Annotated in this window: 91 protein-coding genes, 2 tRNA genes and 1 riboswitch (2 of these 94 only partly in view); of the genes, 45 read left to right on the top strand and 48 right to left on the bottom strand. The window is 63.6% G+C overall.

Annotation, left to right across the window (positions count from 1 at the left end; genetic code table 11):
• Nucleotides 1–511: the start of an ATP-binding protein gene (locus SALLO_RS0107570; protein WP_022835711.1), read on the bottom strand. Its footprint begins 1,202 nt before the window's first position; the window shows 511 of its 1,713 coding nt (coding positions 1–511); the start codon lies at nucleotides 509–511; the stop codon falls past the left edge of the window.
• Nucleotides 512–1,160: 649 nt separating this feature from the next.
• Here SALLO_RS0107570 and SALLO_RS0107565 point away from each other — a divergent pair.
• Nucleotides 1,161–2,273 (top strand): type I restriction endonuclease, encoded by a 1,113-nt coding sequence (locus SALLO_RS0107565; RefSeq protein WP_022835710.1) that lies wholly within the window; start codon nucleotides 1,161–1,163, stop codon nucleotides 2,271–2,273.
• 57 nt (nucleotides 2,274–2,330) lie between these two features.
• Here the strand turns inward: SALLO_RS0107565 and SALLO_RS15970 are convergent, their stop codons facing one another.
• On the bottom strand, nucleotides 2,331–3,254 hold the full coding sequence (locus SALLO_RS15970; RefSeq protein WP_022835709.1) for an ABC transporter substrate-binding protein: 924 nt from the start codon (nucleotides 3,252–3,254) through the stop codon (nucleotides 2,331–2,333).
• Between the two features lie 61 nt (nucleotides 3,255–3,315).
• A riboswitch (TPP riboswitch) is annotated at nucleotides 3,316–3,411 on the bottom strand.
• A 289-nt stretch (nucleotides 3,412–3,700) separates the two neighbouring features.
• Between SALLO_RS15970 and SALLO_RS0107555 the strand changes: the two genes are divergently transcribed.
• The 11 genes from SALLO_RS0107555 to xseA all read left to right on the top strand — a co-directional run bounded on the left by SALLO_RS0107555 (nucleotide 3,701) and on the right by xseA (nucleotide 24,152).
• Nucleotides 3,701–4,549, top strand: a complete 849-nt coding sequence (locus SALLO_RS0107555) for a hypothetical protein (RefSeq protein WP_022835707.1) — start codon at nucleotides 3,701–3,703, stop codon at nucleotides 4,547–4,549.
• Nucleotides 4,550–4,571: 22 nt separating this feature from the next.
• Complete coding sequence (locus SALLO_RS0107550) at nucleotides 4,572–6,221, top strand: M1 family metallopeptidase (protein ID WP_228702793.1); 1,650 nt, start codon at nucleotides 4,572–4,574, stop codon at nucleotides 6,219–6,221.
• On the top strand, nucleotides 6,218–7,588 hold the full coding sequence (locus SALLO_RS15965; protein ID WP_022835705.1) for an MATE family efflux transporter: 1,371 nt from the start codon (nucleotides 6,218–6,220) through the stop codon (nucleotides 7,586–7,588). The genes SALLO_RS0107550 and SALLO_RS15965 overlap by 4 nt, the downstream gene beginning before the upstream one ends.
• Before the next feature lie 131 nt (nucleotides 7,589–7,719).
• Nucleotides 7,720–8,850, top strand: coding sequence for an FHA domain-containing protein (locus SALLO_RS17765; protein ID WP_022835704.1), 1,131 nt, complete (start codon nucleotides 7,720–7,722; stop codon nucleotides 8,848–8,850).
• A gap of 43 nt (nucleotides 8,851–8,893) precedes the next feature.
• On the top strand, nucleotides 8,894–11,257 hold the full coding sequence (locus SALLO_RS17760; RefSeq protein WP_022835703.1) for a serine/threonine-protein kinase: 2,364 nt from the start codon (nucleotides 8,894–8,896) through the stop codon (nucleotides 11,255–11,257).
• A gap of 132 nt (nucleotides 11,258–11,389) precedes the next feature.
• Nucleotides 11,390–12,475, top strand: a complete 1,086-nt coding sequence (locus tag SALLO_RS0107530; protein WP_028567024.1) for a CsgG/HfaB family protein — start codon at nucleotides 11,390–11,392, stop codon at nucleotides 12,473–12,475.
• Nucleotides 12,476–12,517: 42 nt separating this feature from the next.
• Nucleotides 12,518–13,816 (top strand): CsgG/HfaB family protein, encoded by a 1,299-nt coding sequence (locus SALLO_RS0107525; protein WP_028567023.1) that lies wholly within the window; start codon nucleotides 12,518–12,520, stop codon nucleotides 13,814–13,816.
• A 56-nt stretch (nucleotides 13,817–13,872) separates the two neighbouring features.
• Complete coding sequence (locus SALLO_RS17755; protein WP_169577901.1) at nucleotides 13,873–21,156, top strand: Ig-like domain-containing protein; 7,284 nt, start codon at nucleotides 13,873–13,875, stop codon at nucleotides 21,154–21,156.
• Nucleotides 21,157–21,209: 53 nt separating this feature from the next.
• The gene (locus SALLO_RS0107515) at nucleotides 21,210–22,331 is read left to right on the top strand and encodes a hypothetical protein (protein ID WP_022835699.1); all 1,122 of its coding nucleotides are present in this window, start codon (nucleotides 21,210–21,212) and stop codon (nucleotides 22,329–22,331) included.
• A 124-nt stretch (nucleotides 22,332–22,455) separates the two neighbouring features.
• On the top strand, nucleotides 22,456–22,857 hold the full coding sequence (locus tag SALLO_RS0107510; protein WP_022835698.1) for a RidA family protein: 402 nt from the start codon (nucleotides 22,456–22,458) through the stop codon (nucleotides 22,855–22,857).
• A 98-nt stretch (nucleotides 22,858–22,955) separates the two neighbouring features.
• Nucleotides 22,956–24,152, top strand: a complete 1,197-nt coding sequence (gene xseA, locus SALLO_RS0107505) for an exodeoxyribonuclease VII large subunit (protein WP_022835697.1) — start codon at nucleotides 22,956–22,958, stop codon at nucleotides 24,150–24,152.
• Nucleotides 24,153–24,336: 184 nt separating this feature from the next.
• Here xseA and aroQ read toward each other — a convergent pair whose 3' ends face one another.
• The 4 genes from aroQ to SALLO_RS0107485 form a co-directional block, all read right to left on the bottom strand.
• Nucleotides 24,337–24,780, bottom strand: coding sequence for a type II 3-dehydroquinate dehydratase (gene aroQ / locus SALLO_RS0107500; protein WP_022835696.1), 444 nt, complete (start codon nucleotides 24,778–24,780; stop codon nucleotides 24,337–24,339).
• A gap of 2 nt (nucleotides 24,781–24,782) precedes the next feature.
• Nucleotides 24,783–25,583 carry an MBL fold metallo-hydrolase gene (locus SALLO_RS0107495; RefSeq protein ID WP_022835695.1) on the bottom strand — a complete coding sequence of 267 codons (801 nt, stop codon included), beginning with the start codon at nucleotides 25,581–25,583 and terminating at the stop codon, nucleotides 24,783–24,785.
• A complete protein-coding gene (locus SALLO_RS0107490; protein WP_022835694.1) occupies nucleotides 25,573–25,860 on the bottom strand; it encodes a hypothetical protein in 288 nt (95 codons plus the stop codon). Before SALLO_RS0107490 ends, SALLO_RS0107495 begins: the two co-directional genes overlap by 11 nt.
• Nucleotides 25,861–25,954: 94 nt before the next feature.
• On the bottom strand, nucleotides 25,955–26,890 hold the full coding sequence (locus SALLO_RS0107485; protein ID WP_022835693.1) for a helix-turn-helix domain-containing protein: 936 nt from the start codon (nucleotides 26,888–26,890) through the stop codon (nucleotides 25,955–25,957).
• A 321-nt stretch (nucleotides 26,891–27,211) separates the two neighbouring features.
• Between SALLO_RS0107485 and SALLO_RS0107480 the strand changes: the two genes are divergently transcribed.
• The 5 genes from SALLO_RS0107480 (at nucleotide 27,212) to SALLO_RS0107460 (ending at nucleotide 32,701) form a co-directional block, all read left to right on the top strand.
• A complete protein-coding gene (locus tag SALLO_RS0107480; protein WP_022835692.1) occupies nucleotides 27,212–28,747 on the top strand; it encodes an aldehyde dehydrogenase family protein in 1,536 nt (511 codons plus the stop codon).
• 257 nt (nucleotides 28,748–29,004) lie between these two features.
• Nucleotides 29,005–30,045 (top strand): alcohol dehydrogenase AdhP, encoded by a 1,041-nt coding sequence (gene adhP, locus SALLO_RS0107475; RefSeq protein WP_022835691.1) that lies wholly within the window; start codon nucleotides 29,005–29,007, stop codon nucleotides 30,043–30,045.
• Between the two features lie 61 nt (nucleotides 30,046–30,106).
• On the top strand, nucleotides 30,107–30,490 hold the full coding sequence (locus SALLO_RS0107470) for a DUF779 domain-containing protein (protein WP_022835690.1): 384 nt from the start codon (nucleotides 30,107–30,109) through the stop codon (nucleotides 30,488–30,490).
• A 157-nt stretch (nucleotides 30,491–30,647) separates the two neighbouring features.
• Nucleotides 30,648–31,814 (top strand): MFS transporter, encoded by a 1,167-nt coding sequence (locus tag SALLO_RS15945; protein ID WP_022835689.1) that lies wholly within the window; start codon nucleotides 30,648–30,650, stop codon nucleotides 31,812–31,814.
• A 62-nt stretch (nucleotides 31,815–31,876) separates the two neighbouring features.
• A complete protein-coding gene (locus SALLO_RS0107460; protein WP_022835688.1) occupies nucleotides 31,877–32,701 on the top strand; it encodes a class I SAM-dependent methyltransferase in 825 nt (274 codons plus the stop codon).
• A gap of 4 nt (nucleotides 32,702–32,705) precedes the next feature.
• Here SALLO_RS0107460 and SALLO_RS0107455 read toward each other — a convergent pair whose 3' ends face one another.
• Nucleotides 32,706–33,038, bottom strand: a complete 333-nt coding sequence (locus SALLO_RS0107455; RefSeq protein WP_022835687.1) for a hypothetical protein — start codon at nucleotides 33,036–33,038, stop codon at nucleotides 32,706–32,708.
• 436 nt (nucleotides 33,039–33,474) lie between these two features.
• Between SALLO_RS0107455 and SALLO_RS0107450 the strand changes: the two genes are divergently transcribed.
• Nucleotides 33,475–33,888, top strand: coding sequence for a hypothetical protein (locus SALLO_RS0107450; RefSeq protein ID WP_157621333.1), 414 nt, complete (start codon nucleotides 33,475–33,477; stop codon nucleotides 33,886–33,888).
• Between the two features lie 22 nt (nucleotides 33,889–33,910).
• Here SALLO_RS0107450 and SALLO_RS15940 read toward each other — a convergent pair whose 3' ends face one another.
• From SALLO_RS15940 to SALLO_RS0107435, 3 genes are read right to left on the bottom strand one after another with little or no spacing between them, the layout of a single operon-like run.
• Nucleotides 33,911–35,152: an MFS transporter gene (locus SALLO_RS15940; RefSeq protein WP_022835685.1), complete on the bottom strand. Its 1,242-nt coding sequence runs from the start codon at nucleotides 35,150–35,152 to the stop codon at nucleotides 33,911–33,913.
• Between the two features lie 21 nt (nucleotides 35,153–35,173).
• A complete protein-coding gene (gene nadC, locus SALLO_RS0107440; RefSeq protein ID WP_022835684.1) occupies nucleotides 35,174–36,052 on the bottom strand; it encodes a carboxylating nicotinate-nucleotide diphosphorylase in 879 nt (292 codons plus the stop codon).
• A 26-nt stretch (nucleotides 36,053–36,078) separates the two neighbouring features.
• Entirely contained in the window at nucleotides 36,079–36,498 is a 420-nt protein-coding gene (locus SALLO_RS0107435; RefSeq protein WP_022835683.1) for an acyl-CoA thioesterase, read from the bottom strand.
• Between the two features lie 221 nt (nucleotides 36,499–36,719).
• Here SALLO_RS0107435 and mnmA point away from each other — a divergent pair, with 221 nt between their 5' ends.
• Together mnmA and SALLO_RS15935 are read left to right on the top strand one after the other, a co-directional pair.
• A complete protein-coding gene (gene mnmA / locus SALLO_RS0107430; protein ID WP_022835682.1) occupies nucleotides 36,720–37,871 on the top strand; it encodes a tRNA 2-thiouridine(34) synthase MnmA in 1,152 nt (383 codons plus the stop codon).
• Nucleotides 37,872–37,966: 95 nt separating this feature from the next.
• Nucleotides 37,967–38,290 carry a hypothetical protein gene (locus SALLO_RS15935; RefSeq protein WP_022835681.1) on the top strand — a complete coding sequence of 108 codons (324 nt, stop codon included), beginning with the start codon at nucleotides 37,967–37,969 and terminating at the stop codon, nucleotides 38,288–38,290.
• Here the strand turns inward: SALLO_RS15935 and SALLO_RS15930 are convergent.
• Nucleotides 38,250–39,452, bottom strand: a complete 1,203-nt coding sequence (locus SALLO_RS15930) for a 4-phosphoerythronate dehydrogenase (RefSeq protein WP_022835680.1) — start codon at nucleotides 39,450–39,452, stop codon at nucleotides 38,250–38,252. The genes SALLO_RS15935 and SALLO_RS15930 overlap by 41 nt on opposite strands.
• A 321-nt stretch (nucleotides 39,453–39,773) precedes the next feature.
• On the opposite strand from SALLO_RS15930, the gene SALLO_RS0107415 reads away from it, so the two are divergent.
• Nucleotides 39,774–40,493, top strand: a complete 720-nt coding sequence (locus tag SALLO_RS0107415) for a cell wall hydrolase (RefSeq protein ID WP_022835679.1) — start codon at nucleotides 39,774–39,776, stop codon at nucleotides 40,491–40,493.
• A gap of 94 nt (nucleotides 40,494–40,587) precedes the next feature.
• On the opposite strand, the gene SALLO_RS0107410 is transcribed toward SALLO_RS0107415, so the two are convergent.
• The 7 genes from SALLO_RS0107410 to SALLO_RS0107380 form a co-directional block, all read right to left on the bottom strand.
• Nucleotides 40,588–42,243, bottom strand: coding sequence for a hypothetical protein (locus SALLO_RS0107410; protein WP_040605738.1), 1,656 nt, complete (start codon nucleotides 42,241–42,243; stop codon nucleotides 40,588–40,590).
• Between the two features lie 46 nt (nucleotides 42,244–42,289).
• Nucleotides 42,290–42,958, bottom strand: coding sequence for an HmuY family protein (locus SALLO_RS0107405; protein ID WP_022835677.1), 669 nt, complete (start codon nucleotides 42,956–42,958; stop codon nucleotides 42,290–42,292).
• 33 nt (nucleotides 42,959–42,991) lie between these two features.
• On the bottom strand, nucleotides 42,992–45,115 hold the full coding sequence (locus SALLO_RS0107400) for a TonB-dependent receptor plug domain-containing protein (protein WP_022835676.1): 2,124 nt from the start codon (nucleotides 45,113–45,115) through the stop codon (nucleotides 42,992–42,994).
• A 137-nt stretch (nucleotides 45,116–45,252) separates the two neighbouring features.
• The gene (locus tag SALLO_RS0107395; RefSeq protein ID WP_022835675.1) at nucleotides 45,253–46,851 is read right to left on the bottom strand and encodes a PepSY-associated TM helix domain-containing protein; all 1,599 of its coding nucleotides are present in this window, start codon (nucleotides 46,849–46,851) and stop codon (nucleotides 45,253–45,255) included.
• A 6-nt stretch (nucleotides 46,852–46,857) separates the two neighbouring features.
• A complete protein-coding gene (locus tag SALLO_RS0107390) occupies nucleotides 46,858–47,139 on the bottom strand; it encodes a hypothetical protein (protein WP_022835674.1) in 282 nt (93 codons plus the stop codon).
• Nucleotides 47,140–47,155: 16 nt separating this feature from the next.
• A complete protein-coding gene (locus SALLO_RS0107385; protein WP_157621331.1) occupies nucleotides 47,156–47,470 on the bottom strand; it encodes a hypothetical protein in 315 nt (104 codons plus the stop codon).
• A gap of 137 nt (nucleotides 47,471–47,607) precedes the next feature.
• Nucleotides 47,608–50,031: a TonB-dependent receptor gene (locus tag SALLO_RS0107380; RefSeq protein WP_211214082.1), complete on the bottom strand. Its 2,424-nt coding sequence runs from the start codon at nucleotides 50,029–50,031 to the stop codon at nucleotides 47,608–47,610.
• A 396-nt stretch (nucleotides 50,032–50,427) separates the two neighbouring features.
• Between SALLO_RS0107380 and SALLO_RS17750 the strand changes: the two genes are divergently transcribed.
• From SALLO_RS17750 to ftsZ, 9 genes are all read left to right on the top strand, one after another.
• Nucleotides 50,428–52,212, top strand: coding sequence for a T9SS type A sorting domain-containing protein (locus SALLO_RS17750; protein WP_169577900.1), 1,785 nt, complete (start codon nucleotides 50,428–50,430; stop codon nucleotides 52,210–52,212).
• A gap of 549 nt (nucleotides 52,213–52,761) precedes the next feature.
• Nucleotides 52,762–53,406 (top strand): SGNH/GDSL hydrolase family protein, encoded by a 645-nt coding sequence (locus SALLO_RS15920; RefSeq protein WP_022835669.1) that lies wholly within the window; start codon nucleotides 52,762–52,764, stop codon nucleotides 53,404–53,406.
• 1,148 nt (nucleotides 53,407–54,554) lie between these two features.
• Nucleotides 54,555–55,916 (top strand): UDP-N-acetylmuramoyl-L-alanine--D-glutamate ligase, encoded by a 1,362-nt coding sequence (gene murD, locus SALLO_RS0107360; protein ID WP_022835668.1) that lies wholly within the window; start codon nucleotides 54,555–54,557, stop codon nucleotides 55,914–55,916.
• Between the two features lie 12 nt (nucleotides 55,917–55,928).
• Nucleotides 55,929–57,167: an FtsW/RodA/SpoVE family cell cycle protein gene (locus tag SALLO_RS15915; RefSeq protein WP_022835667.1), complete on the top strand. Its 1,239-nt coding sequence runs from the start codon at nucleotides 55,929–55,931 to the stop codon at nucleotides 57,165–57,167.
• Between the two features lie 3 nt (nucleotides 57,168–57,170).
• Nucleotides 57,171–58,295: an undecaprenyldiphospho-muramoylpentapeptide beta-N-acetylglucosaminyltransferase gene (murG, locus tag SALLO_RS0107350; protein ID WP_022835666.1), complete on the top strand. Its 1,125-nt coding sequence runs from the start codon at nucleotides 57,171–57,173 to the stop codon at nucleotides 58,293–58,295.
• A complete protein-coding gene (gene murC, locus SALLO_RS0107345; protein ID WP_022835665.1) occupies nucleotides 58,292–59,722 on the top strand; it encodes a UDP-N-acetylmuramate--L-alanine ligase in 1,431 nt (476 codons plus the stop codon). Before murG ends, murC begins: the two co-directional genes overlap by 4 nt.
• Nucleotides 59,719–60,519, top strand: coding sequence for a cell division protein FtsQ/DivIB (locus tag SALLO_RS0107340; protein ID WP_022835664.1), 801 nt, complete (start codon nucleotides 59,719–59,721; stop codon nucleotides 60,517–60,519). The genes murC and SALLO_RS0107340 overlap by 4 nt, the downstream gene beginning before the upstream one ends.
• Before the next feature lie 45 nt (nucleotides 60,520–60,564).
• Nucleotides 60,565–61,827 (top strand): cell division protein FtsA, encoded by a 1,263-nt coding sequence (gene ftsA, locus SALLO_RS0107335; protein ID WP_022835663.1) that lies wholly within the window; start codon nucleotides 60,565–60,567, stop codon nucleotides 61,825–61,827.
• Between the two features lie 358 nt (nucleotides 61,828–62,185).
• On the top strand, nucleotides 62,186–63,688 hold the full coding sequence (gene ftsZ, locus SALLO_RS18730) for a cell division protein FtsZ (protein ID WP_022835662.1): 1,503 nt from the start codon (nucleotides 62,186–62,188) through the stop codon (nucleotides 63,686–63,688).
• Between the two features lie 191 nt (nucleotides 63,689–63,879).
• On the opposite strand, the gene SALLO_RS0107325 is transcribed toward ftsZ, so the two are convergent.
• The 5 genes from SALLO_RS0107325 to SALLO_RS0107305 all read right to left on the bottom strand — a co-directional run bounded on the left by SALLO_RS0107325 (nucleotide 63,880) and on the right by SALLO_RS0107305 (nucleotide 67,048).
• Complete coding sequence (locus SALLO_RS0107325) at nucleotides 63,880–64,059, bottom strand: hypothetical protein (protein ID WP_022835661.1); 180 nt, start codon at nucleotides 64,057–64,059, stop codon at nucleotides 63,880–63,882.
• Nucleotides 64,056–65,276 carry a 3,4-dihydroxy-2-butanone-4-phosphate synthase gene (gene ribB / locus SALLO_RS15910; protein WP_022835660.1) on the bottom strand — a complete coding sequence of 407 codons (1,221 nt, stop codon included), beginning with the start codon at nucleotides 65,274–65,276 and terminating at the stop codon, nucleotides 64,056–64,058. Before ribB ends, SALLO_RS0107325 begins: the two co-directional genes overlap by 4 nt.
• A 120-nt stretch (nucleotides 65,277–65,396) precedes the next feature.
• Entirely contained in the window at nucleotides 65,397–65,921 is a 525-nt protein-coding gene (gene lptE, locus SALLO_RS0107315; RefSeq protein WP_228702792.1) for an LPS assembly lipoprotein LptE, read from the bottom strand.
• Nucleotides 65,922–65,961: 40 nt separating this feature from the next.
• On the bottom strand, nucleotides 65,962–66,594 hold the full coding sequence (locus SALLO_RS15905; protein ID WP_084696206.1) for a DsbA family protein: 633 nt from the start codon (nucleotides 66,592–66,594) through the stop codon (nucleotides 65,962–65,964).
• Nucleotides 66,595–66,736: 142 nt separating this feature from the next.
• Nucleotides 66,737–67,048: a hypothetical protein gene (locus tag SALLO_RS0107305; RefSeq protein ID WP_022835657.1), complete on the bottom strand. Its 312-nt coding sequence runs from the start codon at nucleotides 67,046–67,048 to the stop codon at nucleotides 66,737–66,739.
• A gap of 256 nt (nucleotides 67,049–67,304) precedes the next feature.
• On the opposite strand from SALLO_RS0107305, the gene SALLO_RS15900 reads away from it, so the two are divergent.
• A complete protein-coding gene (locus tag SALLO_RS15900) occupies nucleotides 67,305–67,808 on the top strand; it encodes an OmpA/MotB family protein (protein ID WP_022835656.1) in 504 nt (167 codons plus the stop codon).
• 30 nt (nucleotides 67,809–67,838) lie between these two features.
• On the opposite strand, the gene SALLO_RS0107295 is transcribed toward SALLO_RS15900, so the two are convergent.
• The 3 genes from SALLO_RS0107295 to SALLO_RS15895 form a co-directional block, all read right to left on the bottom strand.
• Entirely contained in the window at nucleotides 67,839–68,909 is a 1,071-nt protein-coding gene (locus SALLO_RS0107295) for a phosphotransferase family protein (RefSeq protein WP_022835655.1), read from the bottom strand.
• Between the two features lie 30 nt (nucleotides 68,910–68,939).
• On the bottom strand, nucleotides 68,940–69,881 hold the full coding sequence (locus tag SALLO_RS0107290; protein WP_022835654.1) for a branched-chain amino acid transaminase: 942 nt from the start codon (nucleotides 69,879–69,881) through the stop codon (nucleotides 68,940–68,942).
• A gap of 139 nt (nucleotides 69,882–70,020) precedes the next feature.
• Complete coding sequence (locus SALLO_RS15895) at nucleotides 70,021–70,734, bottom strand: glycosyltransferase family 2 protein (RefSeq protein ID WP_051141425.1); 714 nt, start codon at nucleotides 70,732–70,734, stop codon at nucleotides 70,021–70,023.
• A 187-nt stretch (nucleotides 70,735–70,921) separates the two neighbouring features.
• Here SALLO_RS15895 and SALLO_RS0107280 point away from each other — a divergent pair, with 187 nt between their 5' ends.
• From SALLO_RS0107280 to SALLO_RS15890, 3 genes are all read left to right on the top strand, one after another.
• Nucleotides 70,922–72,526, top strand: coding sequence for an ABC transporter permease (locus SALLO_RS0107280; RefSeq protein WP_028567017.1), 1,605 nt, complete (start codon nucleotides 70,922–70,924; stop codon nucleotides 72,524–72,526).
• A gap of 39 nt (nucleotides 72,527–72,565) precedes the next feature.
• On the top strand, nucleotides 72,566–73,666 hold the full coding sequence (locus SALLO_RS0107275; RefSeq protein ID WP_022835651.1) for an ABC transporter ATP-binding protein: 1,101 nt from the start codon (nucleotides 72,566–72,568) through the stop codon (nucleotides 73,664–73,666).
• 400 nt (nucleotides 73,667–74,066) lie between these two features.
• Nucleotides 74,067–76,214: an alpha-ketoacid dehydrogenase subunit alpha/beta gene (locus tag SALLO_RS15890; RefSeq protein ID WP_022835650.1), complete on the top strand. Its 2,148-nt coding sequence runs from the start codon at nucleotides 74,067–74,069 to the stop codon at nucleotides 76,212–76,214.
• 94 nt (nucleotides 76,215–76,308) lie between these two features.
• Here SALLO_RS15890 and pheA read toward each other — a convergent pair whose 3' ends face one another.
• From pheA to SALLO_RS15875, 4 genes are all read right to left on the bottom strand, one after another.
• Nucleotides 76,309–77,160, bottom strand: a complete 852-nt coding sequence (gene pheA, locus SALLO_RS15885) for a prephenate dehydratase (RefSeq protein WP_022835649.1) — start codon at nucleotides 77,158–77,160, stop codon at nucleotides 76,309–76,311.
• On the bottom strand, nucleotides 77,157–77,945 hold the full coding sequence (locus tag SALLO_RS0107260; protein WP_022835648.1) for an alpha/beta fold hydrolase: 789 nt from the start codon (nucleotides 77,943–77,945) through the stop codon (nucleotides 77,157–77,159). Before SALLO_RS0107260 ends, pheA begins: the two co-directional genes overlap by 4 nt.
• A 27-nt stretch (nucleotides 77,946–77,972) precedes the next feature.
• Nucleotides 77,973–78,575, bottom strand: a complete 603-nt coding sequence (locus tag SALLO_RS17745) for a J domain-containing protein (protein ID WP_022835647.1) — start codon at nucleotides 78,573–78,575, stop codon at nucleotides 77,973–77,975.
• A 78-nt stretch (nucleotides 78,576–78,653) separates the two neighbouring features.
• Nucleotides 78,654–80,249, bottom strand: a complete 1,596-nt coding sequence (locus tag SALLO_RS15875) for a S41 family peptidase (protein WP_022835646.1) — start codon at nucleotides 80,247–80,249, stop codon at nucleotides 78,654–78,656.
• Nucleotides 80,250–80,615: 366 nt separating this feature from the next.
• Between SALLO_RS15875 and SALLO_RS17740 the strand changes: the two genes are divergently transcribed.
• The 3 genes from SALLO_RS17740 (at nucleotide 80,616) to SALLO_RS0107235 (ending at nucleotide 85,996) form a co-directional block, all read left to right on the top strand.
• On the top strand, nucleotides 80,616–82,934 hold the full coding sequence (locus SALLO_RS17740) for a choice-of-anchor B family protein (RefSeq protein WP_169577899.1): 2,319 nt from the start codon (nucleotides 80,616–80,618) through the stop codon (nucleotides 82,932–82,934).
• 99 nt (nucleotides 82,935–83,033) lie between these two features.
• Complete coding sequence (locus tag SALLO_RS0107240; RefSeq protein WP_228702791.1) at nucleotides 83,034–84,101, top strand: YVTN family beta-propeller repeat protein; 1,068 nt, start codon at nucleotides 83,034–83,036, stop codon at nucleotides 84,099–84,101.
• 47 nt (nucleotides 84,102–84,148) lie between these two features.
• On the top strand, nucleotides 84,149–85,996 hold the full coding sequence (locus SALLO_RS0107235; RefSeq protein ID WP_022835643.1) for an FG-GAP repeat domain-containing protein: 1,848 nt from the start codon (nucleotides 84,149–84,151) through the stop codon (nucleotides 85,994–85,996).
• Nucleotides 85,997–86,004: 8 nt separating this feature from the next.
• Here SALLO_RS0107235 and SALLO_RS0107230 read toward each other — a convergent pair whose 3' ends face one another.
• Nucleotides 86,005–86,676, bottom strand: a complete 672-nt coding sequence (locus SALLO_RS0107230) for a TPM domain-containing protein (RefSeq protein ID WP_028567014.1) — start codon at nucleotides 86,674–86,676, stop codon at nucleotides 86,005–86,007.
• Nucleotides 86,677–86,870: 194 nt separating this feature from the next.
• Here SALLO_RS0107230 and SALLO_RS0107225 point away from each other — a divergent pair, with 194 nt between their 5' ends.
• Nucleotides 86,871–87,629 carry a hypothetical protein gene (locus tag SALLO_RS0107225; RefSeq protein ID WP_022835641.1) on the top strand — a complete coding sequence of 253 codons (759 nt, stop codon included), beginning with the start codon at nucleotides 86,871–86,873 and terminating at the stop codon, nucleotides 87,627–87,629.
• 973 nt (nucleotides 87,630–88,602) lie between these two features.
• Here SALLO_RS0107225 and SALLO_RS15865 read toward each other — a convergent pair.
• The 6 genes from SALLO_RS15865 to SALLO_RS0107200 form a co-directional block, all read right to left on the bottom strand.
• On the bottom strand, nucleotides 88,603–88,833 hold the full coding sequence (locus SALLO_RS15865) for a hypothetical protein (protein ID WP_022835640.1): 231 nt from the start codon (nucleotides 88,831–88,833) through the stop codon (nucleotides 88,603–88,605).
• Between the two features lie 248 nt (nucleotides 88,834–89,081).
• On the bottom strand, nucleotides 89,082–92,012 hold the full coding sequence (locus tag SALLO_RS0107215) for a DEAD/DEAH box helicase family protein (RefSeq protein WP_169577898.1): 2,931 nt from the start codon (nucleotides 92,010–92,012) through the stop codon (nucleotides 89,082–89,084).
• A gap of 330 nt (nucleotides 92,013–92,342) precedes the next feature.
• Nucleotides 92,343–92,957, bottom strand: a complete 615-nt coding sequence (locus tag SALLO_RS18425) for a transposase (protein WP_157621329.1) — start codon at nucleotides 92,955–92,957, stop codon at nucleotides 92,343–92,345.
• A gap of 32 nt (nucleotides 92,958–92,989) precedes the next feature.
• Nucleotides 92,990–96,067, bottom strand: coding sequence for a site-specific DNA-methyltransferase (locus SALLO_RS0107210; protein ID WP_022835638.1), 3,078 nt, complete (start codon nucleotides 96,065–96,067; stop codon nucleotides 92,990–92,992).
• Between the two features lie 325 nt (nucleotides 96,068–96,392).
• Nucleotides 96,393–96,467, bottom strand: a tRNA-Val gene (locus SALLO_RS0107205).
• A 131-nt stretch (nucleotides 96,468–96,598) separates the two neighbouring features.
• Nucleotides 96,599–96,673: transfer RNA gene (locus SALLO_RS0107200), tRNA-Gly, on the bottom strand.
• Nucleotides 96,674–96,887: 214 nt separating this feature from the next.
• Here SALLO_RS0107200 and rpmH point away from each other — a divergent pair.
• The 4 genes from rpmH to SALLO_RS0107180 are packed head-to-tail and all read left to right on the top strand — an operon-like array spanning nucleotide 96,888 to nucleotide 100,606.
• The gene (gene rpmH, locus SALLO_RS0107195; protein ID WP_028567013.1) at nucleotides 96,888–97,052 is read left to right on the top strand and encodes a 50S ribosomal protein L34; all 165 of its coding nucleotides are present in this window, start codon (nucleotides 96,888–96,890) and stop codon (nucleotides 97,050–97,052) included.
• Nucleotides 97,053–97,062: 10 nt separating this feature from the next.
• A complete protein-coding gene (locus tag SALLO_RS0107190) occupies nucleotides 97,063–97,497 on the top strand; it encodes a ribonuclease P protein component (protein ID WP_022835636.1) in 435 nt (144 codons plus the stop codon).
• 48 nt (nucleotides 97,498–97,545) lie between these two features.
• The gene (yidC, locus tag SALLO_RS0107185; RefSeq protein WP_022835635.1) at nucleotides 97,546–99,420 is read left to right on the top strand and encodes a membrane protein insertase YidC; all 1,875 of its coding nucleotides are present in this window, start codon (nucleotides 97,546–97,548) and stop codon (nucleotides 99,418–99,420) included.
• Nucleotides 99,421–99,463: 43 nt separating this feature from the next.
• The gene (locus SALLO_RS0107180; RefSeq protein WP_022835634.1) at nucleotides 99,464–100,606 is read left to right on the top strand and encodes a tRNA-queuosine alpha-mannosyltransferase domain-containing protein; all 1,143 of its coding nucleotides are present in this window, start codon (nucleotides 99,464–99,466) and stop codon (nucleotides 100,604–100,606) included.
• Between the two features lie 25 nt (nucleotides 100,607–100,631).
• On the opposite strand, the gene udk is transcribed toward SALLO_RS0107180, so the two are convergent.
• From udk to SALLO_RS0107165, 3 genes are read right to left on the bottom strand one after another with little or no spacing between them, the layout of a single operon-like run.
• Nucleotides 100,632–101,261: a uridine kinase gene (udk, locus tag SALLO_RS0107175; protein WP_022835633.1), complete on the bottom strand. Its 630-nt coding sequence runs from the start codon at nucleotides 101,259–101,261 to the stop codon at nucleotides 100,632–100,634.
• Between the two features lie 32 nt (nucleotides 101,262–101,293).
• Entirely contained in the window at nucleotides 101,294–102,112 is an 819-nt protein-coding gene (locus tag SALLO_RS0107170) for a YaaA family protein (protein WP_022835632.1), read from the bottom strand.
• Between the two features lie 56 nt (nucleotides 102,113–102,168).
• On the bottom strand, nucleotides 102,169–102,498 hold the full coding sequence (locus tag SALLO_RS0107165; protein WP_022835631.1) for a YtxH domain-containing protein: 330 nt from the start codon (nucleotides 102,496–102,498) through the stop codon (nucleotides 102,169–102,171).
• A gap of 355 nt (nucleotides 102,499–102,853) precedes the next feature.
• Between SALLO_RS0107165 and SALLO_RS15860 the strand changes: the two genes are divergently transcribed.
• From SALLO_RS15860 to SALLO_RS0107145, 3 genes are all read left to right on the top strand, one after another.
• Complete coding sequence (locus SALLO_RS15860) at nucleotides 102,854–103,669, top strand: alpha/beta fold hydrolase (protein ID WP_040606110.1); 816 nt, start codon at nucleotides 102,854–102,856, stop codon at nucleotides 103,667–103,669.
• A 30-nt stretch (nucleotides 103,670–103,699) separates the two neighbouring features.
• Complete coding sequence (gene thrC / locus SALLO_RS0107150) at nucleotides 103,700–104,989, top strand: threonine synthase (protein ID WP_022835628.1); 1,290 nt, start codon at nucleotides 103,700–103,702, stop codon at nucleotides 104,987–104,989.
• A gap of 113 nt (nucleotides 104,990–105,102) precedes the next feature.
• On the top strand, nucleotides 105,103–106,539 hold the full coding sequence (locus SALLO_RS0107145; RefSeq protein ID WP_022835627.1) for a phosphoglucomutase/phosphomannomutase family protein: 1,437 nt from the start codon (nucleotides 105,103–105,105) through the stop codon (nucleotides 106,537–106,539).
• Nucleotides 106,540–106,572: 33 nt separating this feature from the next.
• Here the strand turns inward: SALLO_RS0107145 and SALLO_RS0107140 are convergent, their stop codons facing one another.
• From SALLO_RS0107140 to sufB, 8 genes are all read right to left on the bottom strand, one after another.
• On the bottom strand, nucleotides 106,573–106,974 hold the full coding sequence (locus SALLO_RS0107140) for a VOC family protein (RefSeq protein WP_022835626.1): 402 nt from the start codon (nucleotides 106,972–106,974) through the stop codon (nucleotides 106,573–106,575).
• A gap of 23 nt (nucleotides 106,975–106,997) precedes the next feature.
• Nucleotides 106,998–109,724 (bottom strand): sigma-54-dependent Fis family transcriptional regulator, encoded by a 2,727-nt coding sequence (locus SALLO_RS17735; protein WP_022835625.1) that lies wholly within the window; start codon nucleotides 109,722–109,724, stop codon nucleotides 106,998–107,000.
• A 62-nt stretch (nucleotides 109,725–109,786) separates the two neighbouring features.
• Entirely contained in the window at nucleotides 109,787–110,170 is a 384-nt protein-coding gene (locus SALLO_RS0107130; RefSeq protein ID WP_022835624.1) for an SUF system Fe-S cluster assembly protein, read from the bottom strand.
• A gap of 21 nt (nucleotides 110,171–110,191) precedes the next feature.
• Nucleotides 110,192–110,620, bottom strand: a complete 429-nt coding sequence (locus SALLO_RS0107125; RefSeq protein ID WP_022835623.1) for a SufE family protein — start codon at nucleotides 110,618–110,620, stop codon at nucleotides 110,192–110,194.
• A 4-nt stretch (nucleotides 110,621–110,624) separates the two neighbouring features.
• Nucleotides 110,625–111,872 (bottom strand): cysteine desulfurase, encoded by a 1,248-nt coding sequence (locus SALLO_RS0107120; protein ID WP_022835622.1) that lies wholly within the window; start codon nucleotides 111,870–111,872, stop codon nucleotides 110,625–110,627.
• Between the two features lie 23 nt (nucleotides 111,873–111,895).
• A complete protein-coding gene (sufD, locus tag SALLO_RS0107115; protein WP_022835621.1) occupies nucleotides 111,896–113,236 on the bottom strand; it encodes a Fe-S cluster assembly protein SufD in 1,341 nt (446 codons plus the stop codon).
• A gap of 46 nt (nucleotides 113,237–113,282) precedes the next feature.
• On the bottom strand, nucleotides 113,283–114,053 hold the full coding sequence (gene sufC, locus SALLO_RS0107110; protein WP_022835620.1) for a Fe-S cluster assembly ATPase SufC: 771 nt from the start codon (nucleotides 114,051–114,053) through the stop codon (nucleotides 113,283–113,285).
• Nucleotides 114,054–114,148: 95 nt separating this feature from the next.
• On the bottom strand, nucleotides 114,149–115,343 hold the 3' portion of the coding sequence (sufB, locus tag SALLO_RS0107105) for a Fe-S cluster assembly protein SufB (protein ID WP_022835619.1). 272 nt of this gene lie beyond the right edge of the window; the window shows 1,195 of its 1,467 coding nt (coding positions 273–1,467); its start codon lies beyond the right edge, outside the window — the gene reads right to left on this strand; the stop codon is at nucleotides 114,149–114,151.

Below are 115,343 nucleotides of genomic sequence, written 5' to 3'. Positions count from 1 at the left end.
AGCGATTTTCGAGATACGATGCCACGGCGTATCGATCGACCACCGCCACGGTATGACCGTCGAGCCGTTCGAGGCTGAGGGGCGCTTCGGCCTGCGCCCGCACGAGGAGCACGGTGGGCACGGTGAGGTAGGGTTCGGTAAACCGAAGGTACCGGCTACGGGCGGTTGTCTTTTGGATGGCCGCGCTCAAATCGGCACGGCCGTTCCGTAGGCTGTCGAGCACCGCGCGCCAGGTGGGTGCCCGCACGATGTGGAGCCGCATGCCGAGGCGCTTAATGGCGACGGCCAAATAATCGGGCGCGAGCCCCACCGGCTGGCCGGACGGGCCGTAGGACTCGATCGGCGCGTAGTCTGGGATGGGCGCGTAGCGGATGACCGGGTGGCGCGCGATCCAGGCTCGCTCGCGGGCCGTGAGGTCGACAAGCGTGTCGGTAGCGGCAACGCTGCGGGGGATGGCGCGGGCACCGGCGCGCGGCACGCACAGCGCCGCGAGGCCGAGAGCCAGGGCCACACCGACGGAGCAACGACGCGTTACGAGCAGGGAGCAGAGCCATCTCATGGGTCCGGGCGAGCTGTTCAACGGGTGAATACAGGCGGGCACCGGGGCACTACAAAGCCGCCGCATGTTTACAGCATATGCACAAAAGATATGGTAGACTTTAGATAAATGATAGGGGGCGAGGGCGTGCGTAGCCGGTGCACGGGTGGGCAGCACGCGGGCGCGCCGGTGGATCAAATGACGTATCCAGAATTGACGGTGCAGGGGCCACGCCCAAGGTCCAAAAACAAAAAGCCCCGGCGTAGGCCGGAGCTTCGTTCCAGGTGGGGACTCCCCGTTCCCCCACATAGCGCTACTTTTCCAACCGGCGGGCGGTTGGACGGCTGCGGCCGGGAGATTCACCCTCGTCGCTGGAACGTTTAGGCTTACAGGATGCGCCAGTTCTTGATCTGTCTTCGTACGCGGTCTCTCATTTTCGAGGAATTGGACGATGCTTCTATAGTGCTGCGGGGCATTGACGGATAAGCAAAATCGTAATCATCGGAGCACTGTAAATACGTAGAAAAAATAAAGAGAGCAGCGTTACAATTCCGTATTGTAGGGTGTCTTTAAGTAGCAGCAACAAAAAAGAGCGAACAACTGAAGAAATACCTACAGATCTATGGACTTCATCGAGCAAATCGAAGCGCTATCGGCACGTGTTCACGAGCAACGTGACCATCTAAATACCGAGGAGGCGACAAAGAACGCTCTTGTCATGCCCTTCATTCGAGCGCTCGGGTATGACGTTTTCAATCCGCGGGAGGTTGTCCCGGAGTTTACGGCTGACTTTGCCAACAAGAAGGGCGAGAAAGTGGATTATGCGATCCGTCGCGACGATGCGTTGGTTATGCTATTTGAGTGCAAGAAGGCGGGTGCTGAGCTTTCTACCGATCATGCCGGACAACTCTTCCGCTATTTCCACATGACAAAAGCGCGGATCGGGGTGCTGACAAATGGTGTCAATTACAAATTCTTCTCTGACCTGGAAGAGGAGAATAAGATGGACCAACGTCCTTTCCTTGAGCTTAGCCTTGGAAAATACACTGAGCAGCACGTTGAAGAGCTAAAGCGATTGCGAAAGTCTACATTCGACCTTCGGGAAATGCTTGAGGCGGCGCACGACTTGAAGTATCGAAAGGCCCTTCGTAACTACCTCGACCAACAGTGGAGGCGTCCTGAAGATGATTTTGTTCACTTCATGGCAAAGCAGGTATACGATGGGCGGGTGACGCAAGCCGTACGCGAACAATTCCAAGGTATCGTGCAGAAGTCGCTTCATCAACTTGTACACGATAAGGTCAGTGGCCGCCTGAAGTCTGCTCTGGAAGAAGAGGAGGCAAGCGTCGCGGTAAACCTTCAGCCTACTGAAAGGAGCCCGTCCGAGGTGGAAGGGAGAGATACGCTTCCTGAAGGTGTCGTAGAGATCAATGATGATGTCGTGACGACTGAGGAAGAAATGGAGGGCTTTCGCATTGTTCGTGCCATCATGCGAGAGGTCGTTGATGTTGACCGCGTGACTCCTCGTGATGTGAAAACATATTTTGGCGTTCTCCTCGATGACAATAACCGTCAACCGATTTGTCGTTTGCACTTTAACCGATCACAGAACTACATCGGACTTTTTGACGAGAACAAGGACGAAGAGCGCGTTCCCATTGATTCGCTGGATGATATTTATAACCACGCGGACGCATTACAACGAATAATCAATGTTTATGATGGGGAGCAGTGACAGGCAACCGGAGGTCACCCTGCGTCAGGCCTTGTTTTTCCAGGGCCTGGGCTGTGGTCAGTGAGCCATCGCGCGGGCCGGGTCGGGAAGGGCGAGCACGTTCGTCCAGTAGGTCAGCGGCTGCTGGGGAGCGTCGATGAGTCCGCGGCGGACCAGCCAGGCTTCGAGTTGTTCGTAGTAGCGCGTTGTCATGCTGAAGTCGTGCGTAAAGCACGGCACTGTAGCCTCAAAAATTGCACGCATCAGCGTGTCGTCTGGATCGGTGTCGGTACGCGTGAAGTAGATCTGGCGGGCCTCCTCTGGGCGCTGGTGTACCACATCGATCCCACGCCGCAGCACGCGCAGAAACCGCGCAAACGTCTCTTGCTGCGCATCTAAGCGCTCGGGCGTCGTAATCAAAATGAGCTGGCAGAAGTCCGGAATCCCCCAATCCTTCAGCGCAAAAAAGCCAACATCGAGGCTACGGTGACGGGCTTCGACCATCTCGAAATTGTAGAATGCGAGGGTCGCGACATCCGCCGCATCATCGGCGAGGGCATCGGTGTGATAAAAGCCACGGTTGACGCGCGTGAAGGCGTCTGGGTCGTAGGGGCCGCCGTCGGCCTCGATCATAGTGCCCACGATAGCCGGCCCGCCCGGTCCTGGGGCGCCAGGGTACTGGATGCGCGTGCCCGCCATGTCGCGCGGACGCGAGATCCCGGTGTCGGTTCGATACATGACGCCACCGTTGGTGTGCAAAAACCGCGTGATCCCAACGGCCGAATGCCCGTCAGCGCAATCCTCGGCGAGGTGCAGGGGCTCCGTGATGGCAAGGTCCATGGCGCCCTCCGCAATGGCGTCGACGGCGTCGAGGTGCTCCTCCGGTTCGATGAGGGTGAGGTCGATGCCTGCGGCTTCAAACCAGCCGTGCGCTTGAGCCACGAGGAGCGGGGTATGGTCAGGATTCAGGAACCATTCGAGTCCGAGGCGAAGGGAGGTCATCGTCATGCAGGTCGTTAGTCCAGAAACAAGAGACGCCGCGGGACCTGGCAAGCGCGCTCGTTGACGGGCGCGCAACGTTTCCTTCGTCGGTACAAACCGAATCAGGTTCAAAGGGTGTGTTCTCAGCCCGTTGGTGCAGGCACCCCCAGCACATATTCTTACCAGGTGAGCAGCGGCGGGTTCACACAGCGGTCTACACCCCGCGTATTCGGGGCCACCCTGACGCTGGCCATGGCCCGGCACACGGTCGACTTTTGCGGGCAACTGCTGCAGGCGGAGGGGAGCGCCTCCGCGTAACAGCAACAGGCAAGAGGAAACCCCAGCATTGATAGACGTAGAGCGGTTGGGGCGTCGTCACATGACGGTTCCGTTACTCGCTTGACAGCCTCCGGCCGCGCACCGTAGGTTGCCGATGCTCATGTTCCCACACCCATCGCCCGTTTGTCATGTTTGTTCGCACGCTCCGCCTGTCCACGTTTTTGCTACTCGCCGGCGCCCTCACGGCCTGCGGCGGGTCGTCTGATTCTTCCGATGCTGCCGATGCCCAAAGCAGCACGGCCAACGCGACGGCTGTCACCATCACGCCGGGCGAACGGTCGCCCGCCATTGCCGGGGCCTCGGCGCAGTTTACCGCGCCCATCGACAGCGCGGTGGTCGACAGCGCGAGCGTCGACGTGACCGTGACCGTGGACTCGTTCGAAACCGGCATCCAGACGCAGACGCCGCGCGCGCAGAACATCGCCAACTCGGCCAACGGCCAGCACGTGCACATCATCCTCGACAATGGCCCCTACATGGCCAATTACAACACGGGCCAGCCGTTTCCGATCGGCGAGCTGTCGCCGGGCGCGCATACGCTCGTGGTCTTTCCGAGCCGCTCGTACCACGAAAGCGTGAAGAACCCGGGGGCGCACGACGTCGTGACCTTTTACGTGGCGGAGGAAACCGGCACGCCCATGATCGAAAAAGGCGCGCCCACCATCATCTACAGCCGGCCGAAGGGCACGTACAGCGGCGCGGCTGCCGAGAAAATCATGCTGGACTTCTACCTCCACAACGTAGAGCTCAGCGCCGATGGCTACAGCGCCAAGTACACCATTCGTAAGAAGGGCAGCACCGAGCCGCTGGCGTCGCAGACGTTGACCGAGTGGGTGCCGTCGTTTGTGACGGGCCTCTCCAGCGGAACGTACGTGGTGCATCTGCAGCTGCTGGATGCCGAAGGCAACGTCGTGCCTGGACCCTTCAACGATACTGAGCGTGAGATTGTGGTCGAAGCACCTTCTTCTTCCATGTAACACCGTCCCTATGATCCGTTGTGTGTTGTCTTGTTGGAGCGCGCTTCTCCTCCTGGTGGGGGGAAGCGCGTTTTCGCTGTCGTGCCAGGCCCAGCCGGCCCCCTTGCCGCCGGCGCGTCCGCATCCCGGAATGGACGTGCAGCACTACGACCTGTCGCTGGTGCTGTCGGATAGCACCGATCGGATAGCGGGCACAGCCACCGCGTCGGTGGTGGTCACCGCCGATACGCTCACCCGGCTTCGGCTCGACCTGGTGCATCCGGAAGATGGCAGCCGGACCGGTATGACGGCGACCGACGTGGCCGTAAACGGCGCGGCCGTTCCGTTTGTGCAGCGCCGCCACGAGGTGGTCGCGCGCGTCGGGCGGGGGCTGCAGGCCGGGCGCACCTACGCGCTCACCGTGCAGTATCACGGCATTCCGGCCGATGGCCTCATCATTGGCACCAATCAGCACGGGGCCCGCACGTTCTTTGGCGACAACTGGCCGAACCGCGCGCGCCACTGGTTGCCCGTGGTCGACCATCCGGCCGATAAGGCTGCATTCACCTTTCATGTGACGGCGCCCGCGCACTACGACATCGTATCGAATGGCGACGACGTAGGGCGCCGCGTGACCGGCGCGCGTCGCACGGTGACGTGGAGCACCAAAGAACCCTTGCCAACCAAGGTGGCCGTCATTGGCGTCGCCGATTTTGCCGTCGACACCGTGGGGACGTATCGCGGGCGGCCGGTGACGAGCTGGGTGTATCCGCCCGATTCCACTGCCGGATTTCAAGATCTGGGGCAGGCCCTTCCCATCGTGCAATTCTTTGCCCAGCAGATTGCGCCGTACCCCTACCCGAAGCTCGCCAACGTCCAATCCACGACGCGGTATGGCGGCATGGAAAACGCCGCCGCCATTTTCTACAGCGAGGCCGCCGTGGGCGATACGCAAAACGACGAAGCGCTCGTAGCACACGAGGTGGCGCATCAGTGGTTTGGCAACACCGTAACGGAAGCCGACTGGCCGCACCTGTGGCTGAGCGAAGGGTTTGCCACCTACCTGACGCAGCTGTACATGGAGCACGCCTATGGCCCGGCGCGCCTTGAAACCGGCATGCGGCAAGCCCGCGAGCGCGTGATCGTCTTTCAGCGACGCAATCCCAACACGCCGCTGGTGGACACCACCTACAGCGACCCGAACGAACTGCTCACGCTCAACCCTTACCAGAAGGGCGCCTGGGTGCTGCACATGCTGCGGCACCGCGTGGGCCTGTCCGGTTTTTGGGACGGCCTGCGCTTGTATTATCAGCGGTTCGAAGAAGGCAACGCCACGACGGCCGACTTCCGGCGGGCCATGGAGGACGCCACCGGGGCCAACCTGCAGCGGTTTTTCGCGCAGTGGACGCGCCGCGCCGGTCACCCGGTGATCACGGGCACGTGGCGCTACGATGCCGAGGCGCAGGAGGTGGTGCTTACCCTCCGGCAAACGCAAGCGGGCGCGCCGTTCGCTTTTCCATTGGATGTAGCGATGTATGCCGGCAGTACAGGAACGACAACAACGGCCATGGTGGATGCGGCGACCGAGACGGTGCGGCTCGCGGCTCGCGAGCGGCCGACGCGCGTGGTGCTTGATCCCAACGTGCGGTTGCTCATGGAAGGAGGCGTACGCCCGGCCGGAGGCCGCGAATGAATCGAGACGCGCTGCGTGCCGAACTGGCGGCGATGGGACGGCTGGCGGCACCGGTAACGGCCGCGCAAGTGGGCCAGGTGTCGATGGGGTTTATCGATACGGTGATGGTGGGGCAGCTGGGCCCCACGGCGCTCGCGGGCGTCGCGCTGGGCAACACGCTGTTCTTCTTTGTGCTCATCGTAACCACCGGCGTCATCCAGGGCGTCAACCCCATGGTGTCGCAGGCCGTGGGGCGGCGCGACCATGCCGCCGTAACGCGCAGCGTGCGCCAGGGGCTCTGGCTCGCGGTGGGACTTGGCGTGCCCGCCGTAGCGCTGTTATGGTTTGCCGAGCCGGCGCTGCATGGGATGGGGCAAGCTCCGGCGGCTGTGGCGCAGGCTACGGGCTACCTGCACGCCATCGTGTGGGGGCTGCCCGCCGCACTGGGCTATCAGGCCCTGCGCAGCTTTGCCGAGGGCCTTGCACGCCCGGTGCCCGTCACCGTGATAACGTACGGCGGCGTCGCGCTCAACATTGCCGCCAACTACGCGCTCATGTTTGGCGCCGGCCCGCTGCCCGCGCTGGGACTTGTGGGCACCGGGTGGGCCACAACCCTCGTGTTCTGGTTCATGTTTGCGCTCCTGGCAGGGCTCACGTACGCCGGGCGGCCCTTCCGGATGTATCCGCTGTGGCATCGCCTGCGCACGCCCGACCTTCGCATGCTGCGCGCGCTGGTGTACGTGGGCGGCCCGATGGGCGTATCCCGCGGCATCGAGGCCGGGCTCTTTACGCTTACGGCCCTCATGGCCGGCACGCTCGGAACGACGGCCCTCGCCGCCCATCAAATTGCGCTGCAAACCGTAGCCTTCGTGTTTATGGTGCCGGTCGGCCTGTCAATTGCCGGATCGGTGCGTGTGGGGCAGGCCGCCGGGCGGGGCGATGCGGCCGGCGTGCGGCGCGCGGGCTGGCTGGCCATGGCCCTAGCCGGCAGTGCCATGGGGATCAGTGCCGTGGTGTTCTGGACATGGCCCGCGGCGATCGTGCGGGTCTATCTTGCCGCCGAAGGCACTCACACGGCGGCGGTTGCACAAGCGGCCGCCCACCTGCTGGGCATCGCGGCCTTCTTTCAAGTCGTCGACGGGCTGCAGGTGGCCGCCCACGGCGCACTGCAGGGCCTCAAAGATACGCGCGTGCCCATGCTCATTGCGCTGTGCACGTACTGGGGCATCGGCCTCAGCAGCGGATACGTGGCCGGCCTTCAGTGGGGCTACGGCGTGTATGGCCTGTGGTGGGGGCTGGTGGTAGGACTCGCCGCCGCTGCCGTTGCGCTCATCGCGCGCTTCCGCCAACAGGTGCACCGGCTGCCGGCGGCTGCTACCAGAACGTGAAAACCCCGAACGGCGTCTTTCAAATCAGTTGCCCAACTGTTACGTTAAGAACATAATGCGCCTTCGGCCCACGCGCCTTTACGGGGCGCCCCCGTGCCGTTGTCATCTTAAGACTCAATCCCGCAGTCATCATGCCCATCAAGCTTCAGGTAACCCGCGAAGGGGAGGACGCCAGCGAGGCGGCCGACTATCTGTTTGAGCAAGACCGCATCACCATTGGGCGCGGCAGTGGCAACGACCTTACGCTGCCGGACCAAAAGATTAGCAAGCGCCACGCCCAAATCGAACAGACGGGCGGCGAGTACAAGCTCTCCGATCAAGGAAGCAAGAACCACACGTACCTGCACGGCGAGCGCTTACAACCCCACGCGCCGGTGACGCTGCAAAGCGGGGATGTCTTTAGCCTTGGCGAGTTTCGGGTCGAATTTGTGCCGCTGTTCATGCCGTCATCGGAGCAAACGGCCCTGGCGGGAAGCGACAGCATGGGCGGGAATGCCTTCTCCAAGCCCGCCGCCCGCCTGGCCACAGCGCTGGAAGAAATGGCCGATGCGTATCAGTACATGACCGAGCAGGAGCGCGACGCGCAGCTGGAGCAGGCGCTGCAACAGGCACTGCAGGGCGCTCCGGCGGCATCCCGGGTGGCCCATCAGGTGGCCGATGCGCTCCAGCCAAGCACCCCAAAAGCGGACGGCGACAGTGCCTCGGTTCCGGCGCGGGTGCGCCCGGTGCTCAACACCCTGCTCGAAGCCGTGGCCCGCATGATCAGCATCCCGCCGCACTTCTGGCGCGAATTTAGCGGACACACCGTCATGCAACCGCCCGAGATGGCCTTCCTGCGGAAAGCCGACCTCGAAAGCTTGCAGATGCACCTGCTCGATCCTAAGCTATCGGATGAGGAGCAGACCGAGCGGCTCGATGATCTCCGCGCTTCGGTGAACACGCTCGTGGCGCACCAAATTGCTATGCTCAGTGGGTACAAGCAGAGCGTGGAATCTGGTGGCAAAAAGGTGCTTGAGCAGGTGCAGCCAACCGACCGCACAAGCGACGGCGTGTTTGGCAAGTGGTTTGCAGAGGATAACGACAAGCAGACAGCAGCCAGTGCCAACCGTTGGAAGAAGCTATACAACGGCGACTGGAGCGCCATCGAGAAAAAGTGGTTTCGCCCCGCATTCATGAGCGCCTACCTCGATCGGATGGCCGATGCGTGGAATATCTCGAAAGAAGAACTGGTGGAAGACCCGGACGCCCTGCCTGACGATTGACCTGCGTTTTTTCTCGCACCCCGTTAAGTAAGCAGAACGGATCATGCAAGACGAGCCGATCGGCAAAGAAATTGATGGCTACCACATTGAGCGCGTGCTCGGCCGGGGCGGCATGGGCACGGTGTACGCCGGTGAAGACATTGCGCTCTCGCGCAAAGTGGCCATCAAGCGGGTGAACCCGTCGCAGTCGCACCGCGAGATGTTCTTGCATCGCTTTCGGTCCGAGGCCCGCGCGCTTGCCCGCGTCGACAGTCCGTACATCGTAAGCATCTACGCGCTGCGCGATACCGAGGTGGGCCTCCTCATTGTGATGGAGTACGTAGACGGCGGAACTGTGGAGGATCTGCTGGAGGACGGCGCGATCGACACGAGCGTCAGTGTGCGTATCCTCAAGCAAACCCTGCAGGCCTGCCAGGCCGCGCACGATGCCGGTGTGATCCACCGCGACATCAAGCCAGCCAACATCATGCTCACGCGCGACGGCCGCGTGAAAGTGACGGACTTCGGCATCGCCAAGATGCGTAGCCCCGACTCGGGCCAAACCGTCACCCAAGGCGGGCAAGGCGGCACGCTCAAGTACATGGCGCCCGAGCAAATTTCCGATATCAACGCCGTAGACGGCCGTAGCGACCTGTACGCGGTGGGCATGATGGCCTTTCAGATGCTCACCGGCACCTTGCCGTTTGAGCAGGCGGCCACCGACTTCGACATTATGCGCCGGGTCGTTGAGGGCGACGTGCCATCGCCCGATGAATACCGCGACGACCTGCCGCCGGCGCTGGTGGGCATCATCGAAAGGGCCACCGCGCAAGCGCAGGACGAGCGCTATCCGAACGCCAAGGCGATGATTGAAGCGTTGGCGGCGGTGGAGGATGCACTGGAGAGCACGCCGGCCGAGGATGCTGCAACGATCGTGGGGCACCTCCCCGACCCGCCGGACGATGACGGCTCGGAGCCGGGCGAAACGACGGTCGACGAGACGGCCCTGGCCGATCCTCCGGCGCTTGACGAGACCGTCCTCGACGAAACGACGATGGACGAGACGGCCCTCGACGAAACCGTAATGGATGAGGGGGCACTTGACGAGACCATGCTCGATGAAACGGTCCTCGATGAGACCGCGCCCGAGGCGCCGCCTCCTGCCGACCCCGGTACCTCCAAGCAGCCGGCTGCGCCCCAGGACGATCCTTCGTCTGCCGACGCACCACCCGCTGCTGCATCTGCGCGCGCACCGGAGCCCTCGGAGGCAACAAAAGCGGCTCCTTCGGATCCCGAAGCGCCGCCGGAGCGCGCAACGCCGTCTGCTACTACGCGGGCGCCGGTTGAGGCGTCGGAAGAAGACCGCGGGGGCCGGTCGGTGCTGTGGGGCAGTCTTGCCCTTCTCGTGCTGCTGGCCGGGCTGTATGGCGGCTACCAGTTTATGCAAGGCGGCGGAGGGAGCGCATCAGCCGTTGCCGTGCTGGCCGTTGCCAGCACCCCGGAGGGCGCCACTGTGCAAGTGAACGGCGACACGGTAGGCACCACGCCCGCACAACAGCTCGCCGTAGCCCCGGGGCGCGCAACCGTTCGGATCTCAAAAGAAGGATACGCACCGTTCGACACGACACTCACGCTGCGTGCCGGCGCATCGTATGCCGTGCGCGGCATCGCCCTTTCGTCCCGTTCGTCGGGCCCCGCCACGGCGCAAGCCGATGCCCCTTCCGGTGCAGCGGCCCGCCCCGACGCGCCAGCCCCCGGCGCGCTTGCGGCCAACGCGTCGCCGCCGGGTGACGGGGCGCGCGATGCCGCGGGCAACCCGCCGTCCGCCACGCAGGCGTCCGACAAGACAGAAACCGTACGACCGACCGATCAGCCGTCCGACGCTCCCGCATCGGCGGACCAGGCAGCGGATCCTACCCCAACGCCCCAGGCCCCTGCACCCGCGCTTCTTCAGGTGCAAGCCGTTCCTACCGCTCAGGTTGTCGTCAATGGATCAGAGGCGCGCGCGCCCGGCGCATATCGGCTCACGCCAGGTCCCCAGCGGGTCGCGTGTCGTCACCCGGAATATGGAACCATCGACACGACCGTAACGGTCACGTCCGGCCGACGGGCACAATTGACCTGTTACTTTCAGTACCCGGTCAACGTCACTACTACAGGGCCGTGGGGAAATGTATGGATCGACGGAACGAACACGGGCAAAAGTACTCCGTTAAGCACACCGTTACAAATAGGACCAGGAACACATCGCATTGAGTTGCGCATTGCGCGAAGCGATGCCATGCGCGTTGTGGGGGGAGTTATACGGTCTCGTGTGGGAAGCGAAGCCGTCACCCAGTCGTTTACTGGCGCATCCGTTCCGATTCGGGTCCGCCCGTCGTTTGTGCCGAAACAATATGCTGTATCTTTCACGGTTCAGCAGCCTTAGCCCATCTCGCATGCTTCTGGGAGGAGACATGCGGGGAATCATCGGCAGGGTTGTCTTGCGTGGGCCGTTTGTGCCTGTACGAATCCGTGCTGTACACTTACCAACAATTGTATCATGCCAGAGGCTATCGCTATGATAACGTCCATCTATACTCGTTCAACGCGACATCAGCGCCTGGGGGGCGTGCTGTTGCTCCTTGTGGGGTGCTTGCTTTTTGTGCCGCCGGTGCACGGGCAGTCTTCAACGTTTGAGAAGGCCCAGACGGCGTATCAGTTTGCAGAGTATGAGAAGGCCATCGACCTGTTTACGCAGGTTGCCAACAGTACCTCGGTAAGTGCCGAGCGGAAGAAGCAGGCGCTGCGCTACTTGGGGCGTGCGTACATTGCGCGCAACAAAAAAGGCGAGGCCCGCGAGGCCATCCGCCGGCTCATCAAGACCGAGCCGCCACTTGTTGAGCTGAACCCTAACATGGAGCCGCCGCCGGTGATGAACCTCTACTACGAGGTGCGCAAGGAGATGAACGGCTACAAGGTGCAAAAGCAGCGCCCTGGGATGCAGACGCTAGCCGTCATGGACTTCTCCAACAACTCCATCGACCAGCGCGAGCGGTTTCAGGGGCTGAGCAAGGGGCTCCCGGCCATGATGATCAACTACCTGAACCAGGGCACCGACCTGAAGGTCATTGAGCGCGAGCGTATCGAGTGGCTCCTCAACGAGCTTAAGCTCCAGCAGAAAGAAGGCATCGTCGACCAGTCCACCGCCGTGCGTACCGGTAAGTTGCTGGGCGCCAACGCGGTGGTGTTTGGCAGCTACACGGTGTTTGAGGATCGCATGATGATTCAGGCCCGCGTGGTGAAGGTAGAGACCGGCGAGATTTTGCTGGGCGAGCAGGTTATGGGTAAGCCCGATGAGTTCTACACGCTCATCGAAGATCTGAGTATGGAGATCACGCGGTCGCTGAACGTCGCCGTGAAGGAGCAGAAGATGGGCGGCAGCGACACGAAGTCGCTCGATGCGATGATGGCCTACTCCGACGGATTAAATCTGTTAGAGGACGGGAAGTACCGGGCGGCTTACGAGAAATTTCTGCAGGCCGCTGAATACGACAAGAGCTTCAAGCGCGCGAAGATTAAGGCCAAGAGCTTGCGGCCCCTGCTCGTGGCGCAGGCCGAGGTGCAGGACAAAGGCACGGTTCCGTCGTCGAACATGAACCGGTAGATGCGTTCGCAACCGTTTGATGGATCGACGAGAGACGAAGCCATGGTAAGCTCTGTACAGCAGATACAACGCGCGGTGCTGCGCGTGGCCGTGCTCATGGGACTCGCGAGTATGCTGGTGGCCTGCGGGAGCTCCGGGGTTGCCCTTAACGAGGACCCGAGTGCGTATGCCGCCGAGGTGAAGCGCCTGCAGGCGCGTCTTGCGCAATCGCCGGCCGACCTAGTGGCCCTGCAGCGGCTGGGCATCATCTACATGCGCACCGGGCGTCCCACAAAAGCGTACGATACGCTCAAGCGGGCATACGCACAGGAGCCGGATGACCCCAAGACATTGTTCTACCTGGGGCTGGCCTCCGAAAGTGTGGGCAAAGTGGGCACCGCGCGCGAGCTGTATGCCAGCTATACGCAGGTGCCGGCCGATTCAAAGTACCGAGCGCTGTTGCAGGGCCGGTTGGCCTGGCTCGAACGCAAAGAAGCGCGGGCGCAAGTCCGGAAGGCGCTGAGCCGCGAGCGCTCGATGGGGCAGCCCGTATCGCCGCGGGTGGTGGCCGTGCTGCCGTTTACCTACCTGGCCGGCGACGAGCGCTACGCGGTGCTCAAGCGCGGGCTGAGCGAGACGATTGCCACTGACCTGGCCAACATCGACCGGCTTCGGGTGGTGGAGCGCGTGCGGCTGCAGGCACTGCTCGATGAGCTGAAGCTGGCGCAAAGCCAGTACGTCGATCCGCAGACAGCGCCGCGGGTGGGGCGTCTGTTGGGCGCCGGTCGGCTCGTGAGTGGTTCCTACAGCGTGGAGGACGCGTCCATAACGTTTGGGCTGTCGTTTACGGGCGTGGCCACCGGGGTCAGCTTGCCCGACCGCAGCACGCTCACCGCCGACCTTGATCGGCTCTTTGAGGTGCAAAACACGCTGGTGTACCGCGTCGTCGAGGGTCTAAACGTCGAGCTGACGCCGCAAGAGGAGCAGGCCATCGAGCGGGTGCCCACGCGTAACCTGCAGGCGTTTCTGCTGTACAGCCGCGGCCTTCGCCTCGAAGACGAAGGGCGCTACCGCGCCGCCGCCCAGCAGTTTGGGCAGGCCGCGCGACTCGATCCCTCGTTTCAGGCCGCTGCACGGGCTAAGCAGCGCGCTATGGGCTTAAGCGCTACCAGCGGGTCGATCGGCCAGGCGTTTGCAGGCGCCCAGGACGGCCTTGAACTAAGCAGCACGGACGCCGTCAGTCGTCGGCTGCAGCGGCTTGCAAACAGCGGATTGGCTCTCCCTACGAATTCGCCCACGGGAACCATCGGCGGAACCATGTCGGGCGACCTTCCCCTACCGCCGGCCCCACCGCGTCCGTAGTATCGGCCGGATTTCGCTTGTACTGAATGCTACCCTTCATGCATCTTCGTAGGCTTATGTCCAACCATCAATGGGTACCGACCAACCAGCGCTGGACGGCCCTCGGGCGTGGGCTTGTCATAGCCATGGCATGGCTGATGGCGTGCGGCGCAATGGGGCACGCCCAAACCACCACGAATCTGTACGTCGATGCCTCCGCCACGGGCTCTGAGACAGGGGAATCGTTCGCCAACGCGTACACCTCGCTGCAAGATGCTTTGGCAGAGGCCAATGCGGGGAGTGCCGATACATACATCATCAACATTGCCGAGGGCGCGTACTATCCCGATGAGGGACAGGGGGAGACAGACGGAGACCGCACGGCATCGTTTACTATCACGCGCAGTGGCATCGTGCTAAAGGGCGGCTACCCGGCGGGCGGCGGCATTCGCGATCCGCAGCAGTACCGCACGGTGCTCAGCGGCGACATTGAGCAAAATGACGCTGTTGATGGCGACAACATTGTGCAAGCCCCTGGCGACCGTACAGGAAGCAACGCGCACCACGTGCTAGAGATCGTGCCTGCAAGCACAAACGGAGCCCCGATAGAGGTGCGCGGCCTCACCATTACGGGCGGGCATGCCAATGGAAGCGGTGAGGCGGCCAATGGCGGTGGCATATACACGCGGCCGTCGGTTGCAGCTGGAGCCAGCGTGTTTGTGGGGGTCTTCAATGTACAGATGATAGGCAACGAAGCCAAAGGGGCTGGTGGGGGCATGTACGTGCGCCCAAACTCGGGTAGTGCCAATGTAACCGCCCATCGCGTGGTTTTCGCGTCCAACGCAGGAAACACAGGCGGCGGCTTCTACGCTGCAAACGGAGGAGGGGACACAGAGGCGAAACTGGTTAACACCGTGCTCCATGCGAACAGCGCAACCGACGGCGGTGCCCTGTGGGCCGGGGATGGGGGGACGTTGAAACTGATTCATGTGGGTGCTGCGCAAAACAACGCCTCGGGGAGCGCCAACGCCCTGTACGCCGGAGCCAATGCCGACGTGCGCGTCCAAAACAGCTGGTTTGCAAGCAGCGCGGCGGGAGCCGATGTCGTGACAAATGCGCCAACCACCGCACGGATGGCTCATACGCTTCTCGATGAGCCGTTTCCCGCTGGCTTTACGAATGACGGAGGGATGCTAACGCAGCAGTCGGCCGATGTGTCGAATATCACCACGCCCCGCGGGCCCGATGGGCAATGGCTTACGTTTGATGATGGGCTGCGCCTGCGAAGAGCCTCGGCAATGCTGGATGCTGGCGCGACTTCTGACCTGGTAGGCTTCGATAATGACTTTTCAATCATCGCTGACGCGTTGGATCTGGACGGTGATGGTATAACCAACGAGTTTTGGGCGCAGGACATCCGCAGTACGCCTCGCAACCAGGAGGCAGCGCCCGACCTTGGGCCCTACGAAGGCGCGCTAGACTTCCCCAAATTGTTCTACGTGGATGATAGCGCGACGGGCGCCGGCGACGGCACGTCGTGGAGCGATGCCTTCACAAACCTCCAAGATGCGTTGGCGCAGGCCACATCCAACGACAGCATCGTCGTAGCCGCCGGCACCTACTATCCGGATGAGGGCACTGCGCAATCGCCCGATGACCGCCTGGCTAGTTTCAACCTCACGCCGGGCGTAACCGTGTACGGCGGCTTTGCCGGAACCGAGACGTTCAGCGCGGCCACCTGGGGGCAAACGCTCCGCAATCGCGACCTGCAAGCCAACGCCACCATCTTGAGTGGAGAGATTCAGCAGGACGGCGATGCGACCAACAACAGTTATCATGTAGTAACGGCGCGTCAAACCTTTAGCCCGATAACCGATTTGGGCACGGGCCTAGATGGCGTGACCATTGCCAACGGATACGCGAACGATGGGACGGACATTGACGAGGACGGGTACCCGGAGAACGTAGGAGGTGGGCTTTTACTGTTAGGCGGTACCGACGCAGGCGTGAGTCCTGCATTTGCGCGCGTCATCATTCGGGACAACTACGCGTCGGCAAACGGCGGCGGCGCCTTTTTTGCTACGGGTGGCGAGCCCGCCTTTACCAATGTGACGTGGCGGCAAAACGAAGCCGGGCAGGGTGGCGGTGCGCTCTATCTGGATGCTGACGGTCCTACGGCCCCCCGCCTCGTGAACAACGTGTTTGCGGGCAATACGGCCGCGCGAGGCGGCGCCCTTGGCGTGCAGAGCGGCTCATACATCTTCTCGTCCTTTGGTCCGAAGCCGCGCCTCCTCAACAGTACGGTGGTAGGCAACACAGCCACGAGTGGAAGCGTGAGTGGCGCGGCCATCGACAACCGTGGCGACTACACCCTCCAGATTGAGAACACGATCTTCCGCAGCAACACGGCCGCCAATGGGACGCCCGTCTACAACAGCAGCTCGCAGCCGCTTGAGGTCTCTCAGGTGCTTCTGGCCAATGGTGCAGCTGACATCAGCGGGGGCGGGGGGGTTGTCGATGGCGGCGGATCGGAAGGCGTTGGGGCACAGTCGCCCCCCATTCTTACGGGCAATCCGCTGTTTCGCGATGCCAATGGCGCCGATGACACGTTTGGAACGCCCGATGACAGCCTGCACGTTAACTGGGCGTCACCGGTTATCAACGCCGGTGCGTTTGTGCCTTCCGATGTTTCCGATGTTGACTACGACGGTGACACCTTTGAGCGGTTACCGATCGATGCAGCCGGCCAGCCGCGCCTTAGCGGCATGCGCGTAGATATTGGCGCGTTTGAGGGCGGAACTGCCCCAACCAGTGCAACCCTTTACGTCTCCGCCGCAACCGCTGATGATGCTGGCGGCGGGTCGTGGAGCGATCCGTACCGTACGTTGCAAGCGGCTCTATCTGCTGCACGCAACCGCTCCTCTACAGGCAACCCGGTGGGTGCAATCTATGTGGCCGAAGGAACCTACTATCCGGATGACGGCCCGGGGCTTGTGGCCGACAGTCAAGCACTTAGTTTTCAGCTCGTAGATAACGTTAAGGTCTACGGGGGCTTCCAGCCGGGCGGCACGCTTGCAAGCCGCAACCCCGACCCGGCCACCAACAACACGGTCTTGAGCGGCGACCTTGGCGCGCAGCCCGACACCACCGATAACAGCTACCACGTTGTGACAGCGGTGTCCTTCGCCGGAGATTTTCCGCTGAGTGCTCAGACCCTCCTCGATGGGTTTACCATCACGGCAGGCAATGCGCACGCGACGGCCGAAAGTCCACAACCCGGCCCCCCATCGGTGGTGCCCGGCATATTCGGCGGAGGGCTCGCCGTGGCCGCATCAAACACCGGACGTGTGAGCGCTGTGTTTAGGAATCTGCGAGTCATTAAAAACTTCGCTGAGGGTGGAGCCGGCATTGTGGCCGCAACATTCGGGCCGACAGCTGAAGTCAATGCGCAGTTTGTCAATGTTGAAGTGTCTCAAAACGTAGCAAGCGGCACATCAGCCCCCATATCTAACACAGCGGGCGGTATTCTAATTGCCGGCGACGGTTTCACGCGTCCCTTCATATCCAATGCGCGGGTGTGGGGGAACGAAGCACACCAGGGCGCGGCAATAGCTGCGCTTGCTATTGCCGAAGGCGCACGGCTCGCGCCCGCCATTGCCAACACCGTGCTGACGGGCAACCGGGCGATGGCCGATAGCGCGGCCGTGGTGGTGCGCAACCGGGGCGTGACAGGAACTCTTGACGGCTATGTGCGGCCCGCGTTCACCAACGTCACCGTTGCGGGTAATGAGGGATTGAGCGGCGCCGCATTGGGCAGTGTGGTGCAAGCCGACGGCGTCGATGCCTCGGCATTTGAAGTGCGTATCGGAAACGCGATCCTATGGGATAACAACGCGGCGGCCCCGGCCGAGCAAAAAGCCGGAACGGTGCGCATCGACAGCAGCCTTGTGGCAGGCGGCTGGAGCGGCGTAGGCAGCGGCGTTCAAGCGAAAGATCCGCAGTTTGTTGATGGCAACGGGGCCGACAATCAGTGGGGTACGGCAGATGACGACGTGCGGGTGTTGGGGGCATCGGCTGCGCTCAACGCGGGCGGTGCGTCGCTTCTCCCGCTGGATGTCGCAGACCTTGACGGCGATGGACAGACGACCGAGCCGCTGCCGCAGGACATCCGCGACCAGGCGCGTGTGCAGGCGGGCGCCGTGGATGCCGGCGCATATGAAGGAGCGGCCTCGCCCAGCGTAGCACTTGACGCCCCTACATCGGTGACGGGCACGGGCGCGACCCTTAACGGCGCGGTGGTGCCGTACGCCAGTAATGTGTCGGCTACGTTTGCTTATGGGCCTGCGACGGGCGGAAGCACCCAGACCGTCACGGCCGCCCAATCGCCGCTCGCCGGTACCGATTCGGTGGCGGTAAGCGCTGATGTTACGGGCCTCACGCCAAGCACCACCTACGAGGTCACCCTAACGGCAGACGACGGTGCGCGGGCGACGACAAGTACTGCTTTAACGTTCGATACCCCTAACATTCCGCCCACTGTAGCTGACGATAACGCAACGACGCCAGAAGAGACGCCGATCGCCATCGACGTGCTGGCGAACGACAGCGAAGCGGGGAGCGGCCTTGCCGGCATTATTGATACATCTACGGTGGCGGTACAGAGCGGGCCGTCGAATGGCACAACCACTGTTGATAGCCAGACCGGAACGGTCACGTACACCCCGGCTTCCGAATTCAGCGGTACCGATACCTTCACGTACACGGTCGCAGACAAAAGCGGAGCGGTGTCTGGCGAAGCAACCGTGACCGTGACGGTAACGGGCACGAATGACGCGCCGACGATTTCTGCGATTCCCGATAAGACAATTCCGGAAGACGGGACAACGGGACCCATTGCGTTTACCATTGGCGACGCGGAGACGCCCGCGGGCGACCTGACGGTGACGGCTACCAGTGAAGACACGAATCTCGCCCCGCCCAGCAGCATCACCTTTGGGGGCAGTGGAACCGACCGCACGATCACCGTCACCCCGGCTCCTGATGAGTTTGGGTCCACGCAGATTACGGTTGAGGTGAGCGACGGCAGCAAGACGGCCTCGTCTACGATGCAGCTGGAGGTAACGAGCGTACCGGATGCAGCAACGATCACCGATCCGCCGGTGGTCTCGAACGTGGAGCGCACGGGCGCGCAGTTCAGCGCCTCGGTCAATCCGAACGAGGAGACCACGACGATAACGTTCGTGGTAGACGGCGGTGGAACGACCACCGAGATACCGGCGGATCAGAGTCCCATTTCGGGCACTGCGCCGGTGGATGTCAGCGCTACGGCTGCGAATTTAGTGCCGGGCGTAGCGTACGAGGTGCGTGTCCGGGCCGATAATGCGGCGGGCTCCGTGTCGAGTGCCCCAACCGCCTTTACGACGCCCAATCCGATACTTGCGGTTTCGCCCGACTCGGTCGGGTTGGGGGCCTTCATCGTCGACGCACAGGCCCCGGTGTCAACTATCACCATTGCTAACAGCGGGACCGGCACGCTTTCCATCGACGACGTGCAACTTACGGGGAGCGCGTTTGCGATCGTGGAGGACACGGGCGAGCAAACCCTGTCGGCCAACGCGACGCGCGACGTTCGTCTGGCGTTCGAAGCATCAGCGCCTGGCACGTACAGCGAGCTGCTTACAATCGCTACACCGATCGATACGGCGCAGGTACCGCTTACGGCTCAGGTGGCCGGCATCGACGTGGCGCCCACCACTCCTTTGGTGGCGGGGCAGGGCGGGACTTTGGCGGTGACCGTTGCCGGTGGATTCGTGCCAAGCGAACAGGCACTGTTGTATCGGCCCGTGGGCGCGTCGGCCTTCACGCGCCAGCCGCTCACGGGAGCGGGGGAAGGGCGCTGGACCGCACCGTTGCCGGATAGCGCGGTGACCATACGCGGCGTGGAGGCATACGTGGTGCTCCGCACGGCCCAGGATACGCTCGCCTGGCCTCGTGGGGGCGTTGCCGCATCGCGGGACAATCCGGCCGTGCTGCCCACGCAGTTCGAAGCCCCGTTGCAAGCCCCCGGTCCGTTCCGTCCGGAGACGTACGCGATGGTCTCGGTGCCCGTCGCCCCGCGCGACTCAAGCATTCAAGGCATATTTGAAGACGACTACGGCACGGCCGACCCCGAGACGTGGCGCGTGCTGGCATGGGATCCAGAAGCAGAATCGTACCGGGCCTATCGGTCCATTGAAGCATTACCGCCGGGGCGGGCCGTATGGCTCATTACAAAAGATGGGCGCTCGTTCGATGTAGATGCCGGCCGGTCCACCGCGGGCGACACGAGCCGCGTAACGCGCGTGCTGCCGCCGGGGTGGAGCCAGATTGCCGTGCCGTACCCGTTCCCTGTTGCCTGGGCCGACGTTGCCGGTGCGGAAGCCCTTGGCGCACCGGTGGGATACGCCGACGGCCAGTATCGCTACGACCGTGCGGTGCTGCAGCCCTGGAATGGCTACTTTGTGTACAACCCCACCCAGCGCCCGGTGCGCATTACCCTGCCGGCGAAAGCGGCCTCGCCCGGGGCACCTGCACCGGCCAATGCCCGCGCGAAGAAAGAGCAGGCCGCGTATGCGTTGCAGGTCACCACGCAGTGGCCCGCGCGCGGCGTGTCCGATCAGCCGGTGCAGCTGGGCCTTATGGAGGGGGCCGCCCAAAGCTACGATGCCTACGATCGTGCCAAGGCCCCGAGCATTGGCACGCCGCATGTTCGTACGTCAATCGTGAGTGGCGACCACGCGCTCGCAGCCAGCTATCAGCCGCCCAGCCCCGCCGGGCGCGTGTGGGACCTGCGCGTGTCGACCCATAGCGCGACGCGGCTCCCTACAACCAACACCGTTCGCTTGCAGCTTACGCCGCAAGGCAACCGCCCCGACGGATTTAAACGCTACGTGTTGGATCTCGACAAGCGCGCCTTTATCCCCGTCGACAATGGATCCATCGAAATTACGCTCACGCCGCGGCAGACCACCCGCCGCCTGCGCGTGATTGTGGGCACCAAGGCCTTTGCACAGCAAAAAAGCGAAGGCATACCGCTGCGCGCCTTCAAAAACCGCCTCAAGCCCAACTACCCGAATCCGTTTGAGGAGGGCACGGCGCTTCCCTTTACGCTCAAAGAAAAACGCTCCGTACGCGTGGCCATCTACAACATCCTGGGGCAGCGCGTCCGGTGGATGACGCTCGGAGAAAAAGCAGCCGGACGCCACGTGGTGCGGTGGGACGGCCGGAACCAGCACGGGCAGCTGGTGGGAAGCGGGGTGTACTTCTACCGCATTACGGCCGGTGACTTCGTGGCCACGCGCAAGATGACCCTGGTACGCTAAGACGCATGATGCACGCTGCACACATAGGTCGCGCATTCTCTCGCGCTTACCCCATGAATGGAAACACGCCGTTCCGGATATGGTGCGTCGCAACGTGGGCCGCACTCCTGCTCCTTGTGGCCCCGCTCGTGGCCATGGGCCAGGCCGAGCAATTGGGCAGCCGGGTGCAACGGTATCGCGTGCATGTGCGCCCGGTGCTGCAACAGTACGAGGTTGCCGGGCAGTCGTTTACGCAGTGGAGTACAGAGCTGGAGGCGGTGGCGCCGCTCACGCCGCAGTGGCAGGTGCGTGCACGGCTGGCAGGGGCTGCCGTGACCGGAGCGCCGGCCAACGTGCAAGGCTTTTCCAACGTGCAACTCGGGGCCACCTACGTGTATGAAGACGTCCCGGGCAGCGTGCTTTCTACAGTAGCGGTCGACGTGCCGGTGGGCACCAAGCAGTGGGATTTGGCAGAGCTACAGGCCCTCGGGCGTCTCAGCCAGGGGCCGTATGGCTTCCGGGTGACAGCGTTTGGGCAAGGGTGGGGCCTTACGCCTCGTGTGGCGTGGGCCGTTCCGCTGGGCGCGCGCTTCGTGCTTGGGCTCGGCGCTTCGTACCGCTACCTTGGGCCCTACACCCCCTTCCGACAAATGGCGGGGACGTACGACCCCGGCGACGTGTTTACCGCAACCCTAGGCGGCGACCTACAGCTCTCGCGGTCGGATGTCCTGTCAGTGGATGGGAGCTTTTCGACGTACGCCACCGACACGGCCAACGAGCAGCCGTATTTTTCGCCGGGCAACCAGTGGACGCTTGCGCTCCGGTACGAGCACACGTTTGCCTTCGACCGGCTGGCGGTGGTGGGCTTTTACCGGTACCGCGCCCAAGGCGAGCTGCAGCGCCAGGATGGATCGGGCGTGTCGGCTCTTGCGCCCGAGCGGGTGTTGCCCTCGCACGGGCAGGTGCATGTGGCGTATCGCCACCGCTTTCAGTACGGCATGTATGGGCGCGTCTTGCTGCGCGGCGCCCACTACGATGCGTCGATTGTGTTGCCTGCACAGACCTACGGCCATGCGCAGCTGCGGTGGACGTGGCGCGTCAGTGATCGGTGGGGCCTTGCCCCGCATGTGGGCGTTTCCATTGGCGACGTAACGGGCGGCGAGGTGGGCCTGCGTACCACCGTGTTTCTGCCCTGACGGCACGGGCCGCGCCCAGGCTGCACCGCGGCATGCTCTTTAGATAGAATTCGCTTGTGCCCGGGCGTAGGATCCAAGATGTTATGGGTAACCATCCGTCTTTTTTTGGCCTTCCCGTGCGCCCATGACTGAGCCTTCTACTTCCGCAACGCGCACCACCGTCAAGACGCCGCTCGCGCCCGCAGCCATTGGGCCCTACAGCCAGGGCGTTCTGGTTGACCACACGCTGTTTGTGTCCGGGCAAATTGCCATCGATCCCGAAACGGATAGCATGATCGAGGGCTCGGTGGAAGAAGAAACCAAGCGCGTGCTTGACAATGTGGGCGCCGTGCTTAACGCGGCAAGCATGACCTACGAAAACGCGGTCCGCTGCACCGTTTACCTCACCGACATTAACGATTACGCGCAGGTGAATGAGGTGTACGCCCGCTACTTCAACGAGACGCCGCCGGCGCGTGTGGCGGTAGAGGTGGCCTCGCTGCCGCGCGGCGCCCGCGTAGAAATCTCGTGCGTCGCAGTGCGCTAGGCGTTGTCTGAGGCGTTTGCGGCTGCCCGGCCGGGCGCCCCGAAGGATGTTCAGACAGCGCATTGTCCCTTCCCCAATCGATAGTTGCAGGCGAGCGCATGGGTGACGTATGGTCGGTGCAGGCCCTAACAAGCAAGCTGCATGGGCTCGTTGAAGCGCACTACGGCGACGTGTGGGTGGCTGGCGAGCTTTCGAATGTTAACCGCGCCGCTTCGGGGCATTGCTACTTCACGCTGAAAGACGACGCGGCCCAAATCCAATGCGTGATGTGGCGCTACCGGGTGCGGCATCTGCCGTTTGAGCCGTCCGATGGCGACCGGGTGCAGGTGCGCGCCGCGGCAGGCATCTACGAGAAGCGCGGGCAACTGCAGCTGATGGTGCAGGTGATGAAGCCCGCCGGACGCGGCGCACAGCAAGCTGCGTTTGAGCAGCTCAAGGCGACGCTAAAGGCCGAAGGATTGTTTGCGGCGGAGCGGAAGCAGTCGTTGCCGTCGTTCCCGCATACCGTGGGTATTGTCACCTCCGGAAGCGGCGCGGCCTTCCACGACATGCGCACGGTGCTACAGCGGCGCTATCCGCTGGCGCAGGTGGTGCTCTGCCCGGTGCCCGTCCAAGGAACCGAGGCGCCCACGGCCATCGCCCGCGCCATCCGGCGGTTCGACGCCCTCCCCGCTAGCGATGCCCGGCGGCCAGACGTTCTCCTTGTGGGCCGCGGCGGCGGCTCGACGGAAGACCTGTGGGCGTTCAACGAAGAGGGGGTGGCGCGCGCCATTGCCGAGGCGACGGTGCCCATCATCAGCGCGGTGGGGCACGAAACGGACGTCTCCATTGCCGACTTTGTGGCCGATGCGCGCGCGGCAACGCCCTCGATGGCGGCCGAGATTGCGGTGCCCGATCAGCAGGAGCTCCGTGAGCAGGTGCGGGGCTTGCACCAACGGATGCGCGCCAACGTGCACGACCGGGTGCGCACGGCCCGCGGCGCGGTGGAGCGCCTGGTGCAATCGCGCGCGTTCCACAGCCCCGTCACGCGGCTGCACAACGCGCAGCAGCGCCTCGATCATCTGGTGGATCGCTTGCAGCGGGCCGGCCGTGCGATGGTGCGCGAGCGCCGGCAGCGGGTGGCCACATTGCAGCAACAGCTGCGCAGCCTCGATCCCGAGGCGCCGCTGCGGCGCGGCTACGCGCTGGTGCAACGAGACGGCACGGTGGTGCCTACGGCTGCGGCGGCCGAACCGGGCACACGCCTTACGCTACGCTTTGCCGATGGTACGCGCGTTGTCGAGGTCCAGGCGTAAGAAGCTGTTTGGCAGAATGTCCATGGCCTGTGGCTTCTTCGCGGATCTTGTGCAGAACGGATGCGGCACGCGCCCGGTAGCGCCGCTACAGGGCTTGTTTGGGCTCCGTTCCTGCACGTCGCCCGCTGTGTCTCGGCTGAATATCCATTCATCAAACAGCCCCTAGCGCCGCGAAGGCGGCGCGTCAGCGTGCGGCATCGGTTATGCGCCGGAGCGCGTCCACGGCCAGCCGGTAGCCCGCCACGCCCAATCCGCTAATTTGCCCCCGGCACGCCCCGGCCGTGCGCGAGGTCTGCCGGAAAGGCTCGCGGGCGTGGATGTTGGACAGGTGCACCTCGATGACCGGCGGCTGGATGGCGGCGATGGCGTCGCGCAAGGCCACGGAGGTATGCGTGTAGCCGCCCGGATTGAAGACGACGCCCGTATAGTCTTCTTGGTGGGCGGCGTGGAGCGCGTCGATAAGGGCGCCCTCGTGGTTCGACTGGACGAAGCGGAAGCGCACGTCCGGAAAGGCCGCCTCCAGCATCGCCTGCAGGTCGCCGAGCGTGGTGGTGCCGTACGTGTCGGGTTCGCGGGTGCCCAGCAGGTTTAGGTTGGGACCGTTGAGGATAAGCAGGGAAAGGGCCATGGTTACGCGTCGATGGTGAAGGTGAGGCCGTCGTAGCCCAACGCGATGCCCGCGGGGAGCCGCGCGTTCTGCTCGGCGTGGCGCACGTTGTGCGTCATGTGCACGAAAAACGTCTGCGTGGCGCCGATGCGCTCGGCCGTGGCAACGGCTTCGTCGAACGAGAGGTGCGTGGGGTGCGCCTTGGGCCGCAGGGCATCGAGCACCAGCACGTCCAGGCCTTCCAGCAGCGCAAAGCTGTCTTCGGGAATCGTGCTCACGTCGGTAAGGTAGGCAAACCGCCCCACGCGGTAGCCGTACACCGGCAGCGATCCGTGCAGTAGCGGCACCGGCGTTACTTGCACCGCGGCGCCATCTTCGTGGCGGCTGTCCACACAGAACGCATCCGCAACCGCCTCCAGATACACACGGGCCGCCCCGGGGTAGGGCGCGCTGCCAAACACGTAGTCGTACTTCTCGCGCAGGATCTCCACCGTTTGCGGCGGCCCGTAGCACGGCATGGGCGTGCGGTTTTGAAAGAAATAGGGCCGCAGGTCGTCGAGGCCCGCGATATGATCGAAGTGGTGATGCGTGTAGCACACCGCATCGAGGCGATGCACGCCGTAGGTAAGGGCCTGTTGACGAAAATCGGGGCCGGTGTCGATCAAGAGCCCCAGGCTACCGGCCCGCACGTAGGCCGCGCAGCGCAGGCGCGTGTCTTTTGGGTCGGGCGAGGTGCACACCGGGCAGTCGCACCCCAGCACGGGCACGCCGGTGGAGGTGCCCGTGCCCAGGAGGGTTACGTCAAGCGTGGGACTACCGGGCATGCGTGGCCTCCGGCGGCGTCTCAAGCTGCTCCCACGCCTCCTCTAGTGCATCACGAACAGACGGCTTGAGGTAGATGGTGTCGAGCGGCGCATCGCGCAGCGCGTCGGCCAAAATACGCAGCCGCACTTCTGGCATGTGCCGCTTGTTGAGCATGATGACGGGTGTGCCCGCCACGGTGCAGCGTCCGCCGCGAAAGTTGCCTTTCTCGGTGCGTACCTCCATGCCCAGCTGCTCGGCGGCCTGCTTGAGTTCCTGTAAGATGGTCGTTGGTTTCATAGCATGGGCTCAATGAGCCGTAGCGGCGCCGGGTTCCAATGCAGCGCAGGGCGCTTCGGTAGGGCGCGGCCGCCGAACGCTTTCGACCTAATGCTCAGGCGGTTGGTGTAGACGTGCTTTGCAGTTGAAACTGCTTTGGCGTGGTGCCCACGTGCTCCTTGAACGTGCTAATGAAGTGGCTGAGGCTGCTAAAGCCCACCGCGTCGCTGATGTCCGTTACCGAGCGGTCGGTGGTGCGCAGGAGCTCTCGGGCGCGCCGCATGCGCTCGCGCGTGAGGAACTGCACGGGCGTCATGCCCAGTTCATTGCGAAAGTAACGGTAGAAGCTCGATGTGCTCATGCACGCCTTGGCTGCCAGTTCGTCGACCGTGAGCGACGCATCCAGATGGTCGCGGGCGTACTGAATGGCCGCCGCGAGGCCGTGGCGTGGGGCGTGCTCCGACGGATTGCACAACAGCAGGGCGCGCGACTTCGTCTGCAGCATGCGAATGACCAACTCGGCGGCGTTCAGGTCGATGAGTGTGTCGCGGTGAGGGCCCGCCTCGTCATCGGTAAAGAGGGAAAGGAGCGACAGCAGCACCCGCTCGATGCCGTTCGAGTTTTGGAAGTGGCAGTAGCTCAGTTCATCGGCCGACCAGTCACGGGCCTCGGGAGGGCGGGGCATCTGTTCGTTCATCCGGTCCACCAGCCGCCGCACCTTGTCGGTGTCAATCTCTAGCGTAAGGCACTTGGTAGGCGTTTCGTCCGCTTCCGGAAAGTCGATGTAGATGGTCTCCATGGGCGGCACAACGAGCGACTCGCCGGGCAAAAAATCGAACGGGGCCGCATCGGCATCGGGCAGATGCACCACCTTTTTTCCGGTGACCATGCCGCAATACAACGGATGGGCCGCCCGCAAGGCCACCCGCTGCGCCGCGGCGTAGGTGTCGTACACCGAGAACTGAATGTCGCGGCCGCCGAACGACGTGCGGTTTTCAACGAGTGTTTGAAGCGAGCCGGGGGCGGGCGCAGCGGATGCAAGAGCCTCCATGAGAGCACGAGGAAGGCGGTGAAGAAAAATTCACGGAGTGCAGTACTGAAAGCGCTTCGCCCGTCAAATGATTCCCAACCCGGGGCCCGCGACAAGAGCGCCGCGCGCTGCCCGCTAGGCATTGAGAGAATAGCGCAACTTTTTGGGAGAATATGAAGGTTTATTGATGGAAGCGCTTCCTATACTAATCATGATCCGTGAGAGCTGTGTGCCTACGTGCGGGGCTTGGCCCATGCCGGCCCGGGCGTTGGCCCCGCCACCACTACGCGGCACAGCCTTTCGGTCCCTTCACGTACTTCTTTTGTTGACAGCGAGCGACCCATGATTTACGATCGTCCCAATTTCCAAGACACCTATGGCAACTACATCGGTGGTGCGTTTGTGGACCCGGTGGATGGCGAGTACTTCGACAACCCCTCGCCCATCGACGGTGAAAACTACTGCCGCGTGGCGCGCTCGAATGCGAGCGATGTAGCGCGGGCCCTGGATGCGGCGCACGACGCCCGCGAGGCATGGGGCAGCACCTCGGCCACCGAACGCGCCAACATCCTGAACAAGATTGCCGATCTTACCGAAGAGAACCTGGAGTTTCTCGCGCGCTGCGACACGGTAGACAACGGCAAGCCGATCCGCGAAACGCTCAACGCCGACCTGCCGCTGGTGGTGGATCACTTCCGGTACTTTGCGGGCGTGATTCGCGCTGAAGAGGGCTCCGTCGCAGAGCTCGACAGCGATACGGTAGCCATGCACGTGCCCGAGCCGCTGGGCGTGGTGGGGCAAATCATTCCGTGGAACTTCCCCCTCCTGATGGCCGCCTGGAAGATTGCGCCGGCCCTGGCCGCGGGAAACTGCACCGTGGTGAAGCCGGCCGAGCAAACGCCGGTCTCCATCATGGAGTGGATAAAGCTGGTTGACGAGGCGGATCTGCTGCCGCCGGGCGTGCTCAACATTGTGCAGGGCTTTGGGCCCGAGGTGGGCAAGCCGCTGGCCAAGAGCGAGCGCATTGCCAAAGTGGCGTTCACCGGCGAAACCACCACCGGCCGCCTCGTCATGCAGTACGCGTCGGAGAACTTGATTCCGGTGACGATGGAGCTGGGCGGCAAGAGCCCCAACGTGTTCTTTGAGAGCGTGATGGACGCCGACGATGCGTTCTGGGACAAGTGCCTGGAAGGCGCCGCCATGTTTGCGCTGAATCAGGGCGAGGTGTGCACCTGCCCGAGCCGCATCCTGGTGCAAGAGTCCATTGCCGATGACTTTGTGGAGGCGGTGGTCGACCGGGTGAAGAACATCCGGGTGGGCAACCCGCTAGACACCGAAACGCAGGTGGGCGCGCAGGCGTCAAACGACCAGTACGAGAAGATCAAAAACTACTTTGAGGTGGGGCGCCAGGAGGGCGCTGAAGTGCTTGTAGGCGGCAAGGTGGCCAAGGCGAAGGGCTTGGCTGTGGCCGCAGGCGGCGATGGCGAGCCCGTCAATAAGGGCTACTACATCGAACCCACGATCTTTAAGGGGCACAACCAGATGCGCGTGTTTCAGGAAGAGATCTTTGGGCCGGTGACGAGCCTGACGACGTTCAAAGACGAGGCGGAGGCCATCGAGATTTCCAACGAAACCCTCTACGGCCTTGGCGCCGGCGTGTGGACGCGCGATGCGCACCAGCTGTACCAGGTGCCGCGTGCGATTAAAGCGGGCCGCGTGTGGGTGAACTGCTACCACTTGTATCCGGCCCATGCAGCCTTTGGCGGCTACAAGAAGAGCGGATTTGGGCGCGAGAACCACAAGATGATGCTCAACCACTACCGCCAGACCAAAAACATGCTCATCAGCTACGATAAGAACGCAATGGGCTTCTTCTAGACCTCAAAGCGTTATGGCGGTTCATCCTGAGCTCGGTACGGCGGTCTTGCGCCTTCCAGCCTATTGCTTCAGCGGAGATTTCGCGCCGCGCTCAGGATGATAGGCCAATGTTGAAGACGGATCTTTCGCGGATCGGTCTTCCCATCGATAGAAGATAGATACGGCATACCTGGCACCAGTGCGACCTCGTGCTGGTGCCGAGGCCGTTTCTATAATTCATTGCTTCACAACCTCTTTCCCCGATTGACCTTGTTCCAATGTCAAAGAAGATGAAAGCTGCGGTTGTTCATGAATTCGGCAAACCGCTTTCGATTGAAGACCACCCCACTCCCGAACCCGGCCCCGATGAGATCCTCGTAAACGTGCAGGCTAGTGGCGTTTGCCACACAGATCTACATGCTGCAGATGGCGACTGGCCCGTGAAGCCAAAACTGCCGTTAATCCCTGGCCACGAGGGCGTGGGCTACGTAGCCGGTGTGGGCCGCAACGTGACAGTCGTTAAAGAAGGCGATGCCGTAGGCGTCCCTTGGTTGTACACCGCATGCGGCGTGTGCGAGCACTGCCGCGGTGGCTGGGAAACACTGTGCCACCAACAAGAAAACGCTGGCTACAGCGTAGATGGCGGCTACGCAGACTATGTCGTGGCCGATCCCGAGTACGTTGGCGTTCTGCCCGACGATCCTGACTTTGTCTCACTCGCGCCGATTTTGTGTGCTGGGGTCACCACATACAAGGGCCTGAAGGTGACTGAGGTGCAGCCCGGTCACTGGGTGCTCATTTCTGGTATCGGCGGGCTCGGCCATCTTGCCGTGCAGTACGCCCGGGCAATGGGCATGCGCGTCGTCGCTGTGGATATTGCGGACGAGAAGCTGAAGCTTGCGGAGGAACTGGGCGCCGACCTCACGATCAATGCGAAAACCCAAGATCCGGGCACCGTCGTGCAGGATGAGATTGGCGGTGTCCACGGCGCTCTCGTAACAGCCGTCTCGACGCCCGCATTCCGGCAGGCGCTCGACACGCTGCGTCGAGGGGCCACGCTCGTTCTCAACGGCCTCCCGCCGGGCGACTTCCCGCTTCCGATCTTCGACACCGTTTTGAACGGCGTCACGATCCGCGGATCCATCGTGGGCACGCGCAACGACTTGCAGGAGTCCATTAACTTCGCGGCCGACGGCCTCGTGCAGGCCCATGTCGAATCCACCGCTCCACTGGATGATATCAACGATGTGTTTGACCGCATGCGCCACGGCGACATCACGGGACGCGTCGTGCTCGACATGACAAACGGTGCAGCGTAGCATCTCCCCAGCCGCTCACCGCTTGACATTCGCTTTCTCAACCAAACCGACCGACGCCACCATGGAGACTCCCGTGCCCCGAGTTATTGTAACCGACGACGCAAAGGCCGTCATCGATCAAGTGCGCGAGCGCCACGGCCCCCTGATGTTTCACCAAAGCGGCGGCTGTTGCGACGGCTCGTCGCCCATGTGCTTTGAGCAGGGCGACTTTCGGCTGGGCGACAGCGACGTAAAGCTGGGCGAGGTGTACGGGTGTCCGTTTTACATGGCGCGCGATCAGTTTGCCTATTGGAAGCACATGCAGCTCACGCTGGATGTGAAAGAAGGCCGTGGCGCAAGCTTCTCGCTGGAAATTCCGATGGGCGTACGATTTGTGATCCGCTCGCGGCTGTTTACGGACGAGGAGGTGGATCGGCTGGAGCCGGTGGAGGCGGTGCATACCTGATCGGGCGGCAGAAATGCTCGTGGGCAGGCGAGGAGCGTGGGGCATCGCATCAGCTCCTGAAGGCGTCGCAGCATTGTTGCGGCCGGCACCGGACCGCTGGATGTGCCTGTTGGTTTGGAGCCGACGTGCGTAAGCCGTTCATGCGTTCCGCCGTCCGATGAAATCCGCTGCTGCGTTGTTGCGCGACCGCCGGTTGCTGCTGCTGTTTGCCGTAACAACGGTGGCGGTGGGCAACGTGTCGAGCATCACGCCGGCGTTTCCGGCGATGATGCAAGCGCTTGGCATCAGCGAAGTGGTGGCGGGCTGGCTGGTGACGGCCTACGCACTGCCGGGCATTGCCTCGGCACCGCTGGTGGGCGTGTGGGCCGACCGGTGGGGGCGCAAGCGGGCGCTGGTGGCGGCGTTGGTGGTGTTTGCGGTGGCCGGATCGGCGTGCGCCGTTGCCCGCTCCTTTCCGCTGCTGGTGGCGCTCCGGGCGGTTCAAGGAGCGGCGGCGGCACCGCTCGTTGCGCTGAGCATTACCATCATTGGCGATCGGTACGACGGCGCGCGTCGCACGACGGCCATTGGCTACAACGCAACGGCCCTTAGCATCTCTACGGCGGCGTACCCGGCCCTGGGCGGTGCACTCGCGGCGCTCGCGTGGTACCTGCCGTTTGCGCTTCCCGTGCTGGCCCTGCCCGTGGCAGCGGGCGTCGCGTGGGGACTCGATCCGCACCCGCCCACGCAGCACAAAACGTTGCAAACTTACGGGCGCGTGGTGCGCGAGGGCCTCGCCCGGCCGCGCGTGCTCCACGTGCTGATTGTGAGCGCAGGCGTGTTTACGCTGCTGTTTGGGGCGTACCTCACATACCTGCCGGTGTTGATGAGCCGGCACCTGGCGGCCTCATCGGTCCTTAGCGGGGGCGTGCTCGCGCTCACGTCGGTGGCCAGTGCGGCGATGGCCACGCAGCTTGGCCGCTTGCAAGCGCACGGTGCGCTGGCGCGTTGGCTTGTGGCGGCGCTTGGCTGCAACGCGCTGGCGTTTGCGCTACTGGCCACCGCCGCTGGGTGGGCGGGCGTGGTGAGCGGTGCGGTGTTGTTTGGGGTAGGGCAGGGCATCAACCAGCCCGCACTGCAAAACCTGCTCGTAGACGCGGCGCCCGCCGAGTCGCGGGCGGTTACGCTGGCCCTCAACAGCACCGCGCTCCGCATCGGCGAAACGATTGGGCCGCTGCTGATGGGCGGACTGCTGCAGTGGGGCGGGGCCCCGGCCGTGTTTGGGGCGGCGGCCCTCGGGGCGGGGCTCCTCGCGGGCCTCGTTCAATTTCTCATCGTGTCGTAGGGACCATTGCCCAACGGTCTGCGTGGAGGCAGCGCGCGGTTTCCCTCAACAGTTTTGCCGGTATGGATTACGATCCGATTAAAGATCGCATGGGGCGCTTTGTGGCGCGGCACCCGCTGTTGCAACGCCTCTTCTACGGGGTGCTCAACATGCTTTTCCTGCGTGCGTGGTACGTGCGCCGCGATGTGCGTCGCCTGTTGCAGCGCTATCCGGTAACCGAACCTGTGCGCGTGCTGGATGCAGGCACGGGCTTCGGACAGTATGCCTACTTCGTGGCGAAAAACTTCCCCAATGCGCACGTTGATGCGGTGGACGTCAAAGACATCTACCTGCAGCGCGCCCGGGCCTTTGTCGAGAAAACCCCGGTGGGGCCGCAGATTGACTTTCGGCACGATGACCTGACCGATCTGCAGGCAGAAGGGCCGTACGACCTGATTATGTCGGTGGATGTGATGGAGCACATCGCCGATGACCGCGCCGTGTTTGGTCACTTTGCGCGCGTGCTACGGCCCGGCGGGCACGTCATCATCAACACGCCCTCCGATCAGGGCGGCTCCGATGTGCAATCGGAAAATGACGAGAGCTTTATCGGGGAGCATGTGCGCGACGGGTACAACCTCGAAGCGCTCGAAGATAAGCTCCGCGCCGCAGGGTTAGCGCCGGTGGTGAGCCGGTACACGTACGGCCCGTACGGCGCAACGGCCTGGCGCTGGCTGATTAAACGGCCCATGCAGTGGCTTGGGGCCACATGGGCGTCGCTCGTTGTGTTGCCGCTCTACTACATCGTGGCCCTGCCGATAGGGCTGTGGCTCAACGCCCGCGACGTGGCGCACGAAAACGAGACAGGCACAGGCGTAATCGTAATCGCGCAGAAGCCCAAAAACTGAGCGGCTACGCATCCAACGACGGCTGGGCCATGTCGAGCGCTTTGGCTTCAGAGAATACTTTGCGACGCGCCACCACGTCTTCGCTATCGTTTACCCGAAACTGCCCCTCAAAGACCAGCGCCGTAGGATCCGAGGCATCGGGGCGTATGGAGCATTGCGGGGTGCCGTCGTCGTAAAAGCCGGTCGATACATCGTACACCAACCCTCTCAGCGGTTGCGCCGTCGATTGGCTCTCGTCAATGATTTGCTGGGCTGCTGCTTTCGCGAAGCAGGCGACCGCTTCGCGACTGAGGGCCGCCTCGTCGAAGAAGTTCTGGACGGCAGGATGAATTGTCATGACACGGGCGAAACGATGCGTACAAAAAGCGCTAATTCAAACTGTTGAATCATAGAAGACAGGGCGCGTTCGGTGCAGAACAGCATCGTTGCGCTTCTTTCTGGCTTGTGATATGCGCCTTCGGATCAAAGCGCCGTAATCATCGTTAACACATTGAATTGTTTTTCACAAAGTAAACCGTGCACGACAAGCGTCCGCGACGAGACCACACAAGGGTTCGCCGTATAGAGGTCTCGTCAAGTTTTAGGCACGTACTTTGTAGTGTGAAAGACGATACGTAGCGGCTTCGCCACAAAACTTCCATTGGACCATGCGCATAGCGACAGTAGCAACTCTATTCTTGCTCCTTGGAACCGCTTTTACGCCGGTGCGGGCTCAGAAGGTTGAGTCGAGCACGAGTGCCATCACGGGCGTTCAGACGATCGAAAGTACGGCGATGCGCGATATAACCATCGACACGTACCCGGGCAACGACGCCGGTTTCCAGGCGATCTACACATACAACCCGAAAGACGGACTGCACACCTGGGGTACGGCGTTTTATGGCTTTGCCGATAAGGAAACGGGCATGGCGAACGTTGGCAACATGACATTGAAGGTCAATGGACGGACGCTTCAGCCGCTGCGCATCAAGACGAAGGTGCGCAACGTGGGAGACACCGTTTTGGAAGTAGTGACGGCCTACTTTTCACGCTCCATCTACGAGCAGATTGCAACAGCAGAGTCGGTGATTGCAGAAATTGGTCCGGCCGTTTTGGAGTTGCCGCATTATGATCGCAAAGACATGCGAATCATTTTGGGCAAGGTGCCGCCCAGCGGCCCGCCGCAGACGGCCAGCACCGATCAGTAGCAGGTGACAAGTGGTTCTCGCATCAAGCTGCCGGGTCCGTTGAGGGCGCGGCAGCTTTTTCTTTGGGGAAGAGGGCGAGGCCGGCTGCGATGGCACTGCCGATCAGGGCAATGAGTGCCAAGACGCCAAACATTACGACCGGGGTGTAGCGTGCCAGGAGCCAGCCGGTGAGCGCTGCGCCCAGCGCGCCCACGCCAAAGACGCCAAGGTACGTGAAGCCATACGACAGCCCGCGCAGCGGTGTGGGCGTGTGCTCGGCAACGGTGGCCTGATACAACGGCTGCACCAGAAAGAGCAAAAAGCCCAGCAGGGCGCTCATGCCAATCAGCGCCACGGTGCTCAACTGCGCCACGGGGTAGAACACCGCGCCAACGACGGCAAGGAGCCCCAGGGCCACGGCAATCGCCGGCTCGGTGCGAAAGCGATCGGTCAGACGCCCGCCCGCATACTGTCCGGCCATGCCCACAATGAGCAGCCCAGCGTAGATGTAGCGGCCGGCTTCCAGGTTCAGCGGCAACCGGAAGGTGACAAGTTGCTCCAGCATATCCGGAAGAAATGTAAGGGCGCCGCGGTAAAAAAGCCCGGAGCACATGACGATGGCGAATACCGCAGCAAACGACGTGGCCAGTAGCGTACGCGACGACTGCCACAACGCGGCCCACGACGATCCTTTTGTGCTGGCTGCACGCGACGGCACGCGCGTCTCGGCCGCATGCGCATCGAACGAGGCATTCCAGGCATAGAAGGCGGCCGCAAATGCAGGGAGCGCCAATGCCACCGCCACCCAGCGCCAGTCCATAAAAAGGAGGAGTACGGTGGCCGCAAGGGGGCCCAGCGCGATGCCCGCATTTCCGGCCATGCCGTGCAGCGCAAGCACATGGCCGCGTTGCTGCGCTCCCGTACTGACAAGCGACAGCCCAGCCGGATGGTAAACGCTAGCCGCTGCGCCCCACAGCATAAGCGCCCCGCTGATCGTCCACAGCGACTGCGCCACGCTAAGAAGCAAAAACGCACCGCCCATGCCCGCCGCACACCCAACAATCAGAGGGCGCGCGCCCACCCGGTCGGTCCAGATGCCGCCGGGCAACGCCCCCAGGCCAAAAAGGGCGTACCCGGTGCTAACGGCCAGTCCAAGCGTGCCGGTTGACACGTCGAACGTGGTCAGCCAGATCGTCATAAAAATGGGGATAGACAGCTCGTAGGTATGCACCAGCCCGTGGGCCAGCGCCACCAGAGCCGTGATGGCACGGTCGTTTGCATTCATGGGCACAGCAGCAGATGATGGTTACGTCAGATCCATGTGCATGGACAGGTCGAGCGCGCGTACGGAGTGGGTGAGGGCTCCGGAAGAGATGGCATCGACGCCGGTGGCGGCAATGGCACGCACGGTATCGAGCCGCACGTTGCCGGAGGCTTCGGTGCGCATTCGGCCCCCCACGCGCTCTACCGCCGCTTGCAGGCGTGTGGTGTCCACGGAGCCATCCGCGGTGCGCACGGCCATGTTATCGAGAAGCACGATTTGGGCGCCGCCATGCGTGCACACGGCATCGAGCTCGTCGAGGGTTCGCACCTCAATCTCGATCGCCCGCCCATTGGCGGCACGCGTTGCCGCATCGAGCGCTTCGGCAATGCCACCCGCCGCCGCGATGTGGTTATCTTTGATCAAGATCAGGTCGTGGAGGCCCAGGCGGTGGTTGGTGCCGCCGCCCAGGCGCACCGCCCACTTATCGAGCGTGCGCAGGCCGGGGGCCGTTTTGCGGGTGTCGAGGATGTCAACGTCATGCGCGCCCACAGCCTCCACCATGCGGTGCGTAGCCGTGGCAATGCCGCTCATACGCTGCAGGATGTTCAGCGCGAGCCGCTCGGCGGTAAGCAGCGCCCGCGCCGGCCCGTGCACCCCGGCCACAACGGTGCCCGCCGCCACGCGGGCGCCGTCGGCAACCTGTGGCGTGAAGCGGGCCGCGGGGTCAACGGTTGAAAACACGCGGGCGGCGACGTGGAGTCCGGCCACGCAGCCCGCTTCTTTTGCGGTAAGGGTAGCGGCCGCGGTGCGCCCTTGGGGCACGGTCGCCTGCGTGGTGACGTCGCCGGGGCCCACATCTTCTTCGAGGGCACGGCTGACGAGGGCATCGATGGAGGCGTCGGTAAGGTACGGAGGAAGCATGAGGCAGCGAGGGGAAGGGATGCGTGTCAGGACGTGGATTCAAAGTGCGGGGCAAACGCCGCGTGCACCATCGGAGGGATGCGCACGGGGCGACGGCGCGCGGCATCCATAAAGCACAGCGTGGTGCGGCCGGTAACCAGCACCTCCGGTGCCTCGGCGCGGCGCACGCGATACCGAATCGGCACGCGCACGGTGGGCAGCGCTTCGAAGATCGCCTCCACCGCCAGCAGGTCGTCGTACTGCGCAGGCTGTTTGTAGTCGACGGATGCCTCAACCACCGGCATGATGATGCCGTTTTCTTCGAGCGTGCGGTACGCCACCCCGGCGGCGCGGAGGGCCTCGGTGCGGGCCATCTCAAAATAATCGAGGTAGTGCGTGTGGTACACGACGCCCATGGGGTCGCATTCGCGGTACCGTACGCGGTGACGATAGGTGTGGGTGTACACGATACACGTGAGCCTGTGTGACAACCGAACGATAGCAGGCACCTCTAGCCGGGCATGGTCGTTCCAAACAGCCGCGGGCCCCGGCGTGCCGGGCAATAAAATGACGCCCTGCGGCCTCGTGAACGGATTCTGTACGAAGCGCGCGCGGCGGGTGCAACGCCTGACGGCTTGTGGCATACGTATGATCCTATCAACAAGACAACGCAGAATATAGGAACGTCATGAGCAGCAAAGGACGCGTACTGGTGGCCATGAGCGGCGGCGTCGATTCGTCGGTGACGGCCGTTTTGCTCGCCGAGCAGGGCTACGATGTGGTGGGCATTACCATGAAGACATGGGACTATTCCACCTCGGGCGGACGTTCGGACAAAGAGGTGGGGTGCTGTTCGCTGGAGTCGATGAACGACGCCCGCGCCATCGCCCTGCGTCACGGCTTTCCGCACTTCATCGTCGACATCCGCGAGGAGTTTGGCGATTGGGTCATCGAGCGCTTCACCAACGAGTACCTGGCCGGCCGCACGCCCAACCCCTGCGTGCTGTGCAACACCCACATCAAGTGGGCCGCGCTCCTGCGCCGGGCCGACGACCTCGACTGCGAATACATTGCCACCGGGCACTACGCCCGGGTGCGCCACGACGACGCGCGCGATCGGTATCTCCTAAGCCGCGGCCTCGACCGCAACAAAGACCAAAGCTACGCGCTGTGGGGCCTCCCGCAGGAGCATCTGGCACGGTCTATCTTTCCCTTGGGGGAATACACCAAGCCGGACATCCGGCAGATGGCCGCCGACTTTGGCCTGGACCGCGTCGCCGACAAGCCCGACTCGTACGAGATCTGCTTCATCCCCGACAACGACTACGGACGCTTCTTGAAAGACCGCGTGGACGGGCTGGCGGAGGAGGTAAGCGGCGGCGATTTTGTGCTGAAGGATGGAACGGTCGTGGGGCAGCACGACGGCTATCCGTTTTACACCATCGGGCAGCGCCGCGGGCTCGATTTGGCCCTGGGCGAGCGGGTGTACGTCACCCACATCGATCCGGACACCAACACGATTACGGTGGGGCCGAAGGAAGACCTGATGCAGCAAACGCTCACGGCCCGCGAGATCAATCTGGTGAAGGAGCCGCGCCTCACCGACGAGCGGCCCGCGTGGGGCACCATCCGCTACAACGATGCCGGCGCCGGGTGCCTGGTGTGGCAGGAAGACGACGACGTGCTGAAGGTTGCCTTTGCCGAGCCGCGGCGCGCGATCACCGCGGGGCAAAGCGTGGTGCTCTACGACGGCGACGACGTGCTGGGCGGCGGATGGATCCACGAGGTCGGCACAGCGGTTGACGACGAAAAGGCCGCTGCCGCTCAGGCGGTTGCGTGATCCATCCCCCAACGCCCCACGTGCCCATGCGTCGCCTCGTTGTCTTGAGTTGTGTTGCCTGCCTGATCGCCGCGTGCGGCGCTGCACGGGAACCCGTGGATGATACCGTAGGATCTTCTGTTGACGACTCCAACGTGCCTGTGGCCAACGACGGTGCCAACGACACCCTGCCCGCTCCCGAAGATGCCATCAGCGCAACCGCTACGGTGCGCTACATCGACCTGGAGGGCGGCTTCTACGGTTTGGTGACGCAAGACAGCGTGCGCTACCAGCCGGTGGCCCTGGATGAAGCGTTCCGGCAGGATGGACTTACGGTGCGCTTTCGGGCGGTGCCTCGCAACGTCATGACGGCCCAGATGTGGGGCACGCCAATCGAAATCATCGAGATTGAGCGTCTGAAGATCGATCCCGATCCGTGAGCCCGCCCGTGAGCAGTCCGTTCGTCACGGCTGCTTGCAGCGCAGGATGGAGGAGCCGCTGATCGACGCGGTAGCATTGCATTTCTCGTCGTACGGGATATTCCCGCCGCAGCCCGCTAAAGAACGCCCCGCGTTTGGTGGGCGATTGGTTCACGAGCGGCCGCAACCGCTGATCGTCGGCCGTAACGCTGTACGCCTGCTGGGCGAGCGCGTGCAGCGCCTCGGTAGGCGGCAGGTGCGGGTCGGGCGGTACGAGCGGATCCGGTGCCGGCGGCAACGCCTCGTCCATCGACCAGTCAGGCGTTCGGTCCAAGTGGCGACACACCGCGTCGTACAGCATCTGCGTCCCGCGTAATTTCCCATCGAGGGCGTAGCCGGCAATATGCGGCGTGGCCAGGTCGACGGCCTCCACGAGCGCCGGATCGGGGGTTGGCTCGTCCTCCCACACATCCAAGACCGCGGCGCGCACCGCGTTGTGGGCCAGGGCATGGCCGAGCGCCGCGTTGTCGACGACCGCCCCGCGCGACGTATTCAGGAGCCACGCCTCGTCGCACATGCGTCGCAGCGCCGCCGCGTCGATGAGGTGCTGCGTAGGATGCGGCCCCTCGCGTGTCAGCGGCACGTGCAGCGTGAGCACATCGGCCGTTTCCAGCAGGTGCGTAAGCGGATGGAGCGGGCGGTCGGTCGCCTGATTGGCCCGTAGCGGCGGGTCGTTTACGAGCACGCGTAGGCCCAGCGCTTCGAGGCGCTGTGTGACGCGCCGCCCGATATTTCCGTAGCCCACCACGCCCACGGTGCGCGTGCGGAGATCGACGCCGCGCCGCGTTGCCAGCGTGAGGAGCGCCGCGAGCACGTAGTCGGCAACGGAGTCGGCATTGGAGCCGGGGGCATGGGCAAAGGCCACGCCGGCCGCCTCCAGGAAATCACGATCGATGTGGTCGGTGCCAATGGTGGCCGACCCCACAAACCGAACGGGCGTGTCCGCAAGGAGGGGGCGGGTTACGCGTGTAACACTGCGCACAAGCAGGACGTCTGCATCGGCGACATCGGCCCGTTGAATCGCGCGCCCCGGGCGGGTGATGACAGAACCAAGCGCCGAAAAAGCATCGGTAACGGCTGGAATATTTTCATCGGCAACAATCCGAAGGTCGTTTTTTGCCATGCGTGTGTGCTCGTATCTATAAGAAAAAATTACAGGTGTATGCGGGCACATACCATCGCATTACAGAGATGAAGCAAGCGCCAACACAGGATGAAGAGTGTAAAAATCAGAAATAGAAGGTGCGATTAATTGAACGAAGTAATTGTTACGTAAGCGGTTACAGGAATACCGGTCTGGAAACTTGCAAGTAGAGGCCTCGTTGACCGGTGCACGACGGAAACGACCGTCGAACATCAAGTTGTTGTTTACGAAGGACTTAGCACTATTTTTCATGCGAACAGCAGCTTGTTTCGCCGTCCTACGAACAGCGTATCCCCCTATATGAATAAGCGTGCTACAATTGCTGGTGCATCGCTCTTTTTGGCCGTTTCGGCTGCTGGTGTGTCTCAGGCACCGGCATTTCAACAGGCCACTGCACAATCTGCAACGACCGCGCAGGCGTCACAGCCAACGGTGACGACCACGGCCACGCGTCTCTCAACGCGTGGGCTGGAGGGCCGTTCGTCTTCTGCTCGAACAGCGAAGACGTACCAGCTCCTCAAGAGCATTTACAGCCCGGCGCCCACATTCACGCCCGAGCCGCTGTTGGCACTGCCAGCGATTGATGATTCGACCCTGTGGTTGGCGCGTTGCATCTTCTCCGAGACCAAAAAGCCCCACGAGCAAGAACTGGTGGCATGGGTGGTGCGCAACCGCGTAGAGACCAACTACCGCGGCGCCGACACCTACCGCGAGGTGGTGCTCGATCCGTATCAGTTTAGCGCGTTTAACCGCGGAACCGCCACGCGGTCGTTCTACATGAACCTGACGCCCCAGATGTCCATTCCGGGGTGGAGGCAGGCGTTGCGCACGGCCTACTACGTGCGCCATGCCGATGCGGCGTATCGACCGTTCCCGAAGCAAACGCGTCACTTCTTCAGCGAGCGGTCGATGCCGAACGAGCGGTTCCCGTACTGGGCCGACCAAAACCAGCGGGTGGCGCTGGGATGGAACTACAGCATCGATCAGCGGCGCTTCCGCTTCTACAAGGAGATCTCGTAAGGGAGGTCTTGTAGCACCGCAGATAAAAAGCGGCGTGACGCCCGCAGCGGTGCGTCACGCCGCTTCGCCGGATGCGGCCATCTGGCGGATGCCGTTAGCGGGCCGCTTGTTGGGTGGCAGGCGGCGAGGGGGTGGTGTTGAGCCGCTCGATGCCCGCTTGCACCTGCGCGCGCAGCCACGCTATGAAGAGCGGATGGGGCGCAAACCCGGTGCCGTACCGGTACTCGAGGCCCTCTAGGTACTGCTCGCCACGGCCTTGACCGGTGGTGCGCGCCGGGATGATGAGCGCGGTGCCGTCGCCCGCGGATGCCTCTTTCACCATCTGGCGAATGTCAGGGATGGTCTGTTTGCGTTTCGACGGCCAGTCCTCGCGCCACGTGTGCACCTTGATGGCGCGGAACGCATCGCCGCCGCGGGCGCGCATGGTGTCGGCGAGGGTGCGCAGGTTCTGCATCCAGTGGGCGTTTGCTGCGTCGTCGCCGGTGCCGTGCGCAAGCAAGATCACCGTCTCTTGCGCCGGGTTCGTGCTGATCGCTTGGGCACGATCGAGCAGGGCGCGCGCAAACAACGGACTGTCTTCGAGCCCGCCCACGGTGCTAAGGGCCAGGTGCGTTTCAATGCGCGACGGAAACCGACCGTGCATGCCGCCGCGATAGGTGGGCGTAAGGCCCAGGATGTACCGGGCGGTGCCTTCGAAACTGGATTCGAGGGAAAAGATGCGTAGCATCACGGCGGCCTTCACGCCTTTGGCTTCCAGGTCACGCACGGCGCGCTCCACCACATAGGGATCGACCATGCTGAAGGCATGCGCGACGGTGTAGTCCTGGGCGAGCGGGGCCAGGCTTTGGCGCATGCGCTCGTTCCAGTTGTAATCGGAGCCGTGCGGCACGAGGATGACGCCCACCTCGTCGGCCGTGAGCGTCTGATACGAGGTAGCCGTGCGACGCAGCCAGCGCGTGGCGTTGGGATGAGGTAGCACGCCGGCGCCGTCGATGGCCAGCCCCTCAATGCCCCGCAGCCCGCGCTTCGTCCACGCCCAGCTAGCCATCATGGTGGTGTAGCGCATACCCAGGTGAAACGGCACGACCACCACGCGGTCGTGCGTCTGCGCAAGTGCCTGCACCTGCGCCGCCACCGCAGCGCGAGCCTCGGCGGCTTGCTGGGCCGGAGCCGAGCGGGCGTAGGTAACCACAACGCGCGTCGTATCCAATCCATACTTTTGCCCGGCGCGCTGCACGAGCGGCTGCAGATCGGCTTGGATGCCGCGCGCATCGTCCGCGGTGGCCGCGCCATAGCCCACCACCACGAGGGCATGGGGGCCTGAGGGCGGCGCGAGCGCCGCTACGCGATCAAACAGCACCTCCTCGGCCAAGTAGCTCGTCCCAAACGGATCGGCCCACTGCACCGAACGATCGGCGAGGGCCGCGCGCGCTTTTTGGTAGAGCGCGTGGTGCGGCGAAAGAAAGAACGGCAACACGACAGTTTGCGTGTCCGTCGGCAGCCGGCGGAGGGCCGCGTCGATGTTGGCGGCGGTCTGCTCATGCGTTACGAAGGCGAGCGCGCTGCCGGGTTCGTGCGTCTGAAAGGCAGCGAAGGCGTCGCGCATCTCCTCGTTGCCAAGAAAGCCACGGTCGGGGGCAAGCACGAGGTAGCTCGGTGATTGCGCGGCCGCCGGGCGGGGCGCGCTAAAAAACAGCAGCGGAAGTAGCAGCAGTCCGAACAGTCTGCTCCAGGAAACCAAAGAAGTCATGGGCTGGAAGACCTAATGCAAAAGAGAAACGAGCGGAGCGGTGGCGTCACTCAAACGACGGCTCGCCGTCGGTGCGCACAACGTAATCGAACGTGTAGTAGCGCGACGGATGCGCCTCGCGGTCGGTGGGCAGCTCGGGGTTGCCCTTGTAGTAGCTCAGAATGCGAATCTTGGCATAGCCCTCGCCGTCGGCGGTGCGCACAACGATGGTGCGGCCGGGAATGGGGCGAATGTAGTTCTGCCCGTTGGCGTTGTAGTTGTACCAGCCGTTGCCGGAGCCGGTGGGGATGGCGAGCTGCGCGTCGGTGTCGGCCGCCAGCCGGCTGACATCAACCGAGCTGACTTCCTGAAAGGCCGCTTCGGCGACGTAGGCCGCGCCGTTGCCTGGCCCGCTGCTGCCGCCATTGATGCGAATGGTGGTGGCTTGCAGCGCGATGTCCCACTGCGTGGAGGCCGAGTCGGCCCGGTTTTCGGCATCATGTGCAAGCACAAGATCCCCCTCGCGCAGGCTGTAGAACGTGTACTGATTGAGGCCGCGCGGGCGGCCGTTGGGGCCAATTTGTGTGGCCGGGTCGGCGGGCAGGTCTTGCACGGTCTGCACCGACAGGTTGACGTCCTCCTCCGATGAAACGGGGGAGCTGCTGTCGCACGCGCTTACCAGAAGCAGTAGCGCGAGGGCAAGGCCAACCGGCAGGCGGGTGGTGGATGAAAGCATGGGAACGGGTGTTTTGTATGGATGAACAACGAGTTACAGGTGCGCGCGCAGCCCCACGAACCAGGTGCGGCCCGAGAGCTGCGGCGTGTATTGGAGGCTGACGCGGTCCGTCGCATTTTCGACGCCCACTTGGGCCTCAAAATGGTCCGCAAAGGATTGGGTAAGGGTGATGTCGAGCATGCCGTAGCCGGGGGCGTACTCGCGGGCCACGTCTACAATGCCGTTGCCGTTGCGGTCGGCAAAGCCGTAGCGCCCGCGGTAGCGCCCGCGTACCGATGCGGTAAAGCCGGCATCGGGGAGGCGGTAGGTGAGTTGCGCAGTAAAACGGTGGTGCGAGCGGCCGCGCAGGCCAGCATAATCGTCGGGCGATACCGGCACGTCGCGTCCGCTCTCGGTGCGGCGGTAGATGCGGCCGGCCTGCAGGTCGGCCAGTACGTCGCGGTCTTTGGCGTTGAGGTAGGTGTAGCTGAAGGCGGCGTCGAGCCCGCGCCCCGCGTTCCACCCCAGTTCCGCCTCGATACCCTGTGTGAAGACGCGGCCCCGGTTGAAGTACGTGAACACTTGCTGCCCATTGGTTCGGCGCGCGATGGGCTGCGTGTCGATGAGGTCGCGCACTTCGTTGTGGAACAGATTGACGCGCAGCGTTGCGCGATACGGGAGGTCGACCCCACCGCCCACGTTGACCGCTACCGAGCGCTCGGCTTCGATGGGGCCGCCAAGCGTAGCGGGGTCGGCCAGCAAGGCCGCAATGTGGCCTTGCGCCCGGAGGCGCGCCAGCCCCTGCACCACTTCCTGCGCCCCCAGCACGGTGTAGCCCACCTGCGGGTTGGTAAAGTTGAGATAGAGTTGCCGGAAGGCCGGGGCTTTGTACCCGCTGCCCACCGAGGCCCGCAGGCGGAGGCCATCCATCGGGCGTGCCATCAGCGCGAGCTTCGGACTCACGCGCGTGGCGTAGTCGCTGTGCGCATCGAGGCGCGCGCTGGGCACCACGTCAAGCCACGCAACCGGCGCCCACTCGTCTTGCACGAAGAAAAATCCGCCGGTGCGTGCGCCGGTCACCCGATCCGCATCCACCGTTTCACGAATGTAGCCGCCGCCGGTGGTGAGCACGTGGCGTGATCCGAGCGGAGCTTGCAGCTGGAGCTCGGCCTTGCGGTACTGCTGATTGAAGCGTGCGCGGCTTAGCGAGGCGCCGTCGTCTACGCCGGTTAGGGCGGTACGCGTGCGGTAGCCCGAGGCGACCACCTGGGCTTCGAGCGAGACGCCGCTCCGGGTGTGTGTGAGCGTCGGGGTGAGCAGCCAGTCGGTGCGCTCCCCATCATTTGTGAATAGCTGCGTTTCGTTGGTGACGGATACGCGGCTGGTTTGCGTCTGGTGGGCCCACCGCCCCTGCACCGACAGCGTGGTGCGTGCGCCAAGGGCGTACCGGAGCGTGGTGCGGCCGATGTAGTCGGCAAACGAAGGCATGGTGGGCGCCACCGAGGCGGGCGTTAGATCGTAGCCGTTGGAGGCATAGTGGCTCAGAAACACTTTCGCACGCAAGGGCCCCGGGGTAGCGGACGCACGCACGCCCACGTCGGTCATGCCGTGCGAGCCATAGCGGGCATGAAAGCTGGCCTCGGGGGGACCGCTTGCATCGCGCGTGATGATGTTGACCACGCCCGCGAGGGCGTCGCTCCCGTACAGCGAAGACGACGGGCCGCGCACAATTTCCACGCGCTGCACGTCGGCCACGGTGATGCGGTTGAGGTTGAGGGTGCCGGCGGTGCGGCCAATGACGGGTTCGCCGTCGATGAGGATGCGCGTGTAGTCGGAGGCAAGCCCCTGCACCTGCAGGCCCGCGCCGTGGTCGTAGCTCAGCTGCAAGCCCGGCTGCTCGGCCAGGAGGTCGGCGAGCCGAATGGCGCCGCTGGACTGAATGTCTTTCCGCCCGATGATTTGTGTGGGCACCGGCACGTTGGCCAGCGTGGTTTGGCTGCGCGTGGCCGTGACGACGATTTCATCGAGGGCCAGGGGCGCGTCGAACTGGCTGGTGGGTGCGATACGAACCGCGCCCCGCGTGGTATCGGCATACACCGTGTCGACCGGCGCGCGCTGCGCGGCAGCAAGCGTGCCGGAGCAGCTCATGACCAGCAGGAGTGCAAGAAAGCCTCGCATGCCGTTCTTATTTAGACTTGTTATAAACAACGTATAGATAGCGTAGCACGCCGTAGCGACGAATGCAAGCCGCAGAGCTGTTAAGGTTTAAACAAACTAATCAGCAGCAGACAGGTGCTAATTCGAGCACGCAGGCGCTAGGGCGCAGTCTGCAGCGTCACCTCGTGCGGACGTCGCCCGTTGCGCTGCGAAGGAGGCGCAGGGGCTTCATCGGCCGGATCGGTGTCGATCCACGCGGCGCCCGCGAGGGCCGCGTGGCCGGCGCACACCGCCCCAACGTCGACGCCCCACGTGCTCCACCGCTGCGTGCGCCCCACGGTCCATAGCCAATCGCCGGTCATCCATCCGTTCACCAGCGGAAGCAGAAGGGCCAGCCCGCCGCCTGCGATGAGCAACTGCCGATGCGTGCGCGCCACGTTGGGTTGTGCCAGCGCGTACAGCAGCGCCAGCGCCCAGCCGCCAAAAAATACGGGGCCGGCTGTAAGCGCGGGGGCAGCATCGGTTGGAAGGAAGCGCATGGCAAGGAAGAGCAGCGCCGTGGCCGGCAGCAGCCCCGTAGCGACGCCCGCGGTGGCCCGTGCCATCAGCGCGTGGGTCCACCGGTCTTGCCGCTTTCGGGCCTCCAGCCAGGTGAAGTTGCCGGTAAGGATGACAACGCACGAGGCGAGGGCCAGCAGCAAGAAGAGCAGGTCGAGCGCCCGCCCGCCGACGGCCGCAAAGTGCAAGCGCTCCATGGTTTGGACAGCACTGTTCAGCGGACCGACGGCCGTGGGGGCGCGGCGCGCGAGGATACGGCCGGTGGTGCGATGAAAGACGAGGGCGCCGGTGCCTCCAACCGCGGCCCCGCGCCGTTCACCAATCACCTCAACGCGGGCCGTAGGCGTGCCCAGTCCGCTCGCGATGACGCTCGTCACTTCAAAGTCGGTCCACTGCCGCTCGGTGCGTGCGACAAACGCTTGGAGGCGCGGCAGGCCCGCGGGGGCTATGGCCGCCGAGTCGACGGTTACGGCGGGGCCGTAGTAGCCGGCGTCGCGGTACATCTGCGTGGGCTGGCCGTCGTACAGGAGCGCGGCGTAGGGCAGCGCGAGTAAGCCCAGCAGGCCCATGTAGGCCCCGGTGAAGGCGAACAGCGCTTGGAAGGGAAGGCCCAGGGTGCCGAGCACCTTGTGGGCGTCGGCCCAGGCCACGCGCAGCTTCTTGGAAGGGCGAAACCGGAAGAAATCCTTCACCAGTCGCTTCCAGTGCACCACGGTGCCCGTCAGGATGGCGAGGAGCATAAAGAGGCCCACAAACCCCGTCAGGTACAGGCCCCAGCGCCCCAACTGGTAGAAGAAGTGCAGGTAGTACAGCGTTTGCGTCGCATCGGCCCCCGTGGGCGGACTCACCCAGGCGCCGGTTACCGGATTTACCCAGGCGGTGTGCGAGGGCTTGTGCGTGTTGCCCGCAGCGTAAAGATACAGGGTGCCGGCATGCTCCGTCGGCATCTCCATGAGCACGTACGACGGCGGCTGCTGGCCCTTGCCCAGGCTGTCAAGCACCGGCGTGACGAGCGCATCGAGCGGCTGGCGCGGGCCCTGCACCGTGCGCAGCGCAGGCTCTTCCCATTGCCGGATCTCGCCACGGAAAAGGACGAGCGCGCCCGTAAAAAAGAGGACGAACAGCGCGAGTCCGATGACGAGGCCCGTTACGGAATGGGCATCCCACATCAAGGTGTAGGTGCGGCGGCCGATGTTCATAGGGGGTTATAGCAGAAAATGAGCGCAGGCAGAAAGGCCGAGCAGCACCGCGCAGGCGCCCAAGAGCCCGCCCCAGGTGCGAAGCGGGCCATCGGACAAGAGGGCGTAGGCCATGGCGGCCACCCACAGCGGCAGCCCGCCCAAAATACCAACGGCGAGGGCGGTTGCGCGGGCCACCGGCAGGGCAAGCGTGCAAAACAGGGTGAAGGCAACAAACACGGCGGTGCTGCCAAGCACCACGGCGCCCGTGGTGCTCCAGGCCTCATGCGGCGTCCAGTCGTACTTCATAAGCACAGGTAGCAGGTTAGAGCCAGCGTGCCACGAAGGCGGCCACCGCGACCGCAGCCGCAAGTCCGCTGGACAGTGGAAGGAAGCGGCGAAGCAGCGGCGCGGCGATGACCAACAGCGAGGCGGCGGCCATGAAGCCGGCGGCGCAGACGAGCACGGCCGTTCCGTAGGGCGCGGTGGCTACGGCGCTTCCCACCCCCAGCGCCAGGGCGAGGCTGCCGCCGCTGCGCAACAGCGCAGGCGACGGGTGGAGGCGCGCCGGTTGTAGCTGCGCGGGCGTCGCGGGGGACGCCGCATACCACAGCGCCGTGCCAACGTAGATGAGAGCCACGGCAAAAATCATGGACGAAGGGAAGGCAAGAATCAACGGGTTCGCCACCTGTGGACACGGCACAAAGCGCGACGGAGCAGCGGCTTAACCGACCGCCCTCCGCCGCGTCACCGGTCCACTTGAGGTGGTGTGTGTCTTTAGAACTTGTAGGTAAACGCAGCGCGAATGCTTCGCGGCGCCTGCGGATTGATCGTGGTCCAGCCGCGGTAGTACGTTTCGTCCGTCAGGTTATCCACCTTCAGGCTAAGACGGTAGCGGGCGGTGGTGTACGACAGCGCGGCATTCAGCACGGTGAACGAGTCGAGCACGAAGCGGCCGGTGCTTTGCCGATTCAGCACCACGTTTTCGCTCGCGTAGTTGCCGCCCAGGCCAATCCCAACGCCCTTCAGCAGTCCGTCGCGGACGCGATAGCGTGCCCACACGTTGGCCAGGTGCTTCGGGCCGGCTTCTTCGGGGCGTAGGCCCACAAATTCATCCACCGGACGATCGCCCTCGAAGTCGGGCGCCGTGTTTACCGTTTCGCTCTGGTTGTAGCTGTATCCGGCAATGAGTTCCAGGCCGGGCAGCGGCGAAGCGCTGAGGCTCGTCTCAATCCCGCGGCTCGTGATTTTTCCATCCTGCACGAAGAAGTTCGGGCGGGTGGGGTCTTGCCGCACCACGTTCGACACCGTGATGTCGTAGTAGCTCACGGTGGCCGTCAGCCGGTCGGACCACAGGTCGGCCTTAATGCCGGTTTCCCACTGGTTGGCCTGCTCCGGCGCAAACGCACGGATGCTGCCATCGCCTTGGGTGCGCGGGGCCACGTTGCTAAAGCCGTTCATGTAGTTTGCAAACAGCGACAGCCGATCAACGAGGGGCTGGATCACCAGGCCAAACTTAGGGGAAAGCGCCGTCTGCGTAAAGTTGTCATCGGGCGAGGATTGCACGCCTTGCTGGTCGAAGTAGTCCACGCGCAGGCTGGCCATAAACGACACCTGCGGGATAAATTGAATCACATCCGAGGCATAGGCGCTGTACGTTTCTTGCGCGCTTACGCTGTTGGTGCTAGCGGCCTGCGCAAGGGCTTCATCTACGGCCTGGCTGGAGAGCCCGGCGGCGGGCGTGCCCAGCGTGACGGTATCGAAGCCCACGTACCCCGAGCTGTTGCTTACAAGGCGTTCCTGAAAATAATCGAGCCCCACCACCATCTTGTGCTGCGTGCCCAGCACCTCAAACTGTCCATTGAAGTTTTGCTGGATGTCGGTGGCCGTGGTGGTTGCGTTCTGATCGCTGATGTACCGCGTGAACGTATCGGTATTCGAGGCCATGTCCCACAGATACGAGTAATAGCCGTCGGACGTGCTCACGCTGCGCGACAGGGCTGTTTGCGAGGTCCACTGTTCGGAGATTTCGTAGCGAGCCTGCCCCTGCATGCTAATCGTAGGGGTGCTAATCGTAAGGTCGTTGTCCGTCAGTGAGTTGTTGGGATTGTAGCCCAGCTCCTCAACGGTGTTGGCCTCAAGCGGCACCGAGCGATTCATGAACAGCATTGTGGGGTTGGTGTGCTCGCTCGTGTAGTACGACGCGTCGAGCCGGAAGGAGAGCCGGTCGGTGGCGTCGTAGCTGAGCGACGGTGCAAGAAAGACCGAGCGCGAGAAGCCGGCATCCTGAAAACTCTCGCGGCTGTCAAAGGCGCCATTTACGCGGAGCAGCAAGTCTTCATTGCCAAGCGGCGTGTTTACATCGGCCGTTACGCGCTGCAGTCCAAAGCTACCGGTTGTGTATCCAACCTCGCCGCCAAAGTCCTCATAGGGCTTCTCGGTGACGACGTTGATGAGTCCGCCGTACGAGATTTGACTGCTGCCGTACAGCGTGGCCGAGGGGCCTTTGATGATTTCGATGCGTTCTACATTCACCGGGTCGGGCGAGCCGTTGGTGAGGGCCGGCAGTCCATTTTGCATGGTGGGTTGGGTGGAAAAGCCGCGAATGGAGTAGTAGCCCGAGCCATCTTGGCGGCCCGTCGATTCCCACAGCTTAAACACGCCGGGTGCGTTTGTGAGGGCGCCCTCGAGGGTGGTGACGACCTGGCTGTCTAGCAGCTCGTTGGAGATCGCGTTGTACACTTGCGGGTTGTCGATGCGCTGCAAGGGCAGCTTGGCGACGTGCACGCTCTGGTCTACGCTGAAGATGTTGCGCTGCATGCCCCGCACCACCAGCTCCTCAAGCTGCCGGGTGGTCTCCTCCAGGGTGATGGAAGGTACGGTAACGGTTGCACCGGCGGCCGCGCGAATCGTGCGGCGTTGCGTTTCGAGGCCCACGTAAGAAACCACCAGCGTGTAGGTCCCTGCCGGCACGTCGTCGATGCGGTAGCGGCCCTGGCGGTCGGAGGTGCTCCCCAGCCGGGTGCCCTTCAGCCGGACGTTCACGCCCGGCGCCGGGTCGCCATTGGCGGTTTGTACCGTTCCCTTAACAACGGCCTCTTGCGATTGCGCAAAACCGGTGGTGGGGGCGGCCACGATGCACACCATGAGCAAAGCGCCCAGTGCGCGGTACCAGCGAGTACTAAAAGACGGCATCATCATCAAGTCGTTGGTCCGTGTTGCGTCAAAGTGAGTACGGCGTGCTGCGAGCAGCCGAGGGCATTCGTACACACGCTTTACGTGCGGGGCGGGGCCGCGCACGGTGCGCTGCTGCGCCACAACTTTTCCCTTATTTAGACTGCTTACAGATAGCAATGTAACGCTAAGCGCCAGGGCAAGGAGTTGCAAGGGCGCGTCCGGCGTTTGCGCGTCAATGTTGCATGAATGCCCGGATCTTGTGCGGGCGTTGCGGGAGGCGGGCAAGCGCTGGAGACAAAAAGATAAGCCCAAGATGACCGGTGTAACGGGGAAGTGGCGCTACTTTAAGTATCAGCCGCCTTGTCATCTTATCGGATGTTTTGCCATCTGCGAACGCACGCCACAAAACCGGACAAAACCATGCTTCAACGAATACTCCTTGGATGCTTTGCCGCTTTAACGCTGCTTATGCAGCCCGCGCAAGGGCAAGTTACTGAAATTACGTCCCAGGACCTGCTGAATTTGATTGGGACAAACGATGCGGCGCAGGTGTTTGTGACGTCGGCGCTTGATCCCACGACGACCCCCGATTTGCAGGCCGCCCTTGATGCTACCGGAGCCAATGCAACGTACGATTTGCGCGCGCTCCTGTACGACTTGCAGGGACAAGGTATCATTCGTTACCGAACGATCGCCGAGGCGCAGGCGCTTGGATGGCTGGGCGCCAACGACTCCTATTTCTCGCAGGCCCCGCACGCGTTTGCTCTCATCCTGGAGGATCCGAGCGGGCAAGCCTCCGGCACGGTGTATTCGTACCACGACATCAAGACGTCGGGGCCAGACGCTGGCGACAACAGCTACGGCGGTGTATTCGTGACATCCAGCGGACAGTTTTCCAATCCCTTCGATCCGCCGCTCTTGCAGTACAAGACGCCGCTTCGGTACAGCCCCTCGCCAACGACCTGGAGCGATGAAACCAATGGAGGGGCAGTGGCGATCTCTGGAGAAGTGGAAGGCTATGGGACGATCCGTACGCCCGCCGGCACGTACGAGGTGATGCGCGTCCGCCGCGTAAATGGTACGGTGTTTCCGACCACTGATTACGAGTTTATCAGTCCCTCGCTTGGGTTTACCGTGGCGACGCTTGAGGGGCAGGGCGACGGCACCTATGTTGTGTCGTTTGTGGCCGCGTCGGACGATTTCTTTGAAGCGCCGGTGGCGGCGGGGGCTACCGGGCCTATGGCCAGCGACAACCGGGTCTCGGTTACCTTTACCGCCGGAAGTAGCGCGGGCGGCACGCTGGCCATTGCTACGTACAACCAGCCGCCGTACAACCGCACGTTCGCTACGCAAACGGCCACCTCAGGCGATGGGACGTCCATTCAGCCGGATGTGCTGTGGGACGATCAGTACTACACGATTCTCAACGTTGGCGACCAGCTGTCGGGTTTTCAGGCCGCGGTTTGTTTCGACGCGAGCGGCGTGCCGGGCGTTGCTGACATTCAGAAACTAGTGCTGCTTACCCGGACGTTTGCGAGCGAGTCGTGGCAACCGCTCAACACCACCGTCGATGGATCTGATTTGTGCGCATCGGTGAGCAGCTTCTCGCAGTTTGCCATCGGATCGAGCACACAATACAACACCCTTCCGGTAGAGCTGAGCAGCTTCACGGCCGAAGCAGACGGTCAGGAGGCGGTGCTGTCGTGGCAGACGGCCAGCGAGACGAACAACGCCGGCTTTGCCGTGCAGCGCAAGACGCCGAGCGGCACCTTCGAGCAGGTGGCCTTCGTAGAGGGCGCCGGCACGACCACAGCGCCGCAGACCTACCGCTTCCGCACCGAGGCGCTCACCGCCGGCACGCACACCTTCCGCCTCCGGCAGGTGGACACCGACGGCACGGCGTCGTTCTCCGACCCGGTGACGGTGCAGATTGGGCTGCGCGGGGCGTTTACGCTCACGGCCTACCCGAACCCGGTGCGCCGACAGGCCACCGTGGAGTTTGCGGTGAAGCAGAAGGGCGAGGTGACCGTGACGCTCTACAACACGCTCGGGCAGAAGGTACGCACGGTGTACCGCGGCACGCCGCCCGCGGAGCAGACGCAGCGCGTGCAGGTGGAAACTGGCGGGCTAGCCAGCGGGCTGTACCTGCTGCGGATGACAGGCAACGGCGTGGCCACCACGCAGCGCCTGACGGTGGTGCAGTAACTTGTTTCAGTAGCTCAGGAGGCTGTAGCCGCCGCCCAAGCACAACCGTGCGGCGCAGCAGCGTCCTAGCGGCAACGTTGCACGCCTGCACACTGCACCGAAGCACCCATCCCCCGGCGGGCCCGAGTGGCCGGTCGGGGTTGTGGTTCGCGGAGACGGATACGTTTGGCCACGTGGGCGTGGCACCGTAAGGGGCGCTGCTACAGGACGCCCCACGCATCAGACATCTCATGTCCGATGCATCTGGCGCCGTTCGTACATATACATCGCGATACGATTTTTCCTACAGTTCTCCTGCGGCCATGAACCGTGTCAAGAAGGAAGCCCAGAAGCGCCGTTTCGTCCGCATGCCCAACGGAGACCTCGACCTCCACGAAGGACGCGCGATGACGTTCGGCGCGTGGCATGCGGCCTGCACAGATCCCAATCCGCTGGATCGGTGGCTCAGGAAGACCCTCCGATTCGGGAACAGATCGTGACGAGAGCACCTCGTTGTCCTCATCGTGAGTGCCGCGATTCATCCGTCATCCTCACAAACACCCGCAATCCATGCATATTGCACTTCTCGGCGATTCCACCCTCGACAACAAGGCATACACCAGCGGTGCGCCGTCCGTCACCGATCATCTGAATGATCTGCTTCCGGAAGCCCATCGGGCGTCGCTCGTGGCTGTGGACGGTGCAAAGGTCCGCGACATCCCGTATCAACTGGACACCTGCCCCCCGGAAGCGACCCACATCGTTCTCAGTGTTGGCGGCAATGATGCGGTAACGGACATCGGTCTTCTCAGTCAGTCGGCACGCACGGTTGGGGAGGCGCTGTCTGTGCTGCACGAGGCAACGGAGCGGTTTGACGCAGCCTACCGATCGGCTCTTCAGAAGGTAGTGGCCACGGGCCTGCCGGTGACGGTGTGCGCCGTGTACAACGGGAATTTTCCCGAGGCGGCGGGGGGCAGGGGCCCACGCCAGGCGATTGTGTCTACGGCGCTTCGGCTTTGGAACGACCGCACCATCCAGGCCGCGATCGATTATAAGTGCCCCGTTATCGACCTGCGGCGCGTGTGCACCGAGCCCTCGGACTTCACCTTGCAGATTGAGCCGAACGCCCAAGGCGGACGCACGATCGCAGAGGCTCTTTTCCGATCGCTCACCGAGCCGGATGCCTTTTTCGTCGGCATGGGGCCGACCCGGTGAGTCTTATTCGGTACACCCCCGCGGAGCGCGAGGCGAACAGGGGGATGCATCGTCGGCCCGACCGGCGAAATCCTTTTCGAGTACCCAGATGGCCACCGCCTACACGCCACCGACGCGTGACGCCGACCAGCCCGCTCATTCACACTGACCCGGTCGGGGGATTGCGTTGTCTTGTGTGGCAATCTCCGCAACAGGGCGTTTCTGCCCGTACATGGAGATCGCCACGTCCTTCACTTCGTTCAGTCCTCGCGATGACAAGGAGCGGATTGCTTTGTCGTTCGTTGAGCGTGCAGTAGAGCAACCCGGGCCCGAACGATCATCTGAACCATTAACGAATCGTTCTTGCCATCAACCAACGTTGTCATTGCGAGCGAACGCAGTGAGCGCGGGGGCCTTTAGGTCATGCCTGTGGTGCAATCTCCGCAGTTTGGCAATAGCGTAACGAGTAAAAATTGGGGCCTTCAGGTCGTCCCGAAAAGGCAATCTCCGCAACCGAGCGTTCTTGTTCGTACATGGAGATCGCCACGTCATTCGCTTGCGCTCATTCCTCGCGATGACAAGGAGCGGATTGCTTTGTCGTTCGTTGAGCGTGCAGTAGAGCAACCCGGGCCCGAACGATCATCTGAACCATTAACGAATCGTTCTTGCCATCAACCAACGTTGTCATTGCGAGCGAACGCAGTGAGCGCGGCAATCTCCGCAGTTTGGCAATAGCGTAACGAATAAAAATTAGGGCCTTCAGGTCGTCCCGAAAAGGCAATCTCCGCAACCGAGCGTTCTTGTTCGTACATGGAGATCGCCACGTCCTTCACTCCGCTCAGTCCTCGCGATGACAAGGAGAGGATCGCTTTGTCGTACGTTGAGCGTGCAGTTGCGCAAAGCGGCCCGAACAGCCGATTGAACCATCGACACTGCACTATTGCCATCAACCCGTGTTGTCATTGCGAGCGACCAGTGGGAGCGTGGGAGCCTTTAGGTCATGCCTGTGGTGAGGCCTTTAGGTCATCCCGGAGGGGCAAACTCCGCAATGGGGCGACCTCCTCCGTCCAGGGAGATCGCAGCCAAGGAACGCACCGGCGGGCCGCGCTTGCAACTGCTACTGATTTGCTCCCTCGTTACCCTGCTCGTGTATGCCTGCCCCATCGTCTGTGACCGATGCTGCTGTAACCGTTGTGGGGGGCGCGCGCAGCGGACGGGCCGCGGCTGAGCTACTTGCCGCCGCCGGGGCCCGCGTATTTCTGACCGACCACGGTGCTCCTGCCGCTGATCTGCCGCAGCGCCTCGCAGGCGCGGGCATCGCGTACGAGTTCAACGGCCACACCGAGCGCGCCCTCCAGGCCGATTTCGTCGTCACAAGCCCGGGCGTGCCTACGCAATCGCCGCTCCTGCAGTCCGTGCTGGCGCACGGGCTTCCGCTCTATTCCGAGATTGAGGTCGCCTCGTGGTTCTGCGAAGCACCCATCGTGGCCATCACCGGCACCAACGGCAAGACGACCACCACCCACCTCGCCGGCCACTTGTGTGCCACCGCGTTTGCTAACACGGACCGCCGGGTCATCGTGGCGGGCAACGTGGGCACGCCGTTCTCGGACCATGCGCGGGCGGCGCGGGCACGCGACGTCGTGATTCTGGAGGTGTCAAGCTTCCAGCTGGATCACGTCGACACGTTTCGTCCGGCGGTGAGCGTTTTGCTTAACATCACCCCCGACCACCTCGATCGCTACGATGGCTCCGTCGATGCGTATGCCGCGGCCAAGCTCCGCCTCTTTGCGCGGCAGTCGGCGGGCGACGTCATCGTGTACAATCACGACGATGCGCGCATTCGACCTGCCGCCGTGGCACATGCCGACGCCCACGGCGTACGCCGACTCGCGTTTAGTCAGGAGCAGCGCCGAGGCGCCGGCATGTTTGTCGCCGACGGACAGCTGATTGTGCGCGACGAGGGACAGGAAACGCCTCTGCTTCCAACCGACGAGGTGTCGCTGCGCGGCGCGCACAACCTGTACAATGCGCAGGCTGCGGGATTGGCGGGCTACGCGCTGGGGCTGTCGCCCGCGGCGCTGCGAGCGGGCCTCACCACGTTTGAGGGCGTCCGCCATCGCCTGGAGCTCGTGCGCACGCTGGGCGACGTGCAGTACGTCAACGATTCCAAGGCAACCAACGTAGAAGCGGTGTGGTATGCGCTGCAGAGCTTTGAGCGCCCCATCGTGCTCATTGCCGGCGGCCGCGACAAGGGGAACGCTTACGAACGTTTGCAACCGCTTGTGCGCGATCGGGTGCGGGCTGTGGTGGCGATGGGCGAGAGCGCGGCAACGGTTCAGGAGGAGCTCGGCGCGCACGCCGACGCCTGCGCGCACGCCACCTCGATGGACGATGCCGTGCGGCGCAGCCGGGCGTTGGCCCAGCCCGGCGACGTGGTACTCCTCAGCCCGGCCTGCTCCTCGTTCGATATGTTTGAAAACTACGAAGATCGCGGACAGCATTTTCGTGCGTCCGTCCGGGCGCTGTAAGTTGTAATCGCTATGAAGCTGTTATCTACGCTCAAATCGATGCTTTCGGCCCGGGCGCCGGCCGACAAGTACGTCCCCTGGGTCGTGCTTGGGCTTTCGGTCGTGGGCGTGGTGGCGGTGTACAGTGCGGTGGCGTTTTTTGCCGAGGCGCGCTTCAATATGCCCACCGAAACGTTTTTGTTACGCCACGTGGTGCGTGTGGGCATCGCCCTGGCCGTCATGGGCATCGTAAGCCGGATCGATTACCACACCGTCGCCCGCTACAGCCGGCACGGCCTGCTCCTCTCCATTGGGCTGCTGCTCATTGTGAAGATCACCGGCGCGTTCACCGACGGCCCCGACCGCTGGCTCAACATTGCAGGGTTCGGGTTTCAGCCGTCCGATTTGGCTCGCATTACGCTCGTGATCTACCTTGCAAGCCTGCTGGCGCAAAAGCAAGAGTACATCAAAGACTTCAGTCGTGCCTTTCTCCCGCTGCTGTTTTGGGCCGGTATTACCATTGGGCTGATTGGCCTGGATGACCTGTCCACATCGGCGGTGGTGCTGTTTTCTGTGCTGGTGATGTGCTTCGTGGGCCGCGTGAGCATTCTGCAGCTAAGCATTTTGGTCCTACTGGGCCTTGGGCTTGCGGCCGGCATGGTGTATACGTCCCCCTCGCGGGCCGCGCGCGTCGAATCGTTCCTGGGGACCGACCTGTTTGCCTCTACCGACTCTACGGCGACCATGAGCCTGCGCGGAGAGGGCTATCAGGCGTATCAGGCGCGCATTGCCATTGCCATGGGCGGACTCACCGGCGTGGGGCCGGGAAAGAGCGTGCAACGTGACTTCTTGCCGGCCCCCTACAACGACTTCATCTTCGCGATCATTGCGGAAGAATACGGCGCGCTGGGCGCGCTGGGCCTGCTGTTTTGCTTTGGTGTTCTGCTGTTCCGGGGCTACCTGCGCATCGCACGCGACGCCCCCGATCCGCTCGGCGTCTTCATGGCCGTAGGCCTCACCACCATGATTGCGGTGTACGGCTTTGTGCATGCGGGCGTCTCCACCGGATTTCTGCCCGTTACCGGCTTGCCGCTGCCATTCGTGTCGTACGGCGGCACGTCGATGGTGGTGAACGGGGTTATGGTGGGCGTGCTGCTCAACATCTCACGGCACAAGTCGTCACAGCAAACATCGCCGCGCCCCAACACGGCCGCTCCCGACAAATCATCAGCGGCCCCCTCCCGCTCCCGTGGACGCATCCGCATGATATAGCTTATGAACCCTTCGCTTCGCATTCTTATGGCCGGCGGCGGCACCGGGGGGCACGTCTACCCGGCGCTCGCCATTGCCGATGCGCTCACGCAGGCTGCACCCCACGTGCACGTCGCATTTGCCGGGACGCGCGATCGCCTGGAGGCGACGGCCGTTCCGAAGGCGGGCTACGCCTTTCATCCCATTACGGTGAGCGGCTTTCAACGGGCGTGGACGCTCGAGAACCTGCGGTTTCCGCTGCGTCTGCTGGAGGGGCTGTGGGACAGTTGGAAGCTGGTGCGCGCGCTGGAGCCGGCGGTTGTGGTGGGAACGGGCGGCTACGTGGCCGGCCCGGTGCTACTTGCGGCTCGCTTGCAGGGATGTCCGATTGTGGTACAAGAGCAAAATGCCTATCCCGGCGTCACCAACCGGCTGCTTGGGTACCTGAGCACGCGGGTGCATGTGGCTTTTCCGGAAGCAGAAGCGTATTTTCCAACAGCCGATGTGCGCGTAACGGGCAACCCCACGCGGCAGCAGTTGCAGCAGACCACGCGGGCCGAGGGCCGGGCGCACATTGGCATGCCCGAGGACGCGACGCTGCTCACCGTACTCGGCGGCTCGCTCGGAAGCGCGGCCCTCAACGATGCCCTTGAGGCGTCGCTCGGTGCATTGCTGGACCGCCCCAACACCTACATCCTGTGGCAAACCGGAACCCGCTACTACGAAGCGTTGCACGCGCGCATCCCGTCGCATCCGCGGCTGCGCATGGCGCCGTACCTCGACCGGATGGACGCCGCATACGCCGCTACCGACGTGGCGCTCTGTCGGGCCGGGGCGCTCACGTGCAGCGAGCTTTTGGTGACGGGCACGCCGGCCGTGCTCGTGCCCTCGCCCAACGTGGTTGCCGATCATCAGACCAAAAATGCGGAGAGCATGGCCGCTGCAGGCGCCGCCCGCGTGCTGCCCGAACCCCGCCTCTCGTCTGAGCTGGTGGCGGCCGTAACCGCCCTGCTCGACGATGCCTCGGCCCGTGCCGCCATGACGCGCGCCGCCCAGCAGTTGGCCCGTCCGGAGGCCGCAGCGGTCATCGCCCGCGACATCTGCTCCATCGCTCGTGCTCATTCTTCCTCACCCACGCCCCACGCATGACTGCCCGTCGACGACAGCCCGCTTTTGGTCGCATCCGCCAGATTCACATGGTGGGGATCGGAGGCATCGGCATGAGCTCCATCGCCGAGGTGCTTCTGAACCGCGGCTACCGCATCACCGGGTCCGACCTGCACACCTCCGAGGTAACCGATCACCTCGCCGACCTCGGCGCGACCATCTACGAAGGGCACGACGCCGCCCAGGTGGAGGGCGCCGACGTGGTCGTCTACTCGTCGGCCATTGATCCCGAAGCCAACCCCGAAACCCAGGCCGCCGAGCAGCAACGCATCTCGTTGATTCCACGCTCCGAAATGCTGGGCGAGCTGATGCGCATGAAGTTTGGCGTGGGCATCGCTGGCACGCACGGCAAAACCACCACGACATCGATGGTGGGCCTTGTGGCCACCGATGGCGACTTCGACCCTACCATCATTGTGGGCGGCAAAGTGGCCGTTTTTGGATCGAACGCGGTGGCGGGCGAGGGCGACATTATTGTGATTGAAGCCGACGAATACGATCGTACGTTCCTGCGGCTCACCCCGTCGCTGGCCGTCATCACGAGCATCGAGGCCGACCATCTGGACATCTACGAGGACCTCGCCGACATTCAGGAGGCGTTTGTGCGCTACGCCAACAGCGTGCCGTTTTTTGGCGCGGCCATCGTGTGCCTCGACGACCCCAACGTGCAGGCCATCATGGGGCGCATCGAGCGGCGCGTGCTCACCTATGGCACCACGCGACAGGCGGAGGTGCGGGCCGAAAACATTCAGCGAGAGGGCCTTTCCACACGCTTTGCGGTGCATCACCGGGAGGAGCCGTTGGGCACCATCACGCTTCCCGTGCCGGGGCTTCATAACGTGCGCAATGCGCTGGCCGCGGTGGCTGTTGGGCTGGAGCTCGACGTTGACTTTTCGGCCATCCAAGCGGCCCTCGGGCGGTTCTCGGGCGTGCGGCGCCGGTTTCAGGAAATTGGAACGGGCCAGGGCATCACGGTGATCGACGACTACGCGCACCATCCCACCGAGCTGCGGGCGACCCTTGAGGCGGCCAGCGAAGGCTTTCCCGACCGCCGGATCGTCGCGGTCTTTCAGCCGCACCTTTACTCTCGAACCCGCGACTTTCTGGATGCGTTTGCGCGGGCCTTCTTTAATGCCGACGTACTTGTTGTGACCAGCATTTACGGTGCACGCGAAGCGCCCATCGAGGGGGTCAGCGGAGCGGCGGTGGCCGAGCGGGCGGCGGCGTACGGGCACCGCAACGTGCAGTACGTTGACGCCCTGGAGGAGCTGCCGGATCGATTGGCGGCGGAGACGCGCGCCGGAGACGTGGTGCTCATGCTGGGGGCGGGCGACATCTGGCGATCGAGCCGCGCCTTTGCGGATCGTATTGGAGCGAGCGCCGAACCAGAAACGCCCTCTGTCGCATGAAGGATGTGCTCCGCATGCTTGCGAAGGTCCTGGCGCTTCTCAAGAAGCTCGTGCAAGCGGGTGCGCGCCTGCTGTTTGGCACCCGCCAAGGGCTCATTGCCATAGCAGCGGTTGCTGTGCTAAGCATCGGGCTGTGGTGGTGGCAAACGAGCCTTGTGGTGACGCGCATAGAGGTGGTGGGCGCGCGCTACGCGCACCCCGACACGCTGCGCCAGATGATGCGGCTGCCGCATCGCACCCCGCTGCATGACGTGAATGTGGCGCAGGCGGCGCGCTACGTCGAGCAGCACCCGTGGGTGCGCGATGCAACCGTGTACAAGCAGCCTACGGACCAAGCGCTGGAGCTGGTGGTGCGGGAGCGTCGGCCCGTGGCGTTGGTCTTAGGCCCCGACCGAACACCCGCCTTCTACGTCGATACCTCCGGTGTGGCGTTGCCGCTGCGGCCCGCCCCCGTTCCCAACGTGCCGCTGCTTCGGGGCGTACCGACCGACGGCACGCCCCCCGCGGTGCCCGCGCCGGTACAGCGCGCGCTGCGTGCCCTGGCAGACACCGGCACGCTGGCCCTGATGGCCGAGCTGGTGGTGCGCGACGAGGGATTGTGGGGGTACACGCAACCCGTGGCGGCATACGGCAGTATCCCCATTCAGGTAGGAGACCCGCCGTACCGGCAAAAAATGAAGCGCTTGTATTCCTTCTGGACGCAGGTCTTGCAAGCGCCGCCCGCGTCCCCTACCATTGGGTATGTAGACCTTCGCTTCAACGGACAAGTCATCACGCAGGCGCGGCCGCCGCGGTAGGGGTTGCCTGCCTGGCGCTGGACCTCCACAACCCGACACACCTTCATGAGTGAGCAGATTGTTGTAGGCGTCGACATTGGCACGACCAAGGTATGCGCGGTCGTGGCCGGCAAAGACGACTTGGGGCGCGTAAATATCCTTGGGGTCGGCGTGGCCCCGTCCGACGGCCTCAACCGAGGCGTTGTGGTAAACATCGACCGTACCGTGCGCGCCGTGCGCGCCGCCATCGAGGAGGCCGAGCGGGCCGCGGGGGTTGAGGTGCACAGCGTCATTGTCGGCATTGCGGGCGATCACGTGCAGAGCTTTCAAAGCCGCGGTGTGGTGACGATTAGCAATGGCGAAATTACGGAGAGCGACGTGCAGCGCCTGCTGGAAGATACCATGCACGTGGCCATGCCGGCCGACCGCGAGATCCTGCATGTGATTCCGCAGGAGTTTATCGTGGATGGGCAAGACGGCGTGGCCGACCCCATTGGCATGAGCGGCGTGCGCCTGGAGGCCAACGTGCACATCATCACGGGCCTCGTGTCGGCGGCGAAGAACATTTATCGCTGCATCGAAAAAGCGGGCTTCGAGGTGGCCGACATCGTGCTAGAGCCGCTGGCTTCATCCTTTAGCGTGCTGCACGACGACGAAAAAGAAGTGGGCGTGGCCCTCATCGACATCGGCGGGGGCACTACCGACATTGCCGTTTTTGAGGACAACACCATCCGTCATACCGCCGTCATTGCCGTAGCAGGCAACAAAGTCACCGACGACATCCGGAAGGGCCTGGGCGTGATGCGCGATCAGGCCGAGCGCCTCAAGCGGCAGTTTGGAACAGCCCTGGTTGACTTTGCCGATCCTGGCGAGCAAATTGAGATCCCAGGCATTGGCGGGCGCCCCGAGAAAACCATCGGCCGCGACACCCTGGCGCAGGTCATCCAGCCGCGCATGGAGGAAATTCTGGAAATTGCCGCGATCGAAATCAAGCGAAGCGGCTATGGTCGGCACCTGGGCGTAGGAACTGTTGTTACGGGCGGCGGCGCACTTATTCCGGGCACGGCCGAACTGGCGGCCGAGGTGCTAGAGATGGATGCGCGCATTGGCATGCCCATGGGGCTTGGCGGCGGACTTGTAGAAGAAGTAAGCAATCCGAAGTTTGCCACGGGGGTGGGCCTTGTGTTGTACGGCATGCAGCCCGAAGTTATTGGAAGCTCGACCATCACGGAAGACGTGGAGTCGAACGCGCGCGGCCTTGAGACGCCCGGCGAGACGGTGGTAAGCCGCATCGCGAGTCGTATGAAGGCGTGGTTTGATGAATTATGAATACAGGAACGTTGCAAAACAACGGATAATCTCCGAGGCTGCCGCGTGTGGCATAAGCCAAAAGCGGTAAGGATGTAATCCGCCTTGTAGGTCTTTACATCATCCGCTCGGTGTTATACTTTGTGTCATGCAGTTGGTATGTTGTTCGAGCAGTACCCCGTGCGAGGCTCTACGCGAGAGGGAGCGGTTGTACCAGCGAACCCTTCCCCCTTCTTGGTGCTCGCATACGCATCACAGACAACCGCCAACCTGCTCACTATCTGATGTGCGCCGTGCTGCGTAGAACCAGCCGATGGCTGCTCACCATCGCCTGCTGTGGCGCGTGCGCCTTGAATGACAGACGACTGGAGGGACCTTTATGGAAAATGAATATAGTTCACGCATCTCGTTTGATGACAATGCGAACGAAGAAGCGAAAATCTGCGTGATCGGTGTTGGGGGCGGCGGCGGTAACGCCATCAACAACATGGTTGACAAGGGCATTCGCGGCGGCGTAGAGTTCATCTCAATCAACACCGATGGGCAAGCGCTAGCGGAAAACCGTGCGCCGCACAAGGTGCAGGCGGGAAAAAACCTGACCAAGGGCCTCGGCGCCGGCGCTCGTCCGAACGTAGGGGCGGAGGCCGTCGAGGAAAACAAGAAAGAGATCCAGCAAGCCCTCGAAGGCTTCGACATGGTGTTCATCACCGCTGGAATGGGCGGTGGCACCGGAACCGGCGGCGCGCCGGTCGTGGCTTCCATTGCGCGTAGCATGGACATCCTAACGGTGGCCATCGTAACCAAGCCCTTTCAGTGCGAGGGGCGTCGGCGCATGCGAACGGCCATGGATGGCATCGCCAAGCTGCGGCAGAATGTTGACACGCTCATCGTCATTCCAAACGAGCGGCTCCTCGACATCTCTGACGAGAAGACAAGCATGATTGAGGCCTTTAAGAAGGCCGACGAGGTGCTGTACAACGCCACCCGCGGCATCAGTGACCTGATTACGGTGCACGGGCTCATCAACCTCGACTTTGCGGATGTACGCACCACCATGAAGGACGGTGGAACGGCCCTCATGGGATCGTCGACGGCTTCGGGCGACGACCGCGCCGAGAAAGCCGCGATTGAGGCAATCAGCAGCCCGCTGCTCGATGGCCTCTCGATCAACGGAGCGACGAACGTGCTCGTCAACGTTACGAGTGGGCCGTCGGTGGGCATGCTCGAAGCCACCCGCGCCACGACCATCATTCAAGAAGAGGCCGGGGATGACGTTGAGGTCATCTTTGGTACGGTGATTGACGAGTCGCTAGAGGACAAGCTGCGCGTGACGGTTATCGCCACCGGGTTTGACAGCGGAGAGCACGACGAGATGGATGGGCAGCAGCCCTCGCGTCAGCAGCCCGCGCGTCAGCAGGCAGCGCAACAGCCTGCGTCGCAGCAGTCGGCTACGGGTCCATCAGCCCCTACAGGGCAGAATCCTGAGCCGGGCCGTCAGCAGCAACCCCAGCAACCCCGGCAACAGTCATCGGGTGATCGCGTGCGCCGCACCGTTCCGTTGGATGGGGGGCAGCAGCAGTACCAGTACAAAGGCGAAGACAACCTGCGCAACCTCGACGAGCCGGCGTATATGCGCCGGAGCAAGTTGCGGACGCCAGACGCCACCGATGAAGAGTCATCGGGTCGTGCGCCCTCGGACGGCGAGAGCCAGCCCCGCAACACAACGCCCGACACGCCGGCGCAATCATCCAGCAACGGCTCGTCGTCGAGCACGCGCATTCAGCGGCTGCGTCCGGGGTCGGACGACGCGAAGGAGCGCACGGAGCGCATCCGCAAAGACGATCTTGACACGCCGGCCTTCCGGCGGAAGATGATGGACTGACGGCCGTAACTCTCTAAAGTGGGCCCTCCAGCCCCACCACAGGGGTGCCTCCTCATGTGAGCGTGCCCGGGCGTTTGAGCAACGCTCTCTGTGGTTTTCGGCGATACGGAACCATCCGTATCCCACCAGCCACGTTCCCGCGATGGAACGTGGCTTTTTTCGTTTCTTTTGTTCGTTTTTCGGAGCGACGCTCACGCGTCCTCGGGGTCCAGCGTATACACCCGATACGCCGAAAAGAGCGCAATGGCTGCCATCAGTGCGGCCCCCGCGTAGGCTCCATGCTGCACGCGGTACAGGGCAATTACGGTGGCCAGGCCTCCTACAACGACGTATACGGCAGTAAAAAGACGAACACGCGAGCGGCTGTTCATGACGAAGTATCAGATGGTGAATGGGGAGCGAGGCGAAAGGGCATAAGCGCACGTGCACCGTCGCCGCCCAGGTGTTCGGCAACGGCCTCGGGCACCGTTAGGGGCACACGTTCGACAATTTCGAGCCCGTAGCCCGCGAGGCCCACACGCTTCTGTGGGTTGTTGGTAAGCAGCCGCAGCTTGCGAAGGCCCAGGCTGCGCAAGATCTGACACCCGATGCCGTAGTCCCGCGGATCCATGGCCGGCGGTGCTTGGCTGTTCGTGTCGCTGTGCTGCCGGGCTTCGTACGTTCGGAGCGCATCGAGGGTGGCGCCGCGCCCGCTTTGCATCATGTAGAGCACAACGCCCTGCCCTGCATCGGCCACCATGAGTAGGGCCTCGGCGAGCTGCTCACGGCGGTCCACATCCGACACCGCAAAAACATCCGACAGGACGTCCTGCGCATGCACGCGCACGAGCACCGGCGTGTCTTCGGTCCATTCGCCCTTGGTAAACGCCAGGTGCACCTCGCCGGTCAGTTGCTCTTCGAAGGCGACCACGCGGAAGGCACCGTACGCCGTGTTGAGCGACGCCTCGTAGGCCGTGTGCACCAGCCGCTCATTTTGCATCCGGTACGCGATGAGGTCCTGAATCGTCACGATGGGCATATCCAGCGCCTCAGCCATCGGGAGCAGGTCCGGGACGCGCGCCATGGAGCCGTCGTCGTTCATGATTTCGACCAGGGCGCCCGCCGGTGCGCACCCCGCGAGGCGCGCGAGGTCAACGGCCGCTTCGGTATGACCGGCGCGGCGCAGCACGCCCCCCGAGCGGGCCTTGAGGGGAAAGACGTGCCCCGGCCGCGCAAAGTCGAACGGCGAGGCGTCGGGGTCGGCCAGGGCCCGAATCGTCTTGGAGCGGTCGGCCGCCGAGATGCCCGTGGTGGTGCCTTCCTTGTAATCGACCGACACCGTGAAGGCCGTTTGGTAGGGCGCGGCCCCCGAGGCTTCTACCATCAGATCCAGATCCAGCGCGTCGGCGCGCTCGGCCGTGAGGGCGGTACAGATGAGCCCGCGGCCGTGCTGCGCCATAAAGTTGACGCGCTCGGGCGTCATGTGCTCGGCGGCACCAATGAAGTCGCCCTCATTTTCGCGGTCCTCGTCATCCACAACAATGACGAGCCGTCCGTCACGAATGGCGGCAATGGCCGCCTCGATGCTATCGAAAGCGTGCGTATCCATAAACAGAAAGATAATGCGTGCAGTGCGATTCCTCCTACGGCGCAATCCGTCAGAGGGGTCCACACGACGGCGTGGAAATGGCGTTACGCTTCCGGCAGCGCGCGGGGCGAGCAGGGGCGGCTACCAGTTGGATGTTGCCGTGCTAAAAATGTTGTCGGCCACCTGCTCAAGCGCCTGAACCGCGGCTTGGCGTTCGCCATCGAGGCCGGCCGTGGTGGGGTCATAGTCGGCAAAGGCGCTAAAGTCCTGTGCCACGCGGGCGGTGTCCTGCACCTGATCGTAATAGCGTGCCTCTACCGTGATGCGCACGCGGTTTACCGCGGCCTGCGCGTCGCCCGAGACGGTAGCGGGCTGATTGTTGTATTGCGTGATGCGGGTGTTCAGCACCACGTCGGCCTGGTTCTCGTTGGCCGTGAGTGCAAGGCGCGTTTGGTTCACAAAGCGATCCACCAGCAGGTCCGACAGGCGCGTGCCCAACCCGCCTACGGGGTTTGTGGTGTTGTCGATGGTGAGCGGAATGGCAATCGTTTGCAAATGCGAGGGAATGGCCGCTCCGCTGAAGCTGTAGAACGCACAGCCGCTGAGCAGGAGCGCGAGCCCTACCACCGAAAGCAGCGCGCGTCGCGTGGGCAAGTGCATGGGCATTGCAATCAACCGAATCATTGGGGAATGCGGCGCAACGGCGTCACTTTGAGGCCTGGGCCTGCGCCTGGTTGATGAGGGTGTTCATGCACGCCCTGGTGCGGGCAGATCCGGCGACAAATTTTCCATTGATGAGAACGGTGGGCGTGCTGTTTACGCCGATCTGAATGGCCTTCTTGCGAGCCTCTAGCACCATAGGCCGGAAGCTGCCGTCCTGCACGCGGCTCATCAGGGCATCGGGCGCAATGCCTACCGCTTCCGCGGCCGCGCGGATGTCGCGCGTGCCGAGACCACTCGGGCTCTGCCGGGCATACAGGGCTTCGAGCATCGGAATGAACTTGTCTTGCTGCGCGGCGGCATACAGCGCTTCAATTTCGGGCAGCGACGAGCGGCGCAACGGAAAGGGCTTAAAGACGAAGCGGACCTCGTCCTTCTGGTTTTTCATCACCGGCTTCATCACCGCATGCATGGTCTTGCAGTGCGGGCAGTTCGGGTCGAAGTACTCGATGACCGTGACTGCCGCATTGGTATCCCCAAAGATGGCGTCTTGGAAGTTGACGAGCGACGAGGGATTTTCCACCGGCGCCCGCGTGGTATCGTAGGTGCAGGCCTGCCCGCGAGCGATCGATACGCTGAAGGCAAGCATCAGGCAGGCAACAAGAAGACGACGAGTCATGGGCAAGGCAGGGTCGGGACAAAGGGTATGAGGCGCGCTGCAACGACACACAGCAATCAACGAGCCGGCCCGCCGCGAAAGTTCCTGGCCGGGGCCAGCAGACGCTGTGATGCCGGCCGTAAGAGGCTGCCGCACGGAGCGATCAATGCAGCATGTCAATCAGTAGCATGAACGGCAGCCCGAACGAGCCAAAGAGGAGCATGGTCACCATAAAGCCGGCGTAGGGCGTAAGCCCGCCCCGAAACCACAGGTACCACCGCAGCTGCAGCAGCGGCCAGTTGGCCACGTGGCACAAGATGAGCAAACACATCAGCCACAGCTCGCGCAACAGGGGCGAGGGCGTGGCGCTGTAAAACGCGGGCATCGATACGATGAACACGGCGATGTAGCTGCACGACGCCAAAATCTGTAGCAGGTACTCCTCAAAAAACTCCTCGGGACGTAAGGGCGCCATGCGTTTCGCCAGGTTAACCGACGGATCTCCACCAGTGGTTGGGGCATAAAGGACAACGAAGCGTTCCGTCTATTTTCACTCCAGCCGTTAGTTTATGGCCTTTGCTTTAAGCAGACTCGCGCCGACTCGCGTCGTTACGTCTTGCCTCTCGCTGTGTTGTCTCCTCCTACTCAGTACCGGCTGTAGCGGTTCGAAGCAGGCCGCCGGGCCGTCGCCCGAAATAACAGCACGGCTTGAGCGCCTACAGCAAACAAACATGGAGCTGGAGCGCCGCAATGCCGAGCTACAGCAGCAAATTGGCAACCTGCAACAGCGCATTAACGAGTTGCAGCGCAAGCTGACTTCAAACGTGGCCCGCCGCGGCGAAACCGTGCGCATCTTGTCGACCGATGTGTACTTCAAAAGCGGCAGTGCCGACCTCACGCCTACGGGGGTCGACAAGCTTGCAGAAGTGGCGGCGACGATCAAGCAGCAGTACCCGCAGCGCGTCATCCGGGTGGAGGGGTTCACCGATAATAAGCCCATCGGCGACCGCCTGAAGAGCATCTACCCCAGCAACTGGGAGCTATCCGCGGCCCGCGCGGCGGCCGTCGTGCGGCACTTTCGGTGGACGCACAACATCGATCCGGTACGCATGGAAGTGGTGGGGTACGGACAATTTCACCCAGTGGCCTCAAACGACACCGCCGAGGGCCGCAGCAAAAACCGGCGCGTGCGCGTCGCGGTGATGCCCAAAAGCGATGTGCCCCCGAATATGTAGGCCGGGCCCTGGCCGGATGCGTCGCGTGGCCTATTCCCAGTGCCCGGTGGCCACGTCGTGCGCACGTTCGGCCACGGTGCCGATCATTGGGCGCAGGGCCGCAAACCGCTCGTCCTGCGTTTGGCCGCGGGCGTACCGCGCGTAGATCTGTGCGACGATAACGGTTAGGCGGAACAGCCCGAGCGCGTGGTAGAAGCGAACATCGGAGACGTCGTGTTCGGCGGCCGCGGCATAGCGCTCCACCAGCTGGGGCCGCGTCGGAAAGGCCGGGTGCACGGGCATCGTAGCAAACTGCTGCATGGCATCCGGGTCGTCGGGCGTCACCCAGTAGGCAAGCAGCGCGCCGAGGTCGCTCAGCGGATCGCCGAGCGTGCACATATCCCAGTCGAGCACAGCCACTGGCGTGTGCGCATCGCCGGCAGCGAGCATGAGGTTGTCCAGCTTGTAGTCGTTGTGCACCAGCGTGTGGGCCGGAGCCGTGGGCACGTGCGCCTTGAGCCACGCGTGGGTGGCTGCCATGGCCGACAGGCGCTCCGGGCGCGCCGCGGTCCACCGGTCCCACCAGCCCGCTATCTGTCGTTCGATAAAGCCGTCCGGACGCCCGAGGTTGCCAAGGCCGATGGCTTCATAGTTGACCGCGTGGAAGCGCGCCAGGGTATCGACCAGGGTGTGCGCCGCGGCGGGGGCCTGTGCATCCGCTGTGCCAAGCGCGTCGGGCCACGTCGTGCGGATGACGGTACCGTAGCGGCGCTCCATCAGGAAGAAGGGCGCGCCAATGACGGACGGGTCGTCGCAGTAGAGAAACGCCTGTGGCGCCAGCGCGAACGAGGGGTGCAGCTTACGAAGCACCGTAAACTCGCGCGCCATGTCGTGCGCTCCTTCAGGCACAGGCCCGAGGGGCGGCCGCCGCAGCACGAAGACGGCGTCGTCGTAGGTCAGCTCGTACGTGAGGTTGGCATGGCCGCCGCCAAACTGCCGAACGGTGGGCGGGGCTTCCGCGACCCCATCCAGGCCCTCCGCCACCAGAAACGCATGGAGCGCCTCCACGTCGAGGGCCTCGTCGGGGCGTACCGGAATGGTGTCGTCGGCCGAAGCAGCCATGAGCCCAAAGGGCGATGCACACGGTGCGCGTTAGGGCGTTGCCGGCTCGGCGGCTTCCGTGGGAATGTCGACGAAGGTGAGCCAGTCGTACGGGTCGTTGCCGCCCTCTACGATATCGAAGAACGCATCCTGCAGGGCTTTCGTGACCGGTCCGCGCCGGCCCTCGCCCACGGTGTAGTGATCCACCGAACGGATCGGCGTGATTTCGGCGGCGGTGCCTGTAAAGAAGACCTCGTCGGCAATGTAGAGGGCCTCGCGGGGGAGCGACTTCTCTTCAACGGTGTAGCCCATCTCCTGCGCCAGGGTAATGACGGCGTCGCGGGTAATGCCGGGCAGAATGGAGAGGCCCACCGGTGCCGTGTACAGCGTCTCGTCGCGCACCACAAAGAGGTTTTCGCCGCTGCCTTCCGCAAGGTAGCCGTTGGTATTCAGCATGATGCCTTCGGTCATGCCATTTTTAACGGCATTCATCTTCACAAGCGAGGCGTTCAGGTAGTTGCCACCGGCCTTGGCCATCGAGGGCAGCGTGTTGGGGGCGAGGCGGTTCCAGCTTGCCACTTCCACATCCACACCCTGTTGCAAGGCCTCCTCGCCCAGGTACTTGCCCCACTCCCACACGGCAACAAACACATCCACGTCGTTCTCCAGGGGATTTACGCCCATAGGCCCCATCCCCCGGAAGATGACCGGACGGATGTAGCATTCGGCCAAGCCGCTGCGTTCCACCGTATCCATCACCGCTTGCTCCAGCTGTGCCTGCGTAAAGTCGGCGTTCATGCGGTGAATTTTGGCGGAGTCGACCAGGCGGCGCATGTGGGGTTCGAGCCGAAAGATGGCCGAGCCCTGGTCGGTGTTGTAGCAGCGAATGCCCTCAAAGACCGAGGAGCCATAGTGCACCACGTGGGAGAGGACGTGGACTTGTGCGTCCTCGTGCGGAATGAACTCGCCGTTGTACCAAATGTCGGGCGTCATGGCAACAAAAACCTTGCATTGTGCGGAAGGACAAACCGTAAAGCCTACCCTGCGTGTGCGCAGAAGTTCGGTTTTGCGGGAAAGATTGGAAGCGCTTTCCTGAATTTATAACAGTTGTGTGTAGGCCTCAGGTGTACGCTTAGGTTGCAGCCGAAGCCTTGGCGCGTGGCGCGCGCAGTGCGTACCGGGCAATGGTCCACAAGATTTTGGCCGATGCCTTAAGGGTGCCGCTGATCGTTCCGGTGATTTTCGACACGCCCACCCGCCGCCGGTACGAAACGGGGACTTCCTGAACGCGCAGGCCGTGCTGGATGGCCTTAATTTGCATCTCGATGGTCCACCCAAACGTTTTGTCTTGCATGTTGAGGGCGAGCAGGTCGGCCAAGCGGATGGCGCGGAACGGCCCCAGGTCGGTGTACGGGGCGCCCCAAATCCAGCGCATCAAGGTGCAGGCGAGGCGGTTGCCCATTTGGGCTTGCGGGAGCATGGCGCCGGGCTCGGCGGTGCCGCGAATGCGCGATCCGACGACGAAGTCGGCCGTGCCGTCTGCGATGGGCTGCACGAGGCGCGTCATCTCCTCGGGGTGGTCGCTGTAGTCGCCGTCCAGGAAGACGACGACATCGGGCTTGCGGGAGCGTGCGTAGGCGATGCCGCGCAGGCAGGCCCATCCGTACCCGCGGCGCGCTTCGGTGAGAACGGTGGCGCCGGCTGTGCGGGCGTTCGCTTCGGTGGCATCGGTGGAGGCGTTGTTCACAACCACAACCTCCTGTACGAGGCCGCTCGGAATGTCGGCAATCACCTGCCCAATGGCGCGGGCTTCGTTGAAGGCCGGAATGATCACGAGGATGTCCACAAGCGCATGGGGTTGAGCGATAAAACAATGCGTCTTCTCTACGAATCCCCCAAAGCTTTGATGCACACCGCCGGGGCGCGTTACACTGCCCGCATGGGACTGCATGAAAAGGGCGCAGAGCAGAATCAGCGCGTCGTGCGGGCGGTAGATGTAACGGTTTTTCTGTTTGGTTTTGGAGGTCGCACGCATGTCCTTCTCCCCTCAGGCTTGGCGCGAGCGCTGGTTCTTGGCGATTCCGCTGCTTGTGGTGGTGGGCGGCGTGCTCGTGCCGTTGGGGTACTTGCTGCTGCGGGCTGCGCAGGCCGACACAACGGTTCTCTGGAATCTGGTGGTGCGGTGGCGCAACGCACAACTGCTTTGGAATACGGTGCTCCTTACGGGCGGCGTGCTGGCGTGCACCACGGCCCTCGCCTTTCCGCTGGCCTGGATTACCACCCGTACCACGTTGCCCGGGCGGCAGGTGTTTACGCTCTTGGGCGTGTTGCCGCTGGCCATCCCGGGGTACGTGATGGCCTACGTGCTGCTCGCCACCACGGGGACGCGTGGGACGCTGGCGCGCACGATGGATATCGTCATTTCGCGGCTGAGCGGCTTTGAAGGTGCGCTCTTGGCGCTCACGCTGGGCACTTTTCCCTATCTGTTCTTAAACCTGCGGACGGCGCTGCTTGGCCTGGATCCGTCGATCGAGGAGTCTGCGCGTGCGCTGGGGGCTTCGCGCCTGCGTGTGTTTTGGACGGTGGTGCTGCCGCAGCTCCGGCCCGCGTTTTTATCCGGCGGATTGCTTGTGTCGCTGCATGTGCTGGGCGATTTTGGCGTCGTTTCGCTGATGCGGTACAAGACGTTCAGCTATGCGCTGTACCTGCAGTACACGTCCTCGTACGACCGCGTCTATGCGGCCTGCCTGGCGCTTATGCTGCTGCTGCTCACGGGCGCGATCCTCGTGCTCGAAGCGCGCTTGCTGCGCGGCTTGTTGTATCATCGGGCGGGCGGGGGCGGCCCGGCCCGGCAATCGCAGCGCGCGTCGTTGGGCGCGGGCGCCGGGGCGGCGTACGCGTTTGGCCTGGTGGTGGCGGGCCTCTCGGTGGTGCTACCGGTATGGACGGTGGCGCACTGGTTTGCGGAAGCGGCCGGTCAGGGGCTGCCCTGGGCCGATCTTGGGCGGGCGGCGTGGGCGTCGGTGCGCGGCTCGGCACCGGCGGCGCTGGTGGCCACTGCGCTGGCGCTGCCCGTGGCGTATGTGGGCGTGCGGCATGAGGGCCCGGTCACTCGCGGCCTGGAGCGCATCGCCTATCTGGGCTACGCCACCCCGCCGCTCGCGTTTGCGCTGGCGCTTATCGTCTTTACGCTGCAGGCGGTGCCCTGGGGCTACCAGACGCTGGCGCTCCTTGTAATGGCGTACGCCCTGCACTTTATGGCCGAGGCGATCGGGCCCATCCGCTCCTCGTTGTACCAAGCACCCCCGCACCTGGAAGATGCTGCGCGGTCGTTGGGCCGCTCGGCGCTGGGTGCGTTTCGCGCGGTGACGCTGCCCCTGTTGCAGCGCGGGCTGCTGGTAAGCATGGCGTTCGTCTTTTTGTCGGCCATGAAAGAGCTGCCCCTTACGTTTTTGCTGGCGCCTGTTGGCTTTCAAACGCTGGCCCTCAATGCGTGGAGCTATGCCAACGAGGCGATGTTTGGCGAGGCTGCGCCGTATGCCCTGGCCATCATCGCGGTATCGGGACTGTTTGTGGGATTGTTGTTGTTGCGTGAACAGCAACCCCGCGAGCAAACGAAATCCGAGGCGGCGGCGTAAGGTGCTCGGCCATCTGTTTCAGTTACCGTGGTTGTGTGTATGTCTGATCCTCTCCTTACGGTTCGCGGACTCTGCAAGCGCTTTACGGCCGCGGGCGGGCTCGTCGTGGACGACGTATCGTTTGATGTGGCGCCGGGCGAAATCTTGGCCATCTTGGGCCCTAGCGGGTGTGGCAAGACGACATCGCTGCGCTGTGTGGCGGGTTTTGAGCGGCCCACGGCGGGCACGGTGGCTATGGAGGGCCGCGTGCTGGATGACGCAACCACCCACGTGCCGCCGGAGCAACGGGGCATCGGACTGGTCTTTCAGGACTTTGCGCTGTTTCCGCACCTGAGTGTGCTGGAGAACGTGAAGTTTGGACTGCGCGCGGTGCCCGAGCCGGCGCGCACCCGTCAAGCCGAGAAGACGCTGGAGCTTGTGGGCCTCGCCTCGTTTGCTGAGCGGGCGCCGCATCACCTCTCCGGCGGCCAGCAGCAACGCGTGGCGCTCGCCCGCACCCTTGCGCCCGCTCCCTCGCTCATCTTGCTCGATGAACCCTTCTCCAACCTCGACGCCCTCTTGCGACAGGGCACCCGCCAGGAGGTGCGCGTGCTGCTGAAGGCCAAAGGCATGAGCGCCGTGCTTGTTACGCACGACCAAGAAGAGGCCCTGTCGTTTGCCGACCGCGTGGCCGTCATGCACAACGGCACCATCGAGCAGGTGGGCACGCCCGAGGCGGTGTACTACGAGCCCCGCACCCTCTTCGTCGCGCAGTTCTTGGGGCGCACCAACTTGCTGTTCTCGCAAGCAACAGGCGAACAGGCCGACACGCCGCTGGGGCGCGTGCGCTTGAACCGTGCCGCCCAGGGAACGATTTTGGTGTCGATGCGGCCGGAGCACCTCACCCTCGATCCATCAACCGAAAACTCGGGGCCGGTGGGCACCGTCATTGGGCGCGCATTCAAGGGACACGACATCACATACCGCGTGGCCTACGACGGGGCCGAGTACCTGGTGCATACGCACAACCGCATGACCTTCCGCCCCGGCGACAGCGCCTGCATCCGTCCGCTTGAAGCGGGCGTCGTGTTGGAGAAAGATCCGAAGGAACCGGTAACCAGCGGCGCCACCGATGAGCCCGCCGTGTATGCCACGTCTTAAAGACGAACCATACGTCCGCACGATGGTCGGACGGCGGGCGTCTTTTCTCCGCTCCCATTCTCGCCCGACTGGGAGGCATCGGTTGGCGCGACAACGCCCCGCGGCATGGTTACGGCCGCTCGCCCGTTCGAACAAGCCCAATGGGGGGTGACGCAGCTTTACGATCCGACGGTCGCGCGGCCTTCGCGAAGGCGGTGCAAAAACGACATCGGACGCCGCATTTCCTTTCGATTGAGGCGGCCGTTTGCTACCTTACAATGATTCGTTTGCTCCTGCAGCAACGGAACTGTAGGGACTGGCTCACCTTTGATCGAGTGGAAGCGCTTCGCTGGGCCATGCCATCGGTTGCCCCGTCGTGGGGCCCTTCGTTTGTATCGGTTGGACTAACTTCTTTGACGTTATGGAGACCTCACAGAACACGCCCGAAATGCGTCCGGCAACGGCCGACGGTGCCCCGCAGGGCGACGGCGCCTCGCACGGCGACCACGCGGTCACGGGCAGCCTGGATGTGCAGCCGCTTACGCCGCACGACTTTGATGCGGATACGTTGCGCGGCCGGCTGCGCCTGATGATGCTGTCGCGCCGCCTCGACGAAAAGATGATGACGCTCCTGAAGCAGGGGCAGGGGCACTTTCACATTGGCTGCGCGGGGCACGAGGCGGCGCAGGCGGCGCTTGGACTCCACACGCGCGCCGGTGAGGGGCCGGGCCACGACTGGTTCTGCATGTACTACCGCGATTTGTGCCTGTCGCTCTCGCTGGGCCAAACGGCGCGCGAGGCGCTGCTTGCCCACCTGGCCAAGGCCGACGATCCCAACTCCGGCGGCCGCCAGATGCCGGAGCACTTTGGGCTGAAGCGCGCCAACATCATGACCACCTCCTCCTCGGTGGGTGCGCAATTTCTGCCGGCGCTCGGCTTTGCGTTCGGCATCCAGCGGCGGGGCGAAGACAACTTCGTGTACGCGTCGTGCGGCGACGGCGCCACGAGCCAGGGCGACTTCCACGAGGCGCTCAACTGGGCCGCGCGCAGCAGCGCCCCCGTGCTATTTTTTGTGCAAGACAACAAGTACGCCATCAGCGTGCCGGTTGAAGACCAAACGGCGGGCGGCTCGGCGTACAAGCTCGCGGCGGGCTACGAAGGGCTCGAGCGCCTGCATGTTGACGGCACCGACTTCTTCGCGATGGCTGCTGCCACCAAGGCTGCGGTCGACCACATGCGCGCGGGCCGCGGGCCCGTGTGCCTCGTTGCCGATGTCGTGCGGCTCTTTGCGCACTCCTCCTCCGACGATCATAAGAAGTACCGCCCCTCCGAAGAGCTCGAAGCCGACAAGGCCATCGACCCCCTCAAGCGGTTCGAGCAGCGCCTCATCGAGGCCGACGTGATGACGGCCGATGCCGTGGACGCGTTGCGCGCCGACATCCGCTCGGAGGTTGACAAGGCGGCCGACTGGGCCAAGCAGCAGGCCGACCCCGCGCCCGAGACGGCCACCCAGCACGTCTACTTTGAGGGCGAAGATCCCCTCACCTACAACACCGCGGACGACCTCGACCCCGACGCCGACCCCATGGTGATGGTGGATGCCGTGAACCGCACCATGAAAGAAGAAATGGCGCGCGACACGTCGGTGCTGGTGTACGGCGAGGACGTAGCCGGGGCCAAGGGCGGCGTCTTTACCGCCACAAAAGACCTCACCGAACTGTACGGCGAAGATCGGTGCTTCAATGCGCCGCTCGCGGAAGCCTCCATCATTGGCACAGCGGTAGGGCTTGCGGCTTCGGGCTACCGGCCGGTCGTAGAAATTCAGTTTGCCGACTACATCTGGCCGGGCATGCAGCAAATCCGGAATCAGGTGGCACCGTTTCGGTACCGCTCAAACGGCGAGTGGGGCTGCCCGATGGTCATTCGCGTGCCTTGCGGCGGATATATCCACGGCGGGTTGTGCCACTCCCAAAACGTGGAGTCGATTTTTGGGCACATGCCCGGATTGAAGGTGGTGCTGCCGTCCAACGCGGCCGACGCGAAGGGGCTGCTCGCTACTGCCATCCGGTCGGAAGATCCGGTGCTGTTCTTGGAGCACAAGGCCCTGTACCGCGCCGCCTCGGCCCGCACGCCCGCGCCGCCGGAAGGCTACACCCTGCCGCTGGGCAAGGCGCGCATCGACCGGGCGGGCGACGACCTTACGATTGTAACGTACGGGGCGATGGTGGCCAAGGCGCGCAACGTGGCGAAGACGCTGGACAAAGAGGACGGGGCGAGCGTCGAAATTATCGACCTGCGTACCATCACGCCCATGGACCGGGAGGCGGTTCTGCAGTCGGTGCGCAAGACGAATCGCGCGCTGGTGCTGTACGAAGACCACGAGTTCATTGGCTTTGGTGCAGAGGTGTGCGCCCAGATTGCCGATGCGGCCTTCACCTATCTCGATGCACCCGTGCGCCGGGTAGCCGGTGCCTTCACGTCCATCCCGTTTGCCGGCTCGCTTGAGCAGGCCGTGTTGCCGAGCGACGATGGCATTCTAGAAGCTGCCCGCGATGTGCTAGCTTTTTAGGTGCGGTGTAGTTGTATCGGTGGAAATTACGTGCGGGGCGCTCCGGTGCATAACGGGAGCGCCTCGCCGGTTGTGGGCCCTGCGGGGTGCATGCTCATGCAGGGCCCGCGTCGGTGGTGGTGGGCACTGGGGCGGCCGGATAACTTCCCAAAACGTTTATGCTGTGGGCCGCCGACGCCACGACGCGACGGGCCGCCACGAAAGCGGCATCGGAGGCCGCGGCCTCCACATCCATGTAAAACAGGTACCGGCCGGGCGCGCCCACGAGCGGACGGCTTTCCAGCTTGGTGAGGTTGACGGCGCGGCGGGCGAACGCCTGCAGGCACGGGGCCAGCGCACCAGGACCGGCATCGTTGAGGCGCAGCGTGAGCGTCGTTTTTGTGGGCGCGGCGCGCGGCGGGGTGCCCTCGGGAGCTACAATCCAGAAGCGAGTATAATTCTGTGGATTGTCCTCAATGGATGCGTCTAGCACGGCCAGGTCGTACTGCTCGGCGGCTTCGCGGCTCGCGATGGCCGCGCGCGTCGGGTCCGCCGCCCGCGCCACCGCCCGTGCCGCTCCGGCGGTATCAAACGTCGCTTCGGTGCGCACCTCCGGCAGATGGGTCCGCAGGTACTGCCGGCACTGCCCCAGCGCTTGCGGGTGCGAGGTCACGGTCTTGAGGTCAGCCAGCGTGGCGCCGGGGCACCCCAGCAGGCCATGGCGGATGCGCTGCCACACGTCGCCCACAAGGGTTACCGGATGGTGGTGCAGGTGGTCGTAGTTCTCCGGGATGCTGCCAAACAAGGTGTTCTCGATGGGCACCACGGCACGATCTGCGCGGCCCGCGGCGACGGCGGCGAAGGCCTCACGAAACGTCTCGCACGGATGCAACGTGGCGTCGGGAAACACCTGGGCGGCGGCTGCGGCGCTGTAAGCGCCCGGAATGCCCTGGAAAGCGATGGTCATGGTGTGGCGGCATCCAAAAATGTGCGGAGCGTAGCATTAAACGCCTCCGGGCGCTCCACCGGAAGGGCGTGCCGGGCGTTGGGAATCACGACCACGCGGGCGTTGGGCAGTGCCGCCGCCGTGCGTCGTTTGGCGGCGACGGGCGTGTAGTCGTGGGTTGCAGCCACCAGCAGGGTCGGCGCGGTGATGGCGGGCAGGCGATCGGTGATGTGCCAGCCCATGATGGCATCCATCGCGGCAAGGTAGCCCCGCGTATTGTTGGCCGACCACCGGCGCACCATCTCGTCGCGGAGGTGGGCCTGGCTATCGCGCACGAACAGCACGCGGGCCAGGCGCTCGGCGACGCGGCGCATTCCCAAAACGCGTACCGCCACGCGGCGTGAGAGGTAAAACCAGACGTCGTACCACGTGTGCAGGCGCATGTCGTCCATGCTGTTGACGACGCAGAGGCGCTGCACGAGGTCCGGCGCGTCGGCGGCGAGTTGCAGCGCCACCATGCCCCCCATCGACAGGCCCACAACAGTAGCGGGCGTCGCGTCGAGCTTCCGCAAGACAACGGCTACGTCGCGCGCCATCTGCGGGATGGTGTACGGCCCCGGCGGCACGCCCGAGCGCCCGTGGCCGCGCAAGTCGATCGTGAGCACGCGGAAGTCTGCGGCAAAGGCGGCCACCTGTGGCGCCCAGTCGCGCCCGCTCGATCCAAGGCCGTGCAGAAACACCAGTGGCGGGCCGCTGCCGTGCTGTTCCACGTAGAGCGCGGTGCCATCGACGAGGTGGTAAGACATGCGAGGCAGAAAGCAGCGAGCAGCGGGTTACGTGCCGGGGCGCACAATCAGCGAGAGGACGCCCCACAGCGTGCTGAGCACAAAGCCGACGGCGCCGCCGGCCACCGCGCACAGCAGCATGTTGAGCAGATAGTAATCGGTGCTGTAGATGATGTTCGGCTCGGCGACGAACAACCCGGCGCCCACTATGCTTCCCCACCGTACCGCCGACTCGTGGTGGCGGTAGATCTGCCGGTGCTCTTCGTACAGGCTGCTTTGGATGGAGCGCGTAGCGCTGCGGCGCCACACCGCACGCGATTGACGGGCCTCGTGCCAGGCGCGCGCAAACGATTCGCGGCGCTGCGCACGTGTGCTTGCTGCCGTGGGGGCCGACTGTGGCGCGCGGGGCGCCTCGGCGGTGCGTGCAGCGTCGTACGTGGCGCGCGCCTCGGGGTCGCTCAGCACATCGAAGGCCTCCCGCAGCGCCATAAAGTGCCGCGTGGCTTCCTCCTTCCGGTGTGCCGGGGCACGGTCTGGGTGATGGGTCTTGGCCTTGCGCCGAAACGCCTTTTTGATGGCGTGCTGATTCGCATCAGGCGACACGCCCAGGCGAGCATAGTAATCGGCAGGAACGCGGCGCCCATCGGGCATGGCTGTACGCGGGGGCTTCGTTCAAACGCATGACGAAACGGTGAACGTGAACGGCCGCGCTGCGCTACAGATCCGTGGTCACGGCGCTTGCAGGGGCGTCCGGTGGGCGTGCACGGGAGACGACGCCTGCGGGGCGACGGGATAACGCCGGGCACGGAGCGCGGCCGCGGGCCAGGCTTGCTGAGCGGCGCGGAAGATGGGCGTAGCGGGGTTGCGCACCCGGTGCCACAGTTCGGTGCCAAAGAGGCGGCGTGCCACCATGCTTTTCATATGCTGCATCGTTTGCGCGCGCGCCGCCGCAATACGTGCAGGCGACACGTCGGCCGCGTGCTCCGCTACGAAGTGCGTGTAGGCCGCGGCGGGCATCCGAAATTGAAGGCGAAACGCCTCAGGGCGCTCGTTCCACTGCATGCGCAGGGCCCGGGTGCGTGCGTCGATCCAGTAGCGCATGTAGCGGTGCAAAGCGCCCGATTGCAGCCAGCGCTGCACGCGGCGGTCGGCCGGCGTGCGCGTCACAACGCGATCGGGCTGCAGTCCCCCACGGCTTTCGACCGTGCGGCCGGCATCGGTGGTGTAGCGCACCGAATCGCGCGCTGCGCTGCCCGCGTACGGCGTCTGGATGAGCCGCCCAGACGGCGTGTAGAACCGGGCCACGGTCAGTCGCATGGCGCTGCCATCGCCGAAGCGGTACTGCTGCTGCACCAATCCCTTCCCAAACGTCCGCCGGCCCACAAGCAGCGCCCGGTCGTGGTCTTGCAGCGCCCCGGCCACAATCTCGCTCGCTGAGGCCGACTGTCCGTTGACCAGCACGATCAGGGGACCATCGGTGAAGGCGCCGCCCGGTTCGGTGCGGAACGTTTCGTTGGTTGTGGAGCGGCCGCGCACCGACACGATGGATTGCGCCCCGGCCAGCAGCTCATCGCACACGTCGAGGGCCGCTTGCAACACGCCGCCGCCGTTATTCCGCAGGTCGACGATCAGCCGCTGCATCCCCTGGCGGTGCAGGGTGCGCAGCGCGTCCTGAAACGCCGCGCCGGTGGTTTGGGCAAACCGGCTGATCTTGATGTAGCCTGTGCGCGCATCGACCATGTACACCGCCGGAATGGAGCGGAAGGGCACGGTGCCGCGCGTGATGGTGCGCTGCAGGAGGCGTGCGTGGCCCGGCCGGCGCAGCGTAACCTGCACCGTGGAGCCGGCGGGCCCGCGCAGCGCGCGCTGGATCGCCGCGTCGGTGACGCCCACCGCCGTCGTGCCGGCGATGGCCACGATCCGGTCGCCGGCCCGCACGCCCGCTGCCGCGCTCGGGCCCTGGGGAAGGACCGTAACCACGCCGATGGTGTCGGCCGGACCGGGCCCGTCGATACGTTCGTACGAAAGGCCAATACCTTCAAACGACGCGCGCATCGCGCGGCGGGCCGCATCGTGCGCCGCAGGCGGCAGGTAGGTGGAGTGCGGGTCGAGCGCCGCCAGGGTGCCCCGAATGCCGGCGGCCGCAAGCCGGCGGGCCGTAGGGGCTGCTACGTGGCGGGCTTTTAGGATTTGCAGCGCCTCATGGGCTACGGTGGGCGCGGGCGGCGCCTCGGTACCCGACCGCCGCGCGAGCATCGCCCCGCCCACGCCGCCGAGGGTCAGCAACAGCACCCCAATCATCCATCGCACGCCGGTCCCGCGCATACGCCGCTTTGGTTAAGACCTTTCGAAGAGCTCATGCTGTCTTTCCGTACGAAGGATAGGCCCGACAGATCCGTTGCCGATGCGGTGCCACCGGCGCGCCAGGTGCAACTGATGACGTGCGTGTGCTGTCAACAGCACAAGGGCTCCACATAGGAACACCCGATCATGGAAAGGCTATGAAGGATCGGTTGGCTGTGCTCTGTTTGAGAGAGCAATGGGTCAACACGTTGGCAAGAGTTCCCAAGCAACGCCCCAAGTTACGTCTGCCGGTTTTCCTGCAGAACGCACCAGCTTCATCGACCTCCGAGCAAGACCTGAGCAATGATGGTACAATCGCGACGCGTTCTTCTTCTGTTACTCCTTTTCGTGTGGCCGCTCAGCGTGCACGCGCAGTCTGCGCCGTTTGCGCGCAATAGCGCCATGATGGGCTTTGGGCAAGCGCTTGCGGTGCACGAGGGCACCGTGTTCATTGGCGAGCCGCGGGCTGTGCACACCCCCGGCCGCGTGTATCTGTATACGCAGCAGGAGGGGGCCTGGCAAGAGGCCGCCGTGCTGGAAGCCCAAGACGGCGCCGTGCAGGATGGATTTGGAAGTGCCCTTTCGGTGGATGGCACCACGCTGGCCAGCGCCTCCAGCGATGCGGTCTACATCTTCAATAAGTCGGGGTCGGACTGGACGCAAGCCGCCAAGCTGACCGTGCCGGATAGCATCAGCGGGTTTGGCAGCAGCATTGCGCTTGACGGCGATTGGCTTGCGGTGGGCGCGTCGTCGCGCGCATCCGTTGGCCGCGTGTTTGTGTACCGCCGCACCGATGCGGGCTGGGCCCAGACGGCCACGCTTGTGGGGTCGAGCGCTCAGAAGGGCAACCGCTTTGGTGGCACCGTGGCGCTGCAGGACGGCCACTTGCTGGCGGGCGCGGCCGGACAGGAGACGGGCGTCGTGTATGCCTTCCGCTATGATGCGGACGCCGAGGCGTGGAACGAGGTGGGACAGCTCATGCGCAGTCAGCTGAACTCCGCTGCACGCTTCGGCTCAACGATCGCGCTGCACGATGGTACGGCCTTCATTGGCGCGCCGCGCGCCGACGAGGCTGCGGGCCGGGTGTTCACGTTTGCCTTCAACGATACGGCCAGCACATGGGAGCACCAGCACACGCTCTACCCACTGGCCACCGGCGGCGAGCACTACTTTGGCGCCTCGCTTGCCTTTGCAGGCGATCAGGCATGGATTGGCGCGCCCGGCGCGGACGACCGGACCGGCGCTCTCTACCGCTATACCTGGAGCGACGGCAACTGGACGGCTGCGCAGCACGTGGCCCTCGAAGCAACCAAAACGGGGCAGATGGCCGGGGCGTCGCTCGCCGCGAGCGACGACGTGGTTGCGACGGGCCGCCTAGGTGCCGACTATGGCGCGGGCACCGCAACGATCCTGTGGGCTACCGAGAGCGGCTGGAAAGAAGCCACGGTAGCAAGCGCGCCGGCCGATGTGATGTCTTCCATCACCGGCAACAAAGTTCGCTGCACCGATGGCACCGCCAAGATGTTTGAGTGCCAGAACGTCGACCTCGTCTCGTTCCTTCCGGTGCACAAGATTGGCGGCGGCCGAGGCGTGCAGGTGAACGACATCTGGGGCTGGACCGATCCAGAGACCGGGCGAGAGTACGCGCTCGTGGGCCGCATTGACGGCACCTCGTTCGTAGATGTGACCGACCCGAGCAACCCGGTGTACCTGGGCAGCTTGCCCCGCACCGAAGGCTCCACGGTAAATGTGTGGCGCGACGTGAAGGTCTACAAGAACCACGCATACGTGGTGGCCGACAACGCCGGCGAGCACGGCATGCAGATCTTTGACCTGACGCAGCTGCGCGACGTGTCGCCCAGCGAAGCACCGGTCACGTTTGAGGAAACCGCGCACTACGACAAGATTCACAGCGCGCACAACGTCGTCATCAACACCGATACGGGCTATGCCTATATCGTAGGAAGCAGCGGCGGCGGCCAAACCTGTGGTGGCGGCTTGCACATGGTCAACATCGAGAACCCGACCGAGCCGGAATTTGCAGGATGCTTTGCCGATCCGTCCACCGGACGTACCGGCACGGGCTACTCGCATGACGCCCAGTGCGTCGTCTACAACGGTCCCGATAAAGATTATCAGGGCCGCGAGATTTGCTTCGGCGCGAACGAAACGGCCATCAGCATTGCCGATGTTACCAACAAGGACGAGCCCGTAGCCGTATCGACGGGTACGTACCCGGATCACGCCTACGTGCACCAGGGCTGGCTCACCGAAGACCATCGGTATTTCATTCAGAACGATGAGCTCGATGAGATCCAAGGCCTGGCAGACAGCACGCGGGCGCTCGTGTGGGACGTGACGGACCTCGATAATCCGAAACTGGCGACGGAATACTTCTTCCCGAACCGCTCCACCGATCACAACATGTACATTCGCGACGGACTGGCCTACCAGTCGAACTACGTGAGTGGACTGCATATCTTGGACGTGAGCAATCCAACCGCGCCGCGCCATGTGGCCGAGTTCGACACGGTGCCCTTTGGCAAAGACGAGCCGGGCTTTGCCGGCACGTGGAGTAACTATCCGTTCTTTGACAGCGGCATTATCATCATGACGAGCATGAACGAAGGACTCTTCATCCTTCGGCGTCAGCAGGAAAGCCTGTAAGACGCGCGTTCATGGTTGGAAGCATGCGACGAGCGCAGCGGCCTTCGGGCTTCTGCGCTCGTGGTTTCTCAACGATCCATTCCCTATCGGTCTGTGCTTATGCGACGTTTGATTGCTGTATTTGCCTGTGTTGTTGGACTGCTGCTGCCGGGCGCGGCCCGCGGCCAAGCAAGCGGTGCGCCGCTGCTGTACGTAGCCAACCAGGGCGAAGCTACCGTGTCGATTATCGACATGCAATCGTTGGAGATTGTCGATCGCGTCGACCTCAAGGCGCTCGGCTTTTCCAAAAACGCTAAGCCGCATCACGTGGTGGCCGAGGCGGACGGCTCGGCGTGGTACCTCACGCTGATCGGTGCCAACACGGTGCTCAAGTTTAATGCCCAGAACGAACTCGTGAAGCGCCTCGATATGGAGGTGCCGGGTCTTCTGGCGATCGACACGACGAGCACGCGCCTCTACGCCGGCCGCTCGATGAGCGCGGTCAACCCACCGCAAAGCCTCGCCGTGATCGACCGGGCGGCGATGCGCGTTGAGATGGCCAACACGTTCTTTCCGCGGCCGCATCCCATCGCCGTTTCGCCCGACGGACGCTACGTGTACAACGCGAGCCTCGCCATGAACCAGATGCTGGCCATGGATGCGTCGTCCACCAAGATTGAACTGAAAACGCTGGGCGGCAAGACGCAGACGTTCGTGGATTTTGCCGTGACTCCCGACGGAACGACCATGGTGGGCACCGGCCAGGTGACTGGCGAGGTGCTGCTCTTTGACATGAGCAACGCGCCGGCCATCACCGTCACCGATACGCTGCAGGTGGGCGCGCAGCCGTGGCACCCCGTCATTAGCCCCGATGGCCGCTACGCATACATTCCCAACAAAGCCAGCCACAGCGTCAGCATCATCGACCTGCAAGCGCGCGAGGTCGTCGACACCATCACGGGCAACGGCCTTGCACAGCCGCACGGCACGGTGCTCTCGGCCGATGGCCGCTACCTGTTTGTGTCGAACAACAACCGCAAGGGCACCTACACGCCCACCGGCAACAATTCCACCGCCGGCACGATCACCGTCATCGATACGCAGTCGCGCGAAATCGTTGAGGTGATTGAGGTGGGAACGTACCCCTCGGGCATTGGCACCTGGGGCGGACAAGTGGCGGCGCAGTAGGTGCTGCGGGCCGCACGCGCACAACCTGTTTCATGTTCTTCGGATGTATGACGTACGCTATGCAACGCCCGACGCTGCAGCTCGCTGGATGGCTCATGCTCATTGGCCTGATTGCGGGCTGCAGCGGCCCGGGCACGGCGTCTCAATCCGGCGAAACGCCTGCGGCCGCACGGTTTCAGCGGGTGGTGGACGGCCCGGTGCCCGTCCTCGATTCGACCGGGCAGCCCATGGATCAGCCGTTTTTGGGCGGACTCAACGTGCCGCGCCCGCAGTTTACCGACGTTAACGGCGATGGCGACGCCGACCTGTTCGTGCAGGAGGATACCAACGAGCTCATGTTCTTTGAGCACACCACCGGCGATACGCTCCGCTGGCGCACCGACCGCTTCCGCGGCTTGCAGATCGGCGAGTGGTTTCGGTTTGCCGACATGGACGCCGACGGCGATCCCGACCTGCTGGCCGAACAGGTCTACAGCTACATCCGCTACTACGAAAACACCGGTATGGACGGGCGCGCCGTGTTTTCGCCCGCCGCCGACACGCTGCGCACAGCCGACGGCACGCCCATCTTCTCCGACCGCCAAAACATCCCAAACATCGTCGACATCGACGCCGACGAGCGCATGGACTTGTTCATTGGGCGCTTGGACGGCACGGTGATGCGCTACGAGGCCACCCGCCGCACGGCCAACACCGATGGGGTGCCGCGCTTTCGGCTCGTCACCGAGCGCTTCGAGGACATCGAAATTGTAGGACCGCGCCGCGTGGGCAGCTTGCACGGCGCCAACACCATCACCTTTGTGGATGTAGACGGCGACCGGGACTACGATCTGCTGTGGGGCGATTTCTTCGAGGCGGGGCTGCTGCTCATCGAAAATCGGGGCACGCCCCAATCGCCCAACCTGCGCACCGAGCCGCGGCCGTTTCCGCCGTCGCAGCCCCTGCAAACAAGCGGCTACAACGCCCCCACCGTCACCGATTGGGGAAAAGACGGCGACACGGATCTGTTTGTGGGCGTGCTGGGCGGCGCGTACAACGCCAACACGTCGCTGGTGCGCAACTTCTACTTCTACGAGCGGCAGCAGGAGCGCTACCGCCTTCGCACAAAGCAATTCCTCTCGATGATTGATGTGGGCAGCGAGAGCATTCCCGCGGCGGGCGACATAGACGGCGACGGCGATACCGATCTGCTGCTGGCCAACAAGATTGCGCCAGGGAATGCGCGCGCGTCGGCCGTGCACGTCATTGAAAACGTGGGAACGGAGCGCGCGCCACGCTTTCGCATGCGCGGGCCGCTGGGCGGCCTGCCGGGCGTGTACCATCTGGCGCCTGCGCTGGGCGACCTGAACGCCGACGGCCGCGCCGACCTGGTGGTGGGCGACTGGCAAGGCGGCGTGCGCTGGTTTGCAGGCACCGCCGAGGGATTTGCAGCGTCCGGCACGCCGCTGTTTACCACCGAGGGGAGCAACGCCGTGCCCACGCTGGGCGACGTAGACGCCGATGGGGACCTCGACCTCGTGGTTGGGGAAAGCACCGGCGCGCTCACGCTATATCGCAACACCGGCACGCCCACGCAGCCCGCGTTCACCAAAGCCGCCGCGGCGCTACAGGGCCTGTCCGTTGGCAAGCGCAGCGCCCCCCACCTGGCCGACCGCGACGGCAACGGGACGCTCGATCTGCTCGTGGGTAATGCCGCGGGCGACGTGCAATGGTTCATGAACGACGGGCGCCCGAAGCAGCCGTCCTTTGCCGCCGAAGCGGAGCCCGTAGACGTCGCCGCGCCGGCTCTTGCCGCGCCGCTCCTGTACGACCTGAACGCCGATGGCGCGCGCGACCTCCTGATGGGTGGCACGCGGGGCGGCCTGTATCTCTTTCAGAAGCGCCCGGTACGGTAAAAGCCGCATCAGTCGTCGTTGGCATCCGGCGTGCGCACCCGGTTCGAGAGCTCGTCCGTGTCGTCGGGGCGGATGGCAACGCCCTTGCGTTCCAGCAGGCGGCCGCACTGTTCAATCGCGTCCACGAGTCCGGCCGTAAGGTCGCCCGCTGTTTTGATGTGATGGCGCAGCGTCGCCACGACGTCGGCCCACGCCTCGGGGGGCACCTGTGCGTTGATGCCCGTGTCGCCCAGCACCTCGATGCGATGCTCGCGCAAGGACACGAACAGCAAGATGCCGGTGCGGTCGCGCGTGTTGAACACCTCCTCCGTCAGAAATGCCTGCAGCGCCCGCCGGTGCACGCGCACGTCGAGCAGCGTACGCCCCACCAGGCGGCGCATGACGGCCGGCACGTAGTTGCCCAGCAGCGCGCCGAGGAGTCCTGTGAGCGCCGGCAGCAGCAGCGCCCCGGCGGGTTCATACAGCCAAGCAAACGCCCAGCCGGTGTACCACGTCGCAAAGCCAACCGTGCCGATCGATCCAAGCAGCGCCCCCAAGACCGCGCCGCGCCACACTGCAATCTCGTAATCGTCACTTTGCGTAACGACGTAGGGTACAATTTCGCCCGCCGTGCGCTCTTCGGCTGCAGCAACAGCCGCCCGGATGCGGTCTTCGTCGAGGGTTGAAAGTCGGTGGGGCATGATAAGGCGCAGGTTCATTCTACAAACAGGAGGTGCTGCAATATGCAACAGCGCAGATCAAAAAACGAAGGAGTTGCCACTGCGGCACAGCCCTTGCTCAACTCTGCTGCTGCGCGACCCGTACACACGGTGTCGTATCGCTCACATGTTCTGCACAGTGCGCGATGTATTTCACTCATCAACCGCTTCCCCCTATGCAGCAACTACTCCAACGTTCGCTTTTTCTATTTCTGGCTGCTGGACTAGCCGTTGGGTGTTCCTCGACGGGGGCCACCCAAACGGCCACGCGTGCCGATGCCTCGGCACCGGCGGCCGCCCAAGACACCGCAGCGACGGCCGCGCCCGCGCGGCCCGCGGCGCTTGCGCAGGCCGTGCAGTACGCCAATGCGTTTCAGCAGCAGCTATCGACGTACGAGGCGCAGCGGCAAGCCGCCCTCGAAGCCCTCACCAACGCCACGTCGACCGCGCTAGCGCGGCTCGACAGCGTCTCGCAGCCAGCCGACCTGCGCGCAGTCACCGAGACATGGCGGCAGCAGTGGACCGCCGCCGCCCGCGCCACGGAGCAGCTGGGCGACCAGTTTACGGACGTTGAGACGTCTGGCACGCGCTACTTCAACCAGTTGAACCGGCAGACGGCGCGCATCGCCAATCCGGAGCTGCGGGCCAGCGAGCTGGAGAACAACCTGGCGCTCCAACGCGCGTGGACGCAGCAGCTTCAGCAGTCGGCCGCCGACCTGCGCGACGTGCGGCTTCTCGTGAACGCCGGCAACGACGTGTTCGTCACCCTGCTGAACGCGTCGCTGCGGCCGGGCACCACGCAGGTGAAGGCGCAGGTGCAAGAGCTTCAGGAAGACGCCCAGGCGCTTCTGGAGGAGCTCTACGCCGTGACAAGCGCGGGCTACGAGCTGGTCGGCACGCCGCCGTCGGCGTCGGCCCCAACGGCAGCCAAGTAGCAACAAGGCATCAGCGCTGACACACCATACAACGGCCTGCGGTGCCTAGTGCGCGGCGGGCCGTTGGTGTGTAATAGCTCCACCGGCAGGGCCGGCATACCATTGCGTAGACGCCGATCACTCCGTCTTTTGCGAAGGCCGTGCTGCCGAACGTTCCGCAGAGGGGGCGCCAGTGGAGGAGGGATGGCCGTGCCGGATGTTTTTCTCCCGCGCCGACTCTTCAGAGGTTTCGGCCAGCGGAAGATCATGCTCGATGAAGCGTTAGTCCATGCGCAGGGCGGATTTCGGGATTATGGTGATGCGGTCGGCAGTTACGATTTCGGGGATCTTTTGGGTAGCGCGCTGTCTGGATGTAGCCGGTCCTCTATCCATTGTATCGGGTTGTCAAACACGTACTGGCGGATGGCGCGGAATTCACGTTCGTTGCGCACAATGCGGTCATGATACCGGGATTGCCATGCGAAATCGGTGCGTACCTCCCGCCGAATACGTTTGGTGCAGGCGGATTTTATCTGCCCGATGATCGCGCCCAACGAATGTGCATGCAAGGTCGGAGTTTTGCCCGTAGAGACGCCTCGGCGAGGCGTCTCTACGTCGGATAAAACATCGAGCGATGCCCCAGGTGAATTCGACCGTATGCCGACCACCCCATGCACATGGTTAGGCATAATGACCCATGTATCTAACACCACGTACGGACGCACCTGCGGGGTTCGTTGCCATTCTTCGGCCACGACGCATCCCGCCTCTGACCCCCCATGATGCCGTTACAGATCGATCCGAAGAAACAGGCACGCTGGTGTGCACAGATTGTGACGAAATACCACCCCGGCGACCGATAATCCCAGGTTGGATGGCGTGCCGAATCGATCCGATAGGTCCCGCGGTACAAGGCCATGCGTCGCATCTCTTCGCAATGAGTAGGCTGTTGAGCAGCTCAACAGGCAGCAGTTGAGTCTTCACCAAACCGAGATTATGTCTCCTCATCTCGGAGGCTATCCAACGTATCTGCATCCAGTGGCGATGGACCCCGCTGCTTCCGGAATCGGCGATACGCGGTACCAAACGAATCCGGCTGCTCGGCCACGGCCCGCCCCAGCAGCAAGATCGCCTGTTGGTTCAGACTGCGCCGCTCGGTATCGGCCAGCTCCCGAATGCGGTCCATGACCTCTTCGGGGATGCCTTTCAGCGTGAGGGCAGGCATGAAGACATGGAGGATGGTTCGTTTTGGTTCCGTTTTGCGCACGGTGCCAGGAGGAGATTCCGCACTGCACGCAGTGTCTTCGGTACGGTAACGATACAAGCAGGGTGACGGAGTTATGAAGACGGACGCACCGCAACAGAACAACAACAGTCATCGCTCCAGTGCGCCGGGTTGTTCTGGATGTACGGCTGAATGCACCGGAACGCGTATGAAGGCGTTGAGCTGCCGCTGCACTGTGAATCGAAGCACTATGCCGCCGCATCATCAGCGCGGTGCGTTCTGGCCAGCATCCGATGGACTGCTGTCGGGCCGTCCTCTAAAAAGTAGATGTGGCGATCCGCAAATTCCTCTCGCGTATCTATGGTCTGCTTTTGCTGGATCGTCTGGAAATCAGTTGTTGAAAAAATGAATGCATGCAGCCTGATGTCGTCACGACCGGACCGCTCATTCAACTCCTGCTGGTAAGCTCCGATGCTCTTGCAAAACGTGACCTTGGCGTCTGCATCGATTCCACCCATCCCAACGTTAAGCCCTTTCGGATCGACGAAGATCATATGCTGCTTGCTATCATCGACGAGCCAGAGAATAAAATCCGGGAAAAAGCGGCCGCCTTCCTGCATCTGAAACCCCACACCCTGCCCGCGTGACTGGTTGCGTAAGACGTACAACTCTTTGCCCTTCATGAAATCACCCCCATTCGGTGTGCGCAGAAACGAACGGAGATGCTCAATGAAGGTGCGCTCTCCGGTGTTAAGGCCCGGAGGGCTGTATTTTACAACATCATCCTCCTGCGTAACAAGAGGAAGATACAGGTGCCGTTCGAAGTAAACACGCGGCGGCGTTCCCGACTCGGTTTCGTATAATGCATCGTCTCCAACGAAGAGCACCTCGCCGTCTGTATCGATGTGTTCTAGTCGATCGAGTAGCTTTTCAATGAACGTTGTTGCTGAGCGTCGCACTCGCGCCTCGATGACAGCAACGAGATTCCCATCTTGCTTTGTCAGGGTCTCATACTGCATGGTCGAACGCTCCCACTGTTGCTTGCGGCTGGAATGGAACGCGGTGATATACGTACGAAGGATGCGCAGCACGATCGATTCGATGTCGCGGCGGTCTTCGAATCGGTTGCACTCGATCATTTCGGCCGGGCAACGGAGCACGTAATGCTGCGCCTCGATGAGCTCCCGCAACGGGGTCACGTCGAACGTGAGATTCGTGTAGCCCTCTTTTTCCCGATAGCGCCAGCAGGTCCGATAGATACGCTTCCAGTCAAGCAGTGGAAGCAGACCTGGGTCGACATACCGGTTCTCGCCCATGTCGTACGTGGCTGGTGTCTCGTGAACCGCATCGGCTGAGACGAGCGCTTCCATTTGTGGAGTCAGGTCGAGCTCTGGGACAATATCGTCATCGATCGAAAGCCTGACCTCATCTTGCGATTCGTATGTGACGGTCGTACGTGGGCGGATCACCTGCAGCCCTTTTCCCACAAAGCGATTGTCCGTGCGGGTCTTGAACCGGATGATCTCTCGCTCCTCGGTGTCGATGCCCTCATCTTCGAGGTAGTTGCGAAATTGGGCCATGTACTTGGCCCGCACGCCGAAGATGTTCAGGGTTTCGAGCAGCGGCAGACGCCGGGGGTGGGGGCCTGCTTCTGGCAGAGCCGTCGATCGCTTCAGGCTGCGATTCTTCCCCAAGAGGCGCACGCCGCGCCCAAAGAGTTGGATGATCTGTGGGCCTTCCCCGCGGCCGATGTTCATGAGGCCCATCGTAGAGACCCGCCAGCTGCTCCAGCCCTCAATGAATTTCTTCGCGCCGAGAAGCACGTTGACGTTTGAGCCCCGCCGGTTGATGCGCTTGAACAGGGAGCCCTCGAACGCCGACTCGGCGATGGTAATGTCGGGCAGGTCCTGTTCGGTCAGTTGCAGAAAGCCGCGATCGTTTCCGACATCAATGACGCCAAAGAAGGCGTCGGCGTCGCCTGCACGGAGGCCAATCTCGCCCTGAGCGCTGGTGAGATTCACGAGGCGGAGGCCCGTTGCTCCGGAGGCATGGAAGAGGCGCTCGCGCAGATCTCCGAGAAGCGCCTGCACCGTCCATCCGGATTCGAGCTGCGCCCGCAGCGCGCCAAAGGCATCCGCGAACAGGTCGTTCCCATCGATCTGCAACGGGCTGTCGCCGGTGAGCAGCTCCCGGATCGCCCCTTCGGCCCACTCGCTATCGGTGAGCACCCGATGCAGAAAGGCGACGAGGCGTTGAATGTCGGTGACGCTTCGTTTGTCGTTCGTGCCGAGGTCCGACACGCTCCGTCCGCCCGTGACGCTGTGGCCAATGAACATGAGGAGCGGTTTCCGCAGGTGGTACGCCTCCCGCATGCGGCGCTCGTCCTGCCCGAAGACGAGTTGCTGCTCGTAGAACGTCAGCAGGTTGGCCAAAAGATAGCGATCGGTCAGATCGTCGCTACCGGCCAGCACCTCGTCGGCGCTCGTCTCCAGGTTCAAGATGCGATAGTCCTTGCCGTAGCCATCCTCGTAGAACCGCTGATACGAGTAATCGAACAGGATTGCCTTGCCGTACTCCTCTTCAACGGCGGCCGGTGTGGAACCGCCCACAGCCTGCCCGAAGGTGGCGCTGTATTCAAACGTGAACCCGTCCGCAGCCAGCCCCGCCCGCAAGCTCCGCCACGTGCCGGCTGCCGAGCGCGCACCTTTGTGCCCCTCATCCACGAAGACGAGATTCCGACCTTCGAAGGCGTCCACCTCCACGCGGATCCCTTCGTCGGTTTTGTCTTCGACGAGCTTCGAGATCTCGATGACCTTCACGCCCTCGGGCGCCACATCAAGACTGCCTTCCAGCAGATCCAGATAATACACGCTGTCGATGCCGCTCTGACGCAGCTCACGCATGTGCTGGCGGGTAAGCCCCTCGTTGGGCGTCACGAGCAGAATGTGATCCAGGGCCGCCCCGAAGTAGTGGCGGTACTGGTAGTAGTTGAGGTGCATCAGGAGCGTCTTCCCGCTCCCGGTTGCCATCCAGTACGCAAGCTTGTTGAGGTCACCGGCGCTGACCTCCGGGTACTTGATGTACGTGCGGTGCTCATTACGACGCGCGGCGAAGGCGTTGATGTCCGCCGCGAATGCTTCGGCGTCCGTCTTGAGCCGGTGAAGGTAATGCTCGGTCATGAGCCCCGCGAGGTGCTGGAAATACTTCCAGGTGATTGGCTCGGTGCGACGGGCGTTGATGGCGTCGGTGTGCGCACGGATGTGCTCGTCGTAGCGGATGAGGTCCGCGTCGCTCACGCTGACGCGCTTCCGGGTTTGTAGCGCCTGTACCAGGTACGACACGCCGCTTGGTGCAAACCCCTCTTTCGTGGTGCGCAGCGTCTCGTGGTACTGACGGATGGCCTTGGGATCCTCTGGATCCCGCACGCCGAAGCACTCCCGAAAGTAAGCAGCAAGGACGAGCCGCTTCTGAAATTTGTTGAACGACTTGGAGGGCATGGGAGATCAGATCTATGACGACGTGGAGTGGTAACGGTCCTCGCCCCACTGTGTGGGGTTGTTTTCAATGTACCGACGAATGGCACGAAAGGCCCGTTCATTGCGGATGATGTGGTCGTAGAAACGAGGTTGCCATCCAAAATCGGGGCATAGTGCAGGCCGCACGCGTTTCGTGACGGCGGCTTTGTAGGATCGAATGATGGTCGATATTGAACCGGCCTTCGGGGAAATGCGGGACATGTGGCGGGATCTTTGATCCGGCGTTTTTGCGCCCGTCGCGTCCGTAGAGACGTTGGAATCCACGGTAGAGACATTGGAATCCAACGTCTCTACCGTGGCATGGTTAGGCCGTGGCAACAATCCCAATATTCCATGTACGTGGTTGGGCATCACCACAAAGGCGTCCAATACGGCCCGATCGTTCAGATCTTCGATACGTTGCCAAAATTGTGCGGCGACGCATCCGGCAGGAGACAATCCCATGACGCCTCTGCGGATTACGCCAAAATGATGGGCGCGCCGATGGGTGCATATCGTCACGAAATACCACGCCGACCGCCGATAATCCCAGCCGTCCAGCCGTATCGAGCCGGTTCGGTATTGTCCAAGGTATCGCGTGTCGCTCATCGGGTATTGCGTCGGCTTTTTGTGGTTAATGGCTATCCGGCGGCGGGATCCATCCGCTCGCGTAAGGTGATCTCCAGCGGCTCGGCCTGCCCGTGAATGAAACTCGGGCCGTTGACGTACACGGTGTCGAACGGCCCCTCGGGCAACGTCTCCGCCGCCCACGCTTTCTCCGCGTCCAAGTCCAGGTCCTCTTGATTGCGCCAGACGACCAGTACGGCGTCGATGGACTGCTCGTGCTCAACGGTGCCGGTCACCACGACGTACCGGCGATCCTGGTGTTCGTAAACGCGGCGCGTGTGTACCTGCAGGCCGATCAGGTAGTTGAACGTCGCCTCCAGATCGACTGCGTGCGCCTTGGGGCTGTGCATGCCGTGCTGAATGCGCAGCGTGTACTCAAACGGCCGTGCGAAGGCATCCGGCGCCAGCAGCGTCTCACTCTCCCGCGTCTCGTGCGGGAGCATGTAGCGGAGTGCGTAGTCGTCGAACCGGTCGAGAAGTGACGGCTCGGCCTCCGGGCGCTTGACCTCGATGTTGTTGAGCGCATCCTCGTACGATTCCAGCCGGTGATACTGGATGACGTGGCTCATGCCGTCGCTCGCCTGCGGCACACCGTCTTTCCATTCGCTGCTGAAGGCAACCTTCTTGAGGCGCGGGAGCATCACGTTATCGAAGTGCTCGCCCATTTCGACGAGGACATACGTCCGGCTGCCGCCGTCCTCACGGTTCAAATTCATGACCGCGTGGCCTGTGGTGCCGCTTCCGGCGAAATAGTCGAGCACAACGTTACCGCCGTCCACCTGGAAGATGCGCCGCAAGAGTTTGGTCGGCTTTGGGCTGGGAAAAGGATTCCGCTCGAATAGCGCGTGGAGTTCACGTACGGCATCCTGGTTGTGCCCAGCCTTGTCATATGTCCAGACTGTGCGCGGCACAATACCTTCCACCTCACTTAGAAAGCGCTTGTAACGCGGCATTGTATTGGTTCCCTCTTGTCCCCACCAGACTCTGTTAGCCTCGACATTACGCTCATGATACTCCTCAGAGTAGCGCCAAACAGCGTCTTCCGGTGGCCAAATTTCTTCTCCGGTATTCGGATTCGTGATTGGGTAGTATAGATTTGGTCGCTGTTCTGCTGATTTGTTTGACGTGTAGTCTCCAGAAAGCCAAGGACCACGTGGGTCATTGTCTGAATTAGTATAACCGCTGTTTTGCTTTTCCGTACGTGGAAGCTTCTTCGGCCGCCATTTTGTTTTGTCCTCAGCGTACACGAGGACATGATCGTGGTCATCGCTAAACCACGTCGCGTCGTTTGCGGGAGAATATTTCTTCTGCCAGATGAGATTGGCGACGAAGTTTCCTTCTCCGAACAGCTGTCCTAACAGTTTCCGCAGGTTATCCTGTTCGTTGTCGTCGACATTGGCAAAAAGCGCGCTTTCTCCAGGCATCAAGCTGCGCGTGAGCATGACCCGATCCGCCATCATGCTCATCCATGAGGAATGCCGGTAACTGTCCTTGTAGAGAAACCCGTCGTTGCCCGTGTTGTACGGCGGATCGATATACACACAGTCCACCTTCTCTCGAAACCGTTCCTGGAGCAGGTTGAGCGCCTGGAAGTTTTCCCCCTGAATGCAGCGGCCGTCGATCACGCCCGATAGGCCCTCGTCCGCATCGAGCGTCGAAAGGTGTGCGAGCAGGGCATCGGTGAAATCTTGCCCGAAGTGCCGGGTGTCGATCATCACGTGCGGGTGTGCCTCCAGAAAGTCCCGCGTGAACGTGCCGTCCTCATAGCCCTGGCTGAAGAGCCCGTTGTCCCACTGGTCTGTGGCATACAGGTCGCGCCATTCGTCGAGCTGCGCTTCGTTAGCGAGAATCGCATCGTAGAGTGCGTCGGGCACGCGGTCGAGCGTCACGCAGTAGCCCGTGTCAATGATAAACTTCTTCTTCTCGAAGAGGCGCTTCTGAAAATTCTCGATCTGCGCGAGGAAGTCGATAATGCGCTCCCCGATCTTCTTCACCGCCTTCGCGCGGTCCACCTGATGCAGGCGCCGGTGCTCTTCCGCCTCCAGCACCTCATTCAGGTTCAGGACCTCGTTTTGGATGAAGAACGCCAGCTGTCCCCGCAGAAAGCCCTTCAGGTCCTTGTGGATGAAGTAGTCCGCCGTATTCTTCGCCGTGTAGCGGTTAAGATGGATTTCGAGTGGGCTCTTCTCCGTGCCCTCCTCCGGTTGGGCAAGCTGAGCGCGGATCGTGCGGTCGCCCATCGCATCCAGGACTTCCTGCGTGGTCGCTGCGACGATGGTCGACCGGTCGTTCGTCTTCCGCCGGTTGGATGTGCTCTGCTGCTCGTTGTAGCGCGCCAGGAGCCGTTCGTCCTCGTCCTCGGTGAGGGGCCGATAGGCAAACTCGATGGTACAGCGCCCGGCCTCTGGGTCTACCGTCACCGGATCCTCGCCCTGCAGCACGAAATAGCGGGTGTCGCTCGCCTTCACGTTGTCCTGCGGCGTTTGCGCATCGACGAGGCGGAAGTGCACATCCACGCCGCGAATCGTGAAGCGATAGTCCCGGAAGTGCTCCGTCGTCTTGACGTAGTACTGGTCCCGATTAGCCCAGTGCAGCAGCACCTCCTCGCCGTCGTAGGGCACCATGTACTTGGAATCGCCCGCTGCAAACCGCCGCTTCGTGATGAAGTCGCCGCCATCGTAGTAGCGGTTGAAGAAGCGCGCCAGGTCGTCGTAAATGCGCCGCTCGGTGTCCTCCGAAAGCTCCGCTGTTTCCAGCCGTTTGCGGGCCTTGATATAATCCTGCGCCGCCTTCAGCTCACGATACGCTTCCTTTATCGAGCCATCCGGCAAGATCGCGTCCTCAGAAAGCGTCTGCAAGACCGTCTGCCGCGCCTCCTTGACAGCTTCGCGGGCCGCTTCGATTTGCCCTTCCTCGTAGGCGCGCAGCTCCTCTCGGACGCCTACCACGAGATCACGCTCGATGAACCGCTCGATGTCGTCGCGCTTCTCGTTTAAGATTCGGTAGACACCAAAGTCAAGATCTGCTACGTCGAACTGAAAGAGCGTGCAGAGGGTGTCCGTAAACCTTGCAAGAGAATCGGGGGTTGACATCACCAGCTACAGAGATCATGGATTCAGAAAGCTTGATGTGTAGTGTACAACAGGGAGGCGGAGCGATCAATCTTTGCTCGGTGCGAGCGCGACATTCTCGGTGAATACCAAGGCTAAAATCAGGTAGCCGAATCGGTGTAAGCTATTGGGCGCGACCCGGATGAGGTGGAAGGACACGTGCACCGCTGCGGTGCACGTCACAGAAAAGACAATATCCGCGGTATACGTTGCGGAGTCTGCTCTCCGTACTCAGCTAATTTGCTGTGCTGCGTTGTACCATGGAATCCGTAAGTCCATAAAAAAAGAGACTTACGGAGAAAAAATGTGGGCGATGCTGGATTCGAACCAACGACCCCCTCCTTGTAAGGGAGGTGCTCTAAACCAACTGAGCTAATCGCCCCAAGGGCGCGTAGTAACGCGTTGCGCTACCGATGTAAGCCCGCCGCCCGCGAAGGTTCGGAGCGGCTGCGCTTTCCACACAGGCTCCACACGAACCGGGAACGCCGCGCCTCGTGCGGGCCCGCGCGCTGGTGGAGCGGGAAACGGGATTCGAACCCGCGACCCTCAGCTTGGGAAGCTGATGCTCTACCCCTGAGCTATTCCCGCTGCGTGCAGGCGGCGCACAAGCCGCCTGCTAGTGGACGCACCACGTGCATGTTTTCTGTTAATGTCTGGGGGCACCCTGCGTTCCCAGGCACCGCAGGGGCCGCGGCGTGTTAATTTGACGATGTTTTAGCCCGGCCCGCCCCAAACATCGAAGGGCAGCCGTCGTTAGAGCGCGTGATTCGTTGTGTTCTGTCCTCTTATTCTATCGACTGTTATGCCAAAGCGCACCTACCAACCCAGCCGCCGGAAGCGCCGCAACAAGCACGGCTTTCGGGCGCGCATGAAAACGAAAAGTGGCCGTGAGATCCTCAAGCGCCGCCGCAAGAAAGGACGCAAAAACCTCACGGTGAGTGACAAGAGCTCCGGCAAGCCGGTATAACCCACGCCCTATGTCTTCGTCACGGGCCGGTGCGCCGCAGGCGCGCCGCTACACATTTCCGCCGTCGCACCGCCTGAAGCGCACCCGCCTAATCCGGTCGCTCTTCGACCGGTCGCGCGATGACGTGGCCACAGTGGCGGTGGGCGCGCTGCGCGCCCTGTTTCGGCGGGTCGACCGCTCGCAAACGGGCCACGACACCCCGCTTCAGATAGGGTTTAGTCCCGGCCCCGGCGTACGCAGCGGCGTGGCGCGCAACCGCGTGCGGCGCCTCATGCGGGAGGTCTACCGCCGGCATCAGCATGCCGTGCTCGAGGTGCAGCGGCCCCGGGCCGATGCGCTGCTGGTGATGTTGCTGTTTCGCGGCGATCCGGCGACAGCCGACACCGCCATCCCGCGCGACCTGCCCCGCGTGCTTGACCGCCTCGTCGCCACGCTCCACCCGTAGCGCCCGGGCGGTCGTTCCATTGTTGTCTTTCGCAATCGTCTGAAGCCTTTGCCCCGCTCGCTTAGCAACCAACCCGCGCCGGAAGACCAGCGCAACGTCATCATCGCCACCATTCTGTTTGGCGTGGTGATGCTGGGCTGGATGTACTGGTTCAACCCGCAGCCGCCGCAACCGCCGCAGCAGCCGTTTCAGGACACCACGGCCGCCGCGCAGGCGCCCGCCCCGCAGGCCGCGCCGTCCGATACGGCAGCGCCAGCGGCCGCAACCGCGTCGCGCGATACGGCGGCCCTGGCGCCGGCGACCAACCAGCCGCTGCCGGACACCGCGCGCACCATCGTCGTCGAGACGCCGCTCTACGAGGCGGTGCTCTCCTCGCAAGGCGGTACGCTCCGGCGCTTTGCCCTCAAGGACTATCACCAGTACGGGCAACAGCAGAACCCGGTGCAGCTGATCGACTCCACCGGGCGGGGCGCGCTGGCGCTTTCGTTCACGACGCCGCAGAGCCGCCTCGTGGACACGCGCGACGTGCACTTCACCTCCGCTTTTGCCGGCGACACCCTCCGCATAACGGAGCAAGAGGCCACGCTCACGTTTACGGCTACGCTCAGCGGCGGCACGCTGCATCAGACCTATACCTTCCGGCCGTCGTCGTACGACGTCGGGTTGGCGATCCGCCATGAGAACGCGGATCGTTACCTGACGCGCGACGGCTACGCGCTGGTCTGGGACGATGCGATGCCCTTCTCGGAAGACGAAACGGAGGGCGAGCTGCGCCACACGGGCCTTTTTGCGTACTCGGGCGGCGAGGTGGTGGGCCTCGCGCTGTCTGACCAAGACCACAACGAGCGCAGCCTAAACGGCGACATCGGGTGGGTGGCCACGAAAAACAAATACTTTACGGCCGCGGTGCTGCCCGACGCGCCCGATGCGGTGAAGGGGGCCGACCTGATCGGCGATCGCGTACAGCACGACGGCTCCATCGACACAAAAAGCCTTACGGCCCGGCTCCAGCTGCCGGCGCCCACTCCGGCGGAGCCTACGGATCAGTTCAACCTGTACCTGGGGCCCATCAATTATTACAACCTCGCGTCGTACAACCGTGACCTGTACGACATGGTTGACTACGGCTGGGACTTTTTCGAGTGGATGACGCGGCCGCTCGCAAAATACATCTTCATCCCGGTGCTCACATACCTGGGCGGCGTGCTGCCCAACTACGGGCTGGCGCTTATCATCATCGCGCTGCTCGTCAAGCTCCTCACCTATCCGCTGACGCGCTCGTCGTACCGTAGCATGGCGCAGATGCGCGAGCTGCAGCCCAAGATGGAGGAGATCAAGGACAAGTACGGCGACGACCCGCAGAAGCAGCAGGAGGAGATGATGAAGATGTACCGGGAGACGGGCGTCAACCCCATTGGGGGCTGTTTGCCCATGTTCTTGCAGTACCCGGTGCTCATCGCACTCTATCAGTTTATTCCGCAGTCTATTCAGCTGCGCCAGGAGAGCTTCTTGTGGGCGGCAGACTTGTCGGCGCCGGATGTTATTCTCCAGCTGCCGTTTACCCTTCCGTTCTACGGCGATTACGTCTCCGGCTTCACGCTGCTCATGGCCCTCTCCATGATTGCCACCATGCGGCTGCAGTCGTCGCCTGGCGCGGGCGGCGGTCAGATGAAGGCGATGATGTACGGCATGCCCATCTTCTTCTTGTTCATCTTCAACGGATTTGCCTCGGGGCTCAGCCTGTACTACCTGGCGTTTAACATCGTCTCGGTGGCGCAGCAGCAGTACATCAACCACGAGATTGAGCAGGAGAAGGACGACCCGTCGACCAACGGCCGGGGCTCGCGCAAGGATGCGAAGAAAGGCTTTTTCGCCAAGCTGATCGAAAAGGCCGAAGAAGCCCAGAAGCGCCAGCAATCGTAACGCTCACCGGTCGCGCGCCGTCTGTTCAACCACGCCCAACCGCATGAACGTCCTGGCGCTTGAACCCTGGTACGGCGGCTCGCACCGGCGATTCTTGGATGGCCTCGCGGCGCACAGCACGCACACGTTCCGGTGCCTCACCATGCCGGGCCGCTTTTGGCGGTGGCGCATGGAAGGCGGCGCCATCACGCTGGCCGAGAAGGCCCGCCAGGCCCTGCACGACGGCTTTGTGCCCGATGTGCTGCTAGCCAGTAGCATGGTGCACCTGCCGGCGTTCCTGGCACTCACGCGCGACGTGCTTGCCGACGTGCCCGTGCTGGCCTACTTCCACGAAAACCAGCTCACGTACCCGCTACCGCCCGACCGCTCGCGCGACCGCAGCTACAGCATCATCAACTACCAATCGGCGCTCGCGGCCGACCACGTGGCGTTCAACTCGCGCTTCCACTTCAACGAGTTCACCGACGCGCTGCCGCAACTGCTGCGCACGTTCCCCGACTTTACGAACCTGCACACGGTGCGCGCCATTCGTGAGAAAAGCTCCGTGCTGCCGCTCGGACTCAACCTCAAGGCGCACGACGCGCAGGCCCCGGACGAGGCGATCCGCAACACGCCGCCCATCATTCTCTGGAATCAGCGGTGGGAGTACGACAAAAACCCGGAGGCGTTTTTTCGCGCCATGAATCGCCTCGACGACGTAGGCTGCGACTTCCGGCTGATTTTGGCGGGTAAGAAGTTTCGCAATGCGCCCGAGGTGTTTGAGCAGGCGTTTGAACGGTACGGCGATCGCGTGCTGCACTACGGCTACGCCGAGGACTTTGCCGCGTACAGCCGTTTGCTGCACCGGGCCGATGTGGTGGTATCAACGGCGCTGCACGAGTTCTTTGGCGTGGCGGTCATGGAGGCCATCTACTGCGGCTGCCATCCGGTGCTGCCCAACCGGCTCAGCTACCCCGAGCTCATTCCGGATACGCACCACCGCCCCCTGCTGCACGCACCCATCTTGTACGACGACGAGGACGCGCTCTTTGCGATTCTGCGGGACGTGCTGGCGGGGCGCCAGCCGCTGCTTCCACACGGCACGCTGCGCAAAATCCCGGCACGCTTCGACTGGTCGGTACAGCATGAAGCGTTCGATGCTCGCATCGAGGCCGTGGCCGCCTCAGACGCCGTGCCGACGGCTTGAGCATCGAAACGGCACGATGTGCGCATCAGGCCGTGGGCGCGGGAAGGAGGTCGCGGATGCGGGCGAGCACCATCTGGATAGCGACGTGGTTGTGGCCGCCGCGCGGAATGATGACGTCGGCGTTGCGCTTCGAGGGCTCCACAAACTCCAGGTGCATCGGCCGTACGGTGCGCTCGTACTGGTTGAGCACGCCGTCGATGGAGCGCCCGCGCTCTTGGATGTCGCGCCGGATGCGGCGCATGAGCCGAATGTCGTCGGCCGTGTCCACGTAAATCTTGATGTCCATCACCGCTTCCAGCACAGGCTCGGCGAGCACCAGAATGCCCTCCAGGATAATGACGGGCCGCGGGGCGATGTGCTGCGTCTCGTCCTTTCGGCTGTGGGTCGTAAAATCGTAGATCGGCTTCTCGATGGGCGTGCCCTGCAGCAGCGTATCGAGGTGTTCGCGCATCAGGTCGGTTTCGAGGGCGCGCGGGTGGTCGAAGTTGAACTGCGCGCGCTCCTCGGGCGGCAGATGCGAGAGGTCGCGGTAGTACGCATCGTGATCGAGCACGGCGATGCGCGCAGAGCCAATAGAGCGCACCACGCGCTGCAACACGGTGCTTTTACCGGAGCCCGACCCGCCCGCAATGCCAATGACAACCGGCGTATCCATACCGTAAGGCGTGCTACCCTTAATCCGCTCGTTTACTCTTGCACCATGGCAATCGACCAGGTGTTGGTTTCGTCATCAAACGAAGCCCCGGCCTCGTCGAACACGAAGTCGTCCGGATGCTCCCATTCGAGCAGGTCGTCCAGCTCCTCGGCGGTTTCTTGCACGATGTAGTTCACAAACTGGCCCTTTTGGATGGCCGCTTCCTCCGGCGGTACGGGCTGCCGCTCCCCGTCAATCACTTCCTCGAAGCGCACGCGCACCCGGGCCTCGTAGGTGTGCTCATCGACCCACACCGAGCGGTGCACCTCGGGCAGGAGGTCCCACACGAAGCGGTCGCGGAGGTAGTCGTTCAGCACATCGCTGATCAGGGGCCGCCAGTAATCGGTTACGGGGCCAATGGTGGGCACCGTGGCTTCCATGCCCAGCTGATAATTCGGGATCAGGTCGTCGGGTCGTAGCAGCCCGAACAGGCCAGAGAAGATGATGCCGTTTTCAAGGAGCCGGCGCTGGGCACCCGTGGGCAGGTTGGCAAAATCCATGGCGGCATACATGATGCCGGGGCTGAAGCGGTCGAGGGCCGACATCAGCGGCGCATCATAGATCTCGGCCATCGCCTGTACGGCCTCGTCGAGGATGGGGCCCTCGGCCTGAAAAAGATCGGCGAGTGCCGCCTCGTCTCCGGTCTCGATGACCGCGTGAATCGCGTCGATGAGCTTGCGCCGCTCGGGATTGAGGGAATCGAAATAGTTGAACGTGCCCGAGGTGCGGTAGTCAAACATGTCGGGCGCAAAGGGATTGCCGCCGGGCTGTTTGGTTTCGGACGGCGCGAGGAGAACGGAAAGTTTAGGCATGTAGGCACGTTAACAACAAATGGGAAGAAAGCGAGCGCGCCATGCAGGCGGCGGCATCAGTCGTTGGGCGGCGACGGCTGCTTTTTACGTAGCTCTTCAAGAAGGGCGTCGATGTCTTCCCGAATATGATCGGCTCGGGCCTGGGCATCAGACGCCAGGGCGGCGCGGGTGCGTTGGGCTTCGCTTGCAGCATCCTCACGGGCGATGCGTTGCAGAGACTCGGTGACGCGCAGGGCCAGCGACTCCAGCTGGTACGCAACGCGCCGCCGCGTTTGTACGCCTTTGCGAGGGGCCAGCAAAAGACCCAGCGTAAGGCCCACGGCACCGCCGGCAAGAGCGCTCCACAGGCTAGACGGCAGGGTACGTGTGCTCGATCGTTCGCTCATGGATAAAGAAAACCCATACAAAGGAATAGATACGCCAGTTATTGGATGCTTCATAACTTATACATTTCCCGGACGGTTTCTTCGTGGCGGACGCAAACCGCCGGTATAGCAGAGGATTCAAACAGTCCGGGCACGTAGCCCGTGATGCCGTCCGTCGCTGCAGCGTGTGGCCTGCGCATGGCATGTTTGGCCGCAGCGGTACCCGTATGGTAGGCACAGCGCACAATTCTTGCAAGGGCGCGTATTGAATGTGTGCAAAGGTGGCTTTGTGGATCAAGCCCGGACGGGGGTGCGTTGACCGCCTGTTAACATGTTCGCCGCCAGGTTGTCTCCTGTTTTATTGCACTTGCCGCTCATGCACGACACGCCGTTCACTGTTCACGAGTCGAATGATTTCGCATACATCGACAAAGGGCCAACGGCGTCCCCTTTGCCCCCGATTGTGCTTTTGCACGGCCTCTTGGGCGATCTTGATAACTGGACCGACACGGTGTACGCGCTCGCCGAGGCCGGGTACCGCGTAGTTGTCCCGGTCATTCCGGTGTACGAGCTTTCGGTGCGCAACACGCACATCCCTGGTCTCACGGACTATATCCGTGATTTTGTTGAGTTTATGGAGTTTGACCAGACGGTGCTCGTGGGCAACTCGCTGGGCGGGCACATTGCGCTGCTGTATGCGCTGGACTATCCGGAGACGGTGCACGCGATGGTGCTCTCGGGATCGTCAGGCATCTACGAGGCGTCGCTCGGCAACTCCACCATGCGCCGCCGCGACCGGGAGTTCATCCGCGAGCGCACCGAGATGACGTTCTACGATCCGAAGCACGCGACCGACGAGCTGATCGACAAGATGCTCAACGTGCTCGACGATCGCGGGCGCGCCATCCGACTGATCAAGATTGCACGTTCGGCCGATAAAGAAATTGTAACGGATCGCCTGGGCGAACTGAACATGCCGACGCTGTTGGTGTGGGGCGCCAACGACGAAATCACGCCCCCCGACGTGGGCCGCGAGTTTCAGGAACGGATGCCGCAGGCTACGCTCCACTTCATCGACAAGTGCGGGCATGCGCCCATGATTGAGCATCCGAAGCAGTTTAATGCCTACGTGCTCGATTTTCTAGAAGAGCTTACGCACAACGAACTCAGCGCATGGCCCGCGGCGTCATAGCGCGTCCTCTGTCACCGGCTTTCCCTGCTTGTGCAGTACCTGAGCACCCAATCCGACGCCCGCGCTGTATCGCTCGCCACGGCGCTGCAGAAAGGCCTTGCGCCTGATGGCGGGCTGTACGTGCCGCAGACGCTTCCCACGCTGAATCACTGGCCCGCGCCTGCGGCATCCCTCCCCACGGTGGCCACGCATGCCCTGCGTCCGTTTGTGGGGGAAAATGACCCGCTCGCCCCGGTGCTCCCCGCGCTCTGCGAAGCGACGTACGGCTTTCCAGTCCCGCTCACCGATGTGGGCCGCCGCACCGCTGTGCTAGAGCTCTACCACGGCCCCACCGCTGCCTTCAAGGACGTGGGCGCACGCTTTCTGGCCGATAGCCTCTCCCGCCTGAACGCTTCCGCGGACCAACCGCTCACCATCCTGGTGGCCACCTCGGGCGATACGGGAGCGGCGGTCGCGGCCGCCTTTCACCGCAAGCCCAACGTAGAGGTGGTGGTGCTCTATCCCAAGGGCCGCGTCTCAGCGCGCCAAGAAAAGCAGCTCACCGGCTGGGATGCCAACGTGCAGACGGTGGCGGTGCGCGGCGTCTTCGACGACTGCCAGCGCCTCGTGAAGGCGGCGTTTCAGTCGGAGCGCTGGAATGGGCGCCTGCGCCTCTCCTCGGCCAACAGCATCAACATCGGGCGGCTGCTCCCGCAGATGACCTACTACGTGGCGGCGGGGCTGCGCTACCGCGCGCGGCATGGCGTGGCGCCTAACGTCATCGTGCCCTCTGGCAATCTCGGGAACGGCCTCGCGGCGTTATACGCCCGCGCTCTGGGGGCACCGCTGCAACGCATCGTGCTGGCGACAAATGCCAACCGCGCGGTGGTGCATGCGCTGGAGCATGGCGCCTATACGGCCTTCGACACGGTCGAGACGTTGGCCACCGCCATGGATGTGGGCGACCCCAGCAACATGGAGCGCCTGCTGCACCACTGGCCGCCGCCCGACGCCCTGCGCCAGGCCGTAGAGGCCGTGCGTGTGCCTGATGACGCCCTTCGCGAACACATGCGCCGCGGCCCCGACGCGTGGGATACCGTGTGGGATCCGCACACGGCGGCCGCGGTGGCTGCACGCGAGCGCCTCGACCCCGACGACAATCATCCGTGGATGCTGGTGGCAACGGCGCATCCGGCCAAGTTTCCCGATGTGGTGGAGCCGCTCGTGGGTGCCACGGTGCCTGTGCCGGAGGCGCTGGCCGAGGTGATGGCTCGCTCGCACGCGGTGCCCACCATCGATCCCACGCTCGACGCGCTGTGGGACGTTGTCGTATCGGAGTGATCGGGCGTAGCGCTCAACTTTAACAAGCGGTTTGCAGGGGCCGCCGTGCTTTTGTGCGCGCCGCATCGTTTCTTGAAGGCCCGATCCCATCAATCACGCATCTTCGCCGCGTTATGGCATCCCCAATTTCGTTTGGCACCGACGGCTGGCGCGCCGTCATTGCGGAAGAGTATACGTTCGACAACCTCGCGCGCGTCGCGCAAGCCACCGCCAACTGGCTGCTTGACGATTACGGGCCGGAGCCGTCGGTTGTGCTGGGGCACGACACGCGCTTCATGAGCCGCTCGTTTGCGCAGTTTGTGGCGCGCATCTTTGGCGCCTCGGGCCTCACGGTGCACCTGGCCGACACGTTTGTGCCCACGCCCGCCGTAAGCTGGGGCACGCTCGACCAAGACGCTGACGCGGGCCTCGTGATTACGGCCAGTCACAATCCGCCGCACTACAACGGATTCAAGATCAAGGCCGACTTTGGCGGCCCGGCGCCGCCCGCGATGATCGACGCGGTAGAGGCTCGCATCCCCGCGGAAGGGCCCGCGCCCGATGCGTTGCCCGAGCTGGAGACGCTACAGGCCGAGGGCCGCGTGTCGCCGTACGCCCTGCGCTCGGCCTACCTGCACGTGCTCCGCGAACGGCTCGACATCGAGGCCATCGCGGCCTCGGGCCTTACCATTGCCCACGACGCGATGTACGGCGCCGGACAAGGGTTTCTGCAGGAGCTGCTGGGCGATCAGGTGGTGCCGGTGCGCCACGACGAAAATCCGGGCTTTCATGGGCAGGCGCCCGAGCCCATCGCTCGTAACCTCGCGCCCCTCGCGGAGGCCATTGCCACGCATGGCGCCGATGTGGGCATTGCCAACGACGGCGATGCCGACCGCATTGGCATGTACGACGCCACGGGCCGCTTCGTAAGCTCGCACCGCATCCTGGCCCTGCTCGTCAAGTACCTGGTGGAGGAGCGCGGGCTGACGGGCACCGTGGTCAAGACGTTTTCGACGACGCACATGCTCGACGCGATGGCCGCGCGGTACGACCTGCCGCTGGAAACGACGCCTATCGGCTTCAAATACATCGCCACGAAGATGGCCGACGGAAACGTGTTGGTGGGCGGCGAGGAGTCGGGCGGCATTGCTGCGGCCGGGCACATCCCCGAGCGCGACGGCCTCTACATTGGGCTTCTGCTGGTGGAGATGATGGTGAAGCGCGGGCGGCCGCTCGCGGCGCTGGTGCAGGAGCTGTACGACGATTTTGGGCCGCACCACTGCTACCGCGACGACCTGCACATCACCGACGCCTTGAAAGAGCGCGTCTTAGCCCGGCTGGCGGCCGACGGCGGCCTCGACACGATTGATGGGCGTCCGGTGCAGCGCGTCGATACGCTGGATGGTTACAAGCACATTGCGGCGGATGGGTGGTTGCTCATCCGGCCGAGCGGCACGGAGCCGGTGCTGCGCGTGTACTCCGAAGCCGAGACGCCTGACGGGGCGCGGGCGCTGGTTAAGGATGCCATCGACCAGCTTGGCCTGGCTGAGGTGCTGGAAGCCCACGGCTAAAGGCCCGTGCGCGGGCCGCGTGGGAGCAGGCCGTTAGGTATGTTCTACTTCCAGAACGAGCCCGTCGGCATCCCGAATGAACAGGCGGCCTTCCTTTTCCTGGTACGGGTACTGCTGCGCGTCGAGGCGGGCGCGCAGCGTGTGCCAGTCGGCATCCGAAAGCCGAAAGCCCAGGTGATGCACCCCGCCGCGGCCCGGCACCGACGGATGGGCCATTTCCGGCATTTCGATGAGCTCCACGATGTCGTGGCCCGCGCCGTCCATGAGCAGGGCCTGCCGGCGGCCCTTGCGCACGGGGTCGTCGGTCACGGTGCGGAGCTGAAGCCCGAGCACCGTCGTGTAAAAATCGGCGGCCGCGTCCAGATCGGGCGTCATCACGGACGCATGATCCAGGCGCACGGCAATTGAGGGGGTATCGGCGGGTTCGTCGGACATGGCAACGGGAGCGTTGAAGGATACTACGATGCAGCGGCCGCTTCGCTGTGGAAGGCGGCGGCGTCGATATTGAGGCGTTTCATCTTTTTGTAGAGGCCCTGCCGCGAGAGGCCCAGCACGTCGGCCGAGGCCGTCACCTGACCGTCGCATGCGCGCAGCACGCGCTCGATGACGGCCGTTTCGGTGCGCGCGAGTACGTCGCGGAGTGTCTCGTTAGGCGCCAGGATGGCCTCCAGGGCGTCGTTGGGCGAGGCGGCCGGCTCCGCCGCGTCGTCGCGTTCTGTGATGCTGGCGGAAAGGTCGCGCAAGTCGATAGTGGGCGCCGGTTCGCTGCGCACCAACAGCAGCGCCCGCTCAATTTCGTTGCGTAGCTGCCGCACGTTGCCGGGCCAGTTGTACGTGCGCAGCGCGCGCAGGGCCCGGTTGGTGATGGCAACAATGGATTGGGCCTCGGGCGTGAGGGCGCGCAAAAAGTGGCGTACAAGCACCGGAATGTCGGCGCGACGCTCGCGTAGGGGCGGCACGCGCAGCCGGATCACGCCGAGTTCGTCGTACAGGTCGGAGCGAAAGTCGCCGCGCCGCACGTGGTCGGCCAGCGTGTGCGGGGCCGTGGCCACTACACGCACGTCGACCGGCTCGGGCGCCTCGCTGCCTTCTGGAAAGATGGTGCCCCGCCGCAGCACGCGCAGCAAGCGGCGCTGCAGGTCGTTAGGGAGGGCGTCGATGTTGCGCAGCACCAGGGTGCCGCCCGCAGCGCGCCGGAACGCCCCCGATGCCGGATCGCCGGCCCGCCCAAACAGGCGCTCGGCCAGCGGAATGCGTTGCATCGAGGCGCACTCCACCTCGTGGTAGGCCGCGTCGTGGCGGGCGCTTGCGCGATGCAGCGCCTGAGCAACAAGCGACTTGCCGACGCCGCCCTCTCCGCTAATGAGCACGGCGTGGTGACTGGCATGAATGTGTCGGATCTCGTCCAGCACCGCCTGCATCGCCGTACTCTCGGCCACCAGCGCAGGCAGCGGATTCGACGGCTCGTTGGCAACGGGCGGACGGGCGCGCAGTGACTGCTCTAGGGCCAGTGCCACGACCGGGCGCCACGGGGCGAGGGCCTCCAGCCGGGCCGTCCAGCGGTCGTCATCGGGCGGGCCGCACCAGTATACGGCATGGGTGTCATCGGCGTAGAGGCGCACCCACCGCCGGTTGTTTACGACGGCGTCGGGCGGGGGCGGTGCGTCGGGCAGCGCCGCCACCGACCCGGCCAGAACGCGCCAGCGCGTCTCCCCGTCGGCGGCATGCAGCACAAGGGTCGATGCTTCGGTTCCGTCGGCCGCGTGCCACAGCGACGCCACAAGCGGCAGGCACGGTGCTGCGCTGGTAAGTAAGGGGGCAAGATGATCCGTTACGGCATACGAGGGCACAGCGAGCGCGTCGGCCCGCTGTGCATCGCCCATGCGCCGGTACGCCTGCGCAGCCAGGCACCGGTATGCATCCGGTGCGTCGTCGGCGGCGCGGGCGAGCACGGCAAAGCGCTGCGCGGCAAAGGGAAGCACCCCAAAGTAGCGCTTGTACTGCGCGGTGGCCTTCAGGTATCGCTGGGCCGTCTCCGGCCGTTGCGCGCGCAGGGCTGTGGCGGCCAGGGTGAGAAGGGCCTGCAGCTGATGGCCGCGGTGGCCCGTTTCCTGGGCATTTTGCAAGGCCCGTTCCATCCAGCGGAGGGCCTCGTCGGTGGCGCCGCGGCGCGCGAGGAGCTCCCCGCGTAGCAGTGCCACGTGCGAGCGCTGCAGCCCGTGGGGCAGGTGGTGGGCCTGCGCAAACAGATCGCGGAGCAAGGCTTCGGCGCGCTCTGGTGCCCCCTGACGAAGCGCGCGCCGCGCCCGAAGGGTTTGCAGGTGCGCCGTGCCCACGGGATAATCGTCCATGGCATCGAGGGCCGCGGCAATGCAGCGCTCGGCCTCTTCGTCGGCCCCGGAGCGAAGCAGCGCTCCGATGCGGGCGTGGTACGACGTGAGGAGCGGATAGCGGGCGTCGGTAGCGAGCGGGCCAAGCAGCGTGGCGGCCTGTGTGGCGGCTTCCACAATGCGTTCGGGGGGCGCGCCCGTGTCGTAGTCCACAGCGGCCTCGTGGGCATAGGCATGGCCTTTCACGCGGCGGTCGTGGACAAACGGCTGGAGCGACCGCAGCCGCTCGATCGCCGCGCGCGCCTCGTCGTAGCGCCCTTCAAAGCGCAAGGCCGGGATGCGCAGCTCGCAGAGCCAGCGCGTGGCAAGAACATCGTTGAGGGCACGTTGCAAGTGCTTGGCCTCGCGCAGCGCCCGGCGCATCAGGTGGTATTCGTCGATGGCAAAGTACGCCTGTGCCTGCCCAAGCAGCGCCCAGCCCTGGCCGTGCACGTCGTAGAGCGCCGCGTATTGCTGTTCGGCTTCGTCGAGCAGGCTGAGCGCGTGGGCATCGTCCGCGGGCGAGCCGGTGCGCAACGCCAATGCCCAGCCCAGCCACAGCGCCACATCGGCGCGGGCGGTGTCGGACAGTGTGGCGCGGGCCGCTCGCTCCCGAAACGGCGCCAGCAGCTCCAAGGCCCGGGGCGCATCGCACCGATCGGTGACGGCCACGCGTGCGGCCAGCGCACGCAGGCGCGCAGTGCGTTGCGGCGCGTCGTGCGAGGCGAGCAGCGGGTCAATCATCTGCAACACATCGGCGGTGCGTCCATCGGCCAGCAAGTCGCTAGCCAGCGCTATGGTCTGCTCAAATTCCATACCGGATGGACGATTGTGCGGAAGGTGCACGCGACGGATGCGGCGCTAGACACGGCGGCGCTTTACAGGAAGCCAAGCTCAAGCTGCGCTTCCTCCGACATCATCTGCGGCGAGAAGGGCGGGTCAAAGGTCATTTCCAGATGCACGCCTTCCACGCCATCCACCATCCGCACCGCATCTTCCACCTGTCCGGGCAAGATGCCGGCCGCGGGGCAGTTCGGCGCGGTGAGCGTCATGAGGACGTCGACGGTGTTGTCGTCGTGCACGTTCACGGTGTAGATGAGCCCGAGGTCGTAGACGTTGACGGGAATCTCGGGGTCGTAGATTTCCCGAATGGCCGCGACGATGCGTTCTTCAAGGTCTGTGGTTGGACCCTCCTGAAGATGCGCGGGCACCGTTTCGGGGCGCTCAATTTTCCGGGACGCGTCGTTGGATGGTTCGGTCATGGCAGCAAGGGTTGGGTGGTGTTAAGCAGCGGAAAGGCGTGCGGCGCGGGCTTTCATCTGGCGGACCATGGCTTGCAGGCCGTTGTTGCGGGTGGAGGACAGGTGCTCACGCATGCCAATGTCGTCTAGAAAGTTGAGGTCGGCCTGCACCACGGCCTCGGGGGGCTGATCGTCGAGCACGCGGATGAGCAGTGCGGCGAGGCCCTTCGTAATCATCGCGTCGCTGTCGCCGGTAAAGCGGAGGCGCCCGTCGTGAGTGTCGGCGCGCACCCACACATTCGACTGGCAGCCGTTAATTTTGTGGGCATCGGTTTTGTAGGCATCATCGATGCGCGGGATGTCTTTGCCCATCTCGATCAGGTATTCGTAGCGGCCCATCCAGTCGTCGAAGAGCGCAAACTCATCCACGATCTGTTGGGCGCGGGCGTCGATGGAGGAATCGGTTGGCATGAGACTATCCAAACAGTTGTTGCACGCGGTCGAGGCCTTCGGCGAGGCGGTCGGCGTCGGCGCGGGTGTTGTAGCAGGCGAAGGAGGCGCGGATGGTGCCCGGAAGGCCCAGGCGGTCCATCAGCGGCTCGGTGCAGTGCTGACCGGTGCGCACGGCGATGCCCAGGCGGTCGAGCACGGTGCCCGCGTCGTAGGGATGCACGTCGTCGAGCACGAACGAGAGCACGCTCGCCTTCTCCGGCGCGGTGCCCACCAGGCGCACGCCGGGGCGCTGCGACAACCGATCGGTGGCGTATGCCAGCACGTCGTCTTCGTGCGCCGCGAGGGCCGCGCGGTCGTGATCCATCATCCACTGCGCAGCCGCCGCTAGGCCAATCGCGTCGGCAATGTTGGGCGTGCCCGCCTCAAACTTGTGCGGCGCCTCGGCGAAGGTGGTGCGCTCAAACGACACCGTATCGATCATGTCGCCACCGCCCTGATACGGCGGCATCGCCGCCAGGTGCTCCGCCTTGCCATACAGCACGCCGATGCCCGTGGGGCCAAACATTTTGTGGCCCGAGAAGGCGTAGAAGTCCGCATCCAGCGCCGCGACGTCGAGCGGGCGGTGGGGCGCGGCCTGTGCGCCGTCAACCAGCACCGGAATATCGCGCGCATGGGCGGCCTCCACCACATCGGCCACGGGGTTGACGGTGCCCAGCGTGTTTGAGATGTGCGGCAGCGCCACCAGCGCTGTGCGCGGCGAGAGGGCCTCGGCAAAGGCCTGCATATCGAGCGCGCCGCGATCGGTGAGTTCCACCACCCGCAGGGTCAGGTCGATGTCGCGCTGCAGAAGCTGCCACGGCACAATGTTGGCGTGGTGCTCCATGGCCGTCAGCACGATCTCGTCGCCGTCTTGGAAGGTTGAGCGGCCGAAGGTTTGGGCGACGAGGTTGATCGACTCGGTGGTGCCCCGCGTAAAGACAACCGTTTCGGGCGACGGCGCCCCGATGAACGCGGCCAGCGTGCGGCGCGCGTCCTCGTACGCATCCGTCGCCTGCTGACTCAGGCGGTGCACGCCGCGGTGCACGTTGCTGTTTTCCTCCGCGTAGAAGGTCTGCAGCCGGTCGATGACGGCCTGCGGCTTTTGCGTCGTGGCGGCGTTGTCGAGGTACACGAGCGGCGTGTCGTCGTACACCTCTTGCGCGAGCGCCGGAAACTGGCGCCGCACGGCGGCTACGTCAAACGATACGTCGGCGGGCGGGGCTTGCGCCATGGCGGGGCGGGGGTTGGTGGCGGTTATGCGAACGATTCGGCAAAGCGCTGGCGCACGCGCTCGGTGACGAACGCCCGGTAGGTGTCATCCTTAATCTCGTCGATGACATCCTGCGCAAAGGCTTGCAGCATCAGCACGCGGGCGCGGTACTCCGAGAGGCCCCGCGAGCGGAGATAGAACAGGCCTTCTTTGTCGAGCTGTCCGGTGGTGGCGCCGTGGCTGCACTGCACATCATCGGCGTATATTTCGAGCTCGGGCTTCGCGTAGATCTCGGCCTCGTCCGTGAGCACCACGCTCTTGTTGGACTGGTAGGCGTTGATGCGCTGCGAGTCGGGTCGGACAAACACCTTGCCGTTGAAGACGCCGGTTGCGGATTCGTCCAGGATGTTTTTGTACAGCTCGTTGCTGAAGCAATCGGCATGCACGTGGTCTACCAGCGTGTGGTTGTCGATGTGCATGGTGCCGCGTCCGAGCAGCAGGCCAAAGAGGTGTGTTTCGCAGTGGGCGCCGTCGGGCGTGAGCGTCAGGTTGTTGCGCACCACCTCGCCCGAGAGCGTGACGGTGTGCGTATCGAAGATGCTGCTTTCGTTGTGCGCGGCGGCCAGGGTGTGCACCTGCGAGGCGTGTGCGCCTTCATCTTGCAGGACGTAGTGGTCGAGGTTGCCGCGCGCGCCCACAAAGGCTTCTGTGACCGTGTTGGTAAAGGTGCGCGCCTCGGTGAGGCTGTACTGGGCCTCAATGACGCGGGCCGCGCCGCCCTCTTCCACCACAAACAGTTGGCGCGGCTGTACGAACGCATCCTCGGCGCCCGCGTTGAGGTGCAGCACGAAGACCGGTTTGTCGAGCATGGTGCCGCGGGGCACATACACGAACGCGCCATCTTGTGCAAACGCCGTGTTGAGGGCCGTGAGGGCCTCGTCGGTGCTGTCGGCATAGCGGCCGTAGTGCGCATCCACGAGGTCCGCGTTATGCGCTCCGGCGTCGGCCAGGCCGCTCACCACCACGCCATCGGGCAGCGCGCCCACGTCGGAGAGCGACGCATCGAGGCGGCCATTCACCAGCACGAGGCGGTGGGCGTCGAGGTCGTCGATCAAGAACGGCGTGATGTCGTCCGGTGCTACCGACGGGGCCTCGGAGCCTAGCGGCATCGTGTAGGGCCGGTCGAGGACCTTGGCGATGTTGGTGTACTTGTAGGCCTCCAGCTTATTGGTGGGCAGGCCCAGCTCGGCAAAGCGCGCAATCGCTTGTTCGCGCTGCTGCGCCATGGAGGCGCTGGTGCCGTTGAGGGCCTCGCCGTGGTTAACCTCAAAGGCCGAGATGAAGCGGTCTTCGGGGCGGGTGTCGGTGTCGAGTGCAGTTGCCATAATGGGAGTCGGGAGTGGTTCGTTCGACGGAGAGCGAAGCGTGCGGTTACGCTGCCGCGGCCGCTTCTTCGCGCAGCCAGTCGTACCCTTGTTCTTCCAGCTGAAGCGCCAGCTCTTTGCCGCCAGAGCGCGCAATACGGCCGTCCATCATCACGTGCACACGATCGGGCACGATGTAGTTGAGGAGGCGCTGGTAGTGCGTGATCACGACGAACGAGCGATCGTCGCTTCGGAGCTTGTTCACCCCGTCGGCCACTTGCTGCAGGGCGTCGATGTCGAGGCCCGAGTCGGTCTCGTCCATAATGGCGAGCTGCGGTTCCAGCATGGCCATCTGGAAGATTTCGTTGCGCTTCTTCTCGCCGCCCGAGAAGCCTTCGTTCACGGCGCGCTTTACGAGGTCGGGGCTCAGATCCACGAGCTTCGAGCGCTCGCGCACCAGCTGCAGAAACTCGGCCGAGCTGAGGTCGTCTTCGCCGCGCGCCTCGCGCACGCTGTTCACGGCTTCCTTCAGGAAGTTCATCATGCTTACGCCCGGCAGCTCCACCGGATACTGAAACGCGAGAAAGACGCCGGCCTGCGCGCGTTCTTCGGCTTCCAGGTCGAGCAGGTCCTCGCCCTTGTAGGTGACCGAGCCGCCGGTCACCTCATACTCTTCGCGGCCCGAGAGCACCGCGGCCAGCGTGCTTTTGCCGGAGCCGTTCGGCCCCATGATGGCGTGCACTTCGCCGGGTTCTACCGTCAGGTTGACGCCGTTGAGGATCTTGATGTCCTCGCCTTCAACGCCTGCATGCAAATCGTTAACTTCAAGGAGTGCCATGTTGTGTGCTGATATCGGGTGTAGAGAAATACGGAAAAAGGAGAGCGGCCGGCGGTCCGGCCGGACGCCCTCCGTAAAGGGGGTTCGGATGGGGCCTATCCAACGGAGCCTTCCAGCTCGATGGCGAGCAGCTCCTTGGCCTCAACGGCAAACTCCATGGGGAGCTCGGCCAGAATCTCCTGGCAGAAGCCGTTCACAATGAGCTTCAGGGCTTCCTCCTCGCCCAGGCCGCGCTGGTGGCAGTAGAACATCTGATCTTCGCCCACCTTCGAGGTGGTCGCTTCGTGCTCCACCTGGGCCGAGTTGTTGCCCACTTCGATGTACGGGAAGGTGTGCGCGCCGCAGGTGTCGCCCAGCAAGAGCGAGTCGCACTGCGAAAAGTTGCGCGCATTCTCGGCGTTCTTGCCAATCTTGACGAGGCCGCGGTAGCTGTTATTCGACTCGCCGGCCGAGATGCCCTTCGAGATAATCGTAGACTTCGTGTTTTTGCCTAGGTGCAGCATCTTGGTGCCGGTGTCGGCCTGCTGCTTGCCTTTGGTGAAAGCCACAGAGTAGAACTCGCCGACCGAGTCGTCGCCCTTCAGGATGACGCTCGGGTACTTCTGCGTGACGGCGGAGCCGGTTTCAAGCTGCGTCCAGCTGATCTTCGAGCGGTCGCCCTTGCAGATGCCGCGCTTCGTCACGAGGTTCAGCACGCCACCTTCGCCGGTCTCGGGGTTGCCGGGGTACCAGTTCTGGATGGTAGAGTACTTGATCTCGGCATCTTCGTGCGCCACGAGCTCCACCACCGCTGCGTGCAGTTGCTGCTCCTTGCGCATGGGGGCCGTGCAGCCTTCCAGATAGCTCACATAGCTGCCCTTCTCGGCTACGATGAGCGTCCGCTCAAACTGACCGGTGCCCTGCTCGTTAATCCGGAAGTAGGTGGAGAGCTCCATGGGGCAATGTACGCCCTCAGGCACATACACGAACGAGCCGTCCGAGAACACGGCCGAGTTGAGCGCCGCGTAGTAGTTGTCGGTGTAGGGCACCACCGAGCCCAGGTGCTTCTTGACGAGTTCGGGATGCTCGCGGGCCGCTTCGCCAAACGACATGAAGATGACGCCCGCCTCTTTCAGCGTCTCCTTAAACGTCGTGGCGACCGAAACGGAGTCCATCACCGCGTCTACGGCCACGCCGGTGAGCTGCTTCTGCTCTTCCAGCGGAATGCCGAGGCGCTCAAACGTGTCCAAGAGCTCCTGTGGGACCTCGTCGAGGCTGTCGTAGCGGGCCTTGTTGTTTGGAGCCGAGAAG

Source organism: Salisaeta longa DSM 21114, from assembly GCF_000419585.1.
GTDB lineage: Bacteria > Bacteroidota > Rhodothermia > Rhodothermales > Salinibacteraceae > Salisaeta > Salisaeta longa.
This window is presented reverse-complemented; position numbering and strand designations above follow the sequence as displayed.

Excerpts from the sequence above, each read along its gene's own strand:
- SALLO_RS0107340 (WP_022835664.1), top strand. The coding sequence starts at position 59,719 with ATGAAGGATGTGCTCCGCATGCTTGCGAAGGTCCTGGCGCTTCTCAAG.
- SALLO_RS15900 (WP_022835656.1), top strand. The coding sequence starts at position 67,305 with ATGGAGCTGGAGCGCCGCAATGCCGAGCTACAGCAGCAAATTGGCAAC.
- xseA (WP_022835697.1), top strand. The coding sequence starts at position 22,956 with ATGGGTGACGTATGGTCGGTGCAGGCCCTAACAAGCAAGCTGCATGGG.
- SALLO_RS0107460 (WP_022835688.1), top strand. The coding sequence starts at position 31,877 with ATGGATTACGATCCGATTAAAGATCGCATGGGGCGCTTTGTGGCGCGG.
- mnmA (WP_022835682.1), top strand. The coding sequence starts at position 36,720 with ATGAGCAGCAAAGGACGCGTACTGGTGGCCATGAGCGGCGGCGTCGAT.
- SALLO_RS0107240 (WP_228702791.1), top strand. The coding sequence starts at position 83,034 with ATGCGACGTTTGATTGCTGTATTTGCCTGTGTTGTTGGACTGCTGCTG.
- SALLO_RS17765 (WP_022835704.1), top strand. The coding sequence starts at position 7,720 with ATGCCCATCAAGCTTCAGGTAACCCGCGAAGGGGAGGACGCCAGCGAG.
- SALLO_RS0107235 (WP_022835643.1), top strand. The coding sequence starts at position 84,149 with ATGACGTACGCTATGCAACGCCCGACGCTGCAGCTCGCTGGATGGCTC.
- lptE (WP_228702792.1), bottom strand. The coding sequence starts at position 65,921 with ATGCCCATGCACTTGCCCACGCGACGCGCGCTGCTTTCGGTGGTAGGG.
- SALLO_RS0107485 (WP_022835693.1), bottom strand. The coding sequence starts at position 26,890 with ATGGAGGCTCTTGCATCCGCTGCGCCCGCCCCCGGCTCGCTTCAAACA.
- ftsA (WP_022835663.1), top strand. The coding sequence starts at position 60,565 with ATGAGTGAGCAGATTGTTGTAGGCGTCGACATTGGCACGACCAAGGTA.
- pheA (WP_022835649.1), bottom strand. The coding sequence starts at position 77,160 with ATGACCATCGCTTTCCAGGGCATTCCGGGCGCTTACAGCGCCGCAGCC.
- SALLO_RS15970 (WP_022835709.1), bottom strand. The coding sequence starts at position 3,254 with ATGACCTCCCTTCGCCTCGGACTCGAATGGTTCCTGAATCCTGACCAT.
- sufD (WP_022835621.1), bottom strand. The coding sequence starts at position 113,236 with ATGGCAACTGCACTCGACACCGACACCCGCCCCGAAGACCGCTTCATC.
- SALLO_RS0107455 (WP_022835687.1), bottom strand. The coding sequence starts at position 33,038 with ATGACAATTCATCCTGCCGTCCAGAACTTCTTCGACGAGGCGGCCCTC.
- SALLO_RS0107260 (WP_022835648.1), bottom strand. The coding sequence starts at position 77,945 with ATGTCTTACCACCTCGTCGATGGCACCGCGCTCTACGTGGAACAGCAC.
- SALLO_RS0107190 (WP_022835636.1), top strand. The coding sequence starts at position 97,063 with ATGTCTTCGTCACGGGCCGGTGCGCCGCAGGCGCGCCGCTACACATTT.
- SALLO_RS0107415 (WP_022835679.1), top strand. The coding sequence starts at position 39,774 with ATGAATAAGCGTGCTACAATTGCTGGTGCATCGCTCTTTTTGGCCGTT.
- SALLO_RS0107490 (WP_022835694.1), bottom strand. The coding sequence starts at position 25,860 with ATGAAACCAACGACCATCTTACAGGAACTCAAGCAGGCCGCCGAGCAG.
- SALLO_RS15915 (WP_022835667.1), top strand. The coding sequence starts at position 55,929 with ATGAAGCTGTTATCTACGCTCAAATCGATGCTTTCGGCCCGGGCGCCG.
- SALLO_RS17755 (WP_169577901.1), top strand. The coding sequence starts at position 13,873 with ATGTCCAACCATCAATGGGTACCGACCAACCAGCGCTGGACGGCCCTC.
- SALLO_RS0107170 (WP_022835632.1), bottom strand. The coding sequence starts at position 102,112 with ATGCCTAAACTTTCCGTTCTCCTCGCGCCGTCCGAAACCAAACAGCCC.
- murC (WP_022835665.1), top strand. The coding sequence starts at position 58,292 with ATGACTGCCCGTCGACGACAGCCCGCTTTTGGTCGCATCCGCCAGATT.
- SALLO_RS18425 (WP_157621329.1), bottom strand. The coding sequence starts at position 92,957 with ATGAGCGACACGCGATACCTTGGACAATACCGAACCGGCTCGATACGG.
- SALLO_RS17745 (WP_022835647.1), bottom strand. The coding sequence starts at position 78,575 with ATGCCCGATGGGCGCCGCGTTCCTGCCGATTACTATGCTCGCCTGGGC.
- SALLO_RS17760 (WP_022835703.1), top strand. The coding sequence starts at position 8,894 with ATGCAAGACGAGCCGATCGGCAAAGAAATTGATGGCTACCACATTGAG.
- SALLO_RS15940 (WP_022835685.1), bottom strand. The coding sequence starts at position 35,152 with ATGAATGCAAACGACCGTGCCATCACGGCTCTGGTGGCGCTGGCCCAC.
- aroQ (WP_022835696.1), bottom strand. The coding sequence starts at position 24,780 with ATGGCCCTTTCCCTGCTTATCCTCAACGGTCCCAACCTAAACCTGCTG.
- adhP (WP_022835691.1), top strand. The coding sequence starts at position 29,005 with ATGTCAAAGAAGATGAAAGCTGCGGTTGTTCATGAATTCGGCAAACCG.
- nadC (WP_022835684.1), bottom strand. The coding sequence starts at position 36,052 with ATGCTTCCTCCGTACCTTACCGACGCCTCCATCGATGCCCTCGTCAGC.
- ftsZ (WP_022835662.1), top strand. The coding sequence starts at position 62,186 with ATGGAAAATGAATATAGTTCACGCATCTCGTTTGATGACAATGCGAAC.
- SALLO_RS0107280 (WP_028567017.1), top strand. The coding sequence starts at position 70,922 with ATGTCCTTCTCCCCTCAGGCTTGGCGCGAGCGCTGGTTCTTGGCGATT.
- SALLO_RS0107145 (WP_022835627.1), top strand. The coding sequence starts at position 105,103 with ATGGCATCCCCAATTTCGTTTGGCACCGACGGCTGGCGCGCCGTCATT.
- ribB (WP_022835660.1), bottom strand. The coding sequence starts at position 65,276 with ATGGATACGCACGCTTTCGATAGCATCGAGGCGGCCATTGCCGCCATT.
- SALLO_RS0107510 (WP_022835698.1), top strand. The coding sequence starts at position 22,456 with ATGACTGAGCCTTCTACTTCCGCAACGCGCACCACCGTCAAGACGCCG.
- SALLO_RS0107140 (WP_022835626.1), bottom strand. The coding sequence starts at position 106,974 with ATGTCCGACGAACCCGCCGATACCCCCTCAATTGCCGTGCGCCTGGAT.
- SALLO_RS0107515 (WP_022835699.1), top strand. The coding sequence starts at position 21,210 with ATGAATGGAAACACGCCGTTCCGGATATGGTGCGTCGCAACGTGGGCC.
- SALLO_RS15920 (WP_022835669.1), top strand. The coding sequence starts at position 52,762 with ATGCATATTGCACTTCTCGGCGATTCCACCCTCGACAACAAGGCATAC.
- SALLO_RS0107405 (WP_022835677.1), bottom strand. The coding sequence starts at position 42,958 with ATGCTTTCATCCACCACCCGCCTGCCGGTTGGCCTTGCCCTCGCGCTA.
- SALLO_RS0107210 (WP_022835638.1), bottom strand. The coding sequence starts at position 96,067 with ATGTCAACCCCCGATTCTCTTGCAAGGTTTACGGACACCCTCTGCACG.
- sufC (WP_022835620.1), bottom strand. The coding sequence starts at position 114,053 with ATGGCACTCCTTGAAGTTAACGATTTGCATGCAGGCGTTGAAGGCGAG.
- SALLO_RS0107410 (WP_040605738.1), bottom strand. The coding sequence starts at position 42,243 with ATGACTTCTTTGGTTTCCTGGAGCAGACTGTTCGGACTGCTGCTACTT.
- SALLO_RS0107180 (WP_022835634.1), top strand. The coding sequence starts at position 99,464 with ATGAACGTCCTGGCGCTTGAACCCTGGTACGGCGGCTCGCACCGGCGA.
- SALLO_RS0107275 (WP_022835651.1), top strand. The coding sequence starts at position 72,566 with ATGTCTGATCCTCTCCTTACGGTTCGCGGACTCTGCAAGCGCTTTACG.
- SALLO_RS0107125 (WP_022835623.1), bottom strand. The coding sequence starts at position 110,620 with ATGCCAACCGATTCCTCCATCGACGCCCGCGCCCAACAGATCGTGGAT.
- SALLO_RS0107120 (WP_022835622.1), bottom strand. The coding sequence starts at position 111,872 with ATGGCGCAAGCCCCGCCCGCCGACGTATCGTTTGACGTAGCCGCCGTG.
- SALLO_RS15965 (WP_022835705.1), top strand. The coding sequence starts at position 6,218 with ATGAATCGAGACGCGCTGCGTGCCGAACTGGCGGCGATGGGACGGCTG.
- SALLO_RS0107495 (WP_022835695.1), bottom strand. The coding sequence starts at position 25,583 with ATGCCCGGTAGTCCCACGCTTGACGTAACCCTCCTGGGCACGGGCACC.
- SALLO_RS0107555 (WP_022835707.1), top strand. The coding sequence starts at position 3,701 with ATGTTTGTTCGCACGCTCCGCCTGTCCACGTTTTTGCTACTCGCCGGC.
- rpmH (WP_028567013.1), top strand. The coding sequence starts at position 96,888 with ATGCCAAAGCGCACCTACCAACCCAGCCGCCGGAAGCGCCGCAACAAG.
- udk (WP_022835633.1), bottom strand. The coding sequence starts at position 101,261 with ATGGATACGCCGGTTGTCATTGGCATTGCGGGCGGGTCGGGCTCCGGT.
- SALLO_RS0107390 (WP_022835674.1), bottom strand. The coding sequence starts at position 47,139 with ATGAAGTACGACTGGACGCCGCATGAGGCCTGGAGCACCACGGGCGCC.
- SALLO_RS0107230 (WP_028567014.1), bottom strand. The coding sequence starts at position 86,676 with ATGCCCCACCGACTTTCAACCCTCGACGAAGACCGCATCCGGGCGGCT.
- SALLO_RS15945 (WP_022835689.1), top strand. The coding sequence starts at position 30,648 with ATGAAATCCGCTGCTGCGTTGTTGCGCGACCGCCGGTTGCTGCTGCTG.
- SALLO_RS15890 (WP_022835650.1), top strand. The coding sequence starts at position 74,067 with ATGGAGACCTCACAGAACACGCCCGAAATGCGTCCGGCAACGGCCGAC.
- SALLO_RS0107470 (WP_022835690.1), top strand. The coding sequence starts at position 30,107 with ATGGAGACTCCCGTGCCCCGAGTTATTGTAACCGACGACGCAAAGGCC.
- SALLO_RS0107215 (WP_169577898.1), bottom strand. The coding sequence starts at position 92,012 with ATGACCGAGCATTACCTTCACCGGCTCAAGACGGACGCCGAAGCATTC.
- SALLO_RS0107380 (WP_211214082.1), bottom strand. The coding sequence starts at position 50,031 with ATGATGATGCCGTCTTTTAGTACTCGCTGGTACCGCGCACTGGGCGCT.
- SALLO_RS0107295 (WP_022835655.1), bottom strand. The coding sequence starts at position 68,909 with ATGGCTGCTTCGGCCGACGACACCATTCCGGTACGCCCCGACGAGGCC.
- SALLO_RS17735 (WP_022835625.1), bottom strand. The coding sequence starts at position 109,724 with ATGGAATTTGAGCAGACCATAGCGCTGGCTAGCGACTTGCTGGCCGAT.
- SALLO_RS0107525 (WP_028567023.1), top strand. The coding sequence starts at position 12,518 with ATGGTAAGCTCTGTACAGCAGATACAACGCGCGGTGCTGCGCGTGGCC.
- SALLO_RS0107565 (WP_022835710.1), top strand. The coding sequence starts at position 1,161 with ATGGACTTCATCGAGCAAATCGAAGCGCTATCGGCACGTGTTCACGAG.
- murG (WP_022835666.1), top strand. The coding sequence starts at position 57,171 with ATGAACCCTTCGCTTCGCATTCTTATGGCCGGCGGCGGCACCGGGGGG.
- SALLO_RS15875 (WP_022835646.1), bottom strand. The coding sequence starts at position 80,249 with ATGCGCGGGACCGGCGTGCGATGGATGATTGGGGTGCTGTTGCTGACC.
- SALLO_RS0107400 (WP_022835676.1), bottom strand. The coding sequence starts at position 45,115 with ATGCGAGGCTTTCTTGCACTCCTGCTGGTCATGAGCTGCTCCGGCACG.
- SALLO_RS0107290 (WP_022835654.1), bottom strand. The coding sequence starts at position 69,881 with ATGACGCCCGACATTTGGTACAACGGCGAGTTCATTCCGCACGAGGAC.
- SALLO_RS15905 (WP_084696206.1), bottom strand. The coding sequence starts at position 66,594 with ATGACTCGTCGTCTTCTTGTTGCCTGCCTGATGCTTGCCTTCAGCGTA.
- SALLO_RS0107480 (WP_022835692.1), top strand. The coding sequence starts at position 27,212 with ATGATTTACGATCGTCCCAATTTCCAAGACACCTATGGCAACTACATC.
- SALLO_RS15930 (WP_022835680.1), bottom strand. The coding sequence starts at position 39,452 with ATGGCAAAAAACGACCTTCGGATTGTTGCCGATGAAAATATTCCAGCC.
- SALLO_RS0107395 (WP_022835675.1), bottom strand. The coding sequence starts at position 46,851 with ATGAACATCGGCCGCCGCACCTACACCTTGATGTGGGATGCCCATTCC.
- SALLO_RS0107130 (WP_022835624.1), bottom strand. The coding sequence starts at position 110,170 with ATGACCGAACCATCCAACGACGCGTCCCGGAAAATTGAGCGCCCCGAA.
- SALLO_RS0107450 (WP_157621333.1), top strand. The coding sequence starts at position 33,475 with ATGCGCGATATAACCATCGACACGTACCCGGGCAACGACGCCGGTTTC.
- SALLO_RS15865 (WP_022835640.1), bottom strand. The coding sequence starts at position 88,833 with ATGCCTGCCCTCACGCTGAAAGGCATCCCCGAAGAGGTCATGGACCGC.
- SALLO_RS0107305 (WP_022835657.1), bottom strand. The coding sequence starts at position 67,048 with ATGGCGCCCTTACGTCCCGAGGAGTTTTTTGAGGAGTACCTGCTACAG.
- SALLO_RS0107165 (WP_022835631.1), bottom strand. The coding sequence starts at position 102,498 with ATGAGCGAACGATCGAGCACACGTACCCTGCCGTCTAGCCTGTGGAGC.
- SALLO_RS0107225 (WP_022835641.1), top strand. The coding sequence starts at position 86,871 with ATGCAGCAACTACTCCAACGTTCGCTTTTTCTATTTCTGGCTGCTGGA.
- SALLO_RS17750 (WP_169577900.1), top strand. The coding sequence starts at position 50,428 with ATGCTTCAACGAATACTCCTTGGATGCTTTGCCGCTTTAACGCTGCTT.
- SALLO_RS15860 (WP_040606110.1), top strand. The coding sequence starts at position 102,854 with ATGCACGACACGCCGTTCACTGTTCACGAGTCGAATGATTTCGCATAC.
- SALLO_RS0107530 (WP_028567024.1), top strand. The coding sequence starts at position 11,390 with ATGATAACGTCCATCTATACTCGTTCAACGCGACATCAGCGCCTGGGG.
- SALLO_RS0107325 (WP_022835661.1), bottom strand. The coding sequence starts at position 64,059 with ATGAACAGCCGCTCGCGTGTTCGTCTTTTTACTGCCGTATACGTCGTT.